We start from the raw sequence: 115,343 nt of genomic DNA, 5'->3' as shown, positions 1-115,343 counted from the left end.
TTTACTTTCTTTTTGGAGTATTTTAATTGCAAAGTAGGGAGCTTTTTGGTTCTAAGATACTGCTCAAAAATGGGAGTTAAGTTCATTCCTAGTTCCTTCGACATAAATTGCTCGATTTGTTGCGTCGTCACAGTTTGGTGATAGAACGTTGCATTCATTTTTCGAAGCATCACACGAAATAGGGAGTCGTTTCCATAAATCGTACGAATAGTATGTAGCATATTTGCTCCTTTGTAGTACATATCGCCGCTTCCTTCGGTATTTACAGTGTATGGGCCAATAATTGGCTTGTCATTTTTTATATTTTTTCGAAGTCCTTGACAGTATGTATCTGCATCTTCTTTGCCGAACCAATAATCGGTGAAGAGCGTTTCGCTGTAACAGGTAAATGCTTCATGAATCCACATATCTGCAATGTCTTTGGAGGTGATATTATTCCCAAACCATTCGTGCCCACTTTCATGAACAATAATGAAATCCCATTTCAATCCAATTCCTGTACCGCTTAAATCGGTTCCCATGTATCCATTCTTGAACCCATTACCATATGCAACAGCACTTTGATGTTCCATTCCAAGATGTGGGGCTTCTACTAACTTGTATCCATCTTCGTAAAATGGATAAGGACCAAACCAATATTCGAAAGCTTTCAATGTTTTTGGGGCATCTTGAAAGTGTTTCTTCGCTTTTTCCTCATTTCCTCTCAAAACCCAATAATCGATTTCCAGGCTTCCTTTTTCACCTGCAAAGTGTTCATGCATGTTTACATAATCACCAACGTATGGAATCATGCAATAATTATTGATTGGATTACTGACTTTCCATGAGTAGGTCGATTGACCCATATTGTTGATTTCCTTGCCTACGAACAATCCATTGCTCACACAAACCAAATAACTGGGGCATGTGTAATGCATGGTAACGCCATTATCCGGTTCATCGAATTGGGAGTCTTTGCAGGGAAACCAAACACTTGCACCTAATCCTTGGCAGGCAATAGTAATCCAAGGTTTGCCATTCGGATCTTTACTCCAAATGATTCCGCCATCCCAGGGCGCGCGTTTTGCTATACGTGGTTTTCCATGGAAGTAAATTGTAAGTTCTGTATCTTCTTTTTGCTTGTGATTCGCTTCCTGATAGGGAATGAAATAGGCATTTCCATCCTGTTTAATATCCTCTAAAGAAATATGAAACCATCCGCTTAGAATAACACTATCAATAACCATTGGGTCTTGCAGATCGATTTGGAGAAAGCGATTTTGATACACTCCACTCACTGGTTCTGTGGAAAAAGTAATCACATTTTTTCCGTGAATTTCCTTCTTGTCGATGTCAAATGTAACGCTTAGATCGTAGTGTTTTAAATCCCACCAGTTGCGTGAACTTCCATAATGACCTCGAATAGAATCAGCGTGACTAAACTGTCCATAAGACCAGGATTCTGAAATGATCAAAAGAAGAATAAGCAGATATCTCATGAACTATTTTTTTCGAATGTAATGATTCCTTTTTAGAGGGACTTGTCTATTTACTTTTTTCCAGATTTAGCTTGATTCTCGGCGAGGCGAAATAAAACAATCTCTTTGATCAGTTTTACAGGAAGCGGCTCATCCAGAGGAAATTGAACGGATCCTTTTCCTTGCTTGTACTTGGAAAGTTCTTTTTCAAATGCTGAGTGCCCAGTTGGTGTGGCGTAAAATCCAATGTGTGATTTATATCCTCCGAAATAGACCAAGGGTTTTCCATTGACTTTGTAAGCAGGCATTCCATACGAGATTGATTCTATCGCTTCTGGTGCGGTTTCCTGAATCAGTTTTCTTATAGCGATTAAGCGCTCCTGAGTTTCCTTTTCAAACTCCTGAATGTATTGATCGACGTTGGTGAAAGTTTTCATTTTGTTTGAGACTAAAGAAGTTATACATAAGACCATAGACAGGTCAAGTCTTCTGTCTATAAAAGTCTTTTTAAAGATAAATATAACCCAAATTATTCACTGAAAGAAAGTCCTTTATCGGTTAAGAGCTTTTTTAATGTAGGAATGGAGGTTTTTCCAATTCCATGGAACTTCATAATTTCTTTTTCAGAGTATTTTGAGAGTTCTTCGAGTGAACTAATGTGATTGTTTTGGATTGCTCTTCTAGCTGGGGCAGAAAGACCAGCAAATATGTCAGCTTCCGATTTTCGTTCTTCTTCACAAATTGGACATACAGGACAATCACTTCCTTTTAAGTAATGATGACCTTTTTTACAAATTCGTTTTGTTTTTTGTAACATCTCTTAATCTGATTTTTTTCGGTTTGATGTATTTTGTCCATCTACTGTTGGTAGGATATTTTCTATTCTTTGTGAGATTGTTTGCAATAATTGCAACAAGTAGAAGAATGAGAACACCAGATAGAACGGGGGAAAGGACATACATAAATCCAAGTGCTTTGATCTTAGGCGTTCCGATTACAGCAATTAAAGCAGTGGCTCCGCCTGGTGGATGAAGTGTTTTGGTCATTTGCATAGCAACAATGGAAAGACTTACTGCAAGCGGAGCAGAAAGCCAGATTGGATCAGGAATTAGTTTGTAGACACACACACCGATGAAAGCAGAAATTAAATGTCCACCGACCAAATTTCGAGGTTGTGCCAATGGACTTTGAATTGCTCCATAAATCAACACACTACTGGCTCCAAAGGATCCAATTAAGAAAATATTCTCCAATTTATCGAGCGATTGAGATTGAGTCAGTGCAATTAATCCAATACCAAAAAAAGAACCGATAAATGTCCAAAAATGTTCCTTGAAATCGACTAGTGTTTCTTTGTAGAGAATGTATTTCACCTTGCGAAATGAGTTGCTTTTTTTCTTAATCATTTGAAATACAGGTTGGTTGATGAGTTATTGGAAAATTGCATGAATTCGCTATGAAACATTGTTTGTGGGCTTCTTGATGCAAAGAGTTTGCTTCATCAATTCGAGTAGGATCGGTAATGATTACTTGAGGATGAAGGACAACAGACGTAAAGCGACCGCCATTTGGATCTTGGATCATTTTTCCAATCGGTTCGTCTATATATGCTACGACCTGAATTCCGGCATCTGCACACAAGTGGAAATACCAAAGCATGTGACAACTGGAAAGCGAAGCTAAAAAGAAATCTTCCGGATTGTGTTTTGTTCCATCACCACGAAAAGGAATGTCTGCTGAACAAAATAAATCTGGTTTATTCTGTATTTTAAGCGTAAATTCTCTTTCATAACTTGTATAATCGGATGTTCCTGTTCCCTTATTTCCTGTCCAGAGAATTGTTGCTTCGTAAGTATGTTCTTTCATAATTGAGAATGGATAATTGAAAAGGTATAGAACGAAGTTATTTATTGTTGTCAAGAACGAATGTGGAAAATTTCCGTTCTACAGGATCTCCTGCTTTTGTCATTACCGTTTCAAGTTGTAAGTCTTCGTGTATTAATCTAAAATTACTTTGTTCAATCAATTTCATCACTTCATCTGGATTGTATAATGTGAAGCCAAATGGCGTAAAAGGAAGTGTCTCCATGAAACTTCGGTGGGCAAAAGTGAGCGAAAGTAATCCATTGGGTTTTAAAATACGTGATAATTCCGCGAATATCTCTAATGGCTTGTCCCAAAAATAGAGTGTGTTTACAGTGAATAATTTGTCAAACTGATTTTCAGAGAAAGGAATGATTTTTCCATCATAGAGTTCAAAAAAGGCTTTTTTGAGGTCAATAAACTGTTGATTCCGTAGCTGAGCTTCTTGATTCATTAAGGTTGAAATCTCTAACCCAGTGTAATTGATGTTGGTATTTTGAGAAAGGAGAAATTCCAAATGTCCACCATTTCCATGACCTAATTCCAGAACTGAATCATCTGCTGTCAGATTCAAATTCGAGATGGCGTTTTTAGTCATTCCGATATTCGTTTCGTTCATCATTTGAGCAATCTCAATGCCTTTATCTCCTGATGGATGGCTTAATTGAGAGGCAAGTGCCGCTAATTCTTCTTTCTCCATTTTGTGTTTTTACGAAGTTAATGATTTGAATTACGAATTACGAATTACGAATTACGAATTACGAATTACGAATTACGAATATGCTTACCATAGACATACCTGGATTGCTGGAATCGACTAATTCAATTCTTTATCTTGAGTTCAAGTGTTTTTATAATGGAAGTAAGAATTTTTAATAATTCTTCACATGACTGAATTAGTATTATTGCTGTATCTGGTTTTAAATAATTTGTTTTTTGAAGCAAGGTTAACCAATAAAGAGTTTCACTTGTTTCTTTTCTGGAAATCTGAAGTTTATGAATAAAATCTTTTGAAGATTGCCCTCGAACCGCCTCAGAAATATTTGCTCCAATGGATGTTCCGGAGCGCAAAGTTGTTTAGACAAGACGAATTCTTTTTTCTCATAAGCAAGATATTTATAGATTTCGATTATCTGCACTGCAAAATCGAAGCTTTTCTGTTGAATAATATTTTCTTTGATGTGAATATGGTTTTTTACTTAATATAATAAAAATTGTGAATTGATTAATTAGGAATTAGGAATTAGGAATTAGGAATTAGGAATTAGGAATTAGGAATTAGGAATTAGGAATTAATCGTAATTAACATTTAACATACACCTAACGTTCAAACTCCGAAATATGGGGACTTTTGCAGAAAAAAATGGAACTTTTCATCAGTGTTTTTGCCGCTTTATTCTCTGTTTTGAACCCCTTGGGAACTGTTCCCGTCTTTGTTGGATTAACAAAGGATGATACCAAACACAATAGAGATAAAACTTCTTTGTGGACCTCAATCAATGTATGTATCATTCTTTTAATTTCCTTTTTCGCAGGAAAATATGTGTTGAGTTTCTTTGGAATCAGCATCAATTCTTTGCGAGTAGCTGGTGGATTGATTATTGCGACTTCCGGATTTGCGTTATTGACAGGCTCATTCACCAAGCACAAAGGAATGAAAAAAGCAAGTGTTCAGGCAGATTTGGAAACGAGGTCGGAAGTTTCTTTAACTCCTTTGGCAATTCCGATGTTAGCTGGGCCAGGATCTATTTCTTTACTGATTACCTACAACCAAACTTTTGTGAGTCATCAGCAGCATTTGATGTCTGTTTGTGCAATTATCGCAGTTTGTTTGGTGATTTATTTGATTCTACGCACATCTCATTTTATCGTCAAAGCCTTAGGAGCTTCTGGAATCAATGCAATTTCTCGCATTATCGGATTCATTGTTATTGCAATCGGAGTGGAGTATGTTTCGTCAGCGGTACAAGAGATTTTGAAAATCAAGTAATTAATTACTTGTCTTCTTGTGGGCTAAAAATGATTTCAAAACTAGTTTCTGGATAGGTTTTTAAATCCATTGTTCCTTCCAATTGTTCTGTTAACGATTCTATGAGGTCTAATCCAAAAGAACCTTGACGAGAAGGTGCCTTCCAAGTTCCGCTGTCCTTGTAAAGGAGCTTACATTTTTTACCTTGATAATGCATAAATGAAATGGTAATCAAGCAATTGTCGTAATCATCGAAGGCGTATTTTAATGAGTTTGATATCAATTCATTCAAAATTAGTGCAATTGGAACTACGGAGCGTAAACCAATGGAATCAATGTCGCAATCAATCTTCAGGTTTACAGGATATCCAGATTGATAAGATGAAACCAAGTCAGTAGAAAGATCGTGTAAGTATTCTCTCAAATGAAGTGTAGAAAGGTGATCACTTTGATACATTTTTTCGTGAATCATCGACATGGCAATTACCCGATGCGTGGCATCTTTGAATTTGGCAATGGCTTCTGGATTTTCAAGCTCTCGCGATTGCAAGCGCAGTAGACTAGTAATGATTTGTAAGTTATTCTTTACCCGATGATGAATTTCTTTCAACATCACCGTTTTCTCTTCATTTTGTTTGGAGATGATGTTGTATTGAACTTGAAGAACATCTTGCGCTTCGTTTAATTTTTTCTTGCCCACTTCATTGGTTCGAATGTTTTCCCAACCTAAATAACCAATAATTGAGAAGCAAAGTAGGCAGTTTATAACGATTGCGACTAGCTGTTCATGGGTCAAATCTCGCATGATTTGCATTTGGTCATCTAGGAAATAATAGAAATAAACGGATTGACAAGCTGCATGAAATAAAGTGAAGCCAATTCCCCAACGTGCACCAAGTACAATAAATGCAAATAGTATATTGATTGTCATCCAAAATCCATCTAAAAAATGGGGCTGATTATGAATGAAAAATAAAGTAGATGTACAACAAACTGCACCAATGATGTTGAATAGTATTGTTGGAATTCGAAACTTGGAAGTTCTATAAATGTAAGCTGTGGTTACTAATACAGATATGAATGCTGATAATGTGACGCAAGCAATGACGATACTGAAATAAATAAATAATACAATAGTCAATATTCCAATTGCAATTGTCAAAAACAAAGACATTCGATAAGCCAAAAGCAATTTTGTCTCATCTTCGAAATTTGTTTCATTGGTGAACTTTGGGGAGAACACGGATCGAAGCAATTTTAGCATAGTTTAGTTTTGTGTTGTGAATATACACGATTCTTTGATTTCCTGATTCGATTATTTGTCGAATTGTTCGTAATTCACTGAGAATGTTAGTTGAAAGCATGAAAAAACCCTGATCTCGTATATACGGGATCAGGGTTTAATTTTTTCTAACTAGAGATAAGTAGACCTCTCTCTAGTTAATTATGACTTTACATGACTGCGCTAACGCTTGTCTTTAATCGAAAGCAGTGCTTTCTTTTACTTTTTCTTGTCAACTTCAACAGCTGCTAATTCATCTGCTTTGTAAGCACCAGCGTCTAATTTGTCTTTCAATTTTTTGAATGTTTCAATGGTGTAATTTACATCCTCCAAAGTGTGAGCTGCAGTTGGAATAATACGCAGCATAATTACGTCTTTAGGAACTACAGGATAAATGACAATTGAACAGAAAATATTGTAGTTCTCGCGTAAGTCAAATGTCAAATTCGTTGCTTCTGCCAAGTTTCCTTTCATGAAAACTGGAGTTACAGGAGAATTTGAAGCACCGATATCAAAACCAGCATTTTTAAATCCTGATTGAAGAGCATCTGCAATTTCCCACAATTTAGCTTTCAATTCTGGACGTGTACGCAACAACTCTAAACGCTTGCGCGCACCAATTGTAATAGTGATTGGCAATGCTTTTGCGAACATTTGCGAACGCATGTTGTAACGGAAGTATTCGATAATTGATTCTTTGGCACAAATAAACCCTCCAATTGAAGACATTGATTTTGCAAAAGTTCCGAATAATACATCGATTTCATTTTGAACACCTTGAGCTTCTCCAGCACCTTGTCCAGTTTCTCCCAATGTACCAAATCCGTGAGCATCATCAACGAATAAACGGAAGTTGTATTTACCTGACTTACGGAATTCGATAATGTCTTTCAAACGACCTTGATCTCCAGCCATTCCGAAAACACCTTCAGTAATAACTAAAATACCACCACCAGTTGTTTCAGCCAAACGAGTAGCATTTCTCATTTGTTTGTCAAAGCTTTCCATGTCGTTGTGTTGGAATACGAAACGCTTACCTGTGTGTAAACGCATACCATCCAAAATACAAGCGTGAGCTTCTGAGTCATAAACAATGATATCACTGCGGTCAACCAAACAGTCAATTGCAGAAACCATTCCTTGGTATCCAAAGTTCAAAAGGATACAATCCTCCATTCCCATGAATTCAGCCAACTCATTTTCCAACTTCTCGTGTTCGCTAGTTTGACCAGTCATCATACGAGCCCCCATTGGGTAAGCCAATCCGTATTGTGCTGCAGCATCTGCGTCAGCTTTACGAACTTCTGGATGATTTGCTAATCCTAGGTAGTTGTTTAAAGACCAAACCAAACATTCTTTTCCGCGGAAAATCATTTTGTTACCTAGTTCACCTTCTAATTTTGGAAAGGTGAAATAACCGTGAACTCCTTTAGAGTATTGTCCAATAGGTCCACGATTACGTTCAATTTTATCAAAAATATCTGTCATACTTGTTCATTTTCCATCCATCAATTCAATATTTGAGAAATGGTTCAGAGTGCAAATTTAGAAGTATTAGCGCTTATATTACCAAATTCTTATGAAAATTTCTTAACCAAGAAATGAACAGGGGTAGAATTAGGAGTAAAGGCAATAGAAATTATCAATTATCAAGAATGGAATCTGGCTTAATAATGAAATACTTTATCATTAATCATTCAAAAGGCTTCATCATCATCTACTAAATAGCGTTCTTTGATAATATTGCAGTGGTGAATTACGTGTCCAACCATAATCCAGCCCAAATTTCGGGGGGTATTCGGGCTATTGTTTGCCGTTCCAACAGAATCCAACATTGCAGTATTCATTCCTTTGAAAAGAGAAATACTTGCTTTGCGAACATCTATAAATTCTAACATTAAATCTTGAAATGTGCGTTGATCGGTGTTATTGTGTTGACTGTACCAACCTTCATCAAATCCTTCAATTTCAGTCTTATCTTTGCGCGAAAACCGAAGTGCACGGTATTGAAAAATGCGTTCTGTTTCAATAAAATGAAGAATGACACCTTTCAACGTCCATTTATCATCGGCATATTGATAATTTTCTTTATCGTCTGGTAGACTTGCAATAAATTTCACGGTGTTATCCATATCTTTTTGCAAGGCAAGCATTAAGTCGTCTTGCCCAATTGTTCGCTCAAAATAATACTTCGCATAAGCAGGTGCGAATTCTGGATTTGGTCTTCCTACGAAATTGTTTTGTTCTGGCATATTATAAAGATTTATCTAACAAATAAACAAAAGCGGCCATACTTGCGCAACCTAATTCGAGTTCTCGTTTGTTGACACTTTCAAAAATATCGCTTGCAGCATGATGAAAATCAAAATAACGTTGTGAATCTGGAACGAATCCGAAAAGTGGAATACCTTCATAGGATTTTTTCAAAGGACTAATATCTACTCCGCCATAACCAGCTTCAAAATGATGCAACCCATAAGGCGCCAGAACTGTTGAGAATCCTTTCATTAGTTGTATGTAAGATTCTGCGCCATCACACTCAAAACCTTCTGGACTAAATCCACCCCGATCACTTTCAACAGCTGCAATTTGTTTCTGATTCTCTTTTTTTGCCCATTCAGCGTAGCTAATTCCGCCTTTGTTTCCGTTCTCTTCATTCATAAAGAAAACCACACGAATTGTATGCTTTGGTTGAACACCTGTTTCTTTCAAAATGCGCAATGCTTCCAAGCAGTGAACGATTCCAGCACCATCGTCGTGAGCTCCTTCACCTGCATCCCAGGAATCTAAATGTCCGCCAATGGTGATAATTTCATTGGGCTTTTCTTTACCAGTGATTTCGCACATCACATTGAAAGAAGGTTCATCGGGAAAATCTCTACAATCCATTTCCAGAATCAGATTTACTTTGCCTTTTGAAAGTGCTTTTGAGAGTTCATTAGAAGAAATTGTGGACAAAGCTCCAGCGGGAATTTTTGAAACACCGTCTTCGTAATACATCGATCCTGTGTGAGGAAAATGATCATCAGGCAAAGCCAACGAACGAATCACAACTCCTACAGCGCCCAGTTTTGCGCTTTCAACAGCTCCTTGACCACGAATTCCGTAACAACCTCCGTAAGCTTGAAACGTAACAATATTTGCAGCATTCATTGGTTGATTCAAAAAGACAATTTTCCCTTGAACACTTGCTTTTGTTGCTTTTTTTAATTCGTCCAATGATTTGAATTCAATGACTTCTGCTTTCAAAGTTCCGTTTGTTCCAATAGATCCTCCAAGGGCTAAAATATCAACAGGAATTGCATCTCCTGATCCACTTTGATACCAAGCAACTTCTTTGTTTCCTCTTTCCCAGTGTGGAACCATAATCGGTTGTAGGTAAATTTTATCAAAACCGTAAGATTCCATTTTTCGTTTTCCCCATTCAACAGCCATTTGAGCCTGAGCAGAACCCGAAAGTCTTGCTCCGATTCCTTTACATAATGAACGCAGATCTTCATGAGATTTCCCTCTCACCAAAGCTTCGTCGAAGAACTGTCGAATGATTGTAGAGTCCGACCCGGAGCTTTTTTGAGAAAACGAAAAGCCCGATAGCAATAAAAGCAGCAAAAAAGAATAGTATTTCATACTTGCAAATAATTTCAGTTGTTGTAATGCTGCGAAAATAAGAAACGAATCGTCAAAGTGTTTAAAAGGCCCATCCTTTTGTTTGAAATGTCAGTTCATGAAATCATTTTAATGCGGTTGGCTGGTCATTCAGAAGATCAGAAGTCCATTTGACGACTTGAAGCGAATTTTAATATATTTGATTGAAAAATAAAACGAAACAAAGTTGCGCCTATACAACACTTTAATTACAAATAGGGTAATTATGTAGCGCAGATAACTAAGTTAGCAGATATTTTAACCGACAACCGTAGAAAATATGACACATCAAGAAATACTAAAAAAGGTTGAATGGAAAGACTTGAAAAGTTTGTCTTTCAAAGAAATGCTAATTGAGAACAACTTGACAATACCTTGGTTTTTAATTTCAATATCACTTGCTTATTTTGGCTACTACATTATAGCATTACCCTTTTCAGCATTTTTCTTTTTGACTGGGCTTCGACAAGTTCATAACGGTTTCCATAATTCACTTGGGACAAATAAATTTTTGACTTGGTTGTCGTTGTACATAAACAGTATTTTAATGATGACGTCTATTCACGCTGTTAAATTCAATCACATAAGACATCACAAATATTGTTTGACAGACCAAGATTACGAAGGCAAATCCGCTGGAATGACTTGGTACGGTGCAATTTTATACGGACCTGTTCATATGTTTTTAATCCACAAAGTAACTCTACAAATTGGAAATAAAAACTATAAACGAAATGTAATTTTAGAACTTATTTCAATTGTAATTTTTGCAGCAATTGTATTTTATTTTCGTATCGACTTCTTAATTTATCACATTATTGTTATGCTTGTAGGTGAATTTCTAATGGCTTTCATTAATTAGCTTTGGTCAAGCCACCGGAGAAGACAATTTTAATTTGACTATTAAATTCGACACGAGAATAAATATTGACAGCATTAATGTTTTTTTCTATGAAACATTAGGGCAGCAATTCAACTCAATAAATTATAGTATATATAAATCAAACAATACAATAACGATTTTCGGAAACAATGAATATGTGGTTGGAACAAAATTTCCAACACTCATTTTTTCTTACAGAACCTTTGAATCAAGGGAATACTCGTGTGCCGATTCTCTCAACAAGAATAATCGTTTTCCTTGCAAGGAAACAATTGAAAACATACAGCTGTTTTATCTAATAACAGGGCATCATATTGGTTCATATCGTGAAAACGTTCCAACAGAAATAAACTTTACATTAAAAAACAACAACATAATGATTACTAAAGAATGGGTATCAGATGCAGCAAGCAACGGTGGTGTCTATGCAAAGTATAATGTTACTATTGCTTCAGATGATGAACTGTATAAAGAAAGGTTTAAAGAGAACCTATCAATTAGCAATAAGTTAACTAAAATTAATAAAAGATGACTAAACTTTATTTAATCATTAGCCTTTTTACAATATTACACACCTCAAATCTTGTCGCTCAAGATGGTTTTTTTTGGGGATATAGTATAACTTTCGAATTTGAGAACATTGAACTTAATAATAAAGATACTCTTGTTTCCGTAGATTTTTTTGTTAATCAAAAATCAATATCGACAATGTGTCAAGGTTGGGAAATGGAAAATGCGAAAATCGGACAATATAATTTGAGCTATTTCTGCTCCACAATCGGTTACAAACCAATGATAATTAAATGTCCTGACATATATGTGAAATTAGAATTTAAACAATCTTTAAATAAGGATAGAGTTAATTATATTACACGGTTTATCCCTTTTATTTTTGAACCAACCAAAGGTCCATCCCAGAAAATAGTGATTCCTAAACTAGATATCCGTTATTTGTTGAAAAATAGTGGGTCTGTTGTTATCGTTGACGCTGAAGGAAACTACAAGGTAGTTGATGGTGAATCCATGGAGAATAAACCCGTAATGTATAATCTTGTGAAATTTGTCGAAAAATAAAACTACCGCTAACAGCACCTTTGCCCCAGCCTTGCAGACACCAAAGCATTTGCAAAAGCGGTAGACAATTTCTTTATTTTTTCTTTGCAAATGCCTAGCAACATTGTATCTTTATTTAAACATTTCGGTAGACAACGGTTCCAAAACGGCCGAAGCAAAGCTCCAAAACGTTATGTACAATTATGAAGAACACTACACTAACATTAACCTTTACGATTTTTGGTTTATTAGCAATGTGCCAAAAAAATGAAATCTCTATTGGCGTTTTTTCTCCAATAATGACAAATTCAATGAAACAATATTTTACGGATGAATGGTTACTGACACCATCAGTTAATTATTCACGAAAATATCTTTCACTGGGGTATTCATTCAGTTATCAAAGGAAAATAAACGATTTTTCGCTTGGAATAAATTTGGGGCTTGTCACAAGATCAGTGAATGAAAAAAATGAGTATGATTACAATGGTGGAGCACATTATTTTGTTAAAGAGACATTTGATTATAAGCAAACTCATTATTTGACAAGTATCACATTTTGTAAAGACGAAAATTTTAAAAGTCTTAGGATTCGATTAAAATCAGAAATTCCATTTGTCTATTATGGAAAAGGGACGAACAACTATTATAATAGAACAAACTCTGATTACCCGACAGATTATATTTGGACAGAAAATCAAAAAATAAGTGCGGGCTTCGCTACAGGTTTAGGTTTAGGTATTGGAGTTTACTATAAATTGACAAATAAATTAAATGTGGGATTAGAAATTTCAGAATACTTACTTTATACTAGCTTTAATAAAGCATCTAATATTCATTCAACGGGTAAAGATGTTCTAGGAAATACTGGAGGGGGAGATTATGACACTGAATATGAGGTAACAAATAAATACAGCCAATTTGGATTCAGTAGAGTCGTTCCACAATTTAGAATTGGTTATGAATTTTAAACTGTACATAACACCAAATAAGCAAAAGCGCCAAAAGTGCTACATTTGTTAGGCGCCTTTGCCTATTTGGAAAACGTTAGCTGTAATAGAAAGAACTACCCATGAATAAAATTTTAACTGCCACTTTTTCAATTTTAATTGTTTGTTTCATAACAAATGGACAAATTACAACTGAGTTAACCTTTCCAGATAGCAATTTAGTTTTTAAAACAGATAGTTTTGAAGGGGTGATTTATGGTAATAATTTTAAAATTCGTCAGAAAATGGATAGTTTAAAGACCATTGAAATTGATCCGTTGAGAATATTTGCGAAAAGTCAAAATTCAATGAGATTTGTGCCCGAATTAGAATCGATCATACAAATTGAAAAAGAACTTAAATCATTCATGACAAACAAGGATATTTTTATCTCAGATAGTCTAAATTGCTATACCAAACAGTACTTAGGTTATGTTATTGGAAAAGGAGATTCAATAATTTATATTAATTGTTTCTTTGATAACAAAATAAAAGAACAAGGATTTTGGAAGGGTAATCATGTTCTGGTTTATGATGGGTGGCATTATTATTTTAATGTAAGATACAATTTGAGAACTAAAACTTTTTTTGATCTTTTTATTAATGGATTCAGATGATTTATACACTACAGCTAACAGCAAATAATCAAAAGCGCCAAACGTTATAAACCATATAAGAACAGAGCTTTGATCAAAGACGTTTCTAAATACATATTCTACGGGCTATTATTAATTTCATACCTGATAATGCAGACTCATTTAAAAGAGATGCCCCAACTTGTAGTTATTTCAATTGCAATTATAATATTGATATTAAGTAAATTGGAGGGGAGTGTTTTATTCCGAGCATTCAATTTTATACTCCTTATGATTTTTACGTATTGCTTTGTTTTTCAATCAATTTATCTTTTGTGGAATTGGATTAATCCGAATAGAGGGTTGACGGAGCTTGATGGAAAAATGGTACATGTTGGTATGGACCTTTCGGGAATTCCTATCGGATTAGTTAGTTTAATAATTGCTGTAATTGTTTCAATAATTAACTTAAAAAATAATAAAGGTAATTCGATAAAAATTGAGCGGTATTTGGCGATTGCAACAATAATATCTTCAAGCTTGATATTTATCTATTTTGAATTAATTTAGGTTTATAACATCAACTAAAAGCCACGGGCTAAACAACCACAACCGAGAGGCCCGCGTCTCCTAGTTGAGAAACGTTATACGCAATAAACCATGCTCAAGAAACTCAAACTAATAGGGATTGAATTTATTATTACCATTATTTCAATGGTGACGATAATTCGTTCTTTAATGTTGGAGACAAAACATGAAATTAAAATATTATTACTTGTTGGAATTGGATTATCATTAGTTTATATGATCCATCGAATTTGGATAAAACTAAAGGAAGAAAAAGAGAAAAGTGCAATTCGTGAAATTGTTTGTTCTAAAATGATAAAATCAGCAGAATCATTTTTATACTATATCGATCTTATTCTAATTAATCATCCTGACAGATTTAATATTAGCAATCCTGAAAGGAATAAGTATGTGTCGGAGAAAATTGCAAGAAATTTTTTCGAAGTGGATTTTAGAATACCAGATCCCTATACAGGGACTTCAATGGGGAATTTAGCAGAACAAGTAGATTTCGGAATGAAAAGAGGATATCATGAACTAGAAAAGATTGTTTCTAGATATTCAAACAAGTTAGAATCATCAAAATTGAAAAAAATTGAATCACTTTCTGAAAACCTCATATTCAAATCATTAGTAGATTGCAAATTATGGTTTGATCAAATCACTATGTTCAATGAATACGCAATAAGAAATAATCCAACGTTCCCAAAAAATGCTATTCCTATCACAATTTCAATGGATTTTGATCAACATCGAAAAGATTATATTGAAATGATTAACTTAATATTTGAGATGAAGGAATGCTTTCTAAAATAATTAAGTATAACAAATAATTTTAAATGCGCAGTATTTTCCGAAAGGGTGCTTAACTTGGAGCTTTGTGCATCGACCACTCTCATAACACGGGTCCAGCTACATGCCTAAGATCTTCTTTGAAAAACAGTTGGCGCATATTCATAAGTAATTACCGGTTTTTTATAACATCTGTGCAGATGAACGGATATACCTTTGTCTTAACAAAAAGGCAAAATAGGAAAGCCGAAGAATTTCCTTCGTTTAAAATTAAAAAAAGATTATGAAAACGAAATCATTATTACTTTCAGTATTTACAATTATAAGCTTCTCCTGCACATTAATGGCCCAATCTATTTCATGCGCTGATTTTACAATTTCGGGAATAAATCCAGATCCTTCGGATTCAAGTCTGTACAGCGTTAGCATTCAATTTTCTGAACCCTCAACTAGTCATGTTAATTACCCTTATGTTTCTGCTGTGCTTGACTGTAATGGTGATACAGTTGCAACAGGTGGAATGTCTTTCTTTGCTCAGATTGGACAAACTACAAATGATTATCAAGTTACGTTAAGTGGATCTTTGGCTTGTGAACCTTTAACTGTAGTTTTTGTTTATGGTATAGACGCCTTTAATATTGATACGTGTTTACTAAGCTTCGGAACGACCAACGGATTGTCCAATAGATCTGAAATTGCAGATGCATTTTCTTTATTTCCCAATCCTATAAAAAGTCAAGTTACCATTCAAACCGGGATAAGCCAATTGGGTGCTGACTACTTTGTGTATGACCATACGGGAAAGTTGATGCTGACAGGAAGGATTGATTCAGAAAACACACCTGTGGATATGAGTAATTTATCGCGAGGTATTTATTTATTCCGTGTTGGATTGGATTTAAAACAAACGTTTAAAGCAGTGATGGAATAACCATATTTACGCAAACATACTTTCTGTGAAATCATTTGCAATTATAAATTATCTTTGCAAAAAAAAAATCTATGGCATTGAAATGCGGAATAGTTGGTTTACCGAATGTAGGGAAGTCAACCTTGTTTAATTGTTTATCTAACGCTAAAGCGCAATCTGCGAATTTTCCTTTCTGTACGATTGAACCAAACGTGGGAACTATTTCTGTTCCGGATCCGCGTTTGGAGAAATTGGAATCGATGGTGAATCCGGAGAGAGTAGTGCCAACAACGATGGAAATTGTAGATATTGCAGGTTTGGTAAAAGGAGCTTCAAAAGGAGAGGGACTTGGTAATCAATTTTTAGCAAACATCCGTGAAACTGATGCTATTTTGCACGTACTTCGTTGCTTTGAAGATGGAAACATTATTCACGTTGACGGTCGTGTAGATCCTGTAAGTGATAAGGAAATCATCGATATCGAATTGCAGTTGAAAGATTTGGAATCGATTGAAAAGCGTATTCAATCTTTAGCTCGTAACTTGAAATCGGGAGATAAAGAGATTATCAAGGAAAATGATTTAGCGGTAGCGATTAAAGCTGTTTTGGAACAAGGAAAATCTGTTCGTTCCATGAGTTTTGATGAGAAAGAATTGGAAATCGTTCAGAAATTCCAGTTAATTACATCGAAGCCTGTCATGTATGTTTGTAACGTGGAGGAATCTGCGGTGAAAACAGGAAACGCACATGTAGAAGCAGTTCGCGAAGCTGTGAAAGATGAAAATGCTCAAATTTTAATCGTTGGAGCAAAAATCGAAGCAGATATCACAGAATTGGAAACGTATGAAGAGCGTCAAATGTTCTTAGAAGAACTTGGTTTGGAAGAACCAGGCGTGAACCGTTTGATTCGTACTGCATATTCTTTATTGAATCTTCAAACATATTTTACTGCTGGAGTAAAAGAAGTAAGAGCTTGGACAGTTCATGTTGGAGCTACTGCTCCACAAGCAGCCGGAGTAATCCACACAGATTTTGAAAAAGGATTCATTCGCGCGGAAGTAATGAAATATAACGATTACACTACTTTAGGTTCGGAAGCTGCAGTAAAAGAAGCAGGTAAATTTAAGGTCGAAGGAAAAGAATACATTGTGCAGGATGGAGATATCATGCACTTTAGATTTAATGTGTAATTGGCACTAGTAATAGTTGAAATCCCCGATCCCGAGCTTACGGGATCGGGGATTTTTTGTTTGCAATCAATATATTACTCTGGTAGGTGGTGGATAATATTGTACTTATCCCTTCTAGTTAAAAAAATAGGATTAGTATCTGAATGGATTCAATTATTTTTACTTTTCACCTCTAATTCATATAAATGGGGCAGACAAATCGCGGAAAAGAACCTTCGGACGACAAACTATTTGGTTCTGAAACGGTACACCTGAAATTGAAAGACGCTGTGGAAGACCTCGGTCATTTGATGGGAAGAGGATATGCTCAGAAATCTGCATTGGCTTTAATAGGTAATCGCTACAAACTGAATGTCAGACAGCAAAAAGCTGTTCAGGGAATGGCTGCATCGGCTGAACAGGTCGCAAAACGGAAAGCGCGAAGTCTTCAGTACGAAGCATTGGAAAATGAGGAGGTAGTCATTGACGGATTTAATGTCCTGATATTATTAGAAAGCTTTCTCTCTGGTGCCTATTTGTTTAAAGGTGCAGATGGATTTTACCGGGATCTTTCAAGTGTACACGGATCGTATAAAAAAGTGACCCAGACTTCCAGAGCGATTGAATTAGTTGGGGAGTTTTATGAAAGTACAAAGATCAAAAAGTTGCATTGGTATTTTGATAAACCGGTTTCCAATAGCGGCAAGCTGAAGAAATTGATTGAAGAAATGGCTATGGAAAAAGGCAACGATTGGCAGGTCAGTTTGACTTTTCAAACGGATGCAGATATTGTGAATGAAAATAAGATTTCAGTTAGCTCTGATGCCTGGATTCTCGATAATAGTACCTGGAATTTCAATTTTTTGAAATATATTGTCGGAAAGCAGTCAGCTCCGAATATCATTGATTTAACGGATTAATAAAGGATGGAAAACGAGAGGAATACTCAGTTTACCCAAGAAGAGTGGGAAAAATGTATCAAAGTATTGTCTGCCTTGAAGGATGATCCATTTAATAATCCGGATAATCGGTTATTGGCAGGTTTGATTACCAAGATCCACAAACAGGTAAAGAAAAATAAGCGCAGCGAAAACCTGGCCGGCAAAAGAGAAAAAGATTGGGAAGTGATAAGCAACACAGTTGTCAATCAACAGGCACTTGCTGCAACCACTTTTTTCGGGGATTCTGATTTCCGGGAAAAGCAGCAATTTACCAGGCTGGAAATCCCGCGTAATTGTTATTGCTGCAATACCACTTATGATCTGGCACATTTCTTTTATGCCCGTTTGTGTCCGGATTGTTCCATTGAAAATTACATGCGGCGATTTGAAGAATCTGATCTGACAGCTAGAAAAGTGATTTTGACAGGTGGTCGTGTGAAAGTGGGCTATGCCACAGCTCTGAAAATGCTGCGTAATAAGGCAGAAGTTGTTTTAACCACTCGTTTTCCGGCACTAGCCTTAAGTCAGTTCCGGGAAGAAAGTGATTATAAAGAGTGGAAAGACCGGCTGACAGTTTACGGGTTGGACTTAAGAAATCTGCATGCAATCCAGGAGTTTATTGCCTATTACGCTTCTAGGTTTGATACCCTGGATATCCTGATCAATAATGCTGCTCAGACAATTCATTACCCATTAGACTATTATGCTCCGGTTATTTCCGGGGAAGAAAAAGCAAAGAAAGAACTGGGAGCCTTAAAAAATCTGATCGAAAACCGAACACCCGTTTCGAATGAGGCAAAATTGCTTGAATATGCGGAATTCAAGCAGGATTCAATCCCATTAAACCGCTTTGGTCAGCCAGTGGATATGCGGGAAAAGAACAGTTGGAATTCGTTGCTGGAAGAAATTCCTACCCGCGAATTACTGGAGGTGAATCTGATTAACCAAATTGCGCCATATATGCTGATCAAAGAGCTGAAACCCTTTTTCCTGCGTTCGTCATTTGCCGAAAAATTTATTGTGAATGTAACTTCTTCGGAAGGCTTGTTTAGTTATTCCAACAAAACGAAGTATCATCCGCATACCAACATGACTAAAGCAGCTCTAAACATGTTGACGCGAACCAGCGCCCAGGAATTTGCAGAAGCCGGGATTTACATGTCCTGTGTAGATGTGGGGTGGATTTCTACAGGTGCGGTGGAAAGTTTACGAAAAAAACAATTTGAAAGAGGCTACATTCCACCATTGGATTCCGTTGATGGAGCCAGCAGGATTTTTCACCCGATTTGCAGAGGGATTGAAAAAACGTATTTTTATGGTGTATTGCTAAAAGATTATAAGGTTTCCGACTGGTAAAACATTCGGAAACAAGGAAATGATCGGGGTATTAGTACAATAGGAAGTACGCCTGCCAACAAACAGGAGACACAGGTTCGAATCCTGTCTACCCTGATCTGCATGGGAGTGGTGGTTTAGTGGAAAAACAGCGGGATGCAAACCCGGCAGACACAGGTTCGAATCCTGTCCACTCACAAAAGAAAAGGCATCTGTCAATCGACGGGTGCTTTTTTCCATTAGTTGCCCGTTTCAAGCTTCTGTTCAGAGGAAGCAAATATAACAAGCAATCCAATGACTATTCCCATGAAAAATCCGCTGAGAATACGGCTCGTAAGTATTTTAAGAATACTTCATTACTAGTTCGTGTCACATTTTGAATAGTGTGATCCAGCACGCTTATTAATTTCCTGAAAAATTAAAAATCTGTTAATCAGTTAGTTTTGAAATCATCTTTTTGCGCTTGTGAAATTGTCCCGTTTTGTCCCGTCAAAAAAGTCTTTGAGGCCTGTTGAAATGCCTAATTTTGACCAAAGTTTAATAAGAATTCAATGAAATTAGTAGTATTAACATGCCTTTTTACCATCTCTTTTATGGTATCATGGGGACAAACATTAACCCCTGTTTCACTAGAGCAATTAGTGAATACAGATATTCCCACCAGTCAATTTAATAGCCAAATAGCTGCAGATCCTAGCGGTGGTTATGTGATTATTTGGACAACTGCTGAAACTTCTGGAACTATCATGGCTAGAAGATACGATAGTTCTCATAGCCCAATTACTTCAGAATTAACAATTAATACAGATAATTCAAAGTCGATCAATATTGAATATTGGAAAAACGGTAAGTATATTATTTCATTCATTGAGACATCTGGCCCCACATTGAAATTTTTGATTTTGGATGAGTTGAATGTGGTGAGTGCTGAAACAACCGTTCCAGGATCACTATTAAAATATGACCTATCTCCAAAGGGTGATTCTCTGTCATTCCTATATAGTAAATCTTCGAATAATCAGTTGTATTTGCGCGGATACAATCTTTCAACAAATAATTGGATTAATACAGAGGTTTTAGTTTCTGAAATTACAGGATCTTCGGCTTCTTATGACGAGCCAAATATCGTTTATCATCCAAACGGACGAATGACAGCAATTTATCATTTGTATATCAATACATCTGGCTGTTGTACGTTTGATCGTAGAGTGATGCGTAAAACATTCAGTAGTTCTTATTTGGCTGAAGCACCAGAATATGCGTTATGGTCAACTGGTTCAGAATACAATGTTGGTAACGATTTGGATGCTAGTGGGAACAATAATGGAGAAGTTATCGTTACAACAACACACGGTACAACGAGTTCACAACGATACATGCGATTATGGATTTTAGCAAATACTGGTTCAGCAATTGTCAATAATGCGGTATTACTTCCCGTAGTAACCACCAACGATTGGTACGATTATATTGAAGGACATTTGTATGATAATGGAGATTTTTTAATCTCTAAGTCTATTCGAACAGGAAGTTATACGAATCCTAATGACAATGAGGCATATGTTATTTATGGATCCAATTACAATGCAAGCAACAGCGGACTTTTACGAATGAATAGTACATTAGCTGGCGAGCAGGAATATGTGAGCGTAGCTAAATTGCCAAATGGAGGATTTGTTGGATGTTGGTCTGGAAATGGATTCCAAGGTGATGCCAGAGGAATTTACTCTAGAGCATACAATGCAGTAGCTTTTCCATCAGTTTCTTTCAGTAATGCAGGAACTTATGTGGTGAACGAAACAGGAACTACAATAACTATTGGAGTGGCTTTGGCAACTCAACCAACGGCGAACGTTACTGTAAATTTAAGTTCGTCAGATTTAACGGAAGGGACAATTAGTACGAATCAATTAACCTTTACGACTTCGAATTGGAATGTACCACAAAATGTTATAGTTACGGGTGTTGATGATACTGCTGATGATGGAGATATCACGTTTAATTTGGTAGCCTCTACTACTGGGAGTGCCGATGCAACTTATGCTGGATTAGCAGATAAGAATCAGGCAATTGTAAACAAAGACAATGATGCAATAATGACTATGCCTTCAGCTCAGAGTTTTTGTAAATCAACTGGAATGAGTGGTGTAAATGCGATTATTACAAATGTTGGTTCAGTAATTACTGCGGTTACTGCTTCAAGTAATGATCAGAATGTGGTCGATAATTCAGATATTTCAATTACCAATCTTGGAAGTGGGACATACGGTGTCAGCATTTCTAATTTAGGAAATAATACCACGGGAACCGCTCAGATTACGTTGACCGCAAATGATGGTCAGTTTAACTATTCGGGAACATTTAATGTAACAACAACTGGAGTTAATTTGGTGATTAATGCTTCTTCAAACGCGATTTGTTTGGGGCAAAGTGTAACATTGACGGCTTCTGGTGGACAAAATATTTCTTGGAATAATGGTGTTTCGAATGGTGTCGCATTTACTCCTGGAAATACTGCTACATATACTGTTACAGCGGATAACGGATCTGGATGTTCGGCTACAGCAAGCCAAATTGTTACAGTAGCTTCGGCTCCTGCGGTACCAACCATTACTAGTAGTGGATCAACAGCAATTTGTGGAACAGGGTCTGTTACCTTGACTTCTTCGGCAGTATCTGGAAATTCCTGGTCAAATGGGTCTACCAATCAAAGTATAACAGTTTCTACGGCTGGAACTTATACTGTTACCCATTCAACAGGAGGAGCGTGTTCTGCAACTTCAACACCAGTAAACGTAACGGTAGGTTCCGTTCCAAATGCACCAATTATCACACCAAACGGACCAACAACATTTTGTGCTGGTGGTTCAGTTATTTTAACTTCTTCTCAGGCAATAGGCAATACTTGGTCAACAAGTGCGAACGCTCAAAGTATCAATGTTACATCAACGAATACATATATGTTGACTTACACTGATGGAAATGGGTGCGTTTCTCCAGCGACTAGTATTTTGGTAACTGTTCAATCTGCACCAAATGTTTCTGCAGGAGTCGACCAAACCGTGTGTGAAGGTACGATGGTTACTTTATTTGGTTCTGGTGCTGCATCTTATGTATGGACAGGCGGAGTTACGAATGGTACAAGCTTTCCAATTTCGAATCAAACGACTTTTGAAGTAACAGGAACTGGAAGCAACGGTTGTACAGCAACAGATCAGGTAACTATTTTTGTAAATAATACTCCAAATGTTAGTGCTGGACCAAATTTGAATATTTGTAATGGTGAGTCAATTACATTGAATGGTTCAGGTGCTGCAACATATGATTGGGATAATGGAGTTACGAATGGTGTTTCTTTTATACCAACTTTAGGAACAACTACTTATACTGTTACAGGAACAAGTGTTGGAGGCTGCGAAGCAGAAGATCAAATGACAGTAACGGTGAATCAACTACCTAATGTTACTATTTCAAATATTCCAGCCTTCTGTCTTTCAGATGGAGCGGCAGCCTTAAACCAAGGTTCTCCATCAGGTGGAACATATAGTGGAACAGGAATTAACGGAACTATTTTTACTCCTGCAACTGCTGGATTAGGAATTCATCCAGTAACTTATACCTATTCTGATTTGAATGGTTGTGAGAAGACTGCTTCATCAACAATTACCGTTGATATTTGTTTAGGTGTTGAAGAGTTAGCGGCAAATCAATTGGTTGTTTATCCGAATCCAACAATTGGTTTAACAACTATTGAGCTCCCAGGAGAGTTTCAATATTCCCTATTGGATGCACAAGGAAGAATTGTATTACAAGTTTCTGCTAGTGATTCAAGCAAGGTTGATTTAACTGCGTTTAGCGATGGTGTTTATCAATTGCTTATCCAATCGAAGAACGAAAAGTATACCCTTCGAATAGTGAAGAATTAAAAGATTATTGCTAGTCCTTTTTCATAACGTTTCTTTTTGTATATCGCTATTTCAGGACTAGACAATATAAATTTTCAGAAAGGCTCGATTCATTGAAATCGGGCCTTTTTGGTTATTCACAATCGAATCGAGCTTTTAACAAAGACTTAACTTGTTGATTTCAACAGCTATGTTTATTGTAAAATAAGGCATATGTTTTTTGATTTAGAAGAGGCTAAAAATAGGTTAAATGTGATTGGAATGAATAAAAACTCAAAATGGGTTATTTCCGTGGATGGTTTCAGGTCTGAAGTTTTAAACACTCATTTTGAAGTTAGATTATCGATGAAGCCTTTTTCATTTTTAATAGAAGAGGAGAATGATGATATTGATTTACAATATTGGAATGATAATATACATGAACTTAAGTTTGATTTAGAAAGATTCCAGAGAATGTTAGAAAACTAAAAAAGCATCCGCCCATAGGACGAATGCTTTAAACTATTTCTTTAAATAGTTGATTAAAAATCAATTGCTTATTCCTTTATCACTTTCGCATTGTATACTTGATTGCTATTCGTAACTGTAATGAAATACAATCCCGATTGATACTCTGATAAGTCAAAATTAAACAAAACTTGCTCGGTTATTGCTTTATCATAAATGACAACACCTGCACTGTTTGAAATTCGAACTTGATTCTCGTTTTCTAAATCTGAAAGATTAATGGATATTGTTCCTGTTGTAGGATTTGGATAAACGTTTAATTGTACCAAAGTCCCCATTTCTGGATTCTCTATTCCTAAGTATGGAGATACAGTAGTGTTTAGGTATACTTTCCAATAAGGAACATTTCCTGCTCCCAACCAAACTACTCCTGAAGCATTATTTTGAGCATCTACCATATCAGGTTTACGATCTCCATTCATATCTACAATAGTGTAATTGGCGCCGTTTACTTGATCCAAGTCATCTACGTATGTCTCCACTACAGGAATTGTCCAACTTTGAGCTGTTGTACTGAATGCACTACCGCTGTTTGGATATACTTTCCAATAAGGAACACTTCCAGTTCCTAACCAAACAACGCCTGAGCTATTGTCTTGAGCGTCTACTAAATCAAGGGTTCCATCTCCATTCATATCAAGTAAACTGTAATTTTGCCCGCTTATTTGATCCAATTCTTCTGCATAGTTTTCCATGGTAGGAATTGTCCAGTTCTGTGCTGTTGTGCTAAATGAAGTTCCATTATTTAGATACACTTTCCAATATCCTAAACCTCCAGTTCCTAACCAAACTACTCCTGAGTTATTGTCCTGAGCATCTACTAAATCTGGTTTTCCATCACCGTTGATATCAACTAAACTATAATTTTGCCCGCTTATTTGATCCAATTCTTCTGCATAGCTTTCCATGGTCGGAATTGTCCAGTTTTGTGCTGTTGTGCTAAATGAAGATCCATTATTTAGATACACTTTCCAATATCCTAAACCTCCAGTTCCTAACCAAACTACTCCTGAGTTATTGTCCTGAGCATCTACTAAATCTGGTTTTCCATCTCCGTTGATATCAACTAAGCTATAATTTAGTCCATTTACTTGATCCAATTCTTCTGCATAGCTTTCCATGGTCGGAATTGTCCAGTTTTGTGCTGTTGTGCTAAATGAAGTTCCATTATTTAGATATACTTTCCAATATCCTAAACCTCCAGTTCCTAACCAAACTACTCCTGAGTTATTGTCCTGAGCATCTACCAAATCTGGTTTTCCGTCTCCATTGATATCTACCAAAGAGTAACTGCCTGCGTTTACCGTATTTAATCCATTAGCATAGTTTTCTAATAATGGAATCGGCCAATTCTGAGCTGTGGTACTGAAAGATGAGCCATTTCCTAAATATACTTTCCAGTATGGGCTATTCCCATTCAACCAAACATCATAAGTTACATTGTCTTGTGCATCAACTAAATCAGGAAATCCATCTCCGTTGATATCGACAAGACTATAGTTGCCTCCATTCACTTGATCAATGTCATCTGCATATTGAGCCAAAGTAGGTACTGTCCAGTTTTGTGCTGTCATGTTGAATTGCGCTTGTGCATTCATGCCTAGAAATGTAGTCAAGGCGATTAAGTGTAGCTTTTTTTTCATAAAATAGGTTTGTTCCGATTGAATCGGTGATTTTACGCTAAAGATAAGTTGATTTTCTGAAATCAAAACAACTGTAAAATTAGGTGGAAACAATGAGCGGGGGAAGATTTATTGGGTGAATTGCACGAAAAACATTCTTTCTTGTAACTCCTCATATTTGTGTTTATGATGCTGTAATTGAGTTTTATTTGTGTTTTCCAGATGCAAACGAAGGCTTTTTTCATACTAAGAAGTCCAACTGGCTTCTTTGTCAATATTATTTCAAAAAATGGATTTTTCCAACGCTAATCAATTTGATTGGATGTAAATCGTTGATAATCAGTAGTATTTTTCAGGATGTTTCTTGCAGATATAAATTCATTTATTTTTGATCATTAAAAAACGAGTGAAAAGGATCTTAACCCCCAATTCAATTAATAGCATAGAGTTAACTAAAATACTTAAACGAAAAAGCATTCGCCAATGACGAATGCTTTTCTTGTTGATTTATTCTATATTTTTTTGAGATTACCTCCATCCACCTCCCAATGATTGGTACATACTTACCATATTGGAAAGTTGTTCTTGCTTGATTTCTACTAAATCAAATTTCGCTTCGATGGCATCTCTTTGGGTCATTAAGACCTCCATATAATCTGCTTTTGCGGATTTAAACAAATTCGTTGAGATGGTAATGGATTGTGTCAATGCGTCTACTTGCTGTTGTTTCAAATCATAACTGTTTTTCAAGTTGTCAATTTTTGACATCCGATTGACTACTTCTATGTAAGCATTCAAGATCGTTTTTTCGTAACTGTAAACCGTTTGTATTTGTTTTGCTTTTGCCGAAAAATACTTCGCCTTTAAGGCATTTCGGTTAATTAGTGGAGCAACTAAATCCCCCGCAATGTTGTAAAGTAACGATTGAGGCGAATTGATCAAGTATTTCACGTTGAACGCCTGATATCCAACCCCAGCAGTAATTCGCAAAGAAGGGTAGAAGTTCGCTCTTGCCACTTTCACATCTAGTTTTGAAGCCACAAGATTCAATTCTGCTTGACGAATATCGGGACGATTTTCTAACAGTTGAGAAGGAATTCCTGAGTAAATCGTATCGGGAACCATTTGTTGGAATGCAGTTGAATTTCGGATAACGGGTTGCGGAAAGCGACCTACTAAAAAGTTTACTCTATTTTCTGCTTCAACGATTTGTTGGCGTAAATAAAATAGATGACTTTGATTTTTGTAGACTTCTGCTTCAAACTTTTTGACAGCTAATTCGGTCACTTCACCTGCGATTTTTTGCATTTTGACTATTTCTAGTGCATTTTTTTGGATTTCCAAGTTTTGCGTCAAGATCATGAGCTTATTATCGTAAGCCATCAATTCATAGTAAGATTCGGAGATTTCGGCCACCAAATTTGTAACCATAAAGTTTTTCCCTTCAACAGTTCCTAGATACCGCGAAGCAGCAGCATCTCTACCATTTCGCAATTTCCGCCAAATATCAATTTCCCAAGAAGCATTGAAGCCAACCATGAAATTTCCAAGTGGCTCAGGAAAAGCTTTTCCATCTTTGATTGGTAGGTTTTCTTCTACAGCCCCATCTCTTGTATAGCGTCCTACTTTGTCAAGGCCAGCTCCAACAGCGAGGCCAGCTGAAGGCAAATATTCTCCTTTTTTAGCTCTAACTTCTGCTTTCGCAACATTGATTTCTTGCATGATGATATTCAACTCCTGATTGTTTTTTAGAGCGGTATCAATTAATGCAATCAGGTTTTGATCCCTGAAAAAATCTTTCCAATGTACTTTTGAAGTATTGGTTGAATCCTGCGAGCCTTGATAACTCGCAGGGGTAAATCTATTTTCAGTCTTGTTAGCTATTTTCAAACTTTTACAAGCTGATACAGCTACTGCTAATGAAGCAATAAGTAGCCAGCTACTGATTTTATTTTTAGTGCTCATTGTCTGGAGTTTCATCTGTTGTTGGAAAATTGTCTATTGCATGCACCAAGTCTTCTGTTAAGGAACTATCCTCCTCATTTTTAATCAGTTTTCTACCTGCTGCAAGTGATCCAAATATGTAGTACAAACCTGGAATAATGATTACTCCGAAAATGGTTCCGAAGAGCATTCCACCAAGTGCACAGGCTCCAATAGTTCTATTACCAATTGCTCCTGGACCTGTTGCGATAACTAATGGAATTAATCCCGCGATGAATGCAAAAGAGGTCATTAAAATTGGACGGAAACGTACTTTTGCACCTTCAATTGCAGCTTCTAAAACAGTAGAACCTTCGTGGTGTTTCTGCATGGCGAATTCTACAATCAAAACGGCATTTTTACCGAGCAGTCCGACGAGCATGACGAGCCCTACCTGAGCATAAATGTTGTTTTCCAATCCCATTATTTGAAGCAAAAAGAATGATCCGAAAATTCCTGCAGGAAGAGAGAATATAACTGCTAGAGGAATAATGAAACTTTCGTATTGAGCCGCTAATACAAAATATACGAAAATCAACACGACGATGAAAATATACAATGCTTCATTTCCACGCATTACTTCATCCTTGGAAAGTCCTCCCCAGTCAATATCATAACCTCTTGGCAAGTTTTGCTTCGCAACTTCTTGCGCTGCTTTAATTGCTTCACCACTACTGAACCCTTTCGCTGCAGAACCTCTAATGGAAGCTGTTGTGTACATATTGTAACGGTTGATTTCATTTGCTCCCTGTGATTTAACAATCTTCATAAAGGCAGAAAAAGGAACCATTTCACCACGGTCGTTTTTGACATACAACTTCATAATGTCTTCTGGAAGCCGTCTGTATTCTGGAGAAGCTTGAACGAATACTTTGAAGAAACGTTGGTATTTAATGAAACCTAATTCGTAGGTACTACCAATCAAAATGGATAGCGTGTTCATCGCATTTCCGATAGAAACTCCTTTTTGCATCGCCAAATCGTTGTTGATTTGAAGTTCGTACTGCGGATAATTTGCGCTATAGAAGGTGAATAAACCCGTGATTTCTTTTCGTTTGCGTAATGCATTCATGAACTCGGTATTTACCCGTTCCAATTCCAAATAATCACCAGTGTTTGTTTTATCCAATAATTGTAGGGAAAAACCTCCCGCTGCACCATATCCTGGAACTGCTGGCGGATCGAAGAATTCAATCGTTGCGCCTGGAATGACTTTTGCTTTTTCTTCCAGTTCGTAAATGATTTCCTGTACGTTGTGCTTTCTTTCGGACCATGGATCCAAGTTAATCAAACAAGTACCAGCATTAGAACCGCGACCTTCCGTCAATACCTCGTAACCAGCCAAGGCGGAAACCGATTTGATACCAGGTACTTTTTCAGCAATTGCCTGTAGTTTTCTGGCGATATCATTTGTTCTTTCAAGTGTTGATCCTGGAGGGGTTTGAATAATGGCGTAAATCATTCCTTGATCTTCACTTGGAATAAATCCAGAAGGTAATTTCTGGCTCAATCCAAAAATCCCTAAACCAAAACCAAGTAGGATGATGAATGTGACTAGTTTTCTATTCACAATTCGATTTAAAAGACCAACATATCTTCCTGTCAATTTTTCAAAACCTCTGTTAAACCAATCTAAGAAACGATTAATTGGTGTCTTTTTTCGAGGCTTACCATGATTGTTTTTCAATAACATGGCGCAAAGAACTGGAGTAAGGGTTAATGCAACCAAACCAGATAACACAATCGAAGTTGCCATGGTGATTGCAAACTGGCGGTAGAAAATACCAACCGGACCTGTCATAAACGCTACAGGAACGAAAACAGCAGTCATCAATAAGGTAATTGCAATGACGGCACCACTGATTTCTTTGAGTACTTTTTTTACGGCCATGTAAGGTGAAAGATGTTCTTCTTCCATCTTGGCATGGACCGCCTCGACGACGACTATTGCATCATCGACCACAATTCCAATTGCCAATACCAATGCGAATAAAGTAATCAAGTTGATTGTTAAACCGAATAATTGCATGAACATAAATGCTCCAATCAGGGAAACGGGAACGGCAATTGTTGGAATAAGGGTAGAGCGTAAGTCTCCAAGGAAAAGGAAAACAACCAATGCCACTAAGATAAAAGCTTCACCAAGCGTGTGGATGACTTTTTCAATCGAAGCATCTAAGAAATTAGAAACGTCATAACTAATTTCGTATTCCATTCCTGGAGGAAAAGATGTTTTTTTCAACTCTTCTAGTTTCTCTTTTACACGCTCGATGACTTCCGTTGCATTACTTCCATACGTTTGTTTTAATACAATTGCGGCGGAAGGATATTCATCTTTATTGGAATAAATATCGTAGTACTCACTTCCCAGTTCGACTTCTGCAACGTCTTTTAAACGTAGAATTTCGCCTTCTGGATTTGATCGAATAATGACATTTTTATATTCATCTGCCTCATTGAAACGGCCTTTGTACGTCAATACGTATTCCAGTGCCTCTGCACGTTTTCCGTCACTTCTTCCAATACGTCCTGGTGAACCAATCACACTTTGTGAATTGAGTGCTTCCATAATTTCATCAGTAGAAATATTGTAAGCTCGCATACGATCTGGTTTCAACCAAATACGCATCGCATATTGGCGACTCCCTAAGATACTTGCCTGACCAATTCCATTGATACGTTGCAATTCAGGAATCATATTTACCCCAGCAACGTTGAAAATGAATTTCATGTCAGCCTTTGGATCCTTGCTGTATAAGTTGACATACATCAACATACTTGGCATGATTCGGTTTACGATTACTCCTTCTCGCTGAACCAAAACAGGTAAACGATTTAAGACTTGAGCAATTCGTGTGTTTACTTGAACCAAAGCCTGATCGGGATCAGTACCCAAGTTGAAAACGATTTGGATATTTGCTTCACCAGCACTTGTCGCATCGGAAGTCATGTATTTCATTCCAGGAACACCATTTACAGCTTGTTCCAATGGAATGAGCACGGATTCGGTCAATACTTTTGCACTCGCTCCCGGATAAGAAGCTCTAACAATAACAGTCGGAGGAGCAATTTCGGGGAATTGTGATGTTGACAAACCACTAATTGCAAGTACACCCATGAAAATGATAACCAATGATAGCACAATTGCTAAAACAGGTCTATGTATGAATTTATTAAACATAATCTGATTGAATTAGAAGGTGAATTACTCGGTGTAAACTTTCAGATTAGAAATTACGGAATTAGGTTCTTGGTACTTGTAAGTAATTTTGTCTCCATCTTTTACTTTACGAATACCTTCCAGAAGGATTTTCTCTTCAGGTTTCAATCCGCCTTTGATTACGTATAAATCAGGCATTTCAGAACGAATTTGAATTTCTCGCGTATGGACAACACTGTTTTTATCTACAACAAAGACATATTTCTTTTCAAGAATTTCATACGTTGCTTTTTGAGGAATAATTAATGCGTGTTTCAATGGAACCACCATTTGAATACTTCCAGTTTCACCATGTCTCAACAATCCTTTTGGATTCGGAAATGTAGCTCTAAAGGCGATATTTCCTGTTTCATTATTGAAATCAGCTTCAATGGTTTCAACCACCCCAGGATTTTCATAAAGTTCGTTGTTAGCCATCAATAAGCGTACATTTTTCATGTTGTCACTTTGATCCACGGTTTTGAAATTTAAATATTCAGCTTCTGGAACATTGAAGTAAACCCATAACTTACTATTGTCAGAAAGTGTTGTTAATAAATCACCTTCATCAACAAGACTACCTAATCGCACTTGGAAACGGTCCATAATGCCATCAAATGGGGCTTTGATTTGGGTAAACCCTAAGCGAACTTGAGATAGAGATAATTCAGCTTTTGCTTTATCATATTTGGCTCTAACTAATGCAAGTTGGTTTTTTGAAATGATGTTGCTGTCAGCTAGTAATTTAGCATTCAAATATTCTGTTTTTGCAAAGTCTGCCTCTGCTTGAGATTTGTGCATTTCAGCTTCATACATCATAGGCATAATTTGGAACATGATTTGTCCTTTTTTCACCATTTGACCTTCGTCTACGAATATTTTTTGCAAGTATCCTTTTTCTAAGGCTCTGATTTCAATATGTTGAATAGCATGAATTTGACTCACGTAATCTTTGATGATTGTGGTGTCTTTCATCAATGGACTAGTGACTAATAATTTGCTTAACACTTCTTTTTCTTCTTTTTTATCTTGGCAACTTGTGTTGATTAGGGAAACACACAGGCCCATGAGAATGAGAACTCTCTTCATAATAATTGTTTTTAAAAACGATTCGTTTTTGATGTAAAATTGTGTTTTGGATTTTTTTGATCCAGCAATAGTTTTCCTAAATGTACAATTGTTTTTAAACAGTTAGTTATCAATTGATAGGAAAAAATAGAATGAGACAATGGATAATTTGTCTGCTGGATCTATATTCTAAAAACTTGGAATACGACATGTCTTTTAGTGGAAACACTAAAAGAAGAATGCTCATAGAATAAAGAATTGCTTTTGGAATTTCCATAGAGGTAATCGAGCGATTGATCTATTGGAATTCCTGCAAAGTAAAGATTACTGACTAAGTGTTTTTGAGATGCGAAATCTTCAGTTTCTTCTTCAATGTTTTCGAAGACAAATTCTGTTTCTTCACTTGGAAAGGAAGAGTTGTTGTCAATTGAAGAGTTTGATTTGTAATTTTTAACAACAAAATGACTGTGTTCAGGTTGTTGTTTATGGATGAGGTTAGAAGTTGAATGAGTTTGGTTGATTGGATTTGTAGTTAACTGTCCTGCTCCAAAAACTTGAAGTACGCACAAAATTTGAAAAAATCCGATAAGCAAACTTTTCATAGGACAAAACTAATCGAGACTTGGGTTACTACCAAATTTGGTGGTGTTAAATATTGGTTAATTCAATGATCCCTTTTGATAGGACATAAAAAAAGGCTCTCAATTTGAGAACCTTTTGATTGAATTAATTTCTAATTAATATTCGTCTTCGTTAAATAAGAAGTCATCCTTAGACGGATAATCAGGCCAAATTTCTTCGATGCTTTCATACACATCGCCTTCGTCTTCTAAATCTTGTAAGTTCTCAACTACTTCTAATGGTGCACCTGCACGAATAGCGAAGTCAATTAACTCGTCCTTTGTTGCCGGCCAAGGTGCGTCTTCTAAGTACGATGCTAGTTCTAATGTCCAGTACATGTTTTGTAAAATTGTTGTTTAATTGCGCAAAAATAATCTTATTCTAAAAAAAACCAAGTGTTTTATTGCTGTTTTAAAAAAAACTTTTGATTTTATTTTTTAACACTTGATTTTCAGTGTGTTCTTGGTTTCCAAGGAGTCTCAATAGCATTCAATTCGTGAGCCAATTTTCGAGATAGTACGAATAGGTAATCACTTAATCGATTCATGTATGCGCTAATCAGGGGACTAACAGTTTCCGATTCACTTAATTGTGATACCAATCGTTCCGCCCTTCTACAAATGCAACGTGCGATATGGCATTGAGATACAATTGCATTTCCTCCAGGAAGTACGAAAAATTTCATCGGAGGAAGTTCAGTCTCCATTCCATCAATGTGATTCTCTAAAAAAGTAATATCACTTTCAAAGAGTTCAGGCAAAGTCATTTTCGATTTAACAGGATCTGCTGCTAACTGTGATCCAATCGTAAATAAACGATCTTGAATCTCAATCAAAATAAGACTCTTCGATTCCTCGTTTATTAAGTCACGAAGTAATCCAATATAACTATTCAGTTCGTCAACAGTTCCGTAACTTTCTATTCGAATGTGGTGTTTTGGAAGTCTTGTTCCTCCAATTAAACCGGTAGTTCCACCGTCTCCTTTTTTCGTGTAAACTTTCATTCTTTAAAAGTAATTATTTTCTAAAACGAAATTTTGAAGAATAAGAAAGATTTGTCGATTTATTGTACATTTGGTAGAACAAAAACATTAACTATGAAATTCATTTTATCCTTGGCGGTATTATTCGCTATTCAAATGACTTCTGTTTCATTTGGTCAATTAACACAGAAAAATGATGTGATTCTGAAAACTTCAGGTGATGAGCTGACAGGTAAGATTCAGGAAATTGGAGATACCGAGATCAAGTTTGTTTATGCAGGAGAAACACTGGTTTATTCCATTAAAAAGTCAGATATTGCGAAGATTACCTTTGCTAGCGGGCGCATAGAGATGTTCAATTCTCCAAAGTCAAATTCCGCAAAAGCAGATTCCATTGCCAAATCGGGTTTAGAAGCTCATCAAAATAAAATAGCCATATTGCCTTTTAGTTACTTGGTAAATAAGCAAGATGCTGGCCAGGAAATGACTTACAAAGTTCAAAATGAAGTCTTCAATATTATGAATCAACATTCGGGCTATATGACTGTTCAGCCAACATCTACCACAAACGCGTTGTTGTTGAAGGCAGGGATAACCGGTGCGAATGTCCGCAGTTTTACAATGGGAGAAATTTGTAATGTCTTGGGCGTAGAATATGTTATTCAAGGGACAATTACGCAAGATTTAACATCCGTTAGTAGCAGTACTAGTGGTTCTACAACCTATAATACAAAAGGAAATACTTCTTCCAATAGATCGGTAGGAACGGTGAGTGGAGCATCTTCTTCTTACAGTTCACAGAATTACACGACAAATGTTACAATGGCAATTTATACTGACAAAGGAGAAACTATTTTCTCGCAAGATCATCAATCCTTTTGGAGCTCAGATGATGCATACAAGACTACATTGAATTATTTATTGAAAAGAACACCAATTTATCAAAAGTAAGATGAAAAAAAGCCTATTAGCAATCGGTTTCATAGCAATTTTAGTTGCTTGTGGAACAGCAAAAAATTCAACAGCTAAAGTGGAGGCTATGCCTTCTCAATCTGATGTAGATAGAGTTGCATCTAAATTCCCAGGATATACCCTAGAGGAATTGAATGATGGAAAGAAATTATTCGAAGCAAATTGCGCCCTTTGTCATCGTTTGAAAAAACCAACTTCCGAACCAGAGTCTGAGTGGAAAACAATTGTTCCAAGAATGGTGGTGAAAGTCAATAAAAAGTTGGGTAGCACCGTTGTTGACGCAAGTGGAGAAGAGAAAATACTTCGTTATTTGATTACGATGGGATCTGTTCCTAAATAAAAAATGGTTGGCGAAATGCCTATAAAAAACAGAGGGTCGCGATTAATCGCGACCCTCTGTTTTTACAAATAGATCTTAAAAAAATCGATTCTTAAAAATCTTCGGACGAATAGTAAAATGTTCTTTTGTTTGCTCATCTCGTCGCCAAAGAATTCCCATACGACCTAAATCAATTGACACATGAAAACGGTCGTCATTCACCAATTGATTCCAGCAATTCCACATACCATCACTCCAACGAATATCGTCCAAAATAAAGGCCGTATTGTGATCTGTATGTTGGAATAGCATATCAATATATCTTAATGTGGCTTCTCCGGAATGATTTCCATCCAAGAAAATAAGATCGTAGGTTCCTCCAATGCAGGGAAGCTTTACAAACTCATCAAAGGAAGCGCAGATTGTTGTAATTCCAGTCAGGTTCCATGTGTCAAATTGTTGGGATGCTTTCAATAAAATACGGTCGCAACCCTCAACAGTTATTAGATGTGAATTGGGATTTCCTGATTTTAAATGAATGGAGCCAGTTCCAATGGAAGTTCCAAGCTCCAATAAGAGTTTCGGTTGATAGTGATGTGCTATTTTCCAAAGAATTTCACCATATATCCCAGCACTACTTGCTTTTTTAGCTAACTCAGAAACTGATCTGGTTTTCCCCATTTGCTTCGATCCAGCTCCTAAGTCGGTGATTTTAAATTGTTCGCGGTCCTTTTTGGCTTTCTGCAACCAATTTTTTCTTGAATTGAGAAAATTTTTATCCACTTTTGTCGTTAGACAGTTGTCAACGAAGTCAAAGACGAAAGGGGAATGGATTCCATGCCTTCCTTTTGATTTGAGTAAAAATCCGAAAATTGATTTGGAGTTTTGCATGACGCAAAGAAACAAAAAAACGCTACAGAAAGCATGCTTATGCTGAAAACAACTATAGAATTACAACTAGAACGTTTAAGAGCTCCTCAGCCATCGTTGAATCTGGTGTCTGCGTGTAGAATTCAAGAAGGAATCATTGCTCTAAGTGATGACAAAATCGTTGAATTGGCTCAGTCATTTTATCGTTCGAATAAGAAAATTTCATTTTTCATTCCAGCTTCTGGTTCGGGTTCTCGAATGTTTCATTTTTTGTTTGAGTTCTTAGAAGCTCCCAATGAAAGCAATAGTGGGTATGTGGAGCGATTTTTAACTCACATTGAGGATTTTGCATTTTTTCATCAGTTTCCGCTTGCTATTCAAAAGGCATTGAGAGATCGTAGTATGGATTTGGATGCGTTTGTTTCTTTCATTTTGAATAATAAAGGATATGGGTTGGCGCATTTACCAAAAGGCTTGATTCCTTTTCATAAAAACGGCCCATTTTTGCTATGTCCGATTCAAGAACATGTTGTTCAAGGTCAGTTGATTAATCAAAATTCCTGTTCGTTTCATTTTACGATTCAACCGAAGTTTCAAGAGTATATTCAGAGGCAATTGGAATTTTTAGAAGGAATGACTTCACGTAAGTTTGAGGTTGATTTTTCGGTGCAAAACAGTGCTACGAATGCCATTGCATTTGATGAGAATTTCCAACCAATTACAAATCCAGAAGGCGATTATTTGACTCGTCCAGCTGGACATGGAGCTTTATTGGAAAATTTTAAAAGTGTAGATTCTGATCTTATTTTTATTAAGAATATTGATAATATTCAGCATTTTAATCATTCTTCAACATCCATTCAAACTCAGCAAATGTTGGGAGGGCTATTTTTAGAGGTTCAGGGAGAGATTACTAATTTAGTGACCAATTTTTCGGATGAAGGATGGAGTCATTTCAATAAGAATTATCAACTTTTTCACGAGTCTGTGAATGAGTTGTCAAACAGCGATAAATTGGAATTGTTGCATCGTCCTTTGCGTATTTGTGGAATGGTACAAAATGAAGGACAACCCGGTGGCGGACCTTTTTGGGTGGAAAATAACGGTGAGGTCACCAAGCAAATAGTTGAAAAAGCTCAGATAAATCCAAAAAGTGATCAAGTACGTGTCATGATTCAATCGTCCCATTTTAATCCTGTGATTATGGTGTGTCAGGGAAGAAATGTAGATGGTACTTCGATTGATTTAGATGTTTTCAAAGATGAAAATGCGTATTTCAAAGTAAGTAAATCACATAAAGGTCAATCCATTAATTTTGTGGAGCTTCCAGGACTTTGGAATGGCTCTATGGCGAAATGGAATACGGTTTTTGTTGAAATACCAAGTGAAACGTTTAGTCCCGTAAAATCAATTTTGGATTTGTTGGATAAAGCGCATCAACCAACATAATTTTCAATTAGTAAAGTTTCTGTCGTTTCAATAAATATTTCACCAATACATCCTGAATGGAGTCTTTGATATCGACTGTATAGAAATCAACGTTGTATTGTGTGCACTTTAAATTCACTTCATTGAAGTAACGATTGATTTCAGTTGTGTATTTTTCCTTGATTTCTGAAGGTTGTAATTTCATTTTTTCTCCAGTTTCCATATCAATCAAATTGATAGGATTGTGTCCTAAATCAAAATCTATTTCCGTTGCTTTGTCCATCACGTGAAATAAAACCACCTCGTGTTTGTTGTGTTTCATGTGCTGAATACTTTGCATAAACTCATCCAATTTGGAAGGGTCATCCAATAAATCGGTGAAAATGACGATTAAACTTCTCTTGTGACATAATTCCGCTACGTCGTGCAAACAGGAAATAGTTTCTGTTGTTTTAGAATCAACCGCTTGGTATTCGTGCAGTTGCTTTTCCATTTCATGTAACAAGAATCTATGATGGGCCGGAGATGATTTTGCTGGAGTATGCAAAAACAGATTATTGTGAAAGAGTGAAAGTCCGACGGCATCGCGTTGTCTTTTTAATAATTCAGATAAAGATGCCGCAGCAAGAACCGAAAAATCTAATTTAGACAATTCATTTTTTCCGCTGTAGTACATGGATGAAGAAACATCAATAACCATTTGACATCTTAGGTTGGTTTCTTCTTCATATTTTTTAGTGAACATTTTTTCAGATCGGCCATACAATTTCCAATCGATGTGTCGTGTAGATTCCCCAGGATTATATAAACGATGTTCTGCAAATTCCACGGAGAAGCCATGGAATGGGCTTTTATGCATTCCAGTGATGAAACCTTCTACAACTTGTTTGGCAAGCAATTCTAAATTGCCAAATTGAGCTAGTTGATCTTTTTGTATTTTGGACATGTTTCGAAAATAAGGATAAAAGAGATGTCTGCTTCTACTTTTCAATTTTTTAGGAAGATATTCAATTGAATTTATGCTTGTTGTTCATTTGTCAGAGCGGTTATCAGCTTTTTCTCTTTGATTTTTGCTCTGAAAACAGTTCCAATGATTACTCCCAAAAGAACTAAACATACTCCAAGGATTGAAGCGGTAGCTAATTTCTCATTAAAAACAAACCATCCCGAAATGAGTGCGTAAATCGCTCCTATATATTGAAAAGGAGCTACAATTGCGGTGTTTGTAGAAAGGAAAGCTCGTGTCATCGTTACTTGAGCAATTTGTGTGAGTACTCCAATGGCCAGTAAAATGATCCATTCTATTCCATGGGGAAATGTGAAGTCAAAAAGACACCAAATTCCTGTTAATGGCAAGGCTAGCATAGGGAAATAAATGACGATATTGATTGTTTCTTCGGTGTCTTTTAGTTTTGAAATGGCATTGTATGCAACTCCAGATAAAATAGCCGAAACGACTCCAAGAATCATCCAAACCAAATCTAGTTTTTGATTCTCCAAACCATTGAAAATTCCATTAAAACCAATAAAAACAACCCCTAGAAAAGCTAAGACACTACTGAGATATTGAATTTTACTAACTTTTTCATGAAAGAGACGAGAGGCGATCAGCACGGTGAAAATAGGAGACAGGTATTGTAACGTAGAGGCAATTGCTAATGGTAGTTTGTGTAAGGTGAAAAAGAATAATGTTAAAGCTACCATTCCAGCGATTCCTCTTAAAAGAAGCCATCTTCGGTTGTTTCCAAGTAAGGAGAGCCCTTTGTACTTGATGATTGTTGCACTAATTGCAAAAGAAACGAGGCTTCTAAAAAAAACAAGTTCGTGTGCTGGGTATTTTTGAAGATCAGGAATGATTGCATTGTCAGGATTTCCTAGCATTTTCACGAAGAAATTGATAATAAAAAAAGCTATTCCAGATAGAATAATGTAGAGAATCCCTTTTATCATGAGCTAAAAGTACAATGTAAGATGAAATTGGACGTTAAGTATTTGAATCCTTTTCGTAGATTTATGCAAAAGAACCCTGCTTTCATGAGAAAATTTCTAATTATTTTAGTGCTTGTGTGCTCAATTACAGAGTCAAATGCTCAGATTGGTAATGATAAATGGAATATTACTGGAGAATTGGCACTCCCCATGGGGATGGGGAATAAAATGTTTCGTAATTATCTAAACGGGATTGTGACTGCACATCCGAAGATTCAATACAAGCCTTTTAAGCATTGGTATGTGGCTTTTGGTCCAAGATACATGTATTACAAGGTGAATGAATACCGAATTCCTTTTGAACCAGGCGTAAGCGATGATTCTATTGCGGATCATAAGAAAGTTCAATCTATTTATGGGGGTATGCATGTACTCGGTGGAGATATCGAATTGGGTTGGACAAGTTGGGTTGGACCTCGTTTAGGATTGGAACTTGGGGTGAAAACAGGAATTGCACAGCATTGGTTTAATACTTCAGGTACCAAGAAATACGGAAAGCAAGATGTTTTAGCCATGTATGTTGAACCAACGTTATCTATTGTTTTAGCATCTGATGAAGCGGTTGCTTATCGTTGGATTATTGGCTATAATTTTACAGGATATCATTTTGACGGGTATCGAGTAGGGTCAACTACTTCTGGGGGATATACGGCTAAAGATTTACGAGCACCAACTCAATCATTAATCGTTGGATTTGCAATTTCTTACTACTTCAAAAATCAGCGTTCGGATGTCTTTTTAGATGAGCCTTAAACAAGCGGTTGAAAAGAAGTTTTAAAGAGTTTTATTCGGCTATGATCAGGGCTACTTAGTTCAAAAAGGTGAACTATTCAAAGAGGTTTTTAGTTTTGGACTATCTCTACCTTAGAGCCTTCTAATTTTGTCATCTGTGAGGTTCATTTCATTTATCTGTTTCCACCATTCACAGGAAGTCTGTTACCATTCACCGATTTTTCATGGTTTTATCTCTTTTTCCTCCGAAATTTGCTGCGATAAAGAGCAAGATTAATTTTTAATTTAACTCAGAGCACTACTGTTTGAAGTGTCTTTGTTTTATTTTAACAAATAATATTCTGTAATTTAAACGCTTGTTTAAAATTTGCGTTTAATTTTGTGCCGATTTTAAAAATATGAGCAAAGAACGATCAACAGAAGTGAAAATCCGAGAAGCTGCAAAGAATGTCTTTATAGCGAAGGGTTTTGATGGCTGTACTTCTCGAGAGATTGCGAAAGAGGCAGGAATGAATGTTGCACTTGTAAACTATTACTTTTGCTCCAAAAAACAGCTTTTCACATTGGTTTTTGAAGCTGCGATGGAAGATTTTATGTTTTCTACCGTTGAAGTGTTCAAAACAGACCTCAGTTTAGAAGCGAAATTGCGTATTTTCATTGAAAGAGAATACGAGTTCTTAACTCTTCATCCAGATATTCCACGCTTTATTTTATCCGAGCTTTCTCGTGGAGATAAGTGTGAGTTTGATCATGCTAAAATTCTTGAGAAGATTGGTTCAACAGGAGTTTTTGAAGAATTGTTGGAAGCTCAAGAAAAAGGAATTATTCGTAAAATGGATTTGACAAATATTATGCTACTGATTATGTCTAATTGTCATTACCCATTTATGGCCAAGCCTTTAATGAAATATTTAAACAGTTTGACAGACGATGAATCCCAGGAGCGATTGATGCTTCAAAAACAGTACGTTACGGAAATGATCATCGGATATTTATTTATCCCAAATACAAATAAATAACACTTCAATTAAACAAAGATTTAAAAATGAGAAATGGTTTATTAGGTGTGCTCTTGGTTTTAGGAGTTGGAAGTAATGCTTCTGCTCAAGTACTAGACTTAGAAACATGTTTGAAAATGGCGGATACTGCCAATTTATCCATTGTTAACTCCCGTTTGGACGTAACGATGAATAAAAGTCAGATTTCGTCTTATTTAACTGCGCGTTACCCAAAGATTGTAGCGAATGCTGATTACAGGTACAACGCGATTATCCAGGGGCAGTTATTGCCTGGTGAGATTTTTGGAGGGGCTCCAGGAACTTACCAAGCAGTGAAATTTGGTGTTCCATTCGTTTTTAGTAACTCTATCCAGTTGCAGCAAATTCTGTTCAATCCGCAGATTAATTATGGAATTAGCACCTTGAAAATCCAGCAGGAAGTCCTTGAGATTCAACAAAAAATTACGGAGCGCGATAGCAAGACTCAGGTTGCAAACACCTTTTTCAACCTTCAAGCAATCAATAAACAGATTGGATTTGTGGATTCTAATTTGGTGAACATTGATCGCCTAATTGGAAATATGGAGGCAATGGAGCGTCAGAAATTAATCGTTAAAACAGAAGTAGATAAACTTCGTATCAACCGTTTGAACTCGGTAAATGGAAAGCAAACACTTTTGGCAAACAAGGATCAATTGGAAATGCTTTTGAAAATTTTGATCGGATTACCGGAAGATCAGAAAATCACATTGGCATCTGATGATTTGGTTGAGAAATCCATTTTGGTAGATGGAAATACAATCAACTACCCAGAAATGGAATTGATTGGAGCACAAATCCGCATGAATGAAGAAGAGAAAAAAGGGAATAATATGGCGTACTTACCATCTCTGTCTTTTGTTGCTGGTTATAATTATACATACAATATGAAACCTGAAGATAAGGTGCGCCAAGGAATTCCTTCCGCATTTTTAGGAATTCGTTTGGATTGGACTTTGTTTGATGGTTTGGAAAAATACTACAAACAAAAAGTAACCAAGATTTCACACATGAAATTGGAAAATCAGGAAGAGTTGTTAAATCAACAATTGCATATGCAGACAGAAAATGCAAAACGCCAAATTGAAATTCAGGTAAATTCATTGGGAATTGCTCAGGAACAATTAAAGCTTTCCCAAAGTGTTTACAAACAAACCGAACTTCAATATAACGAGGGAACAGTGGATTCTAACGATCTTGTGAAAGCAAGTACGGATTTGCAGCAGTCTCAAACAAACCTAGTTGTGGCATATGTGCAGTTACGTCAGGCAGAATTGGAGTATTTGAAGAATATAGGAAATATTAAATAATAAATCAGATTAACTTAAATAGAAATGAAAAGAGTTATCACAATTATCATAGTAGCTGTAGTTCTAGTTGGACTTGTAGTTTTTAAATTGATGTCAAACAAAAAAGAAGTTCAAGCTAAAATTTTCATCAATGATGTGAATGCTGCTGTTCTTGTAAAAACAGGAGCTCCAGTTGACCATTCATTTGAAAGTTCATTATCGTTTTTGGGATCGTTTGACCCAGCACGTCAAAATGTAGTTGGATCTGATGCAAACGGGAAAGTAGTTTCGATTCGATTTGAAGAAGGCGATCAGGTAGGTCAAGGAAAGTTATTGGCTAAAGTAGATGATGAGATGCTACAATTACAATTAGAAGGTGCAGATGTTGGTTTAGAAGGTCAGAAAAATGACGATAGACGTTATTCAAATCTTGAAAGGGAAAATGCAGTTTCAGGTGTACAAGTTGAAAAAACAAAATTGGGTGTTCGTTCAAGTGAATTGCAAAAGAAACAAATTCAAAAACAAATCAAAAGCACATCCATTACGGCTCCTTACTCAGGCGTTATCACCAAAAAAATGGTTGATTTAGGATCTTTCGTTGGACAAGGAACACCATTGTTTGAGTTAACAGATATTTCAAGCTTGAAATTGACTGTAAATGTTCCAGAAAGAGATGTGTTAAAATTCAAATTGGGTCAAGCAGTTGCTATTCGTGCAGATATTTATGGAGTGCGAGAATTCCCTGGTAAGATAAGTAATATCTCCGTTGTAGCTGATAAAGCACACAATTTCAAAGTACAAATTACAGTACCTAATCCAAAAAGAGAATTGATGGCAGGAATGTACGGTTCAGTTCGTTTGAAAAACAACGAAAGTGTTACAAGACTTTCCGTTCCTCGTTTGGCTTTGGTTGGATCATCTAAAAATCCACAAGTATATGTTGTTCGCAATAAGGTTGCTTATTTGACAACTTTCACTGCTGGAACTTCAGATGGAGATTACATTGAAGTAGTTAGTGGAATTAAAAAAGGAGATGTCATCGTTGTTAAAGGACAAGTGAATCTTCAAGACAAGACAAATGTTAAAACCAATTAATTAAACTCAGGTCATGACATTAACGGAACTATCCATTAAGAGACCTTCCTTCATTATTGTAATTTTTACAATTTTGATTGGTGGAGGTCTAATAAGTTATAATCAGTTGAGCTATGAGCTATTGCCGGATTTTTCTCCGCCAATTCTTACAGTCACAACTTTGTATCCTGGTGCTTCTCCTGCAACGGTAGAGACACAAGTAGCTAAACCTTTAGAAGATGCACTGAGTGGCCTTGAAAACATTTCGGAGGTTACCACATTCTCCATGGATAATGCTTCTGTAGTAATGCTGGAGTTTAAAGCTTCTGCAGATATTGACATGGCTTTGGAAGATGCACAAAGAAAGGTTAATAATATATTGAACGATTTGCCAGAAGGAGCGAAGGCTCCAATAATCGCTAAAATTGAACCCAATGCTTCTCCAGTACTTCAAGTAAGTGCGATTGCCAAAAACATGGATGATCGTGATTTCATGGAGTTGATGGATAAACAGCTTCTTCCACAAATTAAGCAAACCAAAGGTGTTGCAGAAGTGCAGGTAATTGGAGGGGAAAAAAGAGCTTTCAGAGTTGACGTAGATAAAGACAAATTAAAAATGTATGGCTTGTCATTAGCACAAGTAAATCAAATTGTTGCAGCTGCAAATGTTGAATTTCCGACTGGTAAATTGAAAAGCGAAACAGAACAAATGACGGTTCGTTTGGCAGGTAAATTCCAAACGGTTGATGATTTGAGAAACCTAATCATTTATACCGATGGAACGTCTTCTGTTCGCTTGGGTGATGTTGCTGATGTTGCTGATGGTTCTGAAGATGTAATAACTGTGAGCCGTTACAACGGAATAAATGGGATTGGTCTTCGGGTTAAAAAGCAAAGTGATGCGAATGCTGTGGATATGGCCAATCTCACAAAGCAAAAATTCAAGGAGATTGAAGCAAAATATAAGAAAGAAGGAATCAAATTTACAGTTGCAACGGATACTTCGCTTCCAACGATTGAGTCGGTTGACGCAGTACTACATGATTTGGAATTAGCAGTTCTACTTGTAGCTGCAGTAATGATGTTGTTCTTACACAGTTTGCGAAATGCAATGATTGTATTGATTGCAATTCCTGCATCATTAATTTCGACATTTATTGCAATGTATATGTTGGGGTATACCTTGAACTTGATGACGCTTTTGGCAATGTCGCTCGTAATTGGTATTCTCGTGGATGACTCCATCGTGGTTTTGGAAAATATTTACCGCCACTTACAAATGGGGAAAGGAAGAAGAAAAGCGGCCTTGGATGGACGAAATGAGATTGGATTTACTGCATTGGCAATTACTTTAGTGGATGTCGTGGTATTCTCTCCTGTTGTCTTTATTGAAGGAACAATTTCAGATATTTTGCGTCAGTTCTCGATTGTAGTTGTGGTATCAACCCTGATGTCTTTATTGGTGTGTTTTACCTTGACTCCATGGCTGGCTTCACGTTTGGCTAAGGAAGTGAAACTAAATCGGAAAAATCCATTCCAACGTTTCTTAATGTGGTTTGAAAGCGGTATCAATTCCTTTACAAATGGGTATGTGAAATTGGTTGCTTGGTCTTTGAAACATAAATTGATTATGGGACTTGGAGTTATTGCAATTTTCTTTGCAAGTATGGCAACCATGGGACTTGGAATCGTAGGACAGGAGTTTGTTGCTCAGGGAGATCAAGGTAAATTCATGATTAAGTTGAAGTACGATAAGAGCACCACTTTTGAAGAGAATAATACCACCACACTTGAAATTGAGCAAATGATTCTGTCTCAGAAGAATAATATTGTCGATATTGTCTTCTCGAATGTTGGTGGCCCCTCTTCAGGGATGGGAGCGGCTTCTTTCGGTCAGGAGAATAGATCTGAGATCACGGTTAAAATGAAGAAGGATATGCAGAAGAAGTATCCTACTTTGAAATACATGAATGAAATCAGAATGAAAATTCAAAACAAATATCCTGGGGTAGAAGTGAAGGCTTTGAATATGGGAATGGTTGATTCGGAAGAGGCACCAATTGAAATTTTCCTTTCTTCAGATGATTCTGATTTATTGATGAGAGAAGCGCGAAGATTGAAAACGAAAATTTTAAGTATCCCAGGAGCAAAAGATCCATCGATTTCTACAGATGAGTTTTCTCCAGAAGTTCGGATTGAATTGAATCGTGAGAAAATGGGGCAGTTAGGTTTGCCAATTGCGAGTGTAGGAATGCAGCTGCAAAATGGTTTAACTGGAAATGATGACGCGCGTTTTGATATCAAGGGTGAGGAATACGATATTCGAATCATGTTGGATAAGTATGATCGCAGTAACATGGATAATATCAATGAAATGACCTTTGTTACCAATGATGGAAAGCAAGTTCGGTTGAGTGAGTTTGCAGATGTATCTATTGAAAATGGTTATGGTCAGTTGGAACGCAAAAATCGTATTTCAAATACAACTTTGAGATCTTATGTATTGGGAACGGCTGCTGGATCAGTTGCTGATTCAATCACGAATTATCTGAAAAAAGCACCGTTAGATAAGAATGTGCGTATGCTTTGGGGAGGTGAAGTAAAACGTCAGAAAGAGTCCATGGGAGCACTTGGTACTGCGATGGGGATTGGATTGATCCTCGTTTATTTGATTATGGTGGCGCTTTATGATAATTTTGTTTATCCATTTGTAGTACTATTCTCTATTTTGGTTTCATTGATTGGAGCAATCTTAGCACTGAATTTAACATCTTCGAATATGGGGATATTTACGATGCTGGGTATGTTGATGCTCCTTGGATTGGTAGCCAAGAATGCCATTTTGATTGTGGATTTCACCAATCACTTGAAAACGGAAGGTCGTTCTACGTATAATGCTCTTTTAGAAGCTGTTCGTGAACGGATGAGACCAATTCTTATGACAACAATTGCAATGGTTGTTGGTATGATTCCAATTGCTACTGCAACGGGTTCTGGTGCAGAATGGAAGAATGGATTAGCATGGATTTTGATAGGTGGTTTGACAAGTTCAATGTTCTTGACTATTATTGTAGTACCGATTATGTATTATGTCGTTGACAGATTGCAAGCGAAATTTACAAGAAAGAAAATAAATCTCGAAGGAGATGACGATGCTACCGTTCACGGAGTGATTTAAATTAACTAACACATGGAAATCCGGCAGACTATCACTGTCGGATTTTTTTTGCTTCAAACTTTCAATTTTAAGTTTTTCAGATTTAATTGTAATTTAGAGTTGAAACCAATTTGAAATGAATAAATTACTTCTCACAAGCTTATTGCTAATCATAAGTATTTCTACTTTGAAAGCACAGCAAAATAAAATCTACATTGAAGAATTTATGATTTCCGATCAGATTATACATGGTCAGATTGATGATAAATATCCCATTACAGCTTACTTGAAATTTGAACAGTATTCTCCTGAAAATTGGCTCAGTTTTTCCGTTTCAGGATGGTATTATTACGATAATGTCAAAACGGAAATTCCCTTAGTTGGTATTTATTATGCAGGAGGAATAACCCTGTATTCGTTTACAGATAAATTGAGGACAGATAGCATAAAAAGAATGATTTCAACGGTTTCTAACCCGATGGAAATCACAGATGAGCTGACTAATCGTTCTGGGTTTTCTGAAAAAATTGAGCTCAGTTATTCGGAATACAATTACCGTGGAATTTGGAAAAACAATCAAAAAGAGTTGAATGTCACTTTCAATACAAGCAGTATTTATTTGGATAAACACAATGAGTTTTTAGTACTTCCGTTAGCCAACGATGAGAAAAAATACATTGATTTAGATCAGTTTGGATTAGTTTCTTTTAGTTACAGCATTTTTGTTGCTAAAAAGACAATTATGGATTATCAGGTGATATTGAGGTACAGCGCTCCTTCAACAGCTAATCCAAATGGAATGTGTGGAGCAGGAATGGAAATCGGATTTATGCTATTGAAATTTGATCTCAAAGGAAACTTGTTGGAATACCGCACAGAAGATGTAGAAAGCTGCTTGGGTAATCTTTGGTCGGAAATGACAACGGTTCCAAATAGCGAAGGAATGAAAGTTATTTACAAAGTTACAGATTCCGAAGAAAAAGTAAGAACGGTCACTGTTGATGGATTGAATTTTTCATTAGTCTCCAAGTAAATGTTGAAACAAAAGAAAAATCGCTTTTTTGTAGTTTTAGGAGGTATCTTAATCCTAGCGATTGCTGGTTTTGCATCGATGTCATCTGAAACTGAAAGTATTTCTGAGAAAAAGATAAATAAAAAACAACGAGAAATTCTAGTGGAGGAATATGAAGTGTTTGATAATGCTCGTTTCCGAAGAATACCTGTTGCTTTGTATGCTCCAAAAGTGGATAAAGATTCCACGAATACTATTCAATTGGTTATTTTCAGTCATGGATACGGTTCCAACTATCCAACCAATTATACCAATTACTCTTACTTGACCCGTAGATTGGCAGGTTTAGGATATTGGACCTTGAGTATTCAACACGAATTAATTGGAGATTCTCTCCTTCCAAAAGTAGGGGTTATGCAAGAAGTCCGCATGCCGTTTTGGAAACGAGGAGAAGAAAATATCTTATTTGTTTTAAATCATTTCAAAGAAATACATCCCAATTTGTTTATAAAATCAGTTGACTTAATTGGACATTCAAATGGGGGAGACATGAGTGTTCTAATGGCCAAGGATTACCCAAACTTGATTCGAAAGGTAATCACTTTGGATCATTTGAGAATTCCATTTCCACTCACTTTCAGTCCCCAGTATTCTAGTTTAAGGTCTACAGATAAGACTGCGGATTCGGGTGTAATTCCTTCACCAGAAATGTGTGATTCGCTTGGTATTCAAATTATTCAGCTGAGAAGAATCACACACAATGAAATGAATGATGAGGGAACTCGTCGTCAAAAGAAAAAAATCAATGGATACATCCAGAAAATATTGGAAAATCGACTTTAAAATTACTTTTAGGGATAAGTGTAAGATTATCCACCAGTTACCCAGGTAATTGTTTTTTCAATCTTGATTTTACGAGTAATAACTTAATCTCTCAATAAATAGTTATATCTCTGAATCGTATTTTCCAATCCCAAATAAAGCGCATCTGAAATCAACGCATGACCAATAGAGACTTCTGCTAATTCAGGAATGTTTTGTTTGAAATAGCGCAAATTATCTTGATTCAAATCATGACCAGCATTTAGTCCCAACCCTAATTCTATTGCTCTTTTGGATGCAATAATGAATGGTTCGATGGCTTGTTCTTTATTGATAGAGAAATTATCAGCATAAGGTCCAGTGTATAATTCAATGCGATCTGTTCCAGTTTCTAATGCATATTCAATGTTTTGTAAATCAGTATCTACAAAAATAGATGTTCGAACTCCCCACGATTTTAGTCTGCGAATAATATCTTGTAAAACAGCTGAATTTTCTTTCGTATCCCAACCTGCATTACTTGTAAGTACATGTGGTGGATCTGGAACCAAGGTTGCTTGAGCAGGACGAATAGCTTCAATCATCTGCATAAAACGCTCATCTGGATAACCTTCAATATTGAATTCGGTAGTAACTACTTTAGATAAATCCATGACATCTTTCCCTGTAATGTGTCGTTCATCTGGTCTTGGATGAACGGTGATTCCAGCCGCTCCAAAACGTTCGCAGTCAATTGCGACTTGCACCACATTCGGAGTATTACCTCCACGTGCATTTCTGATGGTTGCAATTTTATTGATGTTTACGCTTAATTTTGTCATACTTTGAATCATTTGAGCGCTAAGATAAAGAGGATTTACCGCTTATTGATGTTAAACTTATCCAAAATCATCTTGGTAATCTTAGGGGTTTTTAACAATCGACAAGCAAAATAATGGTTCTAAAACCGTATCATTGAAGTATGAGAATAGTAAAATTTAGTTTCTTGAGTCTGTTAGTCATGGTGTTAAGTGCTTGTGGAATTTTTTCTCCATCTCCACTTAAAACCAATCAAAAATCACTCAAAAAAGCCCCGTATGATGCGATTATTGTTCCTGGAGTTCCATTTGACGGAAAGCATTGGAGTGAAACCATGAAAATGCGTGTTCAGTGGGGAGCGTATTTGTATCGAAAAGGAGTTACAAAAAATATCATTTATTCAGGTTCTTCGGTTTATACAGAATACGAAGAAGCAGCCGTTATGGCTTTGTATGGTGAAGCATTGGGAATTCCAAAAGAACATATTTTCACGGATCCAAGAGCAGAGCATACAACAGAAAATATTTATTATTCTTACCGTGTTGCCAAGAAAAATGGTTTTCAAAAAATTGCACTTGCCACCGATCCTTTCCAGTTGAACGGAATGCGAAAGTTTATTAAAAAGTTTGATCTTCCAGTAGATCTTTTGCCAATTATCAAAGATACTTTGCTGAAACAAGATTTAAGCGAACCAAGGATAGATCCGAGTTCTGCCAAACGTGCTAATTTTGTTTCAATTGTAGATCGCCAATCCAAGTGGCAGCGTTTGAGAGGTACTTTCGGACAACATATTCGCTGGAAAGAAGAAGATTTGAAAACAAAACACTTGCGTAAAAAATACAGTGATCGAATGGAATAATAGAAAGAAATACCACTGAATGACATTTCAATGCTGTTTCACTGCAATCTGTTTGCAATCACACGAATAGTATGGCATCATGTCTTCTATCCAATAATTGATATTGGTTTTTGTGAAACGCAATGGAATGGTATCATTATACCAGTTGTTATAATAATTATTAATTCCGCTACTAATCTTCCAACGTTTGGTATTAGTGTCGAACAAGGTATCGCCTCCTCCGATTCGTAAATACATTGGTATATTAGAAAATTCTACTTGTTGTGCGGTAAAAGTAAATTCCCCATCGGAAATGTTCCCATCGGATAGAATCCCTGTTGTTAGTGTTATTGTGTATATGAACCAAATCCATTTCATACAAATATATGCCTGTTGTATCAAAGACTTTGTAATGACCAGCTATCTTTTCCCATTTTGTAGGTTCGGGTACTGTAGGTTGGTTTGGTACTTTCTTCTTTGTAAAGGCAAAAGAGATACTCATCCCAACAATGATTGGGATGAGTAAAGCGTATTTTTTGTTGGAATCCATACTTACAATTTTATTACTTTTCGTGCAACATAAACAGATCCTGAATAAATACGAATATAATATGTTCCGCTGGAATAATTGCTCAAAGAAAAGGAATTGTTTACCGCTTAATAAGATTGATAGATTTAACTCCAGCTTGACTATTTACATCCAATATATAATAGCCTGAAGCATAATTTGAAATCGAAATAGAAGTATTCATATCATTTATTTTTTTTGATAAAATTTCTTTTCCTAAGACATCACGAAGAGTAATTCTGGTTATTTCTTCTGATGATTGAATAAATACCATATCCTCTGCTGGGTTTGGATATGCATTGACACTCCAACTTAAACTGATATTGTCTTTACTAACTTTCGGCACGGTAACAATTTCATCCATAACTATGGATAATCCTGAATTTTGAGCTTCCTGTGGTTGATTATTTTGAGGTATTCCCATAATTACCAATATTATTGCAGTATGTTCATCAGCATAGCCACATTGGTTACTAAATTGAATGGTATAAAAATAATTTGCATCATCTAAATTACTTGAGGGAACCCATACACAAATTGGCAATTCATCAACGCATCCTTCATCTTCATACTCTGGAGTTCCCCATCGATTATTAACATAAATGTGATATGAATCAGCCCCAGTTGGTTCAAAACATAAGACATCATTTACCCCGTCATTATTTGCGGTAATGATATTGGGATAATTTACTGGCATTGCAAATGTAGTACTTGATTTATTCCAAGAAATTTCTTTATGTGAAACTAATGCATTACAATATTGTTTTGTCTCCAAAAGGATTTTATAGTTTTCGCACTGCGAGAAACAACCATCCCCTAAACAATTTCGGATATCAAAATGATATGGATTATTCAAATTAATTGGGTTTGAACATCGATTATAGTTCCATTCACAAATTTTCTCAGTTTTAGCTTCGTTCCATACTTGAACCTTCACATATTCATAGGTAGTTGGTATTGTCCAGTCAAAATGAAATTCAAAATCATTTGATACTAGATTACTTACCTGTAGATCATAGTCAGGAACGTTCGGTGCTTGCCATTGTAACGATTCAGATACACTTCCAAAACAAGGATTCGAAGCTGTTATTTTAATTTCCAAATTCTGACAAAGATTCCCCGTACAATGATTCACAGAAAATGGTATGTGTTGTGATCCGTTTTGACAGTCCCATTCATATTCATCTTCAAAAACGATAGCTCCTGTTACGGTGTTTATCCCTTGGATAGTGTACTCAGAAGTATTTTGCAAGTTTATATATCCTGATATACCCGTTTGACTCATTGTTACATTCGCTATATCAATCGTAGGTGCTGCATCAATGAATTGAAGTTTAAAATTATGAACTTGAATAGCACCACAAATGGTCCAAATCGTAAGTTTGGCATCCACACAACCATCGTCATTAGGTGGTCTTGTTACATTAGTAACCCGACTCCACGGTGCTGAAAAATAATTAGCTGGCTCCCAAACATAAAACACGCCTGGTGTTTCAAGGAAATCATTTCCCAAAGTGAATGATCCAGTGCATTGAGCAATTGGAGGCGGGGTGAAATTTGGAACACCTGGACACGGATCTTCCACACACGTTCCAACTTGTGTTTCAAAATAACTGCCGTCTTCCTCAATAAAGAAACCCGGTTCCAAATACACAGTGGGGGCTCTATATATTACCATTGATGTGGGTTTTAATACCACAGGAAACTGAGACTGCCAAGAATAAGGACTTACATGCGCACCAGCCCTGATTTCAACATTGGCTTGTTCTATCTTATGCTCCCCCTGCGCATATACCCTGTCTTGAATATACCGTGTATCAATGCATTTAGGCTCAATAGTAAGAACTACGTCATCAAAATTGAAAACGGCTCCGTAATCATTTGGTTCATTACTCCCATCACGATAATAATTAACATTAAGTACTAACCACCCCATGTCTTCATACTTTTTGTCGTCATTATCTGGAACTGTAAAGGTATGTTCAAAATAATGCCAGTCACAGGAGTTCTCAACGTAAAATTCTTTTACATACCATTTTTTCTTATTAAGGCAATATAAACCCTCAGGATCTGCTGTAAAAGCCAATCTAAATTGATGGGATGGAAATTCTGTTCCTTTTCCTCCTCTTGCTTTAATTTTAAATGTATATGTTTGACCTTTTACTAATTTATGACCATCTGCCATTTTCACCATTATAGATTCAGTTGGATAGGCGGATCTCACGTATCTTGTCTCAGTACAATTTCCGCCATGTTCTGTATTATACCAAATATTTGGATCAATCCAATCTGGAGAATCTCTGCGCTTTCCGTTATAAGTTTTATCGGCCTTTGCGACATACCATGTTCCTTGCATACTGTTGTCGAATCGGTGATGGGTTGATGAGCTTGTTAAATCTGACCACCAATTTCCTGTATATGTTCCTGAATAGAATTCAATTGGTTCTGAACCTCCATCGTAAGAACCTGCTTCAAAATTCCCATTCGGAACTAGATTTTGCGAATGGCATAATAATGCCACCAAAAAGGTGATTGTTATAATATGTTTTTTCATAAGTTTTAAAATTTATACCCGATAAAAACTGAAGCTATAAAACCTAGATAAGTTTCTCTTCTTTTCCAAGTGCTGTTCCAATCGACATTAACCAATGAGATTTTATGTTCCTCTATAGAAATGCAAGTACCTATTCCTGCATGAGAACCAAGATAAAAGCCCCTAACCATATTGAATTTTATCCCATATCCCGTGTTTAATGCTAAACTCTTGAATGAGGTTGAGCTAATAGAAACTTGGTCGTTCAATGCTGGATTGTTAGAATAATAAATTCCATATCTATCAGGTTTTGAATATTCGAAGAAATAATCAGCATTAAACAATACATAAGAACTAAACCAAGATGTATCTCCTGTTATGTAATAGCGATAATTGAACTCAACACCAATATTCTTTTGTCTATTATTTATTGACTTCCCTAAGCGAAATTGAGGTCCCAAATCGAATTGGTGTTTTTTATAATGAAGCGTGAATAAAATGGCTGTGGGAAGCCCATAGCGAGTTAACGATTGATTGATTGAAAAACCATAATTTACTTGTTTTTTAGGCTTTACCCTTTCTTTACCCTCACGAATGGAATCAATCAACTCACAGTAATTGGTAGAGTACGACAAATTATTATCTAACCTTTCGCTTGAATATCTATTTTGAGCAAGTCCTAAAAAAGATATAGAGCAACAAAGTAGTACGATATATTTTTTCATAGATGTATTATATAAAACCTAATTTCTAAAGAATTTATCAAAATAAAAGGTTAGTTTTTCAAACGCTCTATTTCTGCTTTCAATACCTCTAGTTCTTTACTTTGTTTCTCCAACACTTTGTTTTGTTGAATCAAATACAAAGTCAATTCTTCAATTTTTTCCATCATTTTTACATTCATTTCTGAAACGTCAATACCTTCTTCTTTTATTTGTTTTTCTGATGGAACTGATGGCAAATGTTTGTTTTTTAGTAAGAACATTTCCAGTTCGTTTAAAGGTAATAATTGGTAATCCTTTTCGAATACATAATCAGGCCAAGTTTCGCTATCTACTTTTACTTTTCTAGCTCTGATCATCCCATTTGATTCAATTCGAAATGTTTCCATTGTCCCGTTATGAATTCTCATTTCTCCATTTGCATTCAATAAAAAAGCGGGGTAGTTTAATGCGGTATTTTGAACTTTAATTATCTCAGTATTGGTATGATCGTATTCAAGGAACAACAATTTTTGATAGTTAATCGTATTTCCAACGTTATTGATGTGGATTGCAGCATTTGAATTGGAATTTTTCACATAAATTTTTGAGCCAGAAGTAACATTTGCACCAATAGAAACCGACTTCTCCAACCACATGTGTTCTCCAAATTTTGAGGTCTTTGTGACTGTTAATTGATGGCTTGGTGTGCTAGTCCCAACGCCCACGTTCACATCAGGACACTCAACAAATAATTTATTGATTCCATTCCCCCAAGTAGGAGTATACGGATTGTCCAGACAAATATTTATAGGAGTTATCGGATTTGGAGCAGAATACATCAAGATTTTCAATGCATTTACAAATTCATCTCCAGAACCTTTTTTAAGCATCCCATTTTGATTCATGAGTAAAAAGTTCAATTCATTGTAGTTATTTGCTAAAGGAACATTCGGAAATTTGATATCTCCGTTTAATTTTGACAAGCCGTTTACAACAAATTCATCGGTTACTTTTACATTATTCATCTTTGTTTCGCCTAAAAAGCGTACATCTTGATCTACCCGTAAATTTTTATTGATTCTTACGGAATCCTTTACAACTAACATGGAATCAATACGAGCAGAGCCATTGACTGTTAGTTTAGCACCATTTGGCGACGAAGCTCCCGTTCCTATTCCAACATTTCCAGATGCGGGAAAGGAATTTGTTTGAGAAAATGAAGTTGCTGAAATCACACTAAATCCTAGCAATAGTAGGCTTTTTAGAAAAATGTGGGGGGGGTGAAATTTGTGGTTTTCATAAATAGTAGAATAATAATTTGGGCTAATGTAAAACTATTTTTAAATGAAATGTATAATTATTCAAAATTTAACATTTTGCAATTAAATTCAACTAATTAATCTGTTTTTCATTTTTTTTAATTGGAATCGTTATTAGATTAGCACTTGCATGATGCTCGTACTCTCTTGTGAACTTTGCTCGAAATCTATCACTAAAATCGCAAAGTTCTTCCTGTTATTTAAGCCTTCTTTCAAGATTAATTTTTCACAAAGTTTTCAGATTATAGCGTCATTTTTACTACTTTGGCACATAACATGACAGCAAGAGAAGTAATTACAGACGAGATTCCCCCGTTAATGCATACAGACACAGGGGAGAAGGCATTGATTTGGATGGAGGAATTTAAAGTTTCTCATCTTCCAGTATTGAAAAACGGCAACTTTGTGGGTTTAATTTCTGAGAGTGATATTTTGGATAAAAAAGACCTTGAAATGTCCTTGGATGTTCTATTTGATCATCTTCCAAGACCTTATGTTTTCGAAAATGCACACATATACGAAGTATTGGCAAAAATGGCAGAGCACCGTATTTCCGTGCTACCTGTTTTGGATAGTAGCGAACAATATTTAGGTTGCACGAGTGTTCACCAGCTAATGACCTTGGTTGCAAATACGGCAAGTATCAAAGAAGTTGGAGGAATTGTGGTTCTTGAAATGAATCGTGTGGATTATTCATTGGCTCAAATTGCTCAAATTGTAGAAGGTGATAATGCAAAAATTCTTTCTTCATTTATCATGACTTCAACAGATAGCACAAAAATCGAAGTTACGTTGAAAATTTCTGAAGTCGATTTGTCTCGAATTATCCGTTCATTTGAGCGTTATGATATGGTGGTGAAAGCTAGTTTCCAACGATCAACAGATCAAGACGACATGCAGTTCCGATACGATGCTTTGATGAATTACTTAAATATCTAAGATGCGAGTAGCACTTTACAGCAAGAAGGTTACCAAAGCAACGATTCCAGTCTTTGTGCGCTTTGCTGAAATGATTCATCGGTTTGGATGGAAGTTAGTTCTTGAAAAAGAATTGAAAGAACAATTGGTGAAAAAAGCGGGTATGTGTTTAGATGCAGATGTGTTTACACGCCATGAAGATTTTCACAATGGAATTGATTTAGCTTTTAGTATTGGTGGCGATGGAACATTTCTAAGAACAGTTTCATTTATTCGCAATTCAGGAGTTCCTATTTTGGGAATTAATACAGGAAGATTAGGATTCTTGGCAAATATCAGCGATTTGCAATTTGAAGAGGCATTGGAGTTGGTTCGCCAGAAAAGATATGATTATCAAAAACGCTCTTTGTTGCGTGTAGAAACAGAACGCAGTATTTATGGGCCAGATAACGTTGCGATGAATGAAGTCACTTTATTGAAAAAAGATACTTCTTCCATGATTACGGTTAATACGTTTTTAGAAGATAAATATTTGAATTCGTATTGGGCAGATGGTTTGATTGTTGCAACACCAACAGGTTCTACGGCTTATAATCTAAGCTGTGGTGGACCAATTGTTACTCCAGGTTGCCAAGTTCATATCATTACACCCATTGCTCCACATAATTTGAATGTTAGACCAGTTGTTGTTCCAGACAATATGCCAATTCGATTGAGTATCGAGGGACGGGAACGCAATTACTTGATTTCGTTGGATGGAAATGCGAAGAGTATCAAGCAGAATGAAGAAGTTTTGATACGGAAAGCAGAATATATGATTAATGTGATTAAATTAGAGGACACTAATTTCTTGGATACAATCCGCAACAAAATGTCTTGGGGAAAAGACCAAAGAAACTAACGGAATAGGAATGAAATCAAAAAGGACATCACTTGCGGATATTGCCGAAAGTTTAAATGTTTCAAAATCTACTGTATCATTTGTGTTGAATGGCAAAGGAAAGCAGTTCAATATTAGTGAAGCTACTCAAAAACTGATTCTTGAAAAAGCGAAGGAGCTCAATTATGTTCCGAACTATTTTGCGAAAGGTTTGAGAGAGGGTAAAACGCAGACCATTGGTTTGGTGCTGGCAGATATTTCGAATCCATTTTATTCAGAATTGAGTAAAGCCATTCAAGAATCGCTTTATGAAAAAGGATATAGTTTATTCATTGTTTCTACAAACGATGATGCAACGATGGAATTGAAATTGATCCGCGATTTAATTTTACGTTCGGTAGATGCTTTGATTATTGCTCCATGCAATGAAATACCTGCTTTAAAACCTGTTTTGGATGAAACTCCAATTCCAGTGGTGTGGGTCGATCGAATTGGGGATGAATTTGCCGATTTTGTGGGAGTTGATAATTACATGGAAGCAACGATGTTGATTCGTAAATTTTCTAAATCACCCAAAAAGGTAGGGATTTTACATCCTAAAAGATCGGATGTGATGACCATTCAATTGCGAATTGATGGTGCTAAGTCGGCTTGTGAACGTCAGAAAATTCCATTTGAATTAGCGATGCTAACGGAAGATGAGAAAGAAAGCGTTGCGAAGATGAAACAGATGATTGCTGATGGAGTGGATTCTTTTGTTGCTTTGAATAATAAAGTGGCTTTACATGCAATCAAAGCCTTAAACTTTTTGAAAGTAGAAATTCCGAATAATGTTCGTATTATTTCATTCGATGATTCCGAAGCCTTTTCTTATTTTGCACCTCCAGTTACTGCGTTAAGTCAACCAGTTGATGGAATAGGTAGGGAAACGGTTGAACGAGTGATGGAGCGTTTAAAAGAGTCTACTGAAAACCGCAAACATTTAATGATGGAATGTTCGTTTATCGAAAGAGGATCACATTAAATAATTACGAATGCTGAATTACGAGTTCCGAATTTATTTAGAATGAGAAGTGGCATTGTTTTCCCCTTTCGAGGGGATTAAGGGGGAGGATATGATATACATGTATGATTTTTAAAATATCTTTTCCGAATTAAAAAGGTTGATACAGTTCGAAGTGAGTCACAAAAAAACCGCAGACAATCTCTGCGGTTCTGTATCGGTAATGGGTGTGTTAGAATTTCTTCTTCGACAAATATATCGCAGGATTGCGCATATTCCAAATTAATTTACTAGTTGATTTAATTTATTCGTCAAGTGTTAAAAAAAAAGGGTTGAATACTTAATAATAACACGATGAATGAATTTAATGTGTAACAAAAAAGCGATGTGTTTCCGAGGAAGTCCCGTCTTTATTCCAAGCTTTTAAGAGATAGATACCTTGTGAGAATGAGTTAAGAAGTTCGTTTTCTGCAAGTTTTTCATTCTCTAAAATTCTGGTTAATGGCTTTCCGTTCAAATCAATTACTTGATATAAAACGAGGTTATCCGTAAAATGAATAGTGATTTTTCCATCTTCTGAATGGATAGATGTAATCAGTTTTTTTGAATCAACTTTACAGTTAAACGCAGAAATCAAATCGCTGGATTCCATTGTTCCATCTAAGTCCACAGAAGTCAATCTATAATAGATTTGTTGATGCCATTCTTGTTGATCTACATAATTGTATTCAATTGGAACTTCAGAGTTTCCGCTGGCAGTAATCGTTTGAAGTGGATAAAATACATGGCCATCAAAAGTATACTCCAGAATGTAGTGATCTAAACGAGATTCTGTTTCTGATCTCCAGAAAAGACGATTATTTTTCCCATCACAGCTCGTTTTGAAAATGCTTAATTCAACTGGAAGTACAACCGTTGAAGGGCAAAAGTATTGTTGATTGTTTAATCCGCCAGTTGCGGCTGTTGCTCCCCAATAAACCGTGTTATCACCGCCAAATACAGTATTGACAAAATCACCATTGCAAGTTAATCTCAGATTGCCATCGACAGAAACTTTGAGGTTGTGGGTTACTGGATCCCAAGAAATCATAATGGTATGAACTGCTCCATCATCTAGGTTAGCCGAAGAAGCAAATGCTGGTGTCGGTCCACAATAGGGGGCTGCAGGACCTACGAGATTGCCATCTGTTTCTATGGAAATATGATCTGCTAACAAATCAAAGACATGTGCTGGATTATCGTTGTCATACGTATCGAACTCGATGATTAATGAATTTGGAATACCACCAGCGCCTAGTTGACCTCCAGCAGTTCCACAACCAGTTGGATTGGGTTGGAATGTAAAGGTTGTACCATCAGCACCATTAATATTGTTTCCAAAGTAATAATTCAATGTAAGATTGAAGCCTTGATTGAAATCAATCACTGAACTATTCCAAGCGCAACCTGTTTGATCATTCGTTTCAGGTGTCAATTGAATACAGCTTTGCCCACCAATAGTTTGGTAACTTGCATTCCCACTCAAACAGTAATCTCCTGTATTAGCTACCATTTTGTAAGCAAGGGTCATTGTAGATGTAAGGTCTGTATTACAACTATATCTTGTAATTAAAATACGGATTGTTCCAGTGAATGCTGCAGTCCAGTTTATAGATGCATTTGAGCCACAAACATCATCAGCATATACAATTTGCGTAGCTCCTGTTGCATCTAATAGTGTCAGCTCTGAGTCCATTCCTGAAGCACCACCACCAGCACAAAACGTAAATTCATATTGATTACATTTTACGACATTAATTGTGTAATACCTTCCATTTTGAGTAGATACAGTCTGATATGCTGCAGTTGGAGTCAGAGTTCCTGATGCTGTTCCTCCTGTGCATGCGTAAACGGGAATTACCAGTAAACCACTAAAAAGTAGTAGTAAGATAGCTTGCTTCATAACCAAAGTTTGCTCAAACATACTAAAACGTTATAGTTATTTCCAAATTTTTTAACAATTAATTTACTAAATATTTAGCATTTAGTTATGTTGATTAATTGGTTGCAAAAAAAAGCATCCGTTATGTGGATGCTTTTCTGACTAAAAACTAGGACAGCTTATCGTCCTATAAGTTCGGGTGCTAATTTTTGCATTTTTTGGATATTTCACAGAATAACCCAATTCTAAGTTGACACTTTCTCCAGGTTGCAACGTAACCATATAGGATACTTCTCCTGTTAAATCATTTTTCTTACCAGTTCCCACGGTTTCTACAGTAACGGTAATTTCACTTGAAGTGGAAAGCGGAATTTGGTCAAATACATTGATTTTTACTGGAACAGTTCGGTTATTTCGAACTTGTATATCGTAGAAATACGTATCTTTTTTCGTGCTTCCAGAAATTTTCTTTGTACTCATTTCCGATTTCAGTTTGCGTAAAACTTGAATTTTAGAATCACGCCCAAAAGACAAACTTAAAGTATCATCTACATTGTTGGTGTTTATTTCACTTACTCCAACATAATTTCCAGCAAAATAAACGTTTGTTGGTCCAGGAATTAAATCCAAATCTTGCCAGCCAACAATATTTGCCAATAAGAATGAACCTTGATCGAGTTTTGGAATGGAAACATGTGTAAAAGTAGCTGGCATGTTAATTTCTTTGATTTCTACGATATATGGTTTAGCATCCGTAGGGCATGAGAAAGGATGAGGGATAAGAAATTCCACATTCAAATCAGAAATTTCAATTTGCTTCATGGCAACGGTGCTAACCTTTTTTCCTTCGTTTTTAAATCCAGCTCTATCAGATGAAAACACATCTGAAGCTTTTTGATCCAGTACATAATTATCATAAGCACGTTGGTTGGCCATGTTAATTTCATTCATCACATCATTGCGCAATTCTGTTTTTTGCTGAATAGGTTGGAAGTTTGATTTCTTTGTATAATCAGCTTGTTCTCCAGCTCGCAAATAGAAAGGGTTCAAAATAGGAGAAGCTGCGCTCAAAAGTGGATCTGAAGTGCTTAATGTCAATCCAACATTCTTCCAATCGTTTCCCGTGTTATTGTATACTTGTGCTTTGTATTTCAAATTAATGGGTTGATTTAAATCGCTAGCTGACAGATCATAAGTTGCTGCCCAACCACAATCAGAAACCAAATACTTCAAAACTCCTGAAATATCCGTGTTGTTATCAACATCAATCAGGACAATCACTTGGTTACTGCGTTGATTTTCGGTATAATTTAGTTCTGTTAATTGAAAACGAGCCTCATTTATTTTAATGGACAATACTTCTTGTTCTTTTTTGATTTTGGTAATCGTTTTATTTATTTCGAAAGTTCGTGTTCGGTAATATTCTCCCGCAGCTTTTATTTGGTCGATTGTCAAGGTGTTTTGGCCCTTTAAATCCTTATTCGTATTCAAAATTCCAAGTTCAGCCTGATAAGAACTCAATAAATCTACATTCAATTGATAACGGTCTTTTAATTGTTCCAAGGAATCAGCTAATGTTTTTATTCTTGGATTCCATTGTTCTGCAGCTAAAAAATCCATCTCTGTAGAAATTGAAACGAGTCTGAAATTTCCTGATCCAGTAAATTGAATGGTTCTAGGATCTGCAAAAGCAGAAATTCCTGAAAAGATAATTTTGTTTCTCCCTTTCACCAATTTCACGGGCGTTTCATGGGTCATTTCTCCCGCAGTAAGGAATAGTTTTACTCGCTTAATTTCAGTCTTTAAAACTTGTTCATGGATGTTTTGAGCAAAGTTGAACATTGGTGTTAGAACCAAGAGTAGGTTTAAAATCTGTTTTTTCATAGAATTGGTTTTAGCGTAATACAGATAAGTGAAGTATTCGTTCACTTACCTGAATGTTTTATTTAAAACAATTTGTGTTAAAATAAATATTTTGTGAAATAAATATTTGTTTTTAATTTTGCACTTTGAAAAGTAACAATAAAATGAACTCAAAACTCTTAGAATCTGTAGCAAGTAAATTTGGAACCCCAGTTTATGTGTATGACGAAGCAAAAATTATTTCGCAATACAACCGTTTAAAAAATGCATTTGGATCTCAGGAAGTGAAATTGCACTATGCAATGAAAGCTTTGAGTAATATCAATGTATTGAAAACGCTTAAGAATCAAGGTGCTGGTTTAGATGCAGTTTCAATTGAAGAGGTTCATTTAGGGTTAAGAGCGGGTTTTGAAGCTTCTGAAATTATGTATACTCCAAATGGAGTTGCTTTTTCTGAAATAGAGGAAGCGGTGGCACTTGGGGTCATAATCAATATAGATAATTTGAGTGTTTTAGAGCATTTTGGGATGGTTTTCGGTTCGCTTGTGCCAGTCTGTATTCGATTGAATCCACACATTATGGCTGGTGGACACGCCAATATTTCAGTTGGCCATATCGATTCCAAATTTGGAATTTCAATTCATCAATTGCGTCATATTCAACGAATTGTTGATCATTACAAGCTCCATATCGTTGGTTTACACATGCATACGGGCAGTGATATTGTGGATGCAGATGTGTTTTTACAAGGTGCTGATTTATTGTATGAGGCAGCTACTCATTTTCCTGAATTGGAATTCATGGATTTTGGTTCCGGATTTAAAGTAGCCTATAAAGAAGGTGATTTCGTTACTCCCATTGAAGAAATTGGACTGAAAATAGGTGAATCCTTTAAGAACTTTTGCAAAGAATATGGAAGAGAGCTGGAATTGTGGTTTGAGCCAGGAAAGTTTCTTGTAAGTGAAAGCGGTGTATTATTAGTTTCTGTAAATGTGGTGAAGCAAACAACATCTACTGTTTTTTTAGGAGTAAACAGCGGTCAAAATCATTTAATCCGTCCTATGTTTTACAACGCTTATCACCGAATTGAGAATATTTCGAATCCTAAAGGACATAAAAAATTGTATTCGGTTGTAGGCTATATCTGTGAAACGGACACTTTTGGATATGATCGACCAATTTCTGAAGCGAAGGTTGGCGACAGTTTAGCTATTTACAATACTGGAGCTTATGGATTTAGTATGAGTAATCAATATAATTCCCGATTGAGACCTGCTGAGGTTTATGTAAGAGATGGAAATGCTTTTTTAATTCGAGAAAGAGAGAGTTTGGAGGATATTATTAGAAACGAGATTGATTTATCTAAAAGTACAACTGCTGCTACACAAATACATGAAGATGAATAACTCTGTTATTTATTGATTTGCTGTTCAAGAGTCAGTACGATATCTGACTCTTTGAAGAGTAATTAGATTGTTTCAGCTTAATTTCTGGGCTATCAACATTAAATCGGTATCGCTTTCAGTTTCATTGATGGAGTAAGCCTGTCTTTTTTCAAAAACGACCTTGAATTCATTCATTTCCAGTATCTCAATTAAATCGGAAGCTTCGTAATAATGCATGAGCAATTGTTCGCCTGTACTAGATGAACGAAAACGAGAGTTTTCATAGCGATCTTCCATGGTACTGATGTAGATAATTCCCTCTGTATTTATTAATTTACGGGCTTTCGAAATACATTCTTTCACTTGACTTATTGATAAATAAGGAAATAGAAAGCCTATTACGATTGCATCAAAAGTATCTGGAATTAACTCCAATTGAAGCGCATTATGAACTTTAAATTGCGCAGTTGGATTATTTTTTTTTGCCCATTGGATCATATTTGGAGCTAAATCAATTCCTAGAATTTGCAAATCAATTCGTTTATTTAGCAAGAATTTAGAGATATTTCCAGGTCCGCAAGCAACATCTAAAACAGTACTGTTTTGGTTCAGTAATGATAACAAAACCTCAAAACTTTCTGAATAGGCTTCCACGGATAAAAACCGCTCTTGGTAAGAATCTGCCAGTTTGTTAAATAGAGATACTGCTTGTATATTGTTATCGTTGTTCATCGAAAAAATAGAACGAAATATAATTATTTTCCAGTACTAAAAATGAAATAAAACGAGTAAACAGAGTTCTTTTGCACAAAAATCACTCTAAATATTCGCTGGAAGTCACGTTTTAATATGGTTTAAGCAATGAGATGGTTTAAAAATTAATTAAATGTTAAATAAATAACAGTTAAATCTCATTTAGTGAATCCCTTGTTTTTACTGTTTTTTTTAGCAACCTCTTCTTCATAATTGCGTTCTAGATATAGAATTTGTAAAACAATTCATTTTATGAGACTATTACTACTAGCAACGATAACTGCGGTTATTGGTGCAACTACTACTTATGCATGTTCGTATAGAACTACGCAACATTCTCTTTATGAGCAACAAATCCCTTCAGATACTTTAACTGTAGAAGATTCCCTACGCTTGATTTACGAGCAAATTGATTTGCTTTCTTATTTCGATCTTAAAAAAATGAGAGAATCATTCATTTATCGAAATAGAACGCAACCTTCCTATTTGAATAAACAGGTTTTGATCTATATCGAGGAACGTCTAAAAATCACCAAATGAAAAAGCTAATCTACCTTTTTATCTTTATTTTGGTAAGTATATCAGGATATGGACAACCGCCTTGTGGATCAAACCCTGCTGCTGGAAATACATGTGCAACTGCAACACCCATCTGTGAGTTGAATGGATATTGTGGGAATACTTCTTCTTCATATACTCCAGATGCTTGGGGATCTGCGGGAGCACCTTTTGGATGTGGATTTTTAGGTTTGAGTTCATGCCCAGGTACTGGATTGATTGGTGCCTTTTGTGGATCTTTAGAAAACGATTCTTATTTATCCTTTGTTGCTTCATCCTCTAGTGTTTCTATTGACGTTTGGGTTTATAATTCAACTTATGGAGACGGAATTCAAATCATGATATTTTCTGGAGCTTGTGGAGGAAATATTACTTCTTATTATTGTGATCAATTAACTCCATCAGCAAGTGCACAAACGGTTTCTGCAACGGGACTTACTCCTGGAAATACGTATTACATTTTGATTGATGGTTTTGCAGGAGATGTTTGTGACTATACTTTTGCAGCAAGTTCATCTTCAGGGATTTCTATTCCAGTAGATGTTACACCAGTAACTTCTACTATTTGTGCAGGACAATCAGTTACTTTGACAGCAACTGGAGGGAATGGAACATACAACTGGAATGCTTCACCAAATTTGAGTGGAACAACAGGAGCAGTTGTAACCGCAACTCCTCCATCAACTCCAGGAACATATACCTATACAGTAAATTCCTCCGGTGGAAATCCGATGTGTCCATCAGCAACGATGGCAACGGCATCAATTACTGTCAATTCTTGTGGAGGATGTACAGTTTCTGCTGGAAATAGTGGAGATGTTTGTGAAGGGGCTCCAACATTCAACTTAACTGCAACGAATGTGGCTGGAGCAACTTGGAACTGGGTGGGTCCCAACGGATTTACGTCAAATGTTCAAAATCCTACCTCGGTTCCCGTTCCAACAACAGCGGGTTCGTATACTTACACTGTAACTGCAACAGTTGCGGGAGTTCCGTGTACTTCAACGACTACTTTGGTTGTAAATCCTACTCCAACAATTAACGCACCGATTTCAAGTATTTGTATAGGTGGAACGACATCATTAACAGGTTCTGGAACGCCTCATGCTTCTACGGCTTGGGTTTCTTCCAATACAGCTGTTGCAACTGTTTCAAGTTCAGGAGTTGTAACGGCCGTTTCAGTTGGTACTACAACAATTACCTATATGAATTCTGGAGGATGTACGATAACACAAGTAATAACGGTTATTTCCTTACCTACAGCTACAATTGCTGGAAGTACTACAATTTGTAGTGGATTGAATGCAACAATTACATTTGCTGGAACTCCGAATGCAACAGTTACTTATCAAGTAGGTGGCGGACCCAATCAAACTATTTTATTGGATGCTGCTGGAAATGCTAGTTTGCCTGTTACACCAACAACAACGACAACATATTCTTTGGTAAGTGTGCAAATGAATCCGCCAACTGGATGTAGTTCGCCTGTAACAGGGTCAGCTACAGTAATTATTTCAGCACCTCCAACTGTTGATGCTGTTACTTCGATTAGTGTTTGTTCTGGAGCTACAGTTTCAGTTCCTGCTTTTGTTTCGAATCCAACAGGAGCAACTTTCACATGGACGAATAGCAATCCTTCGATTGGATTGGCAGCAAATGGAACGGGAGATATTGCCTCATTTACAGGTGTAAATCCAGGATCAAGCGCAAATACTGCTACCATTACGATTACTCCTTCTCTTAGTGGATGTGTTGGAACGAATGGAACATTTACAATTTCTGTCTTATCTCCGCCAATAGCAAATGCTGGAACTGATGTGAATATCTGTGTAAATGCTTTAAGTGGAAACCAAATAGGTCAACCGCCAGTTGCAGGAAATACCTATTCTTGGTCGCCAACAGTTGGATTAAGTGATGCAACAATTGCAAACCCAACAGTTGATATTAGTGCTCCAAGAGTAACGAATTATGTATTGACTATTACGAATGCGGGATCTTGTTCTTCAACAGATAATGTGCTCGTTACAATCAACGATTTACCTGCGATTTCGATTAGTAGCGATGTAATTTCAGGATGTAATCCTCAGAATATTACTTTTTCTAGTAATGTTACAAATGCAGTGAATTGCACTTGGACTTTCGAAGGGTTTGGTTCCCAAAATGTATGTGGTACTGTTAGTCAGAACTACACCAATGCGGGTACTTTTGATGTTGGATTAACTGTGACTGATCTGAATGGTTGTACAAATTCTGTACTGCAAAGTGATATGATTACCATTTTCTCACAGCCAGATGCAAGTTTTACCGCAACACCAACAATTCTTACAATTGATTTCCCTACGGTTAATACAACGAATACATCTACTGATGCATTAACTTATACTTGGGATTTTGGAGACGGATCTACAAGTACCGCATTTAGTCCAAGTCATACATACCCAGAAACAGCTGGATCTTATACGATTGTTTTATATGCAGCTTCAGGTCCTTGTATTGACTCTGCAAAAGTAACTGTTGAAATTCAAGATGATTTAACCTATTATATTCCAAATACATTCACTCCTGATGGAGATGAGTACAATAATGTTTTTAAACCGATTTTTAATGATGCATTTGACAAGCAGTCTTATACCATGCTTATTTTTAATCGCTGGGGAGAAGTTCTGTTTGAAACAAAGGATACGGAGTTTGGATGGGATGGAACTTACAACGGAGAGCTTTGTAAGGAAGGAACTTACACTTGGAAAATCGTGATTAAGAAGAAAACAAAAGATTACCGTATTGATCTCAATGGTCATATTACCATTTTGAAATAAGAGAAAGCACTGCTTTCGATAAGATATCCGCCATGGCCCATAATAAAAAATCCCCGAGTTCACATTTCGTGAATCGGGGATTTTTTATTATTAGAAACTACCAGCCACCACCCAGTTTTTTGAACGTTTCCTTATTTACTTTTGTTTGAGTCATCTTTAGCTGACTACACTCAGTCTTCATCAGCTACGCTGACTCTTCCTTTCTCTTACATGCAATGCTTTGTAGTAAATAATTGGAAATACTAAAAGTGTAAAGACTGTTGCAGTAACCAATCCACCAATAATTACAATTGCCAAAGGTTTTTGACTTTCAGAACCAATTCCGCTGCTTAATGCCGCAGGCAATAAACCAATCGCTGCCATCATAGCTGTCATAATTACGGGTCTTGTTCTCACTTTTACGGCATTAATAATTGCCATTCCTAAATCATCGAGGGATTTTGCTTGTTTGTGAAATTCTGAGATTAGAATTACACCATTCTGCACACAGATTCCGAATAAGGCAATGAATCCAACTCCAGCCGAAATTCCAAAATTCATTCCAGTAATATGAAGTGCTAGAATACCGCCAATTAATGCGAAAGGAACATTAATTAGGACATATCCTGCATCTTTGGCATTGTTGAACATGATAAACAGTAAGATGAAGATCAAAACCAAACTAATTGGAACGACTTGTCCCAATCGCTCACTTGCGCGAACTTGATTTTCAAATTCACCTGTCCAGCCTAGTTTATATCCAGAAGGAAGTTTGATGTTCTTCGTTACGTTGGCTTGAGCCTCAGCAATGGTACTTCCTAAATCGCGTTCACGGACCGAGAATTTCACACCGATAAAACGTTTCGTATTGTCGCGGTAAATGAATGCTGGGCCTGTGATTTCTTTCACGGTAGCAACTTCTTTTAGTGGAATACGATTTCCCGTAATAGTAGGAATCATTAACATCAAGATGTCTTCTTCATTTTTACGAAAATCTTTGTCATAACGAATGCGAATGTCAAATTTCTTTTCTCCTTCGTATTTCTGTGTGGCAGTTTTTCCACCGATCGCCATTTCAATCACAGCTTGTGCTTCGGCTTTGGTTACTCCATAAATAGCCATTTTTTCTTCGTCCAAAACAACGCTCATTTCTGGTTGCCCCACATTTCGGAGAATTCCCACATCTTTGATTCCTGGAACATCTTTGATTTGTGCAATTACTTGATTGGCATATTCATCCAATTTTTCTAAGTTGTCACCATAAATTTTGATGGCATTGGATGCTTTGATACCAGCAGCAGCTTCTGCCACATTATCAATAATTGGTTGTGAGTAATTGAATGTAATTCCTTGGTAAACACTGAGGCTACGATCCATTTCATCCACAATTCCATCCATGGTTATTTTTCGTTTCCATTCTGATTTTGGCTGTAAATCAACCTGAAATTGAACGAAGTAGAATCCATTTGGATCTGTTCCATCGTTACTTCGACCTGTTTGAGAAAGAACGGCTTTTACTTCTGGAAAGTTCTTTAACTTTTCGCGCAATTCATTCGTGATTTTGACACTTTCAGTTAAAGAAGTACTCATTGGTAATTCAGCAGTAACCCAAAGCGCTCCTTCATTTAAAGGAGGTAAAAATTCCGTTCCTAACCATTTTGTGGAAACAACAGTAAGACCAAAACAAGTTATAGCAATGAGAAGCGTGAGCTTTTTGCGTTTGAATGTCCATTTGAACCCTCTGTCGATTGTTTTGTTGACAAATCGAGTGATGAAATTTTCTTTCTCCTTTACATTTTTGTTGAGTAGGAGAGAGCTCATTACTGGAACGAGGGTTAAGGTGAAAATTAATGCTCCAAGTAGCGCGAAACCAAGTGTCCAAGCCAAAGGGGAGAACATTTTCCCTTCTACTTTTTCAAAAGCGAAAATTGGAAGCAATGCCGAAATGATAATTAATTTGGAGAAGAAAATGGCTTTACCCATTTGAACTCCAGTTGAGCGAATTAATCCCATTTTTGCCAGTTTATTGAAGCGCTCTGTTCCAACTTGCTTGGCTTTGTGGTCTAGTGCTACAAAAATCCCCTCAACCATGACGACAGCACCATCAATGATGATTCCAAAGTCTATTGCTCCCAATGAGATGAGGTTTGCACTCATTCCTTTGAGATAAAGCATGAAAAATGCAAACATCAAGGAAAGTGGAATGACGACAGCAACGACAACTGTTGTCCTCCAATCTGCCATGAAGACAAATACCACGACAGTTACCAAGACAATCCCTTCCAACAAGTTGTGCATCACTGTCTCTGTACAATAACTCATGAGGTTATCTCGATCATAGAAGGTCTCCATTTTTACATCGGAAGGCAAAGTGGAAGTGTTGAGTTCTTCGATTTTCTCTTTTACACGCGCCAAAACTTCACTCGGGTTTTCACCTTTTCGCATCACAACAATTCCTTCTACAGCATCGTTGTTTTTGCCAATTCCAACTTGACCTACTCGTGGAGCACTCGATTCTTGAACAGTTGCTACATTTTTTACCAAAAGCGGATTTCCATTGAAAATGTCTACAATGGTATTTTCAATGTCCGATTTATTGTCCAAAAGTCCAATTCCACGAACGACATAAGCCTGACCATTTTTTTCGATAACATCACCACCCACATTTAGGTTAGACTTACTAACTGCATCGTAGAGTTCTAATGGAGTGAGGTTGTATTGTTGTAGTTTAACGGGATCCACGGAGATTTCATAGATTTTCTCTTGTCCTCCAAATGCCACAACATCTGCCACACCTGCCACACTTCTCAATTCTCTGTCAATTGTCCAGTTTTGGATGGTTAGTAAATCGCGTGAGTCACGGTCTTTTCCTGTAAGAATGTACCTGAAAATTTCTCCCGTTGGTCCATAAGGTGGTTGAACGTCTGCATCAACACCTTCTGGAAGTTGTACGTTTTTCAAGAGATTATTGACTTGTTGTCGCGCGAAAAAATCCTCTACATCATCTTCGAAAATAACTTTGATAACAGAAAGTCCAAACATGGTAACACTACGCACATTTGCTTTTTTCTGAACACTGTTCATTGCAATTTCTACAGGGGTAGTCACAAATCGTTCTACTTCTTCAGCACTTCGTCCATTCCATTCAGAAACGATAATGATTTGCGTGTTTGTTACATCTGGAAATGCTTCAATAGGAATTCGGATGTAGCTAATTATTCCAGCAACGACTAGTAAGCCTACCCAGAAAAACGTGAAAAACTTGTTCTTCAGGGAGAATGAGAGGATATTTTTTATGAAATTGTTCATGTTCCCTGTATTAATCGTTTAAGGCATCGTAAATCAATAAACCATTGTCTGAAATAATTTTCTCTCCTGGTTTGAGTCCAGTTTGGATATAAGAAGTTTTTCCCAATTCTCGGTAAACTTCAACTTCTCTGGTTTCGATGTCGTGTTTGTTCTTAAATACCATCACCCAATATTTGTTCTTGTCGAAAATGATTGATGAAGAAGGAATGGAAATCAATTGCTTATTTTCTGAATAATGCACATCCACTGTGCAGTTCATCTCAGGTTTCAACTTGAAATCTTCATTTGGTATTGAAATTCTGATTTTCATCGATTTTGTTTGTGCATCGATTACATTGTAGATTTTCTGAATTTTTGCTTCGTAAGGATGATCTGGGAAAGCCAATGTTTGAACCGTTACATCGTATCCTTCTTTGATTTTACTGATATCGATTTCATTTACATTGGCAACAGCCCAAATTTCCTTTGTTTCTGCAATTGTAAAGAGCGCTTCAGCATCGGTAGAACGCAATTGTTCGTTTTGGAAGATTGTTTTCGTAATGACAAATCCACTCATTGGAGCTACAATATTGTAACTAGAACCTGATTTTAAATTGTAAATTTTGTAGATTTCTTTGATGCGTTTTAATTCCGCTTTTGCCATTTCCAATTCCTTGGTTGCCATTGCAATATCTCTTTCAGAGTTTAATTTTCCAGAGAATAAATCTTTTGCTACTTGTAAATTCTTTTCAGCAGTGATTACATCATTTGTTGCATCCAAATATTCTTTTTGAAAACCTGCAATTTCGACACTCTGAATTCTTGCCATGATTTGTCCTTGCTTCACATAATCTCCAAGTCCTACATGAATGGAAGTTACAACCCCACTTAAGATTGGATAGATTTGAGCCATTTTGTTGTTATCAGCTTCAATTTTCCCAAACAAGCGAATATTGTTTTTTACAACTTCATTACTTGTTGTATAAAACGCACACTTTTTCAACATGGAATCGCTCATTGTGAAGGTTTCGATAGCCATTTCTGGTTCATTGCTTTTACAAGCACCTAGGATTAGTGAGCAACATGCAATTCCGAAATGGATGCGGATGTTATTTCGAGTTGTTTTCATTTTAATAAATGTCTTTTCCTGTTAATAGATTGATTTGTTCGGCAGAGATTACCAATTGCGTTTTTATCCGAACTAACTCCGATAAAACATCGTTGTAAGATTCGAAGAAGTCAATGAATTCAATGATTGAAACATTTCTTTTTTGAAAATTGAGATTAATTCCGTCCACTGTTTTTTCAAAATCATCGTTGTATAATTCGGTCGACTTTTGGTATTCAGAAACGGTTTGAACGTAGTAAGCATAGCTATTATTAATTCTGCTGATGATTTCGTTTTCTTTTGCTAACAGCGTATATTCTGCTTCCTTCAATTGAAATTGAGATGTTTTGATATTTCCGCGATTTCGATTCCATACAGGAAGTGGAATGGATATTCCAGCATTTACTTGGTTGTTGAATGCACCGCTTCGTTGATCGTATGCAGCAAATACATTGATATCAGGAATCGCCATTCTTTTTTGATACTTGAGGTATTGCTCGGCAAGTACTTTGTTTTGCTTGATTACAAGCAATTCTGGAAGATTTTCCAATGCAGTACTTTGAATATCGCTCACAGATGATGGAATCAAGTATTGGTTGAGGTTTGATTCCGCAGTATCCGGTAAAATAATGGAATTGGATTGGAGTAAAATCTGTAAATCCGTTTGTGTTTGAATGTATTGTTGGTAAAGTTCCGCACGATCGTTATTCAACTGTATGTATGCACCTCTCAAACGGACGACTTCCTTCAAGGGAATATTCCCTTTTTGAGCCTGTGTTTCATAGGATTTTAAAAGTGTATCTAAGAAATTTAATTGCTTATTGTACTTTTTCAGCAAGAAATCTTGTTGTCCAATAGTATACAAATCGCTGTGTAATCTGAATTTTAACTCACGAACCAGCTGTTGAAACTCTAGTTCCGCAATTCCAGCATTGGTTTTAGCGATTTCGATTTCCGATTTCCGTTTGCCGCCAAGAAGAATCAGTTGCTCCAATTGAAATAACTTTTGCCCTGTTCTTCCTACATGAAATGCTTTATTGTTTTCAGGGTCATACGCATTGATGTCTGCAGTGAAAATGGGATTTGGGTACACTTTTGCCTGAATTATTTGCGCTCTTTGCGCTTCAATATTCATCGAGGCGGCGAGGAGGTAATAATTTTTTGACTGAAAGAGACTATCCGCTTTCCGGATACTGAGATGAATGGTGTCTTGCGCAAATAGCTTAAGTGAACCCAAAAGAATCAGAAAGAGCGATGCTGCTAATTGTTTCATGTACTTTATTTTAAGTACAAATTAACCTTGAAGGAGCTTAAAAAGAGCTTAAAGCCAGTAAAATTTAGCTTAAGGTAAGGTGATTTTGAATCGATTGGTCTTTTTAAAAAATGATTCGTAAGTGATTGTTCCTCCGTGAATTGCAATTATTTTATTCACAAAAACAAGACCTAGGCCAAAGCCTCTTTTTCCTTTGCTGTTTCCACCACGGAAGAAATGTTGAAACAAGTAACTGATTTCTTGTTTATTGATAATCGCTCCTTCATTTTCAAAAATGAGGGTTAGTTGTTGGTCACTTTGAATCCGAATACTTGCATGTCGATTGGAACTGTAATGAATGCAATTTTCCATCAGATTTGATAATGCAGCTTGAATGAGTCTCGAGTTTCCAACGATCTCTAAGTGGTTTTCATGTATTGGTTCTTCGTAATCGACCGAAAAAACGAAGTCTGGGTAAACGTTCTTCAATTTGTCTGAAACATCGAAAATTAATTCGTCGATTCGGAACTTTTCGGTGAGTAGTTGGTTGCTGGTTTCAATTTTTGAAATTTCCAGTAAGGAATTGATGATTTCGCTTAAACTGAGTGTGTCTTCTTTTTGATTTTGGATTAGCAATTTAAGTTCTTCTAAGTTTGTTTCCTTTTCCAAGCGTTCAAAGTTGGAAACCAGGATAGCAATGGGGGTTTTTAATTCGTGCGAAATATGATGAATAGCGTGTTTTTGAAAGGCAAAAGCGTCATTCATGCGATTCATCAACTCATTGAAAACAGTTGCTAAAACAGCAATTTCATCTCGAGTGTCTTTAAATGCGATGGGTTGTAGATTGGTTGAAGTGAAGTTGTATCCGCTGATTTTCGTTGTGATATCTTCCAGTGGATTAGTAATTTTTCGCGCGATGTAAAATGAAACGAGTAAAATGATAATCGTGATAATGATAAATATCAAGAATAAAATGTATTTCAAATAGCGCAATTTGGAATAGCCAAAATCGTCATATGCTTTGCTGATTCCGTAGTAAATTTTCCCTTTTCGTTCCACGTAGGTTCCAACCACATCATACAATCCATCTTTGGTTTCAATCCATTTGGTTTTCTGATTCAGTTGAATGAGAATGTTTTTGGAAACAGGTACGGGAATGTCTACAATATTGGAGTAAATGAGCTTTTTGTCTTGATTGAAAAGAAGCAATTTCTCGTTGTATAATTCATTAATGGAAATTTGATCAAGTGCTTCAATGATATCTTCATCTGTTTCTTTGATGTCGGATAAAATCTCCAAGGTGGTTGCAATTTTGTCTTTCTGACGCATTTGGAAGCTTTCTTCTCTATTTTCAGCCGAAAGAATATAAATTGCAATGAATGCAATCCCAATAATTGCTGGAATAATCAAGGAAAAGTAAAGCAGTATTTTTTTTCTAATCTTCATTCAGAATCAAAATAATAGCCGTAGCCGATTTTCGTTTTGATGCTTTGTTTTCCAAAAGGTTTATCCAGTTTTCCTCTCAGGAAGTTGATGTAAACTTCAATGGTATTTGTATTTGCATCGACAATATTTCCCCAAATTTCTTTTACTAAATCTTGCTTGGAAACCAATTCACCTTTGCATTCGACCAGCTTGAGTAAAATTTGAAATTCTCTTGGTGTTAATTGAACTTCTTTTCCCTGTCGGGTCACTTTTTTTGATGCATTGTTGATTACAATATCATCCGCTACCAATAAGTTGTTTTCAAATTCATTTTTGCCCAAATTTTCACTTCGTTTTAGTAAAGATTGAATTCGAAGCAATAGTTCGCGCATGTAGAATGGTTTGGTCAAATAATCATCTGCACCACAATCGTAACCTTGTATTTTGTCTTCCAACTCGTCAAAAGCGGTGAGCATAATGACTGGAGTTTGGGTATTGTATGAGCGAAAGTTCTTGCAGATTTTGTAACCGTTCTTTCCAGGTAAATTCACATCCAGTATCACACAGTCGAAGTTGGTCTTCTTGAGCATCTTTTCGGCAATATTTCCATCATACGCAAATTCAACCTGCATATTCTCTTCAAGCAAGGCATCGCTGATATTTCGACTCAAAATGGCGTCATCTTCGACGAGTAAAATGTTTTTCACCGGGAATTTATTTTTTCTGCAAATTAATCAATTTAATTGCGAATTTCGAATTTCGGGCGGGGAGAGCATGCATCACAATTCGTTACCCATACTTATGTTTCCCACAAATGCACAAATTATTAGCTCGGCTACCTCACTCGCTTTTAAACAGATGTAAAACAATAATTATATACTGTTGTTAGACAAAGAGGTGACTGGTAAGCGCCTCAGATATTTGCACATTTGTGGGAAATAATTAATTTCTATTCAATAGTGGTTTTGTATTCATTTACATAACCGATAGATATACTGTGCATAAGTTTTTTTGTTTCCTTTATGCATTCGGAATTAAATCTGTTGCAATTTTTGCAGAAAGCAGACAAAGTGGAATTCCGCCACCTGGATGAACACTTCCACCAGCGAAATACAACCCTTTCACTTTCGAAAAATTGGGATGTCTGAAAAAAGCCGCCATTCGCTCGTTTGAGCTTGCTCCATAAAGAGCTCCGCCAAAACTATTGGTGCGTTCTGAAATGCGGATGGGATCTAAATAATCTTCTTCTTCAATCAGTGACTCGATATCTGTTTTGAGAATACGGTTTATTTTTTCAATGCAAAGTTGCCTCACTTTCAAACGCAATTTCTCCCAATCTTGACCTTGATTACTAGGTACATTCACCATGATAAACCAATTTTCAGAACCTATAGGTGCATCTTCTGAAACTATTTTCGATGAAATATGAATGTAGACCGTAGGATCATCAGAAACTGTCGAATCATCGAAAATAGCATTGAATTCTTTTTTATAATCGTCACTAAACAAGATGTTGTGGACATCCAACTCTGGAAAGGATTTTTGAATTCCCCAGTAGAAAATAAGTGCCGAACTACTTGGTTCCTGATTCATTGTTTTTTCAGGAGCTTTTTGGTTTGGAATTAATTGCTTGTAGGTTTGTTTCACGTCGCAATTACTGAGAATCAATTCGGCTGTGTGAATTCCAGTTTCTGTTTCAATTCCGGTTACTTTCCGGTTCTTTATTTGAATGGTTTTCACCTCTTCATTGAAGTGGAATTCAACTCCAAGTTCCTGTGCCAACTTCATGCAAGCCTTCAAAATTTCATGCATTCCTTCAGTTGGAAAGAACGAACCAATTCCAAATTCTAGGTGAGGAATACTGTTTAAAACTCCAGGAGCTTTATACGGATTGGAACCATTGTACGTTGCAAATCGATCAAACAGTTGCACGAGTTTTGGATGATTCAAGCTCTTCTCATTTACTTCATGCATTGTCTCAAAGAGATTCAGTTTCCGCATAGAGGTAACCGTTTTTAGAATATCTAAGGAAATATATGAACTGAATTTGTGAAGCGATTTTTCTAAAAATGAATGCCTTGTTCGCTCGAAAATGATTTCGCTGTGATTCAAATACTCTTTCAATGGTTTAGAGTCAATATTTAGCTTTGATTCAACTTCTTTAATTAACTTTTCTTGATCCGCAAAAGCATGAAGAACGGTTCCATCTTCGTAGAAGTAATGACAGAGCATTTCCAGTTGCTGATAATTGAAATAATCACGTGGATCCTTTCCTGCAACTTCGAAAAGTTCATCCACTAAATGGGGAAGTGTAAAAAGAGACGGACCAGCATCAAATCGGTAATTGCCAAGTTGAAGTGTCGTTAATTTCCCTCCTGCATATCCATTTGATTCAAAAATAGAAACACTATATCCTTTTTGAGTTAACCGGATAGCACTAGCAATTCCAGCGATTCCAGCCCCAATAATAATTGCTTTTTTTGCCATTTTTTAAAATTAGTTAATTCAAAAGAAAGAATAGGATTTGGGAATTATATTCGTGATATTTAGATTTTGAATCATTATGGGAAAAGCAATTGGAATAGGCGGAATTTTCTTCAAGTTTAAGGATGAAAAAGCTATGAGAAACTGGTACAAGGAAGCATTGAGTCTCAATCCAAATGATTATGGCGTTTTGTTCGCCTTTAATGGGAATTCGAATCCGAGAGGGTATTTACAACTGGGAACTTTCCCAGAAAATTCGGATTATTTTGGCGATGGAAATCAGCAAGCGATGATTAATTTTCGGGTAGAGGGAATTGAGAGTTTGTTGGTTCATCTTCAAACGATGGGAACCGTTATTTGCGATAATATCGAAACGTATGAATACGGAAAGTTTGTTCATATTTTAGATCCTGAAGGAAACCGGATTGAATTGTGGGAGCCAGTTGATACAAGCTTTGATGAAGGAACTCGACAAGAAATGCGATAGATACACTCTTATATTTCTTAACCGAAGTCAATGAATTCCAAAATCCACTACTTTACTTTTGTGTTCAACACAAATCATAGAAGAACATGAAAGCAGTTTATTGCACGGCTTATGGAGCTCCAGAAGTCTTAAAAGTCGTCGAAATTCAACAACCAACCCCAAAGGAAGGTGAATTATTAATTCGAATTCACGCAACGGCAGTAAATTCAGGTGACGTTCGGATTCGGAAGGCCGATCCTTGGGCAGTTCGACTCATTTTTGGTTTTTCAAAACCAAGACAACCAATTTTGGGAGGTGTATTTTCAGGTGAAGTGGTTGGAATTGGTTCTGGAGCTCATCAATTTAAAGTGGGAGATTCCGTTTTTGGTTCAACAGGAATGGGTTTTGGGGCGTACGCTGAATTTAAAACACTTCCTGAAAGTGGGGTGATTGCCCATAAACCACAATCATTAACGCATTTACAAGCTGCTAGTATTCCTTTTGGTGCGATGACAGCTTTGCATTTCATTCAAAAAGCAAACATTCAGGTCGGACAAAAAGTCTTGGTTTATGGAGCTTCAGGAGCTGTTGGTTCGGCAGCTGTACAATTGGCAAAGCATTTTGGAGCTGAAGTAACAGCGGTTTGTAGTGGAGCGAATACTGAATTAATGAATCGAATTGGAGCTGATAAAGTGATTAATTATCAAAAAGAAGAGTTGTCCATTTACGATGAGTCTTACGATGTTATTTACGAAGCTGTCAATAAGTTGCGTTTTTCGCAAAGTATCAAGCATCTTAAAAAAGGTGGAACATTGATTTTGGGAGCAGCTGGTCTTTCAGGAATGCTTCGTGCTGGATTTTCTAGATTATTTGGTAAAAAAGTTCTTACAGGTGTCATTAAAGAATCGATTCATGGAATGAATTTTCTGAATGAATTGATTGAAACAGGAAGTTATATTCCAATAGTAGATCGTGTTTTTTCATTGAATGAAATCGCGCAAGCACATGAATATGTTGATTTGGGGCATAAAAAAGGCAATGTGGTAATTCAAGTCATACCAACTAGTTGAGACTTTATTTCAAAGCCATAGCCTATTTCTGATTCTACTTAATGACTCTGGTTTTACTCCTATATAGCTAGCTATAATATATTGTGGAACTCGTTGCAACAATTCAGGTCTGGTGTGTATCAGATTCAAATAGCGTTCTTCTGGAGTGTCTGTAAAATAAGAACCTGAAAGCTCTTGTTGTTCGGCAAATACTTTTTCCATTACTTTTCGTGAAATCGTTGCCAGTTTCGGGAATTGAGAATAAAGGAGTTCTTCTTTCTCCCTGTTGCCAACAACCAGCGTGCATTCATCTATACATGCCAGGAAATGTTTGGAAGGCGAATTGTATGTCATACTCTGCATGGAAATAACCCATTGCTCTTCCGTAAAGAAATTGTTGGTCTTTTCTTCCCCGTCTACCAGGAAATATTGACGCACACAACCATCCAGAACAAAATATGCTTCCGAAGAGATTTCTCCTTCGCTCAGTAAAACACTTCCTTTCGGGTAGATTTTAATTGTAAGAGTTGCAACAATTGCATCGATTTCTTCCTGGGAAAGCGGAAGGATTTTTGAAAAGTATGCGAGCAATTTTTGTTCCATGGGTTTTTTCCAGCTTAATACGGAAAGTAAAATTACGGATTTCCTACTTCAAACGCATCCCGATTCCGATTCCAAGATTCCAGCGTCCGTTTGCAGTTGCTGTTTTCGTATTGTAATAGATTGGAACTTGAATGGCCATCTTTTTATAGCTATAGGTTAACCCAAATCCCAAACTTGGTGTGATTGGGGAGTTTTTGAATATGCCGTTGTCTTCTTTGTATCTTAAAGATGGAAGCATTCCAAGAAGGATTTTGGAGCTCTTAAGCGTAAGGCTGATATTTGGTCCTGTAAAATTCAGAAATACACCATTGTCTACATAACCTGCAATAATTACACCGTCGAAAGGATTGAATTTGATGGATGGTTTAGCGGGTTCGGGTTTTGTTTCTTGGGTAAAAGCAACAGGTTGCAATACGAAAAGAGTTAAAGAGAATAGGATGATAGAATTAAACGTGTGATTCATCTTTTTGCTACAAAGAGAAGGCTTTTTGTAAATATTCCGAAGTTCAGATTTGATGAATGTACTGAGTGATTGAAAATATGTAATGAAGGAATAAGATTGCCTTTGAGATTCAAAATAACGAATCGAATTTCGGTTGCTAATTTAATTACCATGGTAAGTGGTGGATAATCTTGCACTTATCCTAGGTAGTGAAAGACCAGCGAATTTTATCCCATTCTTCCAACATATCTTCGTTCTTTGACCAGAAATAAGTATTACCTAGGTAGTATCCCTTAATTAAACCACACCGTTCGATTAAACTAACATGATGATTAAGAGTTTTCTTGTGTAACGGAATAAATTGTTCCAACATTGGAATATTCATAATTTGGTGGTTATCCAAATATTCCAAAATTTCAATTCGAGCCGAAGCAGATACAATTAGACCTAATTCTGCATTTCTATTCGTTTCATGTTTGAAAATGTGTTTCTTTTTTGCTCCCATAAATGTGGTTTTCCTATTTAAGTTAGTGAAAAAGTTGATTTATACAATGGAATCATAATTTTTTTACATCATTTTTTACATTTCTATTGCTGATTAAAGCATTGATTGTTAGTTAATTAATTTTTAAATACAAATTTTTACCTAAGTTTCTTAGGTAAAAATTTGTATACCTAATTTTCTTATGTATATTTGTCCTATGTATTCATCAGAACTTTTAAAAGGTACGCTCAAAACAATCGTTCTCAATCTGCTCAAGGACAACGGCAGAATGTACGGTTATGAGATTACCCAACGCGTCAAAGATCTTACAAGTGAGAAGATCCAAATTACCGAAGGAGCACTTTATCCAACTTTACATGCGCTTGAGTCACAAGACGAATTAAAAACGGAAGAAGAGTTTATCGGAAAACGGGTTAGGAAGTATTATTCCCTCACCGAAAAAGGGCAGTCGACAGCCCAAGAGAAAGCAAATGAGTTGGCAGATTTCATGAACACCATGAAGTTTCTGTTGAATTTAGAGCCAAGAATTACAAATGGTTAAAGTTTCAGACGAGCAAGTTGATTTTATTCTTCATGAAATTGAAGCGCATGGGGTTACCATTGAAGATCTGCAATGGAACCTACTTGATCACATGTGCTGTATCATTGAAAATGAAATGTCTGAAAAAGATGACTTTAATGAGTTCTTTAAACGGCTCTTACCTCGGTTTTTCAACGATAATTTACATGAAATTCAGGAGGAAACAGAATTGTTATTAACCTTCAAACATTTTTACGCCATGAAAAAAACAGTCAATATTTCTGGACTTTTAGCAGCTGTATTAACCCTGATGGGATCAGTATTAAAAGTTTTTCATCTACCGGGAGCCAATATATGTTTTGTATTAGGAATCGCTTTTTTTAGCTTGATTTTTCTTCCACTCATGATCGCCCTTAAATTCAGGGACGAGGGAACCAAAACGGATAAATTGGTTCTGAGCTTCGGATTTTTGGTTGGAATCGTTACCTCTCTGGGTTTTTTGTTCAAAATGATGCATTGGCCGGGAGCAAACAAAATGATGCTTACAGGCCTGGTTTCATTTACTTTTGTTTACGTCCCAATCTATTTTTTTACACGTGTGAGAAGACCAGAATTAAAGTTCAACACTACAGTCAATTCGGTATTGATGATGGCTTGTGGAGGCTTGTTGTTTGCAATGTATAATTTGGGTTATTCCACAAAAGTAGAAGAGTCTTCTCAACAAGCGTATCGTTTGATGAACGAAGAAGTGCAAAAGATGGATCAATCAAGAATTACTTCGGTGAATGAAAAAGACACCAAAGCTTTGCAAAATCAAGTAAGTCAATTGAATGTTACAATCGCTGATTTGAAAGCCGAAATTATTATGAATTCAGCTGGAATAACAAAGCAGGAATATCAATCAATCTCCGAAGATGAAGCATACATGAATCTTCCGAAAGAAGAAGCAATGTCTCGAATTTTGAGTCCAGCGATTCAACAAAAATGGGATGAAATTTGTCGTCTATTTGAGCAAATCAATGGAAAGTTGGTTACCTCATATCCAGATCAAAAGGACTTGACGTTTAATATTAGTTCGATTGACCTAAGATCAAATACAACAAAAATTGCACTTCAGAATTTGACATTGATTCAACTGCATTTACGCTTATTGAAATTAATCGCCAACTAAGTCAAACCAGTTTTTATTGAGTACAGTTAAAGCAAAGCAAGGAGAGGAATTTTAATTAGTTCCTCTCTTTTTATTTTTGCATTTTTGGAACTAATTACAAATTGAACATAGTGAAAATTCTGAACTATATAGCCTTATTAATTATTGGAATTGTTGTACTTTCTATGTTTTTACCAATCTATGAAACGTGGGCTGGAGAATTGAAAACTCATTTGCACACTGGTATTGGGATTTATAATATTCATGAGAACGGGGATACTGGATTTGTTGTAGTTTATAATGGGTTTGGCTCTTTTTATGCGATGTTTAGTTGTCTGGTAACATTAATATTAGCAATCGGGATTTTCTTTTTTCCATACGAAATTTCGATTCCGATAACTGGAGCAGTATTTTATTCATTTAGTCTTATTCTATTATTAATTGGATTATACTTAGGAGCGATGGCATCAAATCCATTTTCAGATCGAATGCTTACGGGATTTTATTTTTTGCTTCTCTCACAGTTCATATTGCTTCTTATTTCAGTATATAAATTGAATGAAAAAAATAATATAATAAATTGAATTTCGAAGAACCAATTGATGTGACACTAATTAAAATCGTTCTTTTTATTTTAAAAAACTGCTGTACTGTTTCACTTTATCCTGATTTCCAGCTTGCCCGTAAGAGGTGATAAGTAATCGCAGCGCATTCACATTCGAAGAATCCTGGTTGTAAATCGTTTCAAAGGTTTGCCCCGCTTTTTCGTAAATTCCGGCAGCACCATAAGTGTTCCCTAAGTTGGAAGCTATTTCAGTATCATTCGGAAATTTTTGAAGTCCTTTTTTGAAAACGGTAATGGCTTGATCGTACTGCTTTAAATTGAATAAGGAAATACCATAGCGTTTGTAATGACTCACGGAAGCATCTTTCCATTGGACACCTTTTTTTAGTGCTTCACCCGCTTTATCATAATTCTTTAGTGCAAAATAAGCATCTCCTAAATTAGCATAAAGGGAAGTGTCTGTTGGATTAAGATTGATAGCTTTTTGAGTATATCGAACAGATTGTTCTAATTGATTCAATCGGTAACTGACAACTCCTAAATTCGTGTAAGAACCCGCATCTAATGAATCAATAGAAATAGCTTTTTTGAAACTGGAAGCTGCAAGTAACCATTCTTGTCGGATAACTGATGAATCTCTTTCATCTGTATTCATTTTTAAAACTCCGTAATTGAATTGAACCCGGGCACTATTTGGACTATTTTGAACATCTGCCGTGAAAAGAGTCGTATTAGATTCCCAAGCCTTATTACGTTGAATGGTTTGAACGCTAAATAGAATTCCGATTAGTGTTGAAACCAGGATAGCTCCTGATTGCCATTTTTCACTTTGCTGTGCTTTAAATAAAATGAATATTCCGAGTACGAATGAGATGATGATTCCCAAAGAAGGGGCATAAATTAATCGATTGGCATAAGTTGTCCCGATCAGGGAAAAGATATTCGTCACCAAAGCTATCGAAACAAAGAAAAACAGAATTCCAAATGCAATTTCGGGTTTTGATTTACGTGTTTTGACTACAATCAGCGTGGATAGAATTAAGACCAGTAAGGTGCCAATTACGGGAAGAGAAGTAAAACTCAAACAAGGAATCTGATTATAGGAATAATCATAACTCAGGTTTAAAGGAGCAACGACTTCAAGGATATAACGACCTAAAACACCAATCCCTGTAGCATAACGTGAACCATCCTCACATGCAATTAGTGAATTATCATGATAGCCATATTGAATAGGAGGAGTAGGGTCAGCATGAATGACTTGTTGGTGTAGAATCAGCCAGGCGCCTGTGATTACAATCAATGGAAGGGATTTTTTTAAGACTGAACCAATCGATTCTTTTTTTGCCATCCAAAAGTAAAGACCAAAAATGGGTAAATACATGACACCAGCTTCTTTAGACAATAAACAAGCAAAGAATAGAAGAGCTGTTTTGACTGCGTCAATTGGTTTTCCGCTTCGTGCTTTCAATAAACTTAGAAAAGTGAGCAGGAAGAATAAGAAACAAAGAATTTCATCCCGACTTTTTATATTCGCAACTACTTCCGTATGGCTTGGGTGAACCATAAAAATAAGTGCAATAGCAAATGAAACCCAAATGGAATAGGTGGGTAATAATTTTAATAGAAGCTTAAAAAGTACCCCGATGGTTAGAGCATATAAAAACACATTTATGAAATGGTGTATTGCGGGGTTATTGGCTGAAATTGCCCATTCAATGGCAAACATGACCATGGATAAAGGGCGGTATAAACCTGCATTGGCATCCCAAAAACCTTTCCAGTAAAAAGTAGAGAATAAATCGGGAATTCCTCCAAAACCTTCCTGTACGAATCGGTTGTTTTCAATAACCGCTATATCGTCCAGTACAAATCCATGCCCGATAGTCGGAGCAAAGAGTAAAAAAGCAGCAATGGAAAGCATCCAAAAAAGCCTGCGCCGGATTACAAGTGATTGATCAACGGAAGGAATTACTGCAGAAGCTTTTTGCGAAGACTGCTTAACAGAAGAGGCGTTTTTCTTAGACATAGCAATGCTAAATTAGGGTTATTTGTCTTTTGATTTTACCAACGAAAGAAAAAACAGGGAAAACCCGCGGTGTATCGAAAAATTTGTAAAATAAAAACGGCGGTCTTTTGAACCGCCGCTTTCTATGTTAAGGGCAAATTATTGTTTCACCAATCGCTCGGTATGTTTACCGAAAGAAGTAGTGATGTTTACCAGGTATACTCCTCTTTCAAAGGCTTCAACTGAAAGCACTTCTCCGGTTTGAGCGTGGTCAACAGACAATACCATTTTTCCTTTTACGTCGTAGATAACAATCGATGCTTCATTCGCACCTGTGAAAGTCACTTGCACATTGTTTTGTGTCGGATTTGGTGTTAAAGTAACTCCAAACGAAGTATTCTTTTCATCCAATCCTACATTGTCGATCACAACACAGTCGGATGTATCCGAACAATTTGTTGCATTTGTGACAATTACTGCATAAGTTCCGTTTGCGGTAGCCATGAAAGTTTGAGCTGTTGCGCCGGAAATCGGAGTATTCGTTGTGCAATTGATCCACTGGTAAGTTGTACCTGCTGAAGCTGTAATAGTTGCATTTCCGTTATCTGTTGCAGTAGCTGTTGGGTTACTGTTTACCGTTAAGTTTAACACCAAAATAGAATCACAACCATTTGCATCCGTTAAAGTATCCGCATACATTCCTGTAGCAGTATACTCCAATCCTGTTTGAGCCCATGTGTAAGATTCACAAACAGTAACAGATTCTGAAGCAGAGGATCCTCCAATTGTTAAATTCAAAGTAATAATTGAATCACAACCGTTTGCATTTGGAATAGTATCCGTATAAGCTCCGGAAGCTGTATAAGTCATTCCGTTTTGCGCCCATGTGTATGTTCCACATGCAAATTCAGATGAACTGGAACCTGAAGGAGTGTTGATTGTAAGATCTAATGTTACAATAGAATCACATCCTCCAAAAGCCGGGATCGTATCAACATACAGACCTGAAGCGGTGTATGTCATATTGTTTTGAGCCCATGTATAAGAAACGCAACTGCTTTCAGTAACCGTGTTGGTGATTTCAGAAACGATCGAAAGCGTAAGAGTAACAACCGAGTCACAAGCATTTGCAGCCGTGAATGTTTGAGTGTAAGTTCCGCTTACAGTATGTGTTTGTGTTCCCCATGTGTAAGAGTTACAAGCTGAATGAGAGAAACTGCTTGTTAATGCAGCAGATTGTGTTATTACAAACGTTTTTGTAGCCTGACAACTGTTATCATCTGTTACAGTAACGGTATATGTTCCTGCAACTAAACCTGAAGCTGTAGCAGCTGTTCCACCAGTAGGTGCCCAAGAATAATCGTAAGTTCCTGTTCCGCCTGTTGGAATAACAGTAGCAGATCCAGTAGAACCACCGTTACAAAGAACATCTACCTGAGAACCTGAAGAAGCATCTAATACTGTCGGTTCTGTAATAGTAAACGTCTGGGTAGCCTGGCATCCGTTAGCGTCAGTTACAGTTACGGTATATGTTCCTGCAGTTAACCCTGAAGCAGTTGCATTGGCTCCACCAGTAGGAGACCATAAATAGCTATATCCTGGGGTTCCGCCTGAGACTGTTACCGTTGCAGAAGCATTTGATCCGCCATTACAAGAAACATTTGTCTGTCCACCCGCTGATACCACCAATACAGGAGGCTCTGTAATCGTGAATGAGATGGAAGCTGTACATCCATTATTATCTGTCGTGGTAACCGAGTAAGTACCTGCTGTTAAACCTGTAACAGAAGTTGTTCCGTCACCTGTTGGAGTTCCTGGAGCCCAATCATAAGTGAAGGCACCTGTTCCACCTGTTGGGGTATTTACTGCAAAAGCGCCAGTAGCATCACCGAAGCAAGCTATATTGGTTTGCGAAGCTGCTGTGAATGAAATGGCTGTTGGTTGAGTCACTGTAAAACTTTGTGAAGCTACGCACCCATTCGCATCTGTAACATTAACGGTCCAGGTACCAGCTGTTAATCCATTTACGGAAGTTGTTCCGTCACCAGTCGGTGTTCCTGGAGTCCAATCGTAAGTATAACCGGGTGTTCCACCTGTTGGTGTATTGATAGCAGCCGCACCATTCGAACCGCCATTACAAGCTACGTTCGTTTGCGAAGCAGCAGTAACTGAAATAGCTGTTGGTTGAGTCACTGTGAAATTTTGCGAAGCAACACACCCATTAGCGTCTGTTACGTTCACAGTCCATGTTCCAGCAGTCAATCCATTTACAGAAACTGTTCCGTCACCAGTTGGTGTTCCAGGAGTCCAATCGTATGTATAACCAGGAGTACCGCCTGTTGGTGTATTGATAGCAGCAGCTCCGTTTGATCCACCAAAACAGGCAACATTCGTTTGGCTGGCAGCCATTACTGAAAGTGCTGTCGGTTGAGTTACCGTAAAAGACTGCGAAGCTGTACAAGCATTGTCATCCGTTACCGTAACGGTATATGTTCCTGCTGAAAGTCCTGTTACAGAAACTGTTCCGTCACCGGTTGGATTACCCGGAGTCCAATTGTAAGTGTAAGGAGAAACTCCTCCTGTTGGTGTATTGATAGCAGCAGCACCGTTTGAACCGCCGTTACAAGATACATTTGTCTGGGAAGCCGCTGTTACGGAAATTGCTGTTGGTTGAGTTACCGTTGCGTTAACCGTTCCTGTACATCCGTTAAAATCTGTGATAGTTACGGAGTAAGTTCCTGCCGTAAGTACCGTTCTGTCTTCTGTAGTGATTCCGCCAACCCAATTTTGAGTATAAGGTCCGGTACCTCCAGTAGGAGTTAGGTTAATTGAACCCGTATTTGCACCATTACATGCAACATTTGTTACAATTGTTGTTCCTGAAACTGTTGCAGCCGGTTGAGTAACTGTAATTCCGGAAACTGTTCCTGTACATGCGTTAGCATCCGTAATCGTTACGGAGTATGTTCCTGCTGTAAGACTGGTTCTGTCTTCGGTAGTAGCACCACCGACCCAGTTAAAGGTATATGGACCAACACCACCTGTAGGAGTGAGGTTAATTGCCCCGTTGTTTCCACCAAAGCAGGAAACATTGGTTACAACCCTTGTTCCTGATACTACAGCTGCTGGTTGTGTAACCGTTATTCCGGAAACCGTTCCTGTACATGCGTTCGCATCTGTAATGGTTACCGAATAGGTTCCAGCGGAAAGTAGAGTTCTATCTTCTGTAGTTGCACCACCAACCCAGTTAAAGGTATATGGACCAACACCACCAGTAGGGGTAAGATTAATTGCACCTGTATTGTTCCCGAAGCACGCCACATTCGTTACAACGGTTGTTCCTGAAACGACTGCTGCAGGTTGTGTTACCATTGGTGAAATCGTTCCTGTACATCCGTTCGCATCCGTGATAGTAACGGAGTAAGTTCCTGCTGTAAGAGAGGTTCTGTCTTCTGTTGTGGCAACACCACTGTTCCAATTGAATGTATAACCAGGAGTTCCACCAGTTGGTGTAAGGTTAATTGCACCTGTACTATTTCCGAAACAAGCTACATTGGTAACAGTTGTTACTCCGGAAACTGCAGTTGGTTGCGTTACGGTAGCGTTCACTGTACCTGTACAACCATTTGCATCAGTAATAGTTACTGAGTATGATCCGGCAGCAAGGGCTGTTCTGTCCTGTGAGGTGATCCCACCACCCCAGCTATAGGTATAACCTGGTGTTCCTCCGCTAGGAGTAAAGTCGATAGTTCCGTTTGTTCCACCATTGCAGGAAGTATTTGTTATAGTAGTACCTCCTGAAACTGCTGTCGGTTGTGTTACGGTTATTCCTGAAACGGTTCCCGTACATGCATTGGCATCAGTAATGGTTACAGAGTATGTTCCTGCAGCAAGGCTTATTCTGTCTTGTGAAGTTATCCCACCTCCCCAATTGTATGTATAAGGCCCCGTTCCACCTGTTGGAGTAAAGTCAATCACTCCGTTGTTTGCACTGTTACAGGTGGTATTTGTTACAGTTGTTGTACCGCTTACTACTGCTGTTGGTTGTGTAACTGTAATTCCAGAAACTGTTCTTTGACAATTGTTCGCATCTGTGATGACTACAGAGTAAGTTCCTGCTGTCAGGGTTGTTCTGTCTTCTGTCGTGGCAACACCACTGTTCCAATTGAATGTATAACCAGGTGTTCCTCCTGAAGGAGTAAGGTTGATCGCTCCGGTATTTCCTCCGAAACATGCAATGTTTGTTACAACGGTTGATCCGTTTAGTACCGGTGGTTGAGTAAGGGTGAAATTTTTTGTAATCTGACAAGCAATAGCATCTGTTATGGTTACAGTATAACTTCCTGCAGCCAAACCGGTAGCAATCGAAGCAATTCCACCTGAAGGAGACCAACTGTAAGTATATGATCCGATTCCTCCGACTGGTGAAACAGCCGCAGAACCGGTAGAAGTTCCGAAGCATGCCACATTATTTTGAGCAGTTGACGAAGTAATATTCGATATGTTCAATGTTCCGGCATTCGAATTCGTAAAACAAGAAGCAACGCCATTGATTGCAGTACAGCGATACAAGTAGCCGTTCATACCAGCTATTGCTCCCGTAATTGTTAATGTATTTGTTGTTGCATTGGAGTAAACACCGCCGTTGGAGATATCTGTAAAACCTGATCCGGTATTTACCTGCCATTGATAAGCTGTAGCTCCGGTTGCAGTTGATGAAAAAGTAGTATTTCCATTTACACAGATTGATCGGTTTGGAGGGTTTCCTGTGATAGTTGGTGCAGTGCAAGCTGGAGTTTCAAAAAGACGGAAATCATCAATCGCCAATTCTTCTGTTGTACCACCATTTGCATAACATTTAAACTTCAAGTTCAAGGTAGTACCTGTCCCTACAATATTTGCTGTAAATTCTGTAAATGCGTAAGAGGTCAGAATGGTTCCATCACCAATAGAGTCTCCTGTTGTCTCAGGAGCAAATTGACCAGTTGCAGTTGCAAATATACGAACACCATCAACCCATGCACCACCGTCAATTTGATAACTTATAATCATATAATCTGCAGGATTTGCGGGGTCATTGAGTCCACGCTCCCAAACATTTGGAACGTTGTCACATGCAAAATATCCTTTGAAGATTAGTCCCGATTTTCCTGAAATATTGATTGAGTTCCAGGAAATGGTTTGTGTTGCACTTTGACCAAAGTTGGTTCCTGTTAATGCCGCATCAATATCTTCACCAGCCCAGAATTTAGATCCTTGAAAGCCTGAGTATGTACCGTTTTGCAATAATAAATCTGAAACTGAGACTCTGCTAAAATATCGGCTGTAAGGTGGAGATCCAGGCCAGGCATTCTGGACGGATGGTGTTCGGGTACCGCTACTTGGGGCACCTGCGTCCTCAAAATTATCTGACCAAAATTGCGTTTGCGCAGTTCCATAGAAACACGCAAAGAGCAAAGTGATAAGAGTTAATAATTTCATTGTTTTCATGTTTACATTTATTAGTTATTGTATGTAGATATTTGTGATTTTATGTGTTAATTAAAAGTGTATCCCGAAATAGACTTGGTTTTTACAAATTGTTCTGCTGTTAGAATCCCAAAATCACCGGCAACTATTTGAATATGAATGACCTTTTCATCGATACAGGAAACAGCAACTGCTCCAGTAGGAGTAAGGTGTAAAATTTTTCCAGGTTGATCGGAATGCCTTTCTTCAGAAATTTTCGCTGCAAGTAATTTCACGCTTTGTCCTACTAACATTGTATCAGCACCTTGGTTCCATGGATTACAGGCATTAATTAATGCAATGATTTCATCTGCTTGCATTCGGTTCCATTGAATGAACGTATCTGAGACTTCCGGTTTTTCAAAATAGCGAGCCCGACTTTGATCCTGTTCATTACAAGGGATTGTAGAGGCGAATTGAAGCATATGTGCCATATTTAAAGCAACCATTGCAGTTCTTTCGCTTAATTTTGTAGCAAGTTCTCCATAAGTTTCATTTTGTGAGATAGATAATTTTTCTCTCAGAATAATTGCTCCTTCATCAAATTCTTCATTCATGAAGTGTACACTGATTGCAGTTTCTTTTTCTTGATAGCGAAGTACTTCAAAAAGTGGCATTGGCCCTCGGTATTCAGGAAGTGGCCCTGGATGAAAATTAATGAACTTGTTTTTTCCGTATGAAAGAACATCTTCTGAAAGCAGAAAAGGAAACGAAATACTGAAAATGTAATCAGGTTGGATTTCTTCGATCCAATTTCGTAAACCAGATAAACTTTCCGCATTAGGAAATGACCTAAAAGGTAATCCTGAATTTTCACTTTCCTGATTCAAGATAGAAAGTACTCCTTTTTCTCCTTTTCCAATACCAATTCCACATAAGAACTTTTCTATTCCAAGTGTCTGAAGGCTAGGGAAGGCAAATTTACCTCCACAGAGAATAAGTATACGTTTCGTTTCCATCAAATACAGGTATAACTGTTATACCAGCCAGAAATAGCATTTTCCATAGGTAAAGCAATGAATTCTTCAAAATCCGAAACAGTTTCATCAATTTTCTTTTCAATAATGATTGAACAGCCATCATTGCCATTGTTTTGAATACTTGTTTTATACATCGGTGCCATTGTATGACGGGTTGGAGCATGGAAATACACTTTTCCACGCGGACCTTCAAATGAAAAGTCATTCAATGCATCTGCTACAAATTGCACATTGTTTTTTTGTTCCAACATTAAATTAGTTGCATGAACACCTATGATTGCGCCTTCCCATCCCAAAAGAGAGAATAAATTTGCTGTACGACCACTGGATTCAATGCACTCAATAAACAGTTTATTAGCAGGATTATCCAATTGATAAGACCAAGCTGCAATACCTTTTATAAGTCCTCCAGGATGTTTGGCATCTTTTAGCATCGTTTCTTCACAGCCGAATGGAGGAAGATAAATAGGTAAATGATTTTCACCAAATACTTCTTTCAACCCATCAAAATACCAATGAACATAGTCTCCACTGAAAAGACTTAATAAAGCTCCATTTGGATTTTTTTCAGCATGTTCCTTTAATGGAAGCATGGAGAAATCGTCTTTATTGTAACCTGTTGCGTGATTAAAAGAGATATTTCCACCAGCTGTTGTAAAGCCACTTGAAATACCCCAAGTTTGAAGATACCCACCATCATAATACCCAGTTACCATTCCACCTTGAGAAAATCCATCGTTAACTGCTCGCTTGGCAGTTAGCCATGATCCGAAGGTGTTGTGAAGTGAATGATAAATGATATTTGGTGTTTCTGGCCATTCATGAGGTGCATTTGCTCCTGAGTCAAGTACAATTAATAAACGATTGGCAGCCTGAAATAAAGGGCGTAATACTTGAGCCATTCGGTGTCCGATATAAGCCAAAACAACTGTTGCATTTTCATGCATGATCAATTGCTCAGCGGCTTTATAGCACATTTGTTTGTCCGTCCCAAATCCAATATTTTCCGTAACAATCCGAATGTTTTCTGCTTCCAATTGTTTCAAAGAAGATCTTACTCCTTCAAACAAGTCGAAACTCAAACCTCTATAGTAAGTTGAGCGCGGTAAAAGTAGACCAATTGTTTGTTGCATAATCTGTTATAAAAAGGGGAGTGCCGTATTAGAGCACTCCCGTGAGTCATTAATTTCTGCTAGGAAAAATACCTTCCGTAGCAATTGAAAAGTTCATACATAAGAATGGATTTTGGATACTTAAAGGCAAGCTGTTACCAGCAATATCTGTAGTTCCTGTAATTGCACCACCTCCTGTAAAGACATTTTGCGTAGCTGCATCAGCATAAGAATTCGTAGAAGTCGTTGCCGGATAGGTTCCATCAGGAGTTAACTCACCAGCATTTGCAGTGGAAGCTTTTATCTGAATATGCGCACTGGTTAATGTGTGTGCATGCTGAGGTAAATTTGCTGAAGTCATTGTTGTACTTACGGTTCCGGCCATTTCTCCCATTTCGTATGGAGGTAAACCTGGCCCTTGACCTTGTCCAATCGGAATTCGCCCCTGTAGGTCAGGAAGTGCGAAAGTAGTTTGGCCATCGCCACCATAAGTCGTTCCCAGTAATGAGAACAAAGCCGTGTTTTGAGCGATAGAAACGATTTGTCCCTGACAAGTCATGTAACCCAGCGGAGGAAAATAGAATCCTAAGAGTTTTACCTCGCCAATAAATGGTTCTGTAGACATAATAATCTAGTTTTTGGGTGAGTAAAACAATTAGTTACGACTAGGGAAAATACCTTGTAAGGCGATAGAGTAATTCATAGCCAAATACGGATTCAAAATACTAATCGGCTGGCTTCCACCTGCAATATCAGTAGTTCCTGTGATTACACCTCCACCAGTAAAAGTATTCGCTGTAGGTGCATCTGCATACGCATTTGTAGAAGTTGTAGCTGGAAAAGTTCCATCAGGAGTCAATTCACCTGCATTGGATGTTGATGCCTTGATTTGCAATCTTGCACTGTTCAAGGTGTGAACGTGAGCAGGCATGTTTGATGAAAGAATGGTAGTGCTGGTTGTTCCACCAACCTGACCCATTGAATATTGTGGAAGACCTGGTCCTTGTCCTTGACCGATTGGTGCTCGGCCTTGTAAATCCGGTAACGCAAAAGTAGTTTGTCCGTTTCCTCCGTAAGTTGTTCCAAGCAATGAAAAAAGTGCGGTGTTTTGTGCAATTGATAAGACTTGCCCTTGGCAAGTTGCATACCCTTTTGGAGCAAAGTTAAAACCGAAAAGTTTTACTTCTCCGATAAATGGTTCAGTAGACATAGTTATTATTTGTTTTTAAGTTACAATTTGACAAATGATAACGTATGTACGGGAACACAGACCAATTAAGGCTGCTGTTGAAAAGCGTTGTCGTCATCAGTGAATGTTTAATTAATGGTTGAGACAAATATAATGGATTAATAGATATAAACTAATTATCATGTTCAAAACTATGAAATGATGTTGGAATAATAGTATTAGGAACTACAAATCAGGGGGAAACCCTATTGATGATTTGATGGAAGAAAATAGATCTACTTATTAGTTGAATAAAGGGATTTAGGCTTGTTTATAGATAGAGGAAGAGCTATCAATAAAAGTTAAATTAAAGAAAAAGACACTTATTTTAGTGAAATACTAATTTTTAAGCGTACCTTCGTTCTAAGTATTTATTTAATAACAAGTTTAATGAACAAAGGAACAGTAAAGTTCTTCAATGAAACTAAGGGATTTGGTTTTATTAAAGAAGATGACTCCGCAAAAGATCACTTCGTACACGTATCAGGATTAGTTGATGAAATCCGTGAAGGTGACCAAGTAGAATTCGAATTAGAAGAAGGTAAAAGAGGAGTGAACGCAGTAAACGTTCGCGTAATCCAATAATTGATTTTAATAAATGATTGAAAGAGTTTGTTCGTCTATTGATGAATAGACTCTTTTTTATTTTATCAAATTAGAAATTTTTAAAACAGTAAATGGCAAGATCACAAGAGACTTTTAATAAAAAAGAGATTCAAAATAAAAAAGACAAAAAGCGCAAAGACAAAGAAAAGAAAATGCTTGAGCGCAAAGAAGGTGGAAAAGCAAGCTTCGAGGATATGATTGTATATCTTGACGAAAATGGAAATCAGACAACAACTCCACCAGATCATTCAAAAAGACTTGAATTCAACGCAGAGGATATCGTAATTGGAGTTCCTAAAAGAGAAGATTTACCGCCGGAAGAGAAAATTCGTCAAGGAACTGTAACGTTCTATAACGATTCTAAAGGATATGGTTTTATCAAAGACAGTACTTCTGGAGATAGTATTTTTGTTCATGCAAATCAATTGACTGAAACAATTACTGAAGGAAACAGAGTAAGCTTTGAGGTTGAAAAGGGACAAAGAGGCCCAACAGCTGTAAGAGTGAAGAAGGATTAGAATTTTTTCGCTGAATCAATTGGATTTTAGATTCTTTTGGTTTTCGATCATCATACTATAAAAATTAGGCGCGTGATACTTCACGCGCCTAATTTATTATTTGTCAATTGAACCAGTAACCCGCTTCATGAATTCATTCAGTGCATCTTTCTGAGATTTTCCAGCTTTGATTTCTTTGTGAACTTCAATAGCTCCAGAGAAATTGGAAAGTAGCTCTCCAATCACATCCAGTTCTTCATCTTTCAATCCGGGAGCATCAATCAAATGTTCCAAGGTATCAATCGTTTCGTTCACGTAGTCTTCATCATTTTCTTCGATGAAAGCCACTATGTGTTTAATTACCGGCAACCGCATCTTTGATCTCTTGAATGATTTCTACTTTATTTCCTTGCGCTTGTTTTACCAATTCCCCACCTACAAAGCCAGCGAAAGTAGGCAAGTTGGAAACATCTGCAAATTTGCGCGAGTTTGGTAATTTTTCTGCATCCACATAATAGAATTCTATTTCTGGATTTTCCTCAGCCATTCGCTTGAACTTAGGCTTGGTGATTTTACAGTTACCACACCACGATGCTCCGTATTGAACCATCACTTTTTGATTGGTACTCAATAACTGCTCTAAATTGTCTTCCGTTAACTCTGTAAACATGATTTCTTAGTTATTACTTAAATATTCTGCAGTACTTGCACGGTCAGCTTTCATCGCTTCTTTTCCTTCTTCCCAGTTTGCAGGACATACTTCACCGTGAGTTTGAACGTGTGTATAAGCATCTACCAAACGGATGTACTCCTGAACGTTACGTCCAACTGGCATGTGATTAATTGATTCGTGGAATACAGTTCCTTCTTCATCAATTAAATACGTTGCGCGGTAAGTAACATTGTCACCTGCCGAATCTTCATCATACGGATCGAAGTCCAAGATATCCAATTCTTCTGCCAAACGACGTGTTGAATCTGCAATTAATGGAAATTTAACACCTTCGATTCCACCATTGTCTTTCGCTGTGTTTAACCATGCAAAATGAACTTCAGCTGTATCACAAGATGCGCCAATAACTAAGGTATTGCGTTTCGCGAAATCTGCAGCTGCTTCTTGAAAAGCATGAATTTCTGTTGGACAAACGAATGTGAAATCTTTTGGATACCAAAATAAAACCACTTTCTTTTTGTTGTCAATTGCATGACGCAATACATCAATTTGGAAAGTATCTCCCATTTCGTCCATTGCATTCACTAATACAGAAGGGAATTTTTTACCTACTACACTCATTTTATTTGTTTATTTTAATTAATTACTCTTTCGAAGACAGTAGACTTAAGACGATAGATAAAAGACAGATTCTGTTTAAAGTCTTTGGTCTTAAGTCTCTAGTCTTAATTTATTTCCCCAGCCAAGCAGCGAACATCCAATTCGTTTTTTCTTTCTCGCGAACCAAATCACTCATCATTCCATTGGTTCCTTCATCGCCTAAATCAGCAGATTCCGTTAAAATTTCTCTTTCTAATTTCAAAATGGTTTCCTGGGCGCTTAAAATGTAAGTCATTCCTTCTTTTCCATCGTGAATAGTTGCATTTTCTTTCAATGCACTGTTTTTAAGGTAATCCTCAAATCGGTGAAGTGGAGTAATCCCCAAAGTAAGGATTCGTTCCGCCAAATCATCAATGATTACTTGTGTTCTGGTATACAATTCCTCGTATTTTAAATGCAATTCGAAGAAGTTGTTTCCTTTTATATTCCAGTGAATTGCACGTAAGTTTTGATAATGTACTTGGTACGTTGCCAAAAGGCAATTCATTTTAGTGTTTAAATCTTGTTGTGAATTCATAGTTATCATTTTTTAAGACAGAAGACTCAAGATGATAGACTTAAGACAGGATTTGTATAAAGTCTTTAGTCTCGTGTCTTTGGTCATTTTCCATACTTCAAAGTTGCTCATTTTGTAAATATAAATGTTATTGATTAACTTTATAAATCCATAGAATTAATTTATAATGATTTCACCACAACAAATTGCTTACATACTTGCTGTTTATGAAACGGGTTCAATTAGCAGAGCGGCAGAACAATGTTTTGTTACCCAGCCCACGCTTTCGATGCAATTAAAGAAAGCGGAGGAATTAGTTGGGCATTTAATCTTTCATCGTGATACAAATTCCATGGAAGTAACCGATTTTGGAAAATCACTGATACCGCTTTTACAGCAAATTCAAGGCGATTTCGGAGCAATTGATCGAATGAGTCAAATTCATTCTGGAACATACAAAGAACGCTTGCGAATTGGCGTAATTCCAACGGTTGCAGCATATTTATTATTAGATAATTTTCAGGAATGGCAGACTTTGCTCCCAACAACGCAGGTTTTTGTCGAGGAATTGAAAACGGAGGAACTGATAGAGGCTTTAGATCAACGAAAAGTAGATTTGGCAATTCTTGCTGGGCCTTTGAGTCAAACGAATTACCGAGTAACTCCTATGTTTTCAGAGGAGATTTTAGCCTATGCACCAAGTGTCTCAGGTGAGATATTATTGGTCGATCAATTGAAAGATTTGCAGCCTTGGTTATTGAATAAGGGAAATTGTTTGCGGACGCAGATGATGCAGTTTTGCGCCATTAATGACGATTTACCTTCTAGTTGGAATTATCAAGGAGGAAACATGGATTTGTTGATGAGGATGGTTGATCAGCAAGGCGGTTACACCTTAATTCCAGAGTATTACCATCCATTTGTTCATCAAAGTACAGAGTTTAAATCGATTCGAGATAACCAAGGTTCTTTTCCCGGAAGGTCGATTATTGCAGTCAGTGCATTTCGTCATGCAAATTGGGATTCGATGGAAAAAATCATCCGCTCTATCCAGCATAAATACGGAAAACCAGTTTCCAAGGAGTTGGAGTTGTTGAGTTGGAAGTGAGATGATAGACAAAAGACAGATTTAGTCTAAAGTCTTTGGTCTTATGTTCCAAGTATCTATCTTTATAATTTTGTAATTGATAATTCTCAATAAAAAACGATGGCACTTATAAAATCATGCAGAGGAATAGAACCTCAATTCGGTGAAGATGTTTATTTAGCAGAAAATGCTACGGTAGTTGGTGATGTGGTGATGGGTGATCGTTGCTCTGTTTGGTTTAATGCCGTTATTCGCGGAGATGTGAATTCCATTCGTATGGGAAATCAAGTGAATGTGCAGGATGGAGCAGTGATTCATTGTACCTACGAAAAAACGAAAACTGTATTGGGAAATAATGTTTCCATTGGTCACAATGCATTGGTTCATGGTTGCACAGTTGAAGATAACGTATTGATTGGAATGGGTTCTATTGTAATGGATAATTGTTACATCGAATCGAATTGCATTATTGCTGCTGGAGCGGTTTTATTGGAAAACACGCGTGTGGAAGCGTGGAGTGTTTACGCAGGAATTCCTGCTAAAAAAGTAAAAACCTTATCTCCTGAATTGTTCGAAGGGGAAGTGCAACGTATCGCAACCAATTATGTGATGTATTCTGGATGGTTTAAGTAAACAAGTTCAAAAGTTCAATGGTTCAAAAAGTTGAAACTCTTGAACTATTTTTTGAACAAAGAAGCACTCGCCGTGGCGAATGCTTCTTGTCTCTCTGGTTTTGGGTTTTGATTTAGATATTCAGGTAACTCTTTAAATCGTCGGATGTTTTTACTTTGTTTGTTATGTTTTCCATCAGAAACTCGGGTTCTTTCTGGTTCAAATTAACTCGTTTGTCTTTTTCCGATTTCAACGCATAAATTTCCCCATCTTCTGTGAAGAGTAAAAAGATATTTTCTCCTTGGGAATTACAAGTAATCTGTTTTACTCCGAAACTAAAAGAAGCGTTTACATCCTTGTCAATCAAACAAATCATGTTTTGATTTTTGATAGGTTTTTTGCTTGAAACATCTAAGTATTTCGGCGAAATAATAGTTTTGTTGGCTATTCGAAAGATTTGGTCACAATTGTAGACTCCGAATTTGGAAGAAATTAAGCCATAGACAAGGTTTAGTTGTTGATAGACTTTACTGGAACCTTCAGTCTCGTAATTATCAGGAGCTACGCCTCTTTTGATCCTTTGTTCTGAATTTGCACTCATTATTTCAGGTTTGGCACTTGGAGTTTCATTTGGATTGTTAGCTGAAAATAAATCGCTTTTTAATAAATTCCATTCTCCCGTTTGATCATTCATTTCATAGAAATTGACACCAGCTTCGTTTTTCGTGCAATTAAAATCAATTGAAAGATCTTTTTGGAGTGCTAATGTTTGACCATCCTTTGTACCTCGAATTTCATACATTCCAGCTGAGTTGAAAAGATAGGATCCTGTTTTATCTTTAAACTCCATGGGAAGTCCTGAAAATAAAATCTCAGCTGCATTGCGGTATTCTGAGTAGCTAATGGTATACTTTCCAAAAACAGGTTTTCCATTGTCATAAATCACAGCATTTGCAGGAATGTGGATTTGGGTTCCACTTGGATGAGAAAAAGTACCTCCGATTGTATTGTCTATTAAAAAATCAACTGCGGGATTTGCTAAATCATTCAAATGAGTTCGCTGATATGTTCTTGCAACAGGAGCTACATCGGTGTAAATTCGAAAGCCATGAAAGTAGTTTTTTGCATCGGTACTTGTTGTGGCACCAATTTGTTCAATCCAAACAATTTCAGGTTTGTCAATTTGAAGCTTAGGAAGTAGTTGATTGAGTCGGGACATGCGATCTTCGTTTAATTGATTTTGATCGAAATCTGCATTCTCTTTGTAGCGGGTATAGATTAATTCAACACGTCGAATTTTTTTGGATTTCAATGCGTTGAGTGATTTAGATTCTGAAAGTATTTCGTGCGAAAAAGTACTTGGAATTTCAACGCAGTTATTTTTCTTTGAATCTACTTGAGCTACTTCAATCGTCTGGTGATTTGTTTGAGCTCGACTTTTAGCACTCACAATCAATAAGAAAATAAGTATAAGATGTTTCGATTTCATAGGACTGTTTTTTTTGGTTTTCAATAGGTAATGTTGGAAAGTTGAAAAAGTAAACACGAAAACTGATTTAAATCAGAAATTAACTGTTCTAGGTACTGTATTTTTGGAGTATGAAAGAGATTGAAACAAAACAGGATTTAGTGTTATTGATAGATGTTTTCTATCAGAAATTAGTTCAAGATGAGGTAGTTTCTCATTTTTTCAAGCACCTTGATTTAGAAGAACATCTACCGCGAGTAGTTCAATTTTGGAGTTTTATCCTATTGGATGAAGCTGGATATAGTGCAAACATGATGGAAAAGCATGCAAAATTGGATTTGAATCAAGAATCTTTCGAACGCTGGCTAAAGTTATTTCATGAAACGATTGATCAATTTTTTGTAGGGGAAAAAGCCGATCTGGCAAAACAACGTTCAACTTTAATCGGCTGGACAATGAAAACGAAATTCATTAAATAATTGAATTCCAGCTTCAATTAACGCAATAACGTTACATGTCCTGTCAGGATTTCTGGGTCTGCAAAAGGTGCACAAGAAACGTATCGGATTACATAGCTATAGATATCATCTTTGCAACGAATTCCTTGATATGTTCCGTCCCAACGTTCTTCGAAATCTGTTGATTCATACAATAATTGTCCCCACCGATTGTAGATTTTCATGTTCCATTCAATTGGGATTAAGCCCAATTTCGGGTAGAATTCATTGTTTCGTTCGTTTCCATCTGGCGTAAAGGCGTTTGGAACATAAACGATGAATGGTTCGATGGCTATCTGACGGAAACTCGTATCGCTGCACCCAAATTCGTTGAAAACAATTTGCGAAGGATAATGCATTCCATCTGAAAAATAGGTGTATGTAGGGGTGCGATCGCTACTTCCTGAGCCAAATTCATCAAAGAAATAACTCACTTTATTTGCTCCTTGAGATAAATCGGTGAATTGAATTTTAGAATCACAAATATCGGTTTGGGTTTTGTCAATACTAAAGTCAGAAACTGGTCTAGGATGTACCGTGATTAAATCTTGTTGCAACAAGGTGAAAGTGTCAATACAACCAATAGTTGAGATGATGGTTAATTGAACAGAATAAGTTCCTTCTTGGGTATATACGTAAAGTGGATTTTCGGCATTACTGACTCCGCCATCACCAAATTCCCAAAAGTAGAGAAGCTCCCCTTCATAATGACTTAAATTGATGAATTGAGCAGGATAAGGAACGCATTTCAATTCATTGCTAATGGTGAACCCAACCGTAGGAACAGAGAAGATGAATACCTCTGAATTAGCTGTTTCAGAACAGTTTAAAAAGCTTGCAGTAAGTGTAACTGGGAATGTTCCAGAATTATCAAATACCACATTGCTCACATTCAGACTGGTTGCATTTGTCGGATTTGCATGCGTTCCAAAATTCCAAGAATAATTTGTGATAGAAGGACCAGTTACAGTACCAACAAAATCGAAACTGTTTGTTGTAACACATAATGAATCATTATGAGTGAATGAGACATTTAAAGGTTCATAGATTGTGATATTTTGAACACTTGTATCCGAACAATTAGGGCCACTTGTTGCAATTAAGGTAATGGGGTAAGTTCCTTCAGCAGGAAAAGTATAGGTTGGCGAAACGGAGGTGCTTACATCTGTTGTGATGCCTGGAACTCCAAAATCCCATGAGTAAATCGTTGAACCCGTTGAATTATTGATAAATGTTTGCGTATAACCCACACATTCGTGATTCGTCTGGAAATCCACTATTGGATCTGGTTTATCGTAAAAGAAAACGGTCTTTGAAATGGTATCTGCACAAACATTGTATGTTCCAATGAGTGTCACTACATTATTCTGCGAAGAGCTGAACGCCACATTCGAAACATTTTGACTTGTAGCATTTGCAGGATTGGCGTTTGGTCCAAAATTCCAATTGAATTGGGTAGTTGGAGGCCCATTGATAATTTGTGCTTGAAAATCCAACGTATTATCAATAAAACAGGTTGAATCTATAAAAGTGAAATCCACATTAAAGGGATTTTCCAATGTCAAATCAATATAGGTTGTGTCTGTGCACGGCCAGCCAGGATTGGCGACAAGCATTATTTGGTATGTTCCTGTTTGTGGGAAAACATAGGTTGGTTCAAATGCAGTACTATTATCTGTTGTGATTCCATTGACTCCAAAATCCCAGTAATAGCTGGTTGCTCCAAAACTTTGATTATCAAATGTAAAGCTTAAGCCTTGACAATAGGAGATAAATCCAGGTGTATCTTCCTGCTCTGAAACTACAGCTGAAAGCTGAACGATACAATTGACTACTCGGAACAAAAAATCACGAGTAACATAGCTAATCAGAACTCCATTTCTCCATTCATTCACCCGAATTCCAACGACATACAGACCAAGATTATTCGCATCAACAAATAATTGACCAGTTGTTGGATTGATTGTTGTTGTAGAACCTGGTCCTAGAGGAATTGCTTGATTGAATGAACCAGCCCATGTTACATTGGCATAAGGTGGATTTGGAATAGGGTTAGGAGCAGGGCTTCCAGGATTAGCTCCCGAATGTGGCGTAACTAACTCATAAGACAAGCTATCTCCATCGGCATCAGTTGCACTATGATTAAAATTCAAATTTTCATTATTGCAAATTACCAAAGGAGGATAATTGATAAATCGCGCTGAATTATTGATGTATTGATTTTGAGCTCCAGGCGGAATAATCGCTTTTATAGTTAGTCCAGTATCATCTGGGTTTACAAGGTTTGTAACATTCGGGCCTCTACAGCAGCGCTGATAAGCTATAACATAGCCAGAGACTGAAGGGGGAAGGTTCAGAACCACTGTGTAAATCGCTCTTTCAGTACAAATTCCCGTTGGTGCTGTAATACAAGGATTGTTGAAGATAATTGGAAGAACCGTACTTCCTGGAAAAGAAACATCGTGATTTGAAACGCGAATTCCAGAGCCAGTAAAAACACTTAATGGGAGTGGTGAATCATAAGAAGCTCCAGTTGATGCACAATCTCTATAAATGGCGATGTAAAATCGGTAGCTGTTGTTCCCTAAATAGTCGTAATAAATCTCACCTCCAACAATGTGCGAAGCTTGCGCTGGAATGGACCAAAACACCAAAAGGAACAGTATAAGGTTTTTACACATAAATGGAGAAAAGCACTATAAAAGTCAGTAATTTTTTTGTAATCTTTAAAAGTTTTACTTTCTATTGATTAAACGGTTTAATTTTTAATGTTAACGGAGAAAAAAGTAATATAGTTTCACGTTATGTAAAATATAGTTTCGAAATTGGTAACATGAAATTTAGAATTTGGTTGCTTTTTTTAATGATAAATTTAAGTCTTTTCGGACAAAGGGGACTCATTCAATATTCCAAAGAAAACGGATTGATTTCCAATGAAGTTAGAGATGTTGAATATGATCACAATGGATTCATTTGGTTAGCAACTCCTAAAGGTATCGAGCGATTTGATGGTCAGCGATTTATACACTTTAAATACGACCCGCAAGATTCACTTGGAATTTCATCAAACGATATTCAATCTGTTGTTTTTGATGGCGATAAAACAATTTGGGCAACAACTTTTAATAAAGGTTTAATTTCCATTCAGACCGAGAAGTTTAACATTATAAACTATAATAAAAAGTATTTTCAATCATTTGGAAGCAATCGTATTCAGGCAATTGCATGTCGAGATGGCTTTGTTTGGTGTGTTTCTGAAAATGGAACCCTCCTTAAATTCAACCCCAAAAACAGGAAATCTGATTTGTTTGTCTTTTCAACAGTGAAAACCCCTGATTTTAACTCCCTATTTTTTGATGAAATAGAAACGAATAAACTTTGGTTGACATCTTCTGATGGCTTATTTTCATTCGATTTAATAACGAATAAATGGAAAAAATACCGATTTAAAAAATCAACCTGTATTCATCCTAAATTGAACGGAAGATACACGAATAAAATGACTTGTTTAACGCAAGATTCGAAGGGTAATTTCTATGTTGGTTTGAATTCTGGTGGCCTGCTGTATTTTAACCAATATCAAGGCTTGTTTAAATCTATTCGGATAAAAATAGTTGATTTAAATTATGAAAAAATCTCTTCAATAGCTTGGAGGGATAGCCGCTATTTATACCTCTGTTTTGAAAATAGAGAAATCCTCCTTTTTGATACAAAAACGAAAGAATATGTACGGTATGAAGAATCTGAAAGAAGTACAGTTTTGCCTTATAGAATAGCTAAAATGGGGTCTCAATTAGCTGTTTCTAGTTCTGTTTCGGGTCTTTTCATTCATGATGAGTCATTGATTTATGGCAAAAAATTAAAACCTTCTATGAAACTGATTCAGGTAAAGTATTCAAAAAAAGGACGTTCTGGATATCAATTATTGGGAACGTCTAATCCTGTTTTAAAAAAGATTAAAGGAGTTGGACCTACCCAGATTACATTAAATGGGTTGATGGATACCAAAACATTTTATTATTTGAAAAACGGAGGAATTTTGGTGGTAGGCGGTAATGGAATGATACTTCTTGATTCAGATTTAAAAATTAGTCGAAAAATGCTGATTTCAAGTTATCAATCAATTGATAAAAGAGTTCAAAATTCACTCTTGGTGGGTGATTCTCTTTTGTTTGTTGGAACGTTAGATGCCAGTTTAATTCGGATTAGTTTGAAAACCTTTACGCAAACGATAGTCTACAAAGCCAATCAGGAAGAACCATCTAATGTGAGTAAGGAGAATTTCCCTTTATCACTAGTTGGGTATAAAGAATTTGTCTTTTTTTCTGAGAATGACCAGCTTTATCGATACCACGTTTATTCGAAGAAGCTTGATAAAATTCGTTTATTTACCCATGAAAATGCGGATCAAATTACGTGTTTAACAATCTGTAAGTATCACAAATTATGGATTGGAACAAAAGCAAGCGGAGTTTGGAGTTACAACCTCAAGAAAGCAACATTGGTGAATACCTATAATTCGTTAAATGGGTTAAAAAATGATGACATTATTCAGTTGATCGTTGATTCAGAAAGTAAATTATGGATCATGAATCCTTCCTCTATTGCTATTGTTAATCCCATTTTGAAAACAATTAAATGTTTGGAAAAGCGAAATGGAATTGAAGGAGTTCAGACAATGACAATTACACCAGATTCGATTTACTTTTTACAAGGTGATTCATACATTGTAAGCTCTTCAGCGGAAAAACTTCCTATTCCTAAATTGGCCATTCCTTATATTCTTCAAATTCGAGAAATGAATGGAAATGCCCGATTTACGAGCCAAAAATCGAAGTACATGTATAATCAGAATAATTTAGTGTTTGAATTTGGGGTCAAAGATTTTTCGAATTCTGAAAACATACGTGTAAACTATAGAATGCTGGGACTTGACAATCGTTGGATTAATGGGACACAAAAAAACGAAGCTTTATACCATAATTTGCCAAGTGGAAAGTATATTTTTCAAGTACAGGTGATTGATGGATTCGATGTTCGAATGACTTCTTATTCCTTTAAAATAACGAAACCTTTTTGGCTTCGGTGGTGGTTTCTCGTCTTGTCTTCGCTAGCCGTTGGATTTGGAATTTGGTATTACATGCGCACTAGAATTAAACGCATTCAAAGTACAGAACAAATGAAATCTGAATTTAGTTTACAAATCAATGAGCTAGAATCGAAAGCTTTGAGAGCACAAATGAATCCACATTTTTTGTTCAATAGTTTAAATTCGATCCGACTTTTCATTTTGAAAAACGAAGTGGATAATGCCGCGGATTATATTGCTAAATTTTCGAAGCTCTTGCGTATGATTTTGAATCATTCGCGCCAGGACATGATTACGGTTTATGATGAAATTCAGTCTCTAAAATTGTATTTGGAGTTTGAACGGCTGCGGTTTGACCAAGACTTTGATTTTGATTTGCAAATTGATGGTCAAGAGGTGCTGGATTGTCAAATCCCTCCGATGATTATTCAACCATTTATTGAAAATGCAATTTGGCATGGATTAATGCCTAGAACGGCTGGAGGAGGTAAAATTCGGGTGTCATTTCAGAAGCAATTAAGTGGGTTGTATGTGATGGTTCAAGACAATGGTATTGGAAGAGAAAAAGCGAAGGAGAACAACCGTAAACGTTCTTTGAAAGAGGGGAGTGTGGGTTTGCAAATCACCAAAGATAGACTTAAATCACTGACTATGAGGACTAAAAAAATGAATGAATTTGAAATTGAAGATTTAATTGATGAAAATGGTCTAGCAATCGGAACTTTAGTTACCTTGTACTTTGAAACGTCAAATTAGAATATGAAATTACGTGCAATTATTGTTGATGATGAAAGGCACAGTTTAGAAACTACTGCTCTATTAATTCGAAAATTTTGTCCGGATGTTGAGGTGATTGCGGAACTTCAAAGTCCAATTGATGCAGTTGAAATTATCAATAAGGAAGAGCCTCATTTACTCTTTTTGGATATTTCAATGCCAAAAATGAATGGATTTGAATTGTTGAATGTTTTGACGTACAAAGATGCGGATGTAGTTTTCACTACAGCTTATGATGAGTATGCCTTGGAAGGATTTAAACAAGGAGCGGTTCATTATTTAGTTAAGCCGATAGATGCAGAGGATTTAGTTGAAAGTGTTCAACGAGTTAAAAAGAAACTCTCTGAAGCAAAGGCTTCTGGAATTAACGGAATGGGATTGAAACCAAAAATTCCAATTTCTTCATTGAATGGAGTTGAATTAATTGAAGTAGATCAAATTATTCGCTGTGAATCGGATGGGAATTATACGACAATTGTATTGCACCAGCGAAAAATTACTGTCTCAAAAACACTCAAGGAGATTGAAAGACAATTGATTGATTTTCCTTTCTTCTTTCGATTACATAACTCTCATCTAGTAAATCTCAATCAGGTTGTTAAGTATATAAGAGGTGAAGGCGGTTCGGTAATTTTAACGAATCAAGAAGAAATTGGTGTTTCTAGAAGCAAGAAAATGGAGCTTTTAGAAGTATTAGGAATCAACTAAATGCTTATTTAAGTCGTTTACTCACTGAAATCTAAAATTTACAAATTTTCGAGGATTGGTTCTGTTGCTTTCAGTACATTTGATTCATAAAATCGGATTATGAAAATAGTTTTAGTTGCATTTGTTTTAGTATTCTCAATACTAGGTGTTTATGGTCAGGAAGGATTGATTAAATCCATTGGTAAAACTGCTCAAGAAAAGGCGAATGCGCAGGATTTCAATACAACTAGAAATAATAAGGAAAGAGGAAATCTTCAACAAGAAAATAAAAAATCAAGTGAGTCTCAAGGAGCACCAGCTCCAGCATCACCACCACCAGCTGAAAGCGAAGCTCCAGTGGAACCTTCAGGAGATTATCAAGCATCATATACTTTTTCAAGTACTGTTACTTATCAGATGGAGAATTTGAAAAAAGCAGGCGAAGTTCAAGAAGTGACTTATAATTTCGGTGAGCAAGTTATTAAGATGCAACCGAAAAATCAAGACATGTCTTCTGTTATCGATTCCAAAAATGGAGTGATGATTCTCTTGAATGATAAAGATAAAACTGCAACCGTTATGTCAACGAAAATGATGGAAATGGCAATGCAGCAGCAAAATATGAGTCAAGGCTCTACGGATAAACCTGCTTCTAAAGTGACTAAGACGGGACGCACAAAAACTATTTTAGGATATAAATGTGAAGAAGTGATTATTGAATCTGAAGGAAAGAAAACAGAAACCTGGATTACAAGAGAAACGGGAGTAGATGCTGGAAATATCTTTAGTAAGATGGCTCGTGGTTCTGTTCAAGTTCCAAATGAAGCCTTTAATGGTGGCGGAATGTTAATGGAAATGACCGCTTTCGATGCAGAAGGAAAAGCAGAAACGAAAATGACAATGACTGCTTTTTCAAAAGAAAGCAAAATTGTAAATATTGGCGCTTATAAAATTACTAAGCTATAGGGAATTCAGAAGGATTTGGGAAAATGTAATTGTATCCAAGTTCGATAGAATACTGATTCGAAATGATTCGTTCGAAACTCGATTTCTGTTCAAATAAAGGGGATTCTATTCCCAATTTAGTAGCCATTTCAGAATAAAATTGTCCTTTCAATGGGTGTTCAGACGAGCATCCGTTGATTGTTTTGTTCCAGGCTTTTTGAATGATAACATGTTCGATGAGTCCAATTGCATCTTCCAGATGAATCACATTTATAGGATCTAATGCATTGTAGGTTTTTTCTGATTTTAGCATGGCGGTTACAGGATGTCTTTTAGGTCCGATTAATCCACTAAGTCTAATAACAGTCAAACGCTCTCTCAAAATCGAACTGATAGCTAATTCTGCATAACCTATTGCGTTGGTCTTTATTGATCCCGCTGGGTAGTCTTTTTCATTGAAAATACCAGTTCTTTGAGGGTAAATACCTGTAGAACTAATATGGATAACTTTGCATGTTGGTGAAATCGTGTCTAAAACCTTGACACAATCTTTGGCATACGCTTTCTCATCTACTCTTGAAGGAGTAAATGCTAAAATGATTACCTCTAATTCGTTGAAGTAGCCAGAACTTGCTTGTTTTTTCAAAGTTGGGTCATACAATACATGCGAAAAACGCTCGTGAGATAACTCAACCGAACGTGTTCGCGTGGTTCCAATTACGTGATGCCCTTTATTTAAAAGTGATTTAGCTAGCGGAAGTCCAAGCCATCCCAAACCGATGATTCCTATCTTCATCCGCTAAAAGTAAGCTTATTCCTTAATCCATGTAGCTTTTATTGTGTGACGTACTAAATAATATACATTGTCTCTCCAATAAAAGAAGCAAACACAGTTATTAATTCCGTCAATAATCATTTCGTATTCATTTCCAGCATCACTTTTCACAGTCATAGTATACTTCACCTCTTCTTCGTTGTAATCGTATTTTGTGATAAAATAATCCGAAGAAATAGACGCTGTTGTGTGGTGAAAGGTCGTTAGTTCCTTATTAAATTCAAACAAAGTTCCTCCTTCATCCGTTGATGAAATATCCCATTTTGAATCTGTTTCATTCCAAACTCCATCCTGACGGAAATTGGTAGAAATGTTCAATTGGGCAAAAGAAATGATAGAGGTAAAAAATAGGCTGCAGATTAAAAGAAACTTTTTCATAACGCAATAATTTAGTAGAACAAAGTACGGCTATAATTTTAGTTGTTACAATAGTACAATTGATGTATTCTTTTCACTTCGAGTAGTTTGTTGATACGAATGTGTAGTTGGTTTTTTCTCCCACGGAAGTACACGGAGGAGAACAGAATGGAAGAGGTGGTAAAAATAGTTGAACAATCAGCTACGCCGAAGTGTACACCTTGCATAAGAAAACCTCTGTGTTCATCTGTGTTCCTCTGTGGGAAATGACTCAAAAAATGATTTGCATCAGCTTTAAGACCGTCATTTATACCTAATTTTGGGAAACAAATAGCAACTATGTATTCAAAAGCGTTTATCCGATTAAACTGGATTACTTTGGTGTTTATCTTCTTAGTAATTATTGCTGGAAGTGTGGTTCGAACTTCTGGGAGTGGAATGGGATGTCCGGACTGGCCCAAATGTTTTGGAACTTGGATTCCACCAACTAGCGAAGCTCAATTGCCAGAAAATTACCGCGAAGTTTATGGTGAAAAGCGTGTAAAGAAAGTGGAGAAGTTTGCCAAATTCCTTACGATGCTGGGGATGAAGGAAACTGCTGAAAAAATAAAAAAAGATCCTAGAACATACCAAGAAGAGCCCTTTAATGCACAACGAACTTGGACCGAATACGGAAATCGGTTAGTAGGTTTTTTGGCTGGAAACGGAGTATTAATCATTCTTTTATGGGGATTTTGGAAATACCGAAAAGATAAACGATTGATTTGGCTCGCATTTTTCAACTTGGTTGCAATCGGTTTAAATGGCTGGTTTGGTTCAATAGTCGTTGCTACGAATTTGGTTCCTTGGACAATTACCGTTCACATGTTCCTGGCGCTTTTGGTCGTTTGTTTGCAATTGTTGTTGATTCGAAGAATTAGTCCAATTCAGCAGAAAACGCTGAATATAGCGGTTGGAATGAAGTGGTTGATTGGAATTATATTGGCAATTACGGCCTATCAGATGTTTTTAGGGACACAAGTTCGCGAATACATCGATCAATTAACACATCAAGGTTTGGGAAGAGACTCTTGGACAAATCAATTCGGTTGGACGTTTTTTATTCACCGATCGTTCTCTTGGGCAGTATTGGTTTTAATGGTTTTATTGGTGTTTTTAAATTACAAAACGGATAAAGTAAAATCAATTTACTGGGCATTTTTAGTGCTGGTCATTGAATTGCTAGGAGGCGTTTTATTGGCCTATGCTGACATGCCTGGATTTGTGCAAGTGTCTCATTTATTGTGTGCTGTCATTCTTTTTGGAATCTTATTTTTACAATTCGTCCGATTAAAGCCATTGTCGAAATCACTCTCAAAGAGCAGTATCCGCGGATAATTTTAGCTAGCTTCTTTTGTTTTTCGATTTTGAAATTCGATAGAAATAGTATATTTGCACCTGAAAGCTCTGCTCTCAACGGTCCTATAGCTCATTCGGTTAGAGCAACTGACTCATAATCAGTAGGTGCTTGGTTCGATTCCAAGTGGGACCACTCTTAAAAATGAAAGCCTTTGTAAACACTCGTTTGCAGAGGCTTTTTTATTTTCAGGGTAAACATAGGGTAAACAAATGGGTAGTGGTCTCATTCTGCGCCTGATCCATTTTTGAAAAGATAATTCATTGAAAACCAGTTAAAATCAAAGAGCTGGTTTTCTTTTTTAGTGGTGTCTCAGCATCTAAAGCGCAAAAATTGTACAAAACAAGTATCTAAAAGGCCCTGTTTACGTATCATGTGGTCTAATTCTGCACCTAATGAAATGTAGACATTGTTTTGAGCCTTGTATTAAAAAAGGTAAAACTGGAAATCATCAAAGATATAAGTGCTCTACTTGTATGAAGTATCAGCAAGAAATCTATTCTTATAATTCACACTTAGTGATGGATATGGAAATAATAGGTTTGATCAAGGAAGGTGTGGGAATTCTGGGAATAAGCCGTCTGCTTCAAATTTCAAAAGCAACAGTAATCAGAAGAACAGTGAGAATAGGAAAATCAATTAGAAGATCTTCTCCCATTGTTTTTGGACAAAAATATCAAGTTGATGAATTATTTACTTATGTTGGTCATAAGAAGAATAGAGTTTGCGTCGCATATTCTATAGAAGAAAGTACTGGGAATGTGATAGATATTGTTGTAGGTCGAAGAAATAAAACCAATCTTCGAAAAGTAATATCAACACTGGTTTTAGCCGAAGCTTCTCAAATAACTACTGATAAGCTAAATATTTATAAAGAATTGATTCCGTCTACAGTTCATTCCACAAAACATAGAGGAATCAATAAAATTGAACGAAAAAATTTGACATTGCGTACACATCTAAAACGCTTAAACAGAAGAACGATTTGTTATTCGAAATCGATCAAAATGCTAGATGCAGTTTTACGAATATATTTTTGGTTTGGAGTGAAAACAATTCTGTAACTTTCGTTGCTTGTTTGCCGAATGACAGGTATCCATCTTCAACGGAGAAATACTTGCAAAACAACATGAATGAACAGCGTGAAGCAGACCCAAATCTGCACCAGATGATATTTGTTCCATGAATGTGTATAGAGGACTTTATTTGTAAATTTGTGAGTGATGAATAAATTAGAATTACACGCTTTAATATCTCAGGGAGAAGGATTTCATATTGAATTTAAGGAATCAGTTAATTCAAGTTTGGCAAAGGAATTTGTTGCTTTTGCAAATGCTAAAGGTGGAATTGTTTTAGTTGGTGTAGATGATGATGGGAATATAAAAAACAAAGCACTTGATAATACTACTCGGTCTAGTATTCAAGATGTAGCTAGAGATTGTGACCCTGCAATTGACATTCTAATTGAAGCCATAGAAGACGAATCGAATGTATTGGTTGTTCGTGTGAAAGAAGGTTTGAATAAACCATATAGATGCACAAATGGTTTTTACATGAGAGAGGGAGCTAGCTCTAACAAAAGGACTACTCATGAAATCTATGAGATGTTTAAAGATGCGGAACGATTCTCTTTTGATGATGCACTTTGTGTTAAAGCAGATTTTCAAGAATGGTTTGAACCCAAAACGTTAAAACGATTTTTTGCAGAAGCCAAAAAGGAACAAATTCTCTCAGACGAAGACACGTTGCATAATCTTGGAGTTCTTGAATTTATTGATGGGAAACCAGTACTTAATAATGCTGGTGTATTGTTCTTTACCAAGGAACCACAGCGATTTATTCGGCAGTCTCTGATTCAATGTGTGAGATATAAAGGTGTAATCAAGCTGGATATTGAAGACCAAAAGGATATGGATTCTGATGTGATTACCAATATTGATGAAATCTTTGCTTTCTTGAGACGTTCTCTTGATGTTGCTTTCAAATTTGAATCAGGCAAACTTACCCGAACAGAAGTATGGGAAATTCCTCATTCAGCACTCAAAGAGGCGATTATTAATGCAATAGCTCATAGAGATTACATCAATAAAGGAACTCATATTCAAGTCGAAGTTTTTGATGATAGAGTATCTATTACCAATTTTGGAGGACTGGCAAAAGGACTATCAAGAGATGAACTTGGAAAGCGAAGTGCTCACCGAAATCCGAATATTGTAGACTTGTTTCATCGTTCAAACTTTATTGAGAAGCTTGGAACTGGGTTACTGAGAATAGATAGTGAACTTGAGAAAGCAGGATTACCCAAAGCCGAATTTGAAATTAATGACCATTGGTTTTCGATTGTTTTTAAGAGACAATCTAAGTCGGGAATCATAGAAGAAAATAGGAGTTTTTATGATTCAGAAAATCTAGGTGAAAAAATTCTTAAATATTGTAGTGAAAAACCAAGGAGTAGAGCTGAGATATTTCAGTTCATTGGGATTGCTAATAACACCGCAAATACTTCAAGACAAATTATCCCTTTAATTAATGGGGGTTTATTACAGATGACTGAGCCAGATAAACCGAGAAGTAGAAATCAAATGTATTTTACTACGGAAATTGGAAAAAACAAATTGATGTATAACATAAACTAAGAAAAGTCTAAGTAAGTCTAAGAAAAGTCTAAGAAGATACTAAGTCGAAGCTCTCAGGAAACTGAGGGCTTTCTTTTTGTCTTGATTTTGGTGAACCAAACAATAGGAAATTACGTTAAGGGAAACTATCTTTAATCTGTCAAAAAAATGCTAATCACTTGTACAGCACTTCGACTTATGGAAACAGATTACCTTACATTCAAAAAAATGTGAGGGGTTATAGTTATGGGTTTAACAGTTATGAACGTGACGATGAGATCAAAGGCAAAGGAAATAGCTATGATTATGAGTATCGAATGAATGACCCACGTTTGGGTAGGTTCTTTGCGAGTGATTCATTGGCGAGTGATGGTAGTGTATCAGATTATCTGCTCTTTATTTTTTTGAGGATATGAGGAGCAATGACTGTTATAGTCAACTGATTTTGTGCTTATATTAGCCACAATGATAGATGTATCTCATATTGAAAAGCAAATTCACGCTGTTACGAATTTTCAAGAGCTTGTTTCCACACCATTTCATGGAAAGATGAATGCGATTTGCTGGAATCGTAAACTGATAGGTGATTTTTCGGAGATTGTTAAAAAGATAGATGTAACGGGGAATATAACAGAAATTGAAAAAGATGAACTTCTTGAACTTCAGTTAAGTGAACAGGGGAAACTTGCCCGTGAAATTCTTTTGAATGACATGAAGTTATTGAAAGATTATGGCGCATCACCAGCCCTAAATCTGATTCAGTTCTATGACAGGGACGATTCGTATCCATTTTTCCCAACGGATGTTTATTCGTTTCATGTAGATAGATCTCCTATACCAACTGATACATTTTTATGCACTTACTTTGGAGAGTCGAGTGATATTTTGCCAAATTCACAAGCCACACAGAAAGTGCTTATTCCAGAAATACGAGATGAGCTCAAGAAACTCTATCATGGTGCAGATGATGGTTTTGATTCATTCTTAAGGGAATATTTCTTTGATCTACACTATCAAGCCGACTCGGATGCAAATCCAATAAGCTTAGGTATTGGTAACTTATGGAGGTTGGCTGTTGATTATCCTGAAAGTCATGCTCTTCCTTGCATTCATCGTGCGCCAAAGGAAAAAAAGGGAGAGAGCAGGTTATTGATAATCTGTTGAATATGGGAGGATTTAGAAAATCATTGCGGATTTCAAGTGAGAGAATCCCAAAACAAACTTATTCGAAAGAAATCTGAAATCATTCCGGGTCTTCTACCTATTTTATCAGAACGAAAAAGCAATTAGATTTTAAAGATTTTTTATCTAAAAAATTTAGATGCGAACTGAAATCAATAATTAAGTCAAGAATCAAGAACGAATTTTAAGTCTTGACTCTTGACTCTAAAAGTCCGGATGTTTATTACAACATAAACGAAACTGGCAATACCATTTCAGCATCAACTTTTTCGCCGTCTGTTTGAGCTGGAATCCAATTTGGCATAGTAGAAATCACACGCAATGCTTCGTTATTTAATTCTTTACTGACACCTTTTTTCACGGTTGCTTTGGTTACTTTACCATCTTTTGTCACAACGAATGAAACATACACTTTCCCAGTTGTTTTTGCTTTTACAGCAGTTTCTGGATACTTGATGTTAGCAATCATGTATTTCGTCATTTCTTCCATCCCTCCAGGGTATTCAGCTGCTTTGTTTTCTTTTTGTAAAGTAGTTGAGTTTGGAGCTTCGGAAGTGCTGATTTCATCTGTTCCAATTGGTGGAATGAATTGAATCATTTTTTCTTGTGGAACTGAGGTGCTCTCTTTTGGAACATTAGTAGCTTTTGAAGCTTTTTCTGGAGCCGCAATTTGCTGAGATTTGCTTTTCACGTCTGAGAGTCTATTTTCTGTCCGTTTTTGCGGTCCCTGGTCACTTACTGTTGTGAAAGAGATTAGCGTTAATCCGCCTGCAAAGATTGGTAGGGCAAGTGCCGCTATCAATACTTTTTTTGAATTTTTTTTCATGATTTTGATACGTTTAATCAGCGTGAGCTTAGTCATAAACTGATTGGTGAATGAATATATTGAGGAACTAGTTCCGAGTGAATACGCCAGCAGGAATTCCATATAGCCGACGCGGTATTTGGTGTACATGATCCGGTCCACTTCAAATTCATGGATGTGAATCAATTCTTTTTTCATGAGCAAAAACACGGGGTTGAACCAAGAAAGACAATGTGCTGTTTCAAGGAGCAAACGATCTGCAGAATGCAGTTTTTGTGCATGAATCTTTTCGTGTTCAAAAATAATCTCACGATCGTATTCTGAAAGTCCTGCTGGAAGTTGAATGAAACGAAAGAAGGAGGAAGGTGCTTCGTTTGGTAATTCGATCAATGTAAAGCCTTCTTTCTTTGTTTTTTTTGCACGAAGAAACACTTGAAGTACTTTACAGATACTGAAAATTGTCCATGCGGAAAGCAAAAGAACCCCAATCCAATATCCAACTTCTAATAAAGTTGAATAGTCAAAATTTGAAGGCGCTATGTACTTTTTGGATGATATTTCTACTGTTTCCAGTTCAAATACGGGAATATGATAGCTCCAAGATGATTTTGAAACGGTTTCTTGTTTCATCCAAACTGCGAGAATGGATAGTAACGGAATTGAAAGCAACGAGAAACGTTGCCATCCGAAGGAAAGAAATCGCTGAGTGAGCTTAAAAACGCAGAACAACAAATTGATTACTACGTTTACTTCAAAAATGATCCACAGGTAATTAGTCATGACGTTCTTTTTTAATGATTTCCAGTAATTCGTTCACATCTTTTAAATCCAGGTTGTTTTCTTTTAGAAAGAAGGAAAGAAGTTTCGCATTCGAGTTCCCGAAATAATTCTCTTTCAACGACTGAAAACGCTGAGCAGAATAAGCTTCTTTGGTAATCATTGGAGAGTACTCGTTGGATTTCCCATATGTTTTGTATTCCACGAAACCTTTCTGCACCAACACCCGAATCACAGTCAATACCGTATTGTAAGCTGGTCGTGGTTCTTCCAGCTGTTCATGGATATCTTTTGCAAATCCTTTTCCGACCGACCAGATTGCCTGCATGATCTGTTCTTCTGCGCGTGTCAATTCCTTTTTCATATTGCAATAGTATAATTACTTTTTTAATTATACAACTATATTTATAAATATAAATATAAAAACAATTGAATTCCTTTTATTTCTGGACTTTGATGAGTGAAAAAAAAATATTTTTTATGAAAGCAATTTACATGAAACGACTCAAAAACAAGTTGACATTACCTTTTGCGACCATCAGGCCCAATTTTGTACCAAGCCAAGTCAATCGTTGTAAAGTTTAGTTTTACGATTACAGATAAAGCGTGGTTACTTATTGGAAGAGTTGTTTGATTTTTGGTGAATGTGTACTTGTAGTTTAAGCAGATAAAATTTAAAATGGAGATTCCACATGAAACTCCTCCGCATAGATTAAATGCTTCTCTGGATTCAAT

General features: G+C 36.6%; 104 protein-coding genes and 3 tRNA genes (2 of these 107 cut by a window edge). 51 read left to right on the top strand and 56 right to left on the bottom strand.

The features are described from left to right. The 7 genes from FLUTA_RS00815 to FLUTA_RS00785 form a co-directional block, all read right to left on the bottom strand. Positions 1–1,478, bottom strand: the 5' portion of a protein-coding gene (locus tag FLUTA_RS00815; protein WP_013684946.1) for a M1 family metallopeptidase. It extends 169 nt beyond the left edge of the window; only the first 1,478 of its 1,647 coding nucleotides appear in the window; the start codon lies at positions 1,476–1,478; its stop codon lies beyond the left edge, outside the window. A 50-nt stretch (positions 1,479–1,528) separates the two neighbouring features. Further along, positions 1,529–1,894, bottom strand: coding sequence for an iron chaperone (locus tag FLUTA_RS00810; RefSeq protein ID WP_043023551.1), 366 nt, complete (start codon positions 1,892–1,894; stop codon positions 1,529–1,531). 92 nt (positions 1,895–1,986) lie between these two features. After that, a complete protein-coding gene (locus FLUTA_RS00805) occupies positions 1,987–2,274 on the bottom strand; it encodes a helix-hairpin-helix domain-containing protein (protein ID WP_013684944.1) in 288 nt (95 codons plus the stop codon). Then, positions 2,246–2,863 carry an HPP family protein gene (locus tag FLUTA_RS00800; protein ID WP_013684943.1) on the bottom strand — a complete coding sequence of 206 codons (618 nt, stop codon included), beginning with the start codon at positions 2,861–2,863 and terminating at the stop codon, positions 2,246–2,248. The genes FLUTA_RS00805 and FLUTA_RS00800 overlap by 29 nt, the downstream gene beginning before the upstream one ends. After that, a complete protein-coding gene (locus tag FLUTA_RS00795; RefSeq protein WP_013684942.1) occupies positions 2,856–3,323 on the bottom strand; it encodes an OsmC family protein in 468 nt (155 codons plus the stop codon). Before FLUTA_RS00795 ends, FLUTA_RS00800 begins: the two co-directional genes overlap by 8 nt. A 37-nt stretch (positions 3,324–3,360) precedes the next feature. Further along, positions 3,361–4,020, bottom strand: coding sequence for a class I SAM-dependent methyltransferase (locus FLUTA_RS00790; protein ID WP_013684941.1), 660 nt, complete (start codon positions 4,018–4,020; stop codon positions 3,361–3,363). A gap of 122 nt (positions 4,021–4,142) precedes the next feature. After that, positions 4,143–4,391 carry a four helix bundle protein gene (locus FLUTA_RS00785; RefSeq protein ID WP_425357329.1) on the bottom strand — a complete coding sequence of 83 codons (249 nt, stop codon included), beginning with the start codon at positions 4,389–4,391 and terminating at the stop codon, positions 4,143–4,145. 292 nt (positions 4,392–4,683) lie between these two features. Between FLUTA_RS00785 and FLUTA_RS00780 the strand changes: the two genes are divergently transcribed. Next, positions 4,684–5,310: a MarC family NAAT transporter gene (locus FLUTA_RS00780; RefSeq protein ID WP_013684940.1), complete on the top strand. Its 627-nt coding sequence runs from the start codon at positions 4,684–4,686 to the stop codon at positions 5,308–5,310. 4 nt (positions 5,311–5,314) lie between these two features. Here FLUTA_RS00780 and FLUTA_RS00775 read toward each other — a convergent pair whose 3' ends face one another. The 4 genes from FLUTA_RS00775 to FLUTA_RS00760 form a co-directional block, all read right to left on the bottom strand. Further along, on the bottom strand, positions 5,315–6,553 hold the full coding sequence (locus tag FLUTA_RS00775; protein ID WP_013684939.1) for a sensor histidine kinase: 1,239 nt from the start codon (positions 6,551–6,553) through the stop codon (positions 5,315–5,317). 237 nt (positions 6,554–6,790) lie between these two features. Continuing rightward, entirely contained in the window at positions 6,791–8,059 is a 1,269-nt protein-coding gene (locus tag FLUTA_RS00770) for an aminotransferase class I/II-fold pyridoxal phosphate-dependent enzyme (protein WP_013684938.1), read from the bottom strand. Positions 8,060–8,268: 209 nt separating this feature from the next. Then, positions 8,269–8,823, bottom strand: coding sequence for a DinB family protein (locus FLUTA_RS00765; RefSeq protein WP_013684937.1), 555 nt, complete (start codon positions 8,821–8,823; stop codon positions 8,269–8,271). A gap of 1 nt (position 8,824) precedes the next feature. Beyond that, positions 8,825–10,198: a M20/M25/M40 family metallo-hydrolase gene (locus FLUTA_RS00760; protein WP_013684936.1), complete on the bottom strand. Its 1,374-nt coding sequence runs from the start codon at positions 10,196–10,198 to the stop codon at positions 8,825–8,827. 298 nt (positions 10,199–10,496) lie between these two features. Between FLUTA_RS00760 and FLUTA_RS00755 the strand changes: the two genes are divergently transcribed. From FLUTA_RS00755 to FLUTA_RS00685, 15 genes are all read left to right on the top strand, one after another. Continuing rightward, complete coding sequence (locus FLUTA_RS00755) at positions 10,497–11,078, top strand: fatty acid desaturase (protein ID WP_013684935.1); 582 nt, start codon at positions 10,497–10,499, stop codon at positions 11,076–11,078. 178 nt (positions 11,079–11,256) lie between these two features. Continuing rightward, positions 11,257–11,631, top strand: coding sequence for a hypothetical protein (locus FLUTA_RS00750; protein WP_148235366.1), 375 nt, complete (start codon positions 11,257–11,259; stop codon positions 11,629–11,631). After that, entirely contained in the window at positions 11,628–12,173 is a 546-nt protein-coding gene (locus FLUTA_RS00745) for a hypothetical protein (protein ID WP_013684933.1), read from the top strand. The genes FLUTA_RS00750 and FLUTA_RS00745 overlap by 4 nt, the downstream gene beginning before the upstream one ends. A 182-nt stretch (positions 12,174–12,355) precedes the next feature. Further along, on the top strand, positions 12,356–13,123 hold the full coding sequence (locus FLUTA_RS00740; protein ID WP_169312044.1) for a hypothetical protein: 768 nt from the start codon (positions 12,356–12,358) through the stop codon (positions 13,121–13,123). Between the two features lie 101 nt (positions 13,124–13,224). Then, positions 13,225–13,758, top strand: a complete 534-nt coding sequence (locus tag FLUTA_RS00735) for a hypothetical protein (protein WP_013684931.1) — start codon at positions 13,225–13,227, stop codon at positions 13,756–13,758. 129 nt (positions 13,759–13,887) lie between these two features. Next, on the top strand, positions 13,888–14,286 hold the full coding sequence (locus tag FLUTA_RS00730; RefSeq protein ID WP_013684930.1) for a hypothetical protein: 399 nt from the start codon (positions 13,888–13,890) through the stop codon (positions 14,284–14,286). A gap of 90 nt (positions 14,287–14,376) precedes the next feature. Beyond that, positions 14,377–15,099, top strand: a complete 723-nt coding sequence (locus FLUTA_RS00725; protein ID WP_013684929.1) for a hypothetical protein — start codon at positions 14,377–14,379, stop codon at positions 15,097–15,099. A gap of 259 nt (positions 15,100–15,358) precedes the next feature. After that, on the top strand, positions 15,359–16,006 hold the full coding sequence (locus tag FLUTA_RS00720) for a T9SS type A sorting domain-containing protein (RefSeq protein ID WP_013684928.1): 648 nt from the start codon (positions 15,359–15,361) through the stop codon (positions 16,004–16,006). 77 nt (positions 16,007–16,083) lie between these two features. After that, entirely contained in the window at positions 16,084–17,175 is a 1,092-nt protein-coding gene (gene ychF / locus FLUTA_RS00715) for a redox-regulated ATPase YchF (protein ID WP_043023994.1), read from the top strand. Between the two features lie 185 nt (positions 17,176–17,360). Continuing rightward, the gene (locus FLUTA_RS00710; RefSeq protein WP_013684926.1) at positions 17,361–18,074 is read left to right on the top strand and encodes a DUF434 domain-containing protein; all 714 of its coding nucleotides are present in this window, start codon (positions 17,361–17,363) and stop codon (positions 18,072–18,074) included. 6 nt (positions 18,075–18,080) lie between these two features. After that, positions 18,081–19,451, top strand: a complete 1,371-nt coding sequence (locus FLUTA_RS00705; protein WP_013684925.1) for an SDR family NAD(P)-dependent oxidoreductase — start codon at positions 18,081–18,083, stop codon at positions 19,449–19,451. 24 nt (positions 19,452–19,475) lie between these two features. Beyond that, a tRNA-OTHER gene (locus FLUTA_RS00700) sits at positions 19,476–19,548 on the top strand. An 8-nt stretch (positions 19,549–19,556) separates the two neighbouring features. Beyond that, a tRNA-Cys gene (locus FLUTA_RS00695) sits at positions 19,557–19,629 on the top strand. Between the two features lie 352 nt (positions 19,630–19,981). Beyond that, positions 19,982–23,356, top strand: a complete 3,375-nt coding sequence (locus tag FLUTA_RS00690) for a T9SS type A sorting domain-containing protein (protein ID WP_013684924.1) — start codon at positions 19,982–19,984, stop codon at positions 23,354–23,356. Positions 23,357–23,548: 192 nt separating this feature from the next. Beyond that, complete coding sequence (locus FLUTA_RS00685) at positions 23,549–23,803, top strand: hypothetical protein (RefSeq protein ID WP_013684923.1); 255 nt, start codon at positions 23,549–23,551, stop codon at positions 23,801–23,803. A gap of 68 nt (positions 23,804–23,871) precedes the next feature. On the opposite strand, the gene FLUTA_RS00680 is transcribed toward FLUTA_RS00685, so the two are convergent. The 7 genes from FLUTA_RS00680 to FLUTA_RS00650 all read right to left on the bottom strand — a co-directional run bounded on the left by FLUTA_RS00680 (position 23,872) and on the right by FLUTA_RS00650 (position 33,338). Continuing rightward, positions 23,872–25,485: a T9SS type A sorting domain-containing protein gene (locus tag FLUTA_RS00680; RefSeq protein ID WP_148235365.1), complete on the bottom strand. Its 1,614-nt coding sequence runs from the start codon at positions 25,483–25,485 to the stop codon at positions 23,872–23,874. Positions 25,486–25,992: 507 nt separating this feature from the next. Beyond that, positions 25,993–27,429 carry a TolC family protein gene (locus FLUTA_RS00675; RefSeq protein ID WP_013684921.1) on the bottom strand — a complete coding sequence of 479 codons (1,437 nt, stop codon included), beginning with the start codon at positions 27,427–27,429 and terminating at the stop codon, positions 25,993–25,995. Next, a complete protein-coding gene (locus FLUTA_RS00670; protein WP_013684920.1) occupies positions 27,419–30,628 on the bottom strand; it encodes an efflux RND transporter permease subunit in 3,210 nt (1,069 codons plus the stop codon). Before FLUTA_RS00670 ends, FLUTA_RS00675 begins: the two co-directional genes overlap by 11 nt. A 24-nt stretch (positions 30,629–30,652) precedes the next feature. Beyond that, complete coding sequence (locus FLUTA_RS00665) at positions 30,653–31,735, bottom strand: efflux RND transporter periplasmic adaptor subunit (RefSeq protein WP_013684919.1); 1,083 nt, start codon at positions 31,733–31,735, stop codon at positions 30,653–30,655. Between the two features lie 161 nt (positions 31,736–31,896). Beyond that, positions 31,897–32,316: a hypothetical protein gene (locus tag FLUTA_RS00660; RefSeq protein ID WP_013684918.1), complete on the bottom strand. Its 420-nt coding sequence runs from the start codon at positions 32,314–32,316 to the stop codon at positions 31,897–31,899. Between the two features lie 135 nt (positions 32,317–32,451). Further along, positions 32,452–32,673, bottom strand: a complete 222-nt coding sequence (locus tag FLUTA_RS00655) for a DUF2795 domain-containing protein (protein ID WP_013684917.1) — start codon at positions 32,671–32,673, stop codon at positions 32,452–32,454. Between the two features lie 113 nt (positions 32,674–32,786). Beyond that, a complete protein-coding gene (locus FLUTA_RS00650) occupies positions 32,787–33,338 on the bottom strand; it encodes a cob(I)yrinic acid a,c-diamide adenosyltransferase (protein ID WP_013684916.1) in 552 nt (183 codons plus the stop codon). 93 nt (positions 33,339–33,431) lie between these two features. Here FLUTA_RS00650 and FLUTA_RS00645 point away from each other — a divergent pair, with 93 nt between their 5' ends. Both FLUTA_RS00645 and FLUTA_RS00640 read left to right on the top strand, forming a co-directional pair. Next, positions 33,432–34,268: a hypothetical protein gene (locus tag FLUTA_RS00645; protein WP_013684915.1), complete on the top strand. Its 837-nt coding sequence runs from the start codon at positions 33,432–33,434 to the stop codon at positions 34,266–34,268. A 1-nt stretch (position 34,269) separates the two neighbouring features. Then, a complete protein-coding gene (locus FLUTA_RS00640; protein WP_013684914.1) occupies positions 34,270–34,629 on the top strand; it encodes a cytochrome c class I in 360 nt (119 codons plus the stop codon). 75 nt (positions 34,630–34,704) lie between these two features. Here FLUTA_RS00640 and FLUTA_RS00635 read toward each other — a convergent pair whose 3' ends face one another. After that, positions 34,705–35,391 (bottom strand): O-methyltransferase, encoded by a 687-nt coding sequence (locus tag FLUTA_RS00635; RefSeq protein ID WP_169312043.1) that lies wholly within the window; start codon positions 35,389–35,391, stop codon positions 34,705–34,707. Positions 35,392–35,493: 102 nt separating this feature from the next. Here FLUTA_RS00635 and FLUTA_RS00630 point away from each other — a divergent pair, with 102 nt between their 5' ends. Further along, positions 35,494–36,927: a DUF4301 family protein gene (locus tag FLUTA_RS00630; RefSeq protein WP_043023546.1), complete on the top strand. Its 1,434-nt coding sequence runs from the start codon at positions 35,494–35,496 to the stop codon at positions 36,925–36,927. Between the two features lie 7 nt (positions 36,928–36,934). On the opposite strand, the gene FLUTA_RS00625 is transcribed toward FLUTA_RS00630, so the two are convergent. Both FLUTA_RS00625 and FLUTA_RS00620 read right to left on the bottom strand, forming a co-directional pair. After that, the gene (locus tag FLUTA_RS00625) at positions 36,935–37,852 is read right to left on the bottom strand and encodes a DUF58 domain-containing protein (protein ID WP_013684911.1); all 918 of its coding nucleotides are present in this window, start codon (positions 37,850–37,852) and stop codon (positions 36,935–36,937) included. Positions 37,853–37,923: 71 nt separating this feature from the next. Next, the gene (locus FLUTA_RS00620) at positions 37,924–38,856 is read right to left on the bottom strand and encodes a DMT family transporter (protein WP_013684910.1); all 933 of its coding nucleotides are present in this window, start codon (positions 38,854–38,856) and stop codon (positions 37,924–37,926) included. 84 nt (positions 38,857–38,940) lie between these two features. On the opposite strand from FLUTA_RS00620, the gene FLUTA_RS00615 reads away from it, so the two are divergent. The 7 genes from FLUTA_RS00615 to FLUTA_RS00585 all read left to right on the top strand — a co-directional run bounded on the left by FLUTA_RS00615 (position 38,941) and on the right by FLUTA_RS00585 (position 48,039). Further along, positions 38,941–39,648 (top strand): hypothetical protein, encoded by a 708-nt coding sequence (locus FLUTA_RS00615; RefSeq protein ID WP_148235363.1) that lies wholly within the window; start codon positions 38,941–38,943, stop codon positions 39,646–39,648. Positions 39,649–40,025: 377 nt separating this feature from the next. After that, positions 40,026–40,646 carry a TetR/AcrR family transcriptional regulator gene (locus FLUTA_RS00610; protein WP_013684908.1) on the top strand — a complete coding sequence of 207 codons (621 nt, stop codon included), beginning with the start codon at positions 40,026–40,028 and terminating at the stop codon, positions 40,644–40,646. 26 nt (positions 40,647–40,672) lie between these two features. Further along, the gene (locus tag FLUTA_RS00605; protein WP_013684907.1) at positions 40,673–41,974 is read left to right on the top strand and encodes a TolC family protein; all 1,302 of its coding nucleotides are present in this window, start codon (positions 40,673–40,675) and stop codon (positions 41,972–41,974) included. Between the two features lie 24 nt (positions 41,975–41,998). Next, positions 41,999–43,048, top strand: a complete 1,050-nt coding sequence (locus FLUTA_RS00600; RefSeq protein WP_013684906.1) for an efflux RND transporter periplasmic adaptor subunit — start codon at positions 41,999–42,001, stop codon at positions 43,046–43,048. A gap of 13 nt (positions 43,049–43,061) precedes the next feature. Beyond that, complete coding sequence (locus FLUTA_RS00595) at positions 43,062–46,205, top strand: efflux RND transporter permease subunit (protein WP_013684905.1); 3,144 nt, start codon at positions 43,062–43,064, stop codon at positions 46,203–46,205. Between the two features lie 115 nt (positions 46,206–46,320). Continuing rightward, a complete protein-coding gene (locus FLUTA_RS00590; protein ID WP_013684904.1) occupies positions 46,321–47,217 on the top strand; it encodes a hypothetical protein in 897 nt (298 codons plus the stop codon). Continuing rightward, entirely contained in the window at positions 47,218–48,039 is an 822-nt protein-coding gene (locus tag FLUTA_RS00585; protein ID WP_013684903.1) for an alpha/beta hydrolase, read from the top strand. A gap of 83 nt (positions 48,040–48,122) precedes the next feature. Here the strand turns inward: FLUTA_RS00585 and FLUTA_RS00580 are convergent, their stop codons facing one another. Further along, entirely contained in the window at positions 48,123–48,839 is a 717-nt protein-coding gene (locus FLUTA_RS00580) for a pyridoxine 5'-phosphate synthase (RefSeq protein ID WP_013684902.1), read from the bottom strand. Between the two features lie 140 nt (positions 48,840–48,979). On the opposite strand from FLUTA_RS00580, the gene FLUTA_RS00575 reads away from it, so the two are divergent. Then, positions 48,980–49,675 carry a YdcF family protein gene (locus FLUTA_RS00575; protein ID WP_013684901.1) on the top strand — a complete coding sequence of 232 codons (696 nt, stop codon included), beginning with the start codon at positions 48,980–48,982 and terminating at the stop codon, positions 49,673–49,675. Positions 49,676–49,702: 27 nt separating this feature from the next. Here FLUTA_RS00575 and FLUTA_RS21330 read toward each other — a convergent pair whose 3' ends face one another. From FLUTA_RS21330 to FLUTA_RS20390, 5 genes are all read right to left on the bottom strand, one after another. Continuing rightward, positions 49,703–49,912 carry a hypothetical protein gene (locus tag FLUTA_RS21330; RefSeq protein WP_013684900.1) on the bottom strand — a complete coding sequence of 70 codons (210 nt, stop codon included), beginning with the start codon at positions 49,910–49,912 and terminating at the stop codon, positions 49,703–49,705. A 7-nt stretch (positions 49,913–49,919) separates the two neighbouring features. Next, on the bottom strand, positions 49,920–50,204 hold the full coding sequence (locus FLUTA_RS21325; protein WP_013684899.1) for a hypothetical protein: 285 nt from the start codon (positions 50,202–50,204) through the stop codon (positions 49,920–49,922). A 100-nt stretch (positions 50,205–50,304) separates the two neighbouring features. After that, a complete protein-coding gene (locus FLUTA_RS00565; protein WP_013684898.1) occupies positions 50,305–52,776 on the bottom strand; it encodes a T9SS type A sorting domain-containing protein in 2,472 nt (823 codons plus the stop codon). 5 nt (positions 52,777–52,781) lie between these two features. Then, positions 52,782–53,480: a hypothetical protein gene (locus FLUTA_RS00560; RefSeq protein WP_013684897.1), complete on the bottom strand. Its 699-nt coding sequence runs from the start codon at positions 53,478–53,480 to the stop codon at positions 52,782–52,784. Between the two features lie 50 nt (positions 53,481–53,530). Beyond that, positions 53,531–54,709, bottom strand: coding sequence for a hypothetical protein (locus tag FLUTA_RS20390; protein WP_013684896.1), 1,179 nt, complete (start codon positions 54,707–54,709; stop codon positions 53,531–53,533). 345 nt (positions 54,710–55,054) lie between these two features. Here FLUTA_RS20390 and FLUTA_RS00550 point away from each other — a divergent pair, with 345 nt between their 5' ends. Genes FLUTA_RS00550 through FLUTA_RS20385 form a run of 3 tightly spaced genes read left to right on the top strand, consistent with a single transcriptional unit; the run spans position 55,055 to position 57,600 of the window. Beyond that, complete coding sequence (locus FLUTA_RS00550) at positions 55,055–55,717, top strand: CBS domain-containing protein (protein WP_013684895.1); 663 nt, start codon at positions 55,055–55,057, stop codon at positions 55,715–55,717. A 1-nt stretch (position 55,718) separates the two neighbouring features. After that, positions 55,719–56,597 (top strand): NAD kinase, encoded by an 879-nt coding sequence (locus FLUTA_RS00545; RefSeq protein ID WP_013684894.1) that lies wholly within the window; start codon positions 55,719–55,721, stop codon positions 56,595–56,597. Between the two features lie 10 nt (positions 56,598–56,607). After that, positions 56,608–57,600, top strand: coding sequence for a LacI family DNA-binding transcriptional regulator (locus FLUTA_RS20385; RefSeq protein ID WP_013684893.1), 993 nt, complete (start codon positions 56,608–56,610; stop codon positions 57,598–57,600). Positions 57,601–57,943: 343 nt separating this feature from the next. Here the strand turns inward: FLUTA_RS20385 and FLUTA_RS00535 are convergent, their stop codons facing one another. Beyond that, the gene (locus FLUTA_RS00535) at positions 57,944–59,521 is read right to left on the bottom strand and encodes a lectin-like domain-containing protein (protein ID WP_169312042.1); all 1,578 of its coding nucleotides are present in this window, start codon (positions 59,519–59,521) and stop codon (positions 57,944–57,946) included. 141 nt (positions 59,522–59,662) lie between these two features. Then, positions 59,663–61,384: a DUF4139 domain-containing protein gene (locus FLUTA_RS00530; protein WP_013684891.1), complete on the bottom strand. Its 1,722-nt coding sequence runs from the start codon at positions 61,382–61,384 to the stop codon at positions 59,663–59,665. A 143-nt stretch (positions 61,385–61,527) separates the two neighbouring features. Between FLUTA_RS00530 and lysA the strand changes: the two genes are divergently transcribed. Continuing rightward, entirely contained in the window at positions 61,528–62,769 is a 1,242-nt protein-coding gene (lysA, locus tag FLUTA_RS00525) for a diaminopimelate decarboxylase (protein WP_013684890.1), read from the top strand. 72 nt (positions 62,770–62,841) lie between these two features. Here the strand turns inward: lysA and FLUTA_RS00520 are convergent, their stop codons facing one another. Beyond that, entirely contained in the window at positions 62,842–63,480 is a 639-nt protein-coding gene (locus FLUTA_RS00520; RefSeq protein ID WP_013684889.1) for a class I SAM-dependent methyltransferase, read from the bottom strand. Positions 63,481–63,753: 273 nt separating this feature from the next. Here FLUTA_RS00520 and FLUTA_RS00515 point away from each other — a divergent pair, with 273 nt between their 5' ends. Both FLUTA_RS00515 and FLUTA_RS00510 read left to right on the top strand, forming a co-directional pair. Next, a complete protein-coding gene (locus tag FLUTA_RS00515; RefSeq protein WP_013684888.1) occupies positions 63,754–64,041 on the top strand; it encodes a hypothetical protein in 288 nt (95 codons plus the stop codon). Further along, positions 64,038–66,875 carry a T9SS C-terminal target domain-containing protein gene (locus FLUTA_RS00510; RefSeq protein ID WP_013684887.1) on the top strand — a complete coding sequence of 946 codons (2,838 nt, stop codon included), beginning with the start codon at positions 64,038–64,040 and terminating at the stop codon, positions 66,873–66,875. The genes FLUTA_RS00515 and FLUTA_RS00510 overlap by 4 nt, the downstream gene beginning before the upstream one ends. A 180-nt stretch (positions 66,876–67,055) precedes the next feature. On the opposite strand, the gene FLUTA_RS00505 is transcribed toward FLUTA_RS00510, so the two are convergent. From FLUTA_RS00505 to crtD, 6 genes are all read right to left on the bottom strand, one after another. Then, positions 67,056–70,163 (bottom strand): efflux RND transporter permease subunit, encoded by a 3,108-nt coding sequence (locus FLUTA_RS00505; protein ID WP_013684886.1) that lies wholly within the window; start codon positions 70,161–70,163, stop codon positions 67,056–67,058. A 10-nt stretch (positions 70,164–70,173) separates the two neighbouring features. Further along, on the bottom strand, positions 70,174–71,271 hold the full coding sequence (locus FLUTA_RS00500; protein ID WP_013684885.1) for an efflux RND transporter periplasmic adaptor subunit: 1,098 nt from the start codon (positions 71,269–71,271) through the stop codon (positions 70,174–70,176). 1 nt (position 71,272) lies between these two features. Beyond that, positions 71,273–72,523, bottom strand: a complete 1,251-nt coding sequence (locus tag FLUTA_RS00495) for a TolC family protein (protein WP_013684884.1) — start codon at positions 72,521–72,523, stop codon at positions 71,273–71,275. Positions 72,524–72,592: 69 nt separating this feature from the next. Next, a complete protein-coding gene (locus FLUTA_RS00490; protein WP_013684883.1) occupies positions 72,593–73,948 on the bottom strand; it encodes a HAMP domain-containing sensor histidine kinase in 1,356 nt (451 codons plus the stop codon). After that, complete coding sequence (locus FLUTA_RS00485) at positions 73,945–74,634, bottom strand: response regulator transcription factor (protein WP_013684882.1); 690 nt, start codon at positions 74,632–74,634, stop codon at positions 73,945–73,947. Before FLUTA_RS00485 ends, FLUTA_RS00490 begins: the two co-directional genes overlap by 4 nt. Positions 74,635–74,947: 313 nt before the next feature. Beyond that, positions 74,948–76,414: a 1-hydroxycarotenoid 3,4-desaturase CrtD gene (gene crtD / locus FLUTA_RS00480; protein ID WP_013684881.1), complete on the bottom strand. Its 1,467-nt coding sequence runs from the start codon at positions 76,412–76,414 to the stop codon at positions 74,948–74,950. Positions 76,415–76,490: 76 nt separating this feature from the next. On the opposite strand from crtD, the gene FLUTA_RS00475 reads away from it, so the two are divergent. After that, positions 76,491–76,898, top strand: a complete 408-nt coding sequence (locus FLUTA_RS00475) for a VOC family protein (RefSeq protein ID WP_013684880.1) — start codon at positions 76,491–76,493, stop codon at positions 76,896–76,898. 86 nt (positions 76,899–76,984) lie between these two features. Continuing rightward, on the top strand, positions 76,985–77,947 hold the full coding sequence (locus FLUTA_RS00470; protein ID WP_013684879.1) for an NAD(P)-dependent alcohol dehydrogenase: 963 nt from the start codon (positions 76,985–76,987) through the stop codon (positions 77,945–77,947). 9 nt (positions 77,948–77,956) lie between these two features. On the opposite strand, the gene FLUTA_RS00465 is transcribed toward FLUTA_RS00470, so the two are convergent. The 3 genes from FLUTA_RS00465 to FLUTA_RS00450 all read right to left on the bottom strand — a co-directional run bounded on the left by FLUTA_RS00465 (position 77,957) and on the right by FLUTA_RS00450 (position 79,476). Further along, positions 77,957–78,529: a Crp/Fnr family transcriptional regulator gene (locus tag FLUTA_RS00465; RefSeq protein ID WP_013684878.1), complete on the bottom strand. Its 573-nt coding sequence runs from the start codon at positions 78,527–78,529 to the stop codon at positions 77,957–77,959. Positions 78,530–78,572: 43 nt separating this feature from the next. Then, complete coding sequence (locus FLUTA_RS00460) at positions 78,573–78,992, bottom strand: hypothetical protein (protein ID WP_013684877.1); 420 nt, start codon at positions 78,990–78,992, stop codon at positions 78,573–78,575. Between the two features lie 181 nt (positions 78,993–79,173). Next, on the bottom strand, positions 79,174–79,476 hold the full coding sequence (locus FLUTA_RS00450; protein WP_013684876.1) for a helix-turn-helix transcriptional regulator: 303 nt from the start codon (positions 79,474–79,476) through the stop codon (positions 79,174–79,176). Between the two features lie 196 nt (positions 79,477–79,672). On the opposite strand from FLUTA_RS00450, the gene FLUTA_RS00445 reads away from it, so the two are divergent. The 3 genes from FLUTA_RS00445 (at position 79,673) to FLUTA_RS00435 (ending at position 81,730) form a co-directional block, all read left to right on the top strand. Beyond that, the gene (locus FLUTA_RS00445) at positions 79,673–80,017 is read left to right on the top strand and encodes a PadR family transcriptional regulator (protein WP_043023540.1); all 345 of its coding nucleotides are present in this window, start codon (positions 79,673–79,675) and stop codon (positions 80,015–80,017) included. After that, positions 80,010–81,167 (top strand): hypothetical protein, encoded by a 1,158-nt coding sequence (locus tag FLUTA_RS21665; RefSeq protein WP_013684874.1) that lies wholly within the window; start codon positions 80,010–80,012, stop codon positions 81,165–81,167. The genes FLUTA_RS00445 and FLUTA_RS21665 overlap by 8 nt, the downstream gene beginning before the upstream one ends. 110 nt (positions 81,168–81,277) lie before the next feature. Beyond that, a complete protein-coding gene (locus FLUTA_RS00435) occupies positions 81,278–81,730 on the top strand; it encodes a hypothetical protein (RefSeq protein WP_013684873.1) in 453 nt (150 codons plus the stop codon). 45 nt (positions 81,731–81,775) lie between these two features. Here the strand turns inward: FLUTA_RS00435 and FLUTA_RS00430 are convergent, their stop codons facing one another. The 6 genes from FLUTA_RS00430 to FLUTA_RS00405 form a co-directional block, all read right to left on the bottom strand. Continuing rightward, positions 81,776–83,740 (bottom strand): tetratricopeptide repeat protein, encoded by a 1,965-nt coding sequence (locus FLUTA_RS00430; RefSeq protein WP_013684872.1) that lies wholly within the window; start codon positions 83,738–83,740, stop codon positions 81,776–81,778. A 138-nt stretch (positions 83,741–83,878) separates the two neighbouring features. After that, a complete protein-coding gene (locus tag FLUTA_RS00425) occupies positions 83,879–89,200 on the bottom strand; it encodes a T9SS type A sorting domain-containing protein (RefSeq protein WP_169312041.1) in 5,322 nt (1,773 codons plus the stop codon). 56 nt (positions 89,201–89,256) lie between these two features. Further along, positions 89,257–90,186, bottom strand: a complete 930-nt coding sequence (locus tag FLUTA_RS00420) for a methionyl-tRNA formyltransferase (protein ID WP_013684870.1) — start codon at positions 90,184–90,186, stop codon at positions 89,257–89,259. Beyond that, positions 90,186–91,340 carry an ABC transporter substrate-binding protein gene (locus FLUTA_RS00415; RefSeq protein ID WP_013684869.1) on the bottom strand — a complete coding sequence of 385 codons (1,155 nt, stop codon included), beginning with the start codon at positions 91,338–91,340 and terminating at the stop codon, positions 90,186–90,188. The genes FLUTA_RS00420 and FLUTA_RS00415 overlap by 1 nt, the downstream gene beginning before the upstream one ends. A gap of 49 nt (positions 91,341–91,389) precedes the next feature. After that, on the bottom strand, positions 91,390–91,944 hold the full coding sequence (locus FLUTA_RS00410; protein WP_013684868.1) for a phage tail protein: 555 nt from the start codon (positions 91,942–91,944) through the stop codon (positions 91,390–91,392). Positions 91,945–91,974: 30 nt separating this feature from the next. Beyond that, positions 91,975–92,529 carry a phage tail protein gene (locus FLUTA_RS00405; protein WP_013684867.1) on the bottom strand — a complete coding sequence of 185 codons (555 nt, stop codon included), beginning with the start codon at positions 92,527–92,529 and terminating at the stop codon, positions 91,975–91,977. A gap of 408 nt (positions 92,530–92,937) precedes the next feature. Here FLUTA_RS00405 and FLUTA_RS00400 point away from each other — a divergent pair, with 408 nt between their 5' ends. Together FLUTA_RS00400 and FLUTA_RS00395 are read left to right on the top strand one after the other, a co-directional pair. Beyond that, on the top strand, positions 92,938–93,132 hold the full coding sequence (locus FLUTA_RS00400; protein ID WP_013684866.1) for a cold-shock protein: 195 nt from the start codon (positions 92,938–92,940) through the stop codon (positions 93,130–93,132). Positions 93,133–93,224: 92 nt separating this feature from the next. Next, entirely contained in the window at positions 93,225–93,671 is a 447-nt protein-coding gene (locus FLUTA_RS00395) for a cold-shock protein (protein ID WP_013684865.1), read from the top strand. Between the two features lie 96 nt (positions 93,672–93,767). On the opposite strand, the gene FLUTA_RS00390 is transcribed toward FLUTA_RS00395, so the two are convergent. The 4 genes from FLUTA_RS00390 to FLUTA_RS00375 all read right to left on the bottom strand — a co-directional run bounded on the left by FLUTA_RS00390 (position 93,768) and on the right by FLUTA_RS00375 (position 95,500). Then, a complete protein-coding gene (locus FLUTA_RS00390) occupies positions 93,768–94,025 on the bottom strand; it encodes a DUF6952 family protein (RefSeq protein ID WP_013684864.1) in 258 nt (85 codons plus the stop codon). After that, positions 94,006–94,320, bottom strand: a complete 315-nt coding sequence (locus tag FLUTA_RS00385; protein WP_013684863.1) for a thioredoxin family protein — start codon at positions 94,318–94,320, stop codon at positions 94,006–94,008. The genes FLUTA_RS00390 and FLUTA_RS00385 overlap by 20 nt, the downstream gene beginning before the upstream one ends. Positions 94,321–94,326: 6 nt before the next feature. Beyond that, on the bottom strand, positions 94,327–94,944 hold the full coding sequence (locus tag FLUTA_RS00380) for a peroxiredoxin (protein WP_013684862.1): 618 nt from the start codon (positions 94,942–94,944) through the stop codon (positions 94,327–94,329). Positions 94,945–95,053: 109 nt separating this feature from the next. Beyond that, on the bottom strand, positions 95,054–95,500 hold the full coding sequence (locus FLUTA_RS00375; protein WP_013684861.1) for a Dps family protein: 447 nt from the start codon (positions 95,498–95,500) through the stop codon (positions 95,054–95,056). A gap of 166 nt (positions 95,501–95,666) precedes the next feature. Between FLUTA_RS00375 and FLUTA_RS00370 the strand changes: the two genes are divergently transcribed. Together FLUTA_RS00370 and FLUTA_RS00365 are read left to right on the top strand one after the other, a co-directional pair. After that, positions 95,667–96,587 carry a LysR family transcriptional regulator gene (locus FLUTA_RS00370; protein ID WP_013684860.1) on the top strand — a complete coding sequence of 307 codons (921 nt, stop codon included), beginning with the start codon at positions 95,667–95,669 and terminating at the stop codon, positions 96,585–96,587. Between the two features lie 99 nt (positions 96,588–96,686). After that, entirely contained in the window at positions 96,687–97,199 is a 513-nt protein-coding gene (locus FLUTA_RS00365; protein ID WP_013684859.1) for a gamma carbonic anhydrase family protein, read from the top strand. A gap of 112 nt (positions 97,200–97,311) precedes the next feature. Here the strand turns inward: FLUTA_RS00365 and FLUTA_RS00360 are convergent, their stop codons facing one another. Then, the gene (locus FLUTA_RS00360; RefSeq protein ID WP_013684858.1) at positions 97,312–98,667 is read right to left on the bottom strand and encodes a hypothetical protein; all 1,356 of its coding nucleotides are present in this window, start codon (positions 98,665–98,667) and stop codon (positions 97,312–97,314) included. Positions 98,668–98,777: 110 nt separating this feature from the next. On the opposite strand from FLUTA_RS00360, the gene FLUTA_RS00355 reads away from it, so the two are divergent. Next, positions 98,778–99,125, top strand: coding sequence for a group III truncated hemoglobin (locus FLUTA_RS00355; protein WP_013684857.1), 348 nt, complete (start codon positions 98,778–98,780; stop codon positions 99,123–99,125). Positions 99,126–99,142: 17 nt separating this feature from the next. Here the strand turns inward: FLUTA_RS00355 and FLUTA_RS00350 are convergent, their stop codons facing one another. Then, positions 99,143–101,824, bottom strand: coding sequence for a PKD domain-containing protein (locus FLUTA_RS00350; protein ID WP_013684856.1), 2,682 nt, complete (start codon positions 101,822–101,824; stop codon positions 99,143–99,145). Between the two features lie 152 nt (positions 101,825–101,976). Here FLUTA_RS00350 and FLUTA_RS20380 point away from each other — a divergent pair, with 152 nt between their 5' ends. The 3 genes from FLUTA_RS20380 (at position 101,977) to FLUTA_RS00335 (ending at position 106,662) form a co-directional block, all read left to right on the top strand. Then, positions 101,977–104,988, top strand: coding sequence for a sensor histidine kinase (locus FLUTA_RS20380; protein WP_013684855.1), 3,012 nt, complete (start codon positions 101,977–101,979; stop codon positions 104,986–104,988). A gap of 3 nt (positions 104,989–104,991) precedes the next feature. Continuing rightward, entirely contained in the window at positions 104,992–105,717 is a 726-nt protein-coding gene (locus FLUTA_RS00340; RefSeq protein ID WP_013684854.1) for a LytR/AlgR family response regulator transcription factor, read from the top strand. Between the two features lie 99 nt (positions 105,718–105,816). Then, positions 105,817–106,662 carry a DUF4412 domain-containing protein gene (locus FLUTA_RS00335; RefSeq protein ID WP_013684853.1) on the top strand — a complete coding sequence of 282 codons (846 nt, stop codon included), beginning with the start codon at positions 105,817–105,819 and terminating at the stop codon, positions 106,660–106,662. Here FLUTA_RS00335 and FLUTA_RS00330 read toward each other — a convergent pair. Beyond that, positions 106,652–107,437, bottom strand: a complete 786-nt coding sequence (locus tag FLUTA_RS00330) for an NAD(P)-binding domain-containing protein (protein ID WP_013684852.1) — start codon at positions 107,435–107,437, stop codon at positions 106,652–106,654. The two genes, FLUTA_RS00335 and FLUTA_RS00330, sit on opposite strands and share 11 nt — an antisense overlap. A gap of 15 nt (positions 107,438–107,452) precedes the next feature. After that, on the bottom strand, positions 107,453–107,854 hold the full coding sequence (locus FLUTA_RS00325) for a hypothetical protein (RefSeq protein ID WP_013684851.1): 402 nt from the start codon (positions 107,852–107,854) through the stop codon (positions 107,453–107,455). 318 nt (positions 107,855–108,172) lie between these two features. Between FLUTA_RS00325 and FLUTA_RS00320 the strand changes: the two genes are divergently transcribed. The 5 genes from FLUTA_RS00320 to FLUTA_RS00300 all read left to right on the top strand — a co-directional run bounded on the left by FLUTA_RS00320 (position 108,173) and on the right by FLUTA_RS00300 (position 113,008). Then, positions 108,173–109,210 carry a COX15/CtaA family protein gene (locus FLUTA_RS00320; protein ID WP_013684850.1) on the top strand — a complete coding sequence of 346 codons (1,038 nt, stop codon included), beginning with the start codon at positions 108,173–108,175 and terminating at the stop codon, positions 109,208–109,210. 80 nt (positions 109,211–109,290) lie between these two features. After that, a tRNA-Ile gene (locus tag FLUTA_RS00315) sits at positions 109,291–109,364 on the top strand. A gap of 260 nt (positions 109,365–109,624) precedes the next feature. After that, on the top strand, positions 109,625–110,293 hold the full coding sequence (locus FLUTA_RS00310; RefSeq protein ID WP_071841671.1) for an IS1 family transposase: 669 nt from the start codon (positions 109,625–109,627) through the stop codon (positions 110,291–110,293). 159 nt (positions 110,294–110,452) lie between these two features. Next, on the top strand, positions 110,453–111,865 hold the full coding sequence (locus FLUTA_RS00305) for an ATP-binding protein (RefSeq protein WP_013684848.1): 1,413 nt from the start codon (positions 110,453–110,455) through the stop codon (positions 111,863–111,865). A gap of 444 nt (positions 111,866–112,309) precedes the next feature. Continuing rightward, the gene (locus tag FLUTA_RS00300; protein ID WP_013684846.1) at positions 112,310–113,008 is read left to right on the top strand and encodes a hypothetical protein; all 699 of its coding nucleotides are present in this window, start codon (positions 112,310–112,312) and stop codon (positions 113,006–113,008) included. 241 nt (positions 113,009–113,249) lie between these two features. Here the strand turns inward: FLUTA_RS00300 and FLUTA_RS00295 are convergent, their stop codons facing one another. The 3 genes from FLUTA_RS00295 to FLUTA_RS00285 form a co-directional block, all read right to left on the bottom strand. Then, the gene (locus FLUTA_RS00295; protein WP_013684845.1) at positions 113,250–114,611 is read right to left on the bottom strand and encodes a TonB family protein; all 1,362 of its coding nucleotides are present in this window, start codon (positions 114,609–114,611) and stop codon (positions 113,250–113,252) included. Beyond that, on the bottom strand, positions 114,604–114,972 hold the full coding sequence (locus FLUTA_RS00290) for a BlaI/MecI/CopY family transcriptional regulator (protein ID WP_013684844.1): 369 nt from the start codon (positions 114,970–114,972) through the stop codon (positions 114,604–114,606). Before FLUTA_RS00290 ends, FLUTA_RS00295 begins: the two co-directional genes overlap by 8 nt. A 158-nt stretch (positions 114,973–115,130) precedes the next feature. Further along, a protein-coding gene (locus FLUTA_RS00285) for a hypothetical protein (RefSeq protein ID WP_013684843.1) crosses the window boundary here: on the bottom strand, positions 115,131–115,343 show its end. The gene runs 330 nt beyond the window's last position; 213 of the gene's 543 nt are visible here — the last part of the coding sequence; its start codon lies beyond the right edge, outside the window; the stop codon is at positions 115,131–115,133.

Source organism: Fluviicola taffensis DSM 16823, assembly GCF_000194605.1.
Taxonomy (GTDB): domain Bacteria; phylum Bacteroidota; class Bacteroidia; order Flavobacteriales_D; family Crocinitomicaceae; genus Fluviicola; species Fluviicola taffensis.
Note: the sequence above shows the minus strand (reverse complement) of the source record. Positions and strands in the feature narration are given on the sequence as shown.

Excerpts from the sequence above, each read along its gene's own strand:
- FLUTA_RS00810 (WP_043023551.1), bottom strand. The coding sequence starts at position 1,894 with ATGAAAACTTTCACCAACGTCGATCAATACATTCAGGAGTTTGAAAAG.
- FLUTA_RS00805 (WP_013684944.1), bottom strand. The coding sequence starts at position 2,274 with ATGTTACAAAAAACAAAACGAATTTGTAAAAAAGGTCATCATTACTTA.
- FLUTA_RS00800 (WP_013684943.1), bottom strand. The coding sequence starts at position 2,863 with ATGATTAAGAAAAAAAGCAACTCATTTCGCAAGGTGAAATACATTCTC.
- FLUTA_RS00795 (WP_013684942.1), bottom strand. The coding sequence starts at position 3,323 with ATGAAAGAACATACTTACGAAGCAACAATTCTCTGGACAGGAAATAAG.
- FLUTA_RS00790 (WP_013684941.1), bottom strand. The coding sequence starts at position 4,020 with ATGGAGAAAGAAGAATTAGCGGCACTTGCCTCTCAATTAAGCCATCCA.
- FLUTA_RS00780 (WP_013684940.1), top strand. The coding sequence starts at position 4,684 with ATGGAACTTTTCATCAGTGTTTTTGCCGCTTTATTCTCTGTTTTGAAC.
- FLUTA_RS00775 (WP_013684939.1), bottom strand. The coding sequence starts at position 6,553 with ATGCTAAAATTGCTTCGATCCGTGTTCTCCCCAAAGTTCACCAATGAA.
- FLUTA_RS00770 (WP_013684938.1), bottom strand. The coding sequence starts at position 8,059 with ATGACAGATATTTTTGATAAAATTGAACGTAATCGTGGACCTATTGGA.
- FLUTA_RS00765 (WP_013684937.1), bottom strand. The coding sequence starts at position 8,823 with ATGCCAGAACAAAACAATTTCGTAGGAAGACCAAATCCAGAATTCGCA.
- FLUTA_RS00760 (WP_013684936.1), bottom strand. The coding sequence starts at position 10,198 with ATGAAATACTATTCTTTTTTGCTGCTTTTATTGCTATCGGGCTTTTCG.
- FLUTA_RS00755 (WP_013684935.1), top strand. The coding sequence starts at position 10,497 with ATGACACATCAAGAAATACTAAAAAAGGTTGAATGGAAAGACTTGAAA.
- FLUTA_RS00745 (WP_013684933.1), top strand. The coding sequence starts at position 11,628 with ATGACTAAACTTTATTTAATCATTAGCCTTTTTACAATATTACACACC.
- FLUTA_RS00740 (WP_169312044.1), top strand. The coding sequence starts at position 12,356 with ATGAAGAACACTACACTAACATTAACCTTTACGATTTTTGGTTTATTA.
- FLUTA_RS00735 (WP_013684931.1), top strand. The coding sequence starts at position 13,225 with ATGAATAAAATTTTAACTGCCACTTTTTCAATTTTAATTGTTTGTTTC.
- FLUTA_RS00730 (WP_013684930.1), top strand. The coding sequence starts at position 13,888 with ATGCAGACTCATTTAAAAGAGATGCCCCAACTTGTAGTTATTTCAATT.
- FLUTA_RS00725 (WP_013684929.1), top strand. The coding sequence starts at position 14,377 with ATGCTCAAGAAACTCAAACTAATAGGGATTGAATTTATTATTACCATT.
- FLUTA_RS00720 (WP_013684928.1), top strand. The coding sequence starts at position 15,359 with ATGAAAACGAAATCATTATTACTTTCAGTATTTACAATTATAAGCTTC.
- FLUTA_RS00710 (WP_013684926.1), top strand. The coding sequence starts at position 17,361 with ATGGGGCAGACAAATCGCGGAAAAGAACCTTCGGACGACAAACTATTT.
- FLUTA_RS00705 (WP_013684925.1), top strand. The coding sequence starts at position 18,081 with ATGGAAAACGAGAGGAATACTCAGTTTACCCAAGAAGAGTGGGAAAAA.
- FLUTA_RS00690 (WP_013684924.1), top strand. The coding sequence starts at position 19,982 with ATGAAATTAGTAGTATTAACATGCCTTTTTACCATCTCTTTTATGGTA.
- FLUTA_RS00685 (WP_013684923.1), top strand. The coding sequence starts at position 23,549 with ATGTTTTTTGATTTAGAAGAGGCTAAAAATAGGTTAAATGTGATTGGA.
- FLUTA_RS00680 (WP_148235365.1), bottom strand. The coding sequence starts at position 25,485 with ATGAAAAAAAAGCTACACTTAATCGCCTTGACTACATTTCTAGGCATG.
- FLUTA_RS00675 (WP_013684921.1), bottom strand. The coding sequence starts at position 27,429 with ATGAGCACTAAAAATAAAATCAGTAGCTGGCTACTTATTGCTTCATTA.
- FLUTA_RS00670 (WP_013684920.1), bottom strand. The coding sequence starts at position 30,628 with ATGTTTAATAAATTCATACATAGACCTGTTTTAGCAATTGTGCTATCA.
- FLUTA_RS00665 (WP_013684919.1), bottom strand. The coding sequence starts at position 31,735 with ATGAAGAGAGTTCTCATTCTCATGGGCCTGTGTGTTTCCCTAATCAAC.
- FLUTA_RS00660 (WP_013684918.1), bottom strand. The coding sequence starts at position 32,316 with ATGAAAAGTTTGCTTATCGGATTTTTTCAAATTTTGTGCGTACTTCAA.
- FLUTA_RS00655 (WP_013684917.1), bottom strand. The coding sequence starts at position 32,673 with ATGTACTGGACATTAGAACTAGCATCGTACTTAGAAGACGCACCTTGG.
- FLUTA_RS00650 (WP_013684916.1), bottom strand. The coding sequence starts at position 33,338 with ATGAAAGTTTACACGAAAAAAGGAGACGGTGGAACTACCGGTTTAATT.
- FLUTA_RS00645 (WP_013684915.1), top strand. The coding sequence starts at position 33,432 with ATGAAATTCATTTTATCCTTGGCGGTATTATTCGCTATTCAAATGACT.
- FLUTA_RS00640 (WP_013684914.1), top strand. The coding sequence starts at position 34,270 with ATGAAAAAAAGCCTATTAGCAATCGGTTTCATAGCAATTTTAGTTGCT.
- FLUTA_RS00625 (WP_013684911.1), bottom strand. The coding sequence starts at position 37,852 with ATGTCCAAAATACAAAAAGATCAACTAGCTCAATTTGGCAATTTAGAA.
- FLUTA_RS00620 (WP_013684910.1), bottom strand. The coding sequence starts at position 38,856 with ATGATAAAAGGGATTCTCTACATTATTCTATCTGGAATAGCTTTTTTT.
- FLUTA_RS00615 (WP_148235363.1), top strand. The coding sequence starts at position 38,941 with ATGAGAAAATTTCTAATTATTTTAGTGCTTGTGTGCTCAATTACAGAG.
- FLUTA_RS00610 (WP_013684908.1), top strand. The coding sequence starts at position 40,026 with ATGAGCAAAGAACGATCAACAGAAGTGAAAATCCGAGAAGCTGCAAAG.
- FLUTA_RS00605 (WP_013684907.1), top strand. The coding sequence starts at position 40,673 with ATGAGAAATGGTTTATTAGGTGTGCTCTTGGTTTTAGGAGTTGGAAGT.
- FLUTA_RS00600 (WP_013684906.1), top strand. The coding sequence starts at position 41,999 with ATGAAAAGAGTTATCACAATTATCATAGTAGCTGTAGTTCTAGTTGGA.
- FLUTA_RS00595 (WP_013684905.1), top strand. The coding sequence starts at position 43,062 with ATGACATTAACGGAACTATCCATTAAGAGACCTTCCTTCATTATTGTA.
- FLUTA_RS00590 (WP_013684904.1), top strand. The coding sequence starts at position 46,321 with ATGAATAAATTACTTCTCACAAGCTTATTGCTAATCATAAGTATTTCT.
- FLUTA_RS00585 (WP_013684903.1), top strand. The coding sequence starts at position 47,218 with ATGTTGAAACAAAAGAAAAATCGCTTTTTTGTAGTTTTAGGAGGTATC.
- FLUTA_RS00580 (WP_013684902.1), bottom strand. The coding sequence starts at position 48,839 with ATGACAAAATTAAGCGTAAACATCAATAAAATTGCAACCATCAGAAAT.
- FLUTA_RS00575 (WP_013684901.1), top strand. The coding sequence starts at position 48,980 with ATGAGAATAGTAAAATTTAGTTTCTTGAGTCTGTTAGTCATGGTGTTA.
- FLUTA_RS21330 (WP_013684900.1), bottom strand. The coding sequence starts at position 49,912 with ATGTATTTACGAATCGGAGGAGGCGATACCTTGTTCGACACTAATACC.
- FLUTA_RS21325 (WP_013684899.1), bottom strand. The coding sequence starts at position 50,204 with ATGGATTCCAACAAAAAATACGCTTTACTCATCCCAATCATTGTTGGG.
- FLUTA_RS00565 (WP_013684898.1), bottom strand. The coding sequence starts at position 52,776 with ATGAAAAAACATATTATAACAATCACCTTTTTGGTGGCATTATTATGC.
- FLUTA_RS00560 (WP_013684897.1), bottom strand. The coding sequence starts at position 53,480 with ATGAAAAAATATATCGTACTACTTTGTTGCTCTATATCTTTTTTAGGA.
- FLUTA_RS00550 (WP_013684895.1), top strand. The coding sequence starts at position 55,055 with ATGACAGCAAGAGAAGTAATTACAGACGAGATTCCCCCGTTAATGCAT.
- FLUTA_RS00545 (WP_013684894.1), top strand. The coding sequence starts at position 55,719 with ATGCGAGTAGCACTTTACAGCAAGAAGGTTACCAAAGCAACGATTCCA.
- FLUTA_RS20385 (WP_013684893.1), top strand. The coding sequence starts at position 56,608 with ATGAAATCAAAAAGGACATCACTTGCGGATATTGCCGAAAGTTTAAAT.
- FLUTA_RS00535 (WP_169312042.1), bottom strand. The coding sequence starts at position 59,521 with ATGAAGCAAGCTATCTTACTACTACTTTTTAGTGGTTTACTGGTAATT.
- FLUTA_RS00530 (WP_013684891.1), bottom strand. The coding sequence starts at position 61,384 with ATGAAAAAACAGATTTTAAACCTACTCTTGGTTCTAACACCAATGTTC.
- lysA (WP_013684890.1), top strand. The coding sequence starts at position 61,528 with ATGAACTCAAAACTCTTAGAATCTGTAGCAAGTAAATTTGGAACCCCA.
- FLUTA_RS00520 (WP_013684889.1), bottom strand. The coding sequence starts at position 63,480 with ATGAACAACGATAACAATATACAAGCAGTATCTCTATTTAACAAACTG.
- FLUTA_RS00515 (WP_013684888.1), top strand. The coding sequence starts at position 63,754 with ATGAGACTATTACTACTAGCAACGATAACTGCGGTTATTGGTGCAACT.
- FLUTA_RS00510 (WP_013684887.1), top strand. The coding sequence starts at position 64,038 with ATGAAAAAGCTAATCTACCTTTTTATCTTTATTTTGGTAAGTATATCA.
- FLUTA_RS00505 (WP_013684886.1), bottom strand. The coding sequence starts at position 70,163 with ATGAACAATTTCATAAAAAATATCCTCTCATTCTCCCTGAAGAACAAG.
- FLUTA_RS00500 (WP_013684885.1), bottom strand. The coding sequence starts at position 71,271 with ATGAAAACAACTCGAAATAACATCCGCATCCATTTCGGAATTGCATGT.
- FLUTA_RS00495 (WP_013684884.1), bottom strand. The coding sequence starts at position 72,523 with ATGAAACAATTAGCAGCATCGCTCTTTCTGATTCTTTTGGGTTCACTT.
- FLUTA_RS00490 (WP_013684883.1), bottom strand. The coding sequence starts at position 73,948 with ATGAAGATTAGAAAAAAAATACTGCTTTACTTTTCCTTGATTATTCCA.
- crtD (WP_013684881.1), bottom strand. The coding sequence starts at position 76,414 with ATGGCAAAAAAAGCAATTATTATTGGGGCTGGAATCGCTGGAATTGCT.
- FLUTA_RS00475 (WP_013684880.1), top strand. The coding sequence starts at position 76,491 with ATGGGAAAAGCAATTGGAATAGGCGGAATTTTCTTCAAGTTTAAGGAT.
- FLUTA_RS00470 (WP_013684879.1), top strand. The coding sequence starts at position 76,985 with ATGAAAGCAGTTTATTGCACGGCTTATGGAGCTCCAGAAGTCTTAAAA.
- FLUTA_RS00465 (WP_013684878.1), bottom strand. The coding sequence starts at position 78,529 with ATGGAACAAAAATTGCTCGCATACTTTTCAAAAATCCTTCCGCTTTCC.
- FLUTA_RS00460 (WP_013684877.1), bottom strand. The coding sequence starts at position 78,992 with ATGAATCACACGTTTAATTCTATCATCCTATTCTCTTTAACTCTTTTC.
- FLUTA_RS00450 (WP_013684876.1), bottom strand. The coding sequence starts at position 79,476 with ATGGGAGCAAAAAAGAAACACATTTTCAAACATGAAACGAATAGAAAT.
- FLUTA_RS00445 (WP_043023540.1), top strand. The coding sequence starts at position 79,673 with ATGTATTCATCAGAACTTTTAAAAGGTACGCTCAAAACAATCGTTCTC.
- FLUTA_RS21665 (WP_013684874.1), top strand. The coding sequence starts at position 80,010 with ATGGTTAAAGTTTCAGACGAGCAAGTTGATTTTATTCTTCATGAAATT.
- FLUTA_RS00430 (WP_013684872.1), bottom strand. The coding sequence starts at position 83,740 with ATGTCTAAGAAAAACGCCTCTTCTGTTAAGCAGTCTTCGCAAAAAGCT.
- FLUTA_RS00425 (WP_169312041.1), bottom strand. The coding sequence starts at position 89,200 with ATGAAATTATTAACTCTTATCACTTTGCTCTTTGCGTGTTTCTATGGA.
- FLUTA_RS00420 (WP_013684870.1), bottom strand. The coding sequence starts at position 90,186 with ATGGAAACGAAACGTATACTTATTCTCTGTGGAGGTAAATTTGCCTTC.
- FLUTA_RS00415 (WP_013684869.1), bottom strand. The coding sequence starts at position 91,340 with ATGCAACAAACAATTGGTCTACTTTTACCGCGCTCAACTTACTATAGA.
- FLUTA_RS00410 (WP_013684868.1), bottom strand. The coding sequence starts at position 91,944 with ATGTCTACAGAACCATTTATTGGCGAGGTAAAACTCTTAGGATTCTAT.
- FLUTA_RS00405 (WP_013684867.1), bottom strand. The coding sequence starts at position 92,529 with ATGTCTACTGAACCATTTATCGGAGAAGTAAAACTTTTCGGTTTTAAC.
- FLUTA_RS00400 (WP_013684866.1), top strand. The coding sequence starts at position 92,938 with ATGAACAAAGGAACAGTAAAGTTCTTCAATGAAACTAAGGGATTTGGT.
- FLUTA_RS00395 (WP_013684865.1), top strand. The coding sequence starts at position 93,225 with ATGGCAAGATCACAAGAGACTTTTAATAAAAAAGAGATTCAAAATAAA.
- FLUTA_RS00390 (WP_013684864.1), bottom strand. The coding sequence starts at position 94,025 with ATGCGGTTGCCGGTAATTAAACACATAGTGGCTTTCATCGAAGAAAAT.
- FLUTA_RS00385 (WP_013684863.1), bottom strand. The coding sequence starts at position 94,320 with ATGTTTACAGAGTTAACGGAAGACAATTTAGAGCAGTTATTGAGTACC.
- FLUTA_RS00380 (WP_013684862.1), bottom strand. The coding sequence starts at position 94,944 with ATGAGTGTAGTAGGTAAAAAATTCCCTTCTGTATTAGTGAATGCAATG.
- FLUTA_RS00375 (WP_013684861.1), bottom strand. The coding sequence starts at position 95,500 with ATGAATTCACAACAAGATTTAAACACTAAAATGAATTGCCTTTTGGCA.
- FLUTA_RS00370 (WP_013684860.1), top strand. The coding sequence starts at position 95,667 with ATGATTTCACCACAACAAATTGCTTACATACTTGCTGTTTATGAAACG.
- FLUTA_RS00365 (WP_013684859.1), top strand. The coding sequence starts at position 96,687 with ATGGCACTTATAAAATCATGCAGAGGAATAGAACCTCAATTCGGTGAA.
- FLUTA_RS00360 (WP_013684858.1), bottom strand. The coding sequence starts at position 98,667 with ATGAAATCGAAACATCTTATACTTATTTTCTTATTGATTGTGAGTGCT.
- FLUTA_RS00355 (WP_013684857.1), top strand. The coding sequence starts at position 98,778 with ATGAAAGAGATTGAAACAAAACAGGATTTAGTGTTATTGATAGATGTT.
- FLUTA_RS00350 (WP_013684856.1), bottom strand. The coding sequence starts at position 101,824 with ATGTGTAAAAACCTTATACTGTTCCTTTTGGTGTTTTGGTCCATTCCA.
- FLUTA_RS20380 (WP_013684855.1), top strand. The coding sequence starts at position 101,977 with ATGAAATTTAGAATTTGGTTGCTTTTTTTAATGATAAATTTAAGTCTT.
- FLUTA_RS00340 (WP_013684854.1), top strand. The coding sequence starts at position 104,992 with ATGAAATTACGTGCAATTATTGTTGATGATGAAAGGCACAGTTTAGAA.
- FLUTA_RS00335 (WP_013684853.1), top strand. The coding sequence starts at position 105,817 with ATGAAAATAGTTTTAGTTGCATTTGTTTTAGTATTCTCAATACTAGGT.
- FLUTA_RS00330 (WP_013684852.1), bottom strand. The coding sequence starts at position 107,437 with ATGAAGATAGGAATCATCGGTTTGGGATGGCTTGGACTTCCGCTAGCT.
- FLUTA_RS00325 (WP_013684851.1), bottom strand. The coding sequence starts at position 107,854 with ATGAAAAAGTTTCTTTTAATCTGCAGCCTATTTTTTACCTCTATCATT.
- FLUTA_RS00320 (WP_013684850.1), top strand. The coding sequence starts at position 108,173 with ATGTATTCAAAAGCGTTTATCCGATTAAACTGGATTACTTTGGTGTTT.
- FLUTA_RS00310 (WP_071841671.1), top strand. The coding sequence starts at position 109,625 with ATGAAATGTAGACATTGTTTTGAGCCTTGTATTAAAAAAGGTAAAACT.
- FLUTA_RS00305 (WP_013684848.1), top strand. The coding sequence starts at position 110,453 with ATGAATAAATTAGAATTACACGCTTTAATATCTCAGGGAGAAGGATTT.
- FLUTA_RS00300 (WP_013684846.1), top strand. The coding sequence starts at position 112,310 with ATGATAGATGTATCTCATATTGAAAAGCAAATTCACGCTGTTACGAAT.
- FLUTA_RS00295 (WP_013684845.1), bottom strand. The coding sequence starts at position 114,611 with ATGACTAATTACCTGTGGATCATTTTTGAAGTAAACGTAGTAATCAAT.
- FLUTA_RS00290 (WP_013684844.1), bottom strand. The coding sequence starts at position 114,972 with ATGAAAAAGGAATTGACACGCGCAGAAGAACAGATCATGCAGGCAATC.